Annotated in this window: 96 protein-coding genes and 4 pseudogenes; 64 read left to right on the top strand and 36 right to left on the bottom strand. The window is 72.4% G+C overall.

Translation table 11 applies throughout. The features are described 5' to 3' along the window. The first annotated feature begins 354 nt into the window (after positions 1 to 354). Positions 355 to 1539 carry a MarP family serine protease gene (locus ABEB07_RS09875; protein ID WP_164583370.1) on the top strand — a complete coding sequence of 395 codons (1185 nt, stop codon included), beginning with the start codon at positions 355 to 357 and terminating at the stop codon, positions 1537 to 1539. 37 nt (positions 1540 to 1576) lie between these two features. Here ABEB07_RS09875 and ABEB07_RS09870 read toward each other — a convergent pair whose 3' ends face one another. Further along, positions 1577 to 2074 (bottom strand): GNAT family N-acetyltransferase, encoded by a 498-nt coding sequence (locus ABEB07_RS09870; protein WP_425588979.1) that lies wholly within the window; start codon positions 2072 to 2074, stop codon positions 1577 to 1579. A gap of 63 nt (positions 2075 to 2137) precedes the next feature. On the opposite strand from ABEB07_RS09870, the gene ABEB07_RS09865 reads away from it, so the two are divergent. Both ABEB07_RS09865 and ABEB07_RS09860 read left to right on the top strand, forming a co-directional pair. Continuing rightward, positions 2138 to 3034 carry a TIGR01777 family oxidoreductase gene (locus ABEB07_RS09865; RefSeq protein WP_345667904.1) on the top strand — a complete coding sequence of 299 codons (897 nt, stop codon included), beginning with the start codon at positions 2138 to 2140 and terminating at the stop codon, positions 3032 to 3034. A gap of 180 nt (positions 3035 to 3214) precedes the next feature. Then, entirely contained in the window at positions 3215 to 4723 is a 1509-nt protein-coding gene (locus ABEB07_RS09860) for an NAD(P)/FAD-dependent oxidoreductase (protein ID WP_176148666.1), read from the top strand. 17 nt (positions 4724 to 4740) lie between these two features. Here ABEB07_RS09860 and ABEB07_RS09855 read toward each other — a convergent pair whose 3' ends face one another. Beyond that, positions 4741 to 6348 carry a regulator gene (locus tag ABEB07_RS09855; RefSeq protein WP_345667903.1) on the bottom strand — a complete coding sequence of 536 codons (1608 nt, stop codon included), beginning with the start codon at positions 6346 to 6348 and terminating at the stop codon, positions 4741 to 4743. A gap of 287 nt (positions 6349 to 6635) precedes the next feature. Here ABEB07_RS09855 and lipB point away from each other — a divergent pair, with 287 nt between their 5' ends. The 4 genes from lipB to ABEB07_RS09835 all read left to right on the top strand — a co-directional run bounded on the left by lipB (position 6636) and on the right by ABEB07_RS09835 (position 9763). Next, positions 6636 to 7433, top strand: coding sequence for a lipoyl(octanoyl) transferase LipB (gene lipB, locus ABEB07_RS09850; RefSeq protein ID WP_164585425.1), 798 nt, complete (start codon positions 6636 to 6638; stop codon positions 7431 to 7433). A gap of 157 nt (positions 7434 to 7590) precedes the next feature. Continuing rightward, positions 7591 to 8526: a lipoyl synthase gene (gene lipA / locus ABEB07_RS09845; RefSeq protein WP_345667912.1), complete on the top strand. Its 936-nt coding sequence runs from the start codon at positions 7591 to 7593 to the stop codon at positions 8524 to 8526. A gap of 267 nt (positions 8527 to 8793) precedes the next feature. Continuing rightward, positions 8794 to 8994 carry an SCO2195 family GlnR-regulated protein gene (locus tag ABEB07_RS09840; RefSeq protein WP_164585424.1) on the top strand — a complete coding sequence of 67 codons (201 nt, stop codon included), beginning with the start codon at positions 8794 to 8796 and terminating at the stop codon, positions 8992 to 8994. 70 nt (positions 8995 to 9064) lie between these two features. Continuing rightward, a complete protein-coding gene (locus ABEB07_RS09835; RefSeq protein ID WP_176148669.1) occupies positions 9065 to 9763 on the top strand; it encodes a DUF4191 domain-containing protein in 699 nt (232 codons plus the stop codon). 134 nt (positions 9764 to 9897) lie between these two features. Here the strand turns inward: ABEB07_RS09835 and ABEB07_RS09830 are convergent, their stop codons facing one another. Beyond that, positions 9898 to 10365 (bottom strand): RDD family protein, encoded by a 468-nt coding sequence (locus ABEB07_RS09830; RefSeq protein WP_345667901.1) that lies wholly within the window; start codon positions 10363 to 10365, stop codon positions 9898 to 9900. Between the two features lie 207 nt (positions 10366 to 10572). On the opposite strand from ABEB07_RS09830, the gene glnA (ABEB07_RS09825) reads away from it, so the two are divergent. Next, positions 10573 to 11982 (top strand): type I glutamate--ammonia ligase, encoded by a 1410-nt coding sequence (gene glnA / locus ABEB07_RS09825; protein ID WP_164585421.1) that lies wholly within the window; start codon positions 10573 to 10575, stop codon positions 11980 to 11982. Positions 11983 to 12150: 168 nt separating this feature from the next. On the opposite strand, the gene ABEB07_RS09820 is transcribed toward glnA (ABEB07_RS09825), so the two are convergent. Then, entirely contained in the window at positions 12151 to 12705 is a 555-nt protein-coding gene (locus tag ABEB07_RS09820) for a flavoprotein (protein ID WP_345667899.1), read from the bottom strand. Further along, positions 12702 to 13988, bottom strand: a complete 1287-nt coding sequence (locus ABEB07_RS09815) for a helix-turn-helix domain-containing protein (RefSeq protein ID WP_345667898.1) — start codon at positions 13986 to 13988, stop codon at positions 12702 to 12704. Before ABEB07_RS09815 ends, ABEB07_RS09820 begins: the two co-directional genes overlap by 4 nt. 92 nt (positions 13989 to 14080) lie before the next feature. Here ABEB07_RS09815 and ABEB07_RS09810 point away from each other — a divergent pair. Further along, positions 14081 to 14425: pseudogene (locus ABEB07_RS09810) on the top strand (ATP-binding protein); the annotation flags it as partial. Positions 14426 to 14597: 172 nt separating this feature from the next. Then, positions 14598 to 15047, top strand: a complete 450-nt coding sequence (locus ABEB07_RS09805) for a hypothetical protein (protein ID WP_345667911.1) — start codon at positions 14598 to 14600, stop codon at positions 15045 to 15047. 23 nt (positions 15048 to 15070) lie between these two features. On the opposite strand, the gene ABEB07_RS09800 is transcribed toward ABEB07_RS09805, so the two are convergent. From ABEB07_RS09800 to ABEB07_RS09790, 3 genes are all read right to left on the bottom strand, one after another. Further along, entirely contained in the window at positions 15071 to 15514 is a 444-nt protein-coding gene (locus ABEB07_RS09800) for a PIN domain-containing protein (protein ID WP_345667896.1), read from the bottom strand. Continuing rightward, the gene (locus tag ABEB07_RS09795; RefSeq protein ID WP_345667895.1) at positions 15511 to 15777 is read right to left on the bottom strand and encodes a ribbon-helix-helix domain-containing protein; all 267 of its coding nucleotides are present in this window, start codon (positions 15775 to 15777) and stop codon (positions 15511 to 15513) included. Before ABEB07_RS09795 ends, ABEB07_RS09800 begins: the two co-directional genes overlap by 4 nt. Before the next feature lie 133 nt (positions 15778 to 15910). Beyond that, positions 15911 to 16156: a hypothetical protein gene (locus ABEB07_RS09790; protein WP_345667894.1), complete on the bottom strand. Its 246-nt coding sequence runs from the start codon at positions 16154 to 16156 to the stop codon at positions 15911 to 15913. 245 nt (positions 16157 to 16401) lie between these two features. On the opposite strand from ABEB07_RS09790, the gene ABEB07_RS09785 reads away from it, so the two are divergent. Next, complete coding sequence (locus ABEB07_RS09785; protein ID WP_176148675.1) at positions 16402 to 16665, top strand: SCO2583/SCO2584 N-terminal domain-containing protein; 264 nt, start codon at positions 16402 to 16404, stop codon at positions 16663 to 16665. A gap of 58 nt (positions 16666 to 16723) precedes the next feature. On the opposite strand, the gene ABEB07_RS09780 is transcribed toward ABEB07_RS09785, so the two are convergent. Next, a complete protein-coding gene (locus ABEB07_RS09780; protein ID WP_345667893.1) occupies positions 16724 to 17101 on the bottom strand; it encodes a winged helix-turn-helix transcriptional regulator in 378 nt (125 codons plus the stop codon). Between the two features lie 92 nt (positions 17102 to 17193). On the opposite strand from ABEB07_RS09780, the gene ABEB07_RS09775 reads away from it, so the two are divergent. The 5 genes from ABEB07_RS09775 to ABEB07_RS09755 all read left to right on the top strand — a co-directional run bounded on the left by ABEB07_RS09775 (position 17194) and on the right by ABEB07_RS09755 (position 22749). Then, a complete protein-coding gene (locus tag ABEB07_RS09775) occupies positions 17194 to 18045 on the top strand; it encodes an SDR family oxidoreductase (RefSeq protein ID WP_345667892.1) in 852 nt (283 codons plus the stop codon). Between the two features lie 80 nt (positions 18046 to 18125). After that, positions 18126 to 19049 (top strand): zinc metalloprotease HtpX, encoded by a 924-nt coding sequence (gene htpX / locus ABEB07_RS09770; RefSeq protein WP_176148678.1) that lies wholly within the window; start codon positions 18126 to 18128, stop codon positions 19047 to 19049. A 2-nt stretch (positions 19050 to 19051) separates the two neighbouring features. Further along, positions 19052 to 19636 (top strand): PspA-associated protein PspAB, encoded by a 585-nt coding sequence (pspAB, locus tag ABEB07_RS09765; RefSeq protein WP_176148679.1) that lies wholly within the window; start codon positions 19052 to 19054, stop codon positions 19634 to 19636. A gap of 92 nt (positions 19637 to 19728) precedes the next feature. Then, positions 19729 to 21456: an alpha/beta fold hydrolase gene (locus ABEB07_RS09760; protein ID WP_345667891.1), complete on the top strand. Its 1728-nt coding sequence runs from the start codon at positions 19729 to 19731 to the stop codon at positions 21454 to 21456. 114 nt (positions 21457 to 21570) lie between these two features. Beyond that, positions 21571 to 22749: a winged helix DNA-binding domain-containing protein gene (locus ABEB07_RS09755; protein WP_345667890.1), complete on the top strand. Its 1179-nt coding sequence runs from the start codon at positions 21571 to 21573 to the stop codon at positions 22747 to 22749. A 67-nt stretch (positions 22750 to 22816) separates the two neighbouring features. Here the strand turns inward: ABEB07_RS09755 and ABEB07_RS09750 are convergent, their stop codons facing one another. Both ABEB07_RS09750 and ABEB07_RS09745 read right to left on the bottom strand, forming a co-directional pair. Next, a complete protein-coding gene (locus ABEB07_RS09750; protein WP_345667889.1) occupies positions 22817 to 23131 on the bottom strand; it encodes a hypothetical protein in 315 nt (104 codons plus the stop codon). A 195-nt stretch (positions 23132 to 23326) separates the two neighbouring features. After that, the gene (locus tag ABEB07_RS09745; RefSeq protein WP_345667888.1) at positions 23327 to 24175 is read right to left on the bottom strand and encodes a polysaccharide deacetylase family protein; all 849 of its coding nucleotides are present in this window, start codon (positions 24173 to 24175) and stop codon (positions 23327 to 23329) included. 235 nt (positions 24176 to 24410) lie between these two features. On the opposite strand from ABEB07_RS09745, the gene ABEB07_RS09740 reads away from it, so the two are divergent. The 8 genes from ABEB07_RS09740 (at position 24411) to ABEB07_RS09705 (ending at position 31648) form a co-directional block, all read left to right on the top strand. Continuing rightward, the gene (locus ABEB07_RS09740; RefSeq protein WP_345667887.1) at positions 24411 to 24773 is read left to right on the top strand and encodes an ArsC/Spx/MgsR family protein; all 363 of its coding nucleotides are present in this window, start codon (positions 24411 to 24413) and stop codon (positions 24771 to 24773) included. A 137-nt stretch (positions 24774 to 24910) separates the two neighbouring features. After that, entirely contained in the window at positions 24911 to 25618 is a 708-nt protein-coding gene (locus ABEB07_RS09735; RefSeq protein ID WP_345667886.1) for an RlpA-like double-psi beta-barrel domain-containing protein, read from the top strand. 176 nt (positions 25619 to 25794) lie between these two features. Next, positions 25795 to 26823, top strand: a complete 1029-nt coding sequence (glnII, locus tag ABEB07_RS09730; protein ID WP_164585628.1) for a glutamine synthetase — start codon at positions 25795 to 25797, stop codon at positions 26821 to 26823. 288 nt (positions 26824 to 27111) lie between these two features. After that, positions 27112 to 27234, top strand: coding sequence for a hypothetical protein (locus ABEB07_RS09725; protein ID WP_275404886.1), 123 nt, complete (start codon positions 27112 to 27114; stop codon positions 27232 to 27234). Between the two features lie 120 nt (positions 27235 to 27354). Continuing rightward, the gene (locus tag ABEB07_RS09720; protein ID WP_176148686.1) at positions 27355 to 27963 is read left to right on the top strand and encodes a winged helix-turn-helix domain-containing protein; all 609 of its coding nucleotides are present in this window, start codon (positions 27355 to 27357) and stop codon (positions 27961 to 27963) included. 188 nt (positions 27964 to 28151) lie between these two features. Then, positions 28152 to 29408 carry a sensor histidine kinase gene (locus tag ABEB07_RS09715; protein ID WP_345667885.1) on the top strand — a complete coding sequence of 419 codons (1257 nt, stop codon included), beginning with the start codon at positions 28152 to 28154 and terminating at the stop codon, positions 29406 to 29408. Further along, positions 29393 to 30046 carry a response regulator transcription factor gene (locus ABEB07_RS09710; RefSeq protein ID WP_345667884.1) on the top strand — a complete coding sequence of 218 codons (654 nt, stop codon included), beginning with the start codon at positions 29393 to 29395 and terminating at the stop codon, positions 30044 to 30046. The genes ABEB07_RS09715 and ABEB07_RS09710 overlap by 16 nt, the downstream gene beginning before the upstream one ends. Before the next feature lie 120 nt (positions 30047 to 30166). Beyond that, on the top strand, positions 30167 to 31648 hold the full coding sequence (locus ABEB07_RS09705) for a DUF1996 domain-containing protein (RefSeq protein WP_345667883.1): 1482 nt from the start codon (positions 30167 to 30169) through the stop codon (positions 31646 to 31648). 76 nt (positions 31649 to 31724) lie between these two features. Here ABEB07_RS09705 and ABEB07_RS09700 read toward each other — a convergent pair whose 3' ends face one another. Next, positions 31725 to 32129, bottom strand: coding sequence for a hypothetical protein (locus tag ABEB07_RS09700; RefSeq protein WP_176151918.1), 405 nt, complete (start codon positions 32127 to 32129; stop codon positions 31725 to 31727). 101 nt (positions 32130 to 32230) lie between these two features. Between ABEB07_RS09700 and ABEB07_RS09695 the strand changes: the two genes are divergently transcribed. From ABEB07_RS09695 to ABEB07_RS09685, 3 genes are all read left to right on the top strand, one after another. Next, positions 32231 to 32749 carry a tetratricopeptide repeat protein gene (locus tag ABEB07_RS09695; RefSeq protein WP_345667882.1) on the top strand — a complete coding sequence of 173 codons (519 nt, stop codon included), beginning with the start codon at positions 32231 to 32233 and terminating at the stop codon, positions 32747 to 32749. 50 nt (positions 32750 to 32799) lie between these two features. After that, the gene (locus ABEB07_RS09690) at positions 32800 to 34716 is read left to right on the top strand and encodes a hypothetical protein (protein WP_345667881.1); all 1917 of its coding nucleotides are present in this window, start codon (positions 32800 to 32802) and stop codon (positions 34714 to 34716) included. Between the two features lie 66 nt (positions 34717 to 34782). Next, on the top strand, positions 34783 to 35472 hold the full coding sequence (locus tag ABEB07_RS09685; protein ID WP_176148691.1) for a TetR/AcrR family transcriptional regulator: 690 nt from the start codon (positions 34783 to 34785) through the stop codon (positions 35470 to 35472). A gap of 32 nt (positions 35473 to 35504) precedes the next feature. On the opposite strand, the gene ABEB07_RS09680 is transcribed toward ABEB07_RS09685, so the two are convergent. Both ABEB07_RS09680 and pulA read right to left on the bottom strand, forming a co-directional pair. Then, positions 35505 to 35864 carry a 5-carboxymethyl-2-hydroxymuconate Delta-isomerase gene (locus tag ABEB07_RS09680; RefSeq protein ID WP_345667880.1) on the bottom strand — a complete coding sequence of 120 codons (360 nt, stop codon included), beginning with the start codon at positions 35862 to 35864 and terminating at the stop codon, positions 35505 to 35507. A gap of 123 nt (positions 35865 to 35987) precedes the next feature. Beyond that, complete coding sequence (pulA, locus tag ABEB07_RS09675) at positions 35988 to 41507, bottom strand: pullulanase-type alpha-1,6-glucosidase (protein ID WP_345667879.1); 5520 nt, start codon at positions 41505 to 41507, stop codon at positions 35988 to 35990. Positions 41508 to 42106: 599 nt separating this feature from the next. Between pulA and ABEB07_RS09670 the strand changes: the two genes are divergently transcribed. From ABEB07_RS09670 to ABEB07_RS09650, 5 genes are all read left to right on the top strand, one after another. Further along, a complete protein-coding gene (locus ABEB07_RS09670) occupies positions 42107 to 43396 on the top strand; it encodes an extracellular solute-binding protein (protein ID WP_345667878.1) in 1290 nt (429 codons plus the stop codon). Positions 43397 to 43557: 161 nt separating this feature from the next. Further along, positions 43558 to 44556: a carbohydrate ABC transporter permease gene (locus ABEB07_RS09665; protein WP_203634848.1), complete on the top strand. Its 999-nt coding sequence runs from the start codon at positions 43558 to 43560 to the stop codon at positions 44554 to 44556. Between the two features lie 13 nt (positions 44557 to 44569). Next, positions 44570 to 45487: a sugar ABC transporter permease gene (locus tag ABEB07_RS09660; protein ID WP_345667877.1), complete on the top strand. Its 918-nt coding sequence runs from the start codon at positions 44570 to 44572 to the stop codon at positions 45485 to 45487. Positions 45488 to 45567: 80 nt separating this feature from the next. Beyond that, positions 45568 to 47217 (top strand): glycoside hydrolase family 13 protein, encoded by a 1650-nt coding sequence (locus ABEB07_RS09655; RefSeq protein ID WP_345667876.1) that lies wholly within the window; start codon positions 45568 to 45570, stop codon positions 47215 to 47217. Between the two features lie 25 nt (positions 47218 to 47242). Then, positions 47243 to 48280, top strand: a complete 1038-nt coding sequence (locus ABEB07_RS09650) for a LacI family DNA-binding transcriptional regulator (protein ID WP_345667875.1) — start codon at positions 47243 to 47245, stop codon at positions 48278 to 48280. Here ABEB07_RS09650 and ABEB07_RS09645 read toward each other — a convergent pair. Further along, complete coding sequence (locus tag ABEB07_RS09645) at positions 48277 to 48663, bottom strand: hypothetical protein (RefSeq protein ID WP_345667874.1); 387 nt, start codon at positions 48661 to 48663, stop codon at positions 48277 to 48279. The genes ABEB07_RS09650 and ABEB07_RS09645 overlap by 4 nt on opposite strands. Before the next feature lie 161 nt (positions 48664 to 48824). Here ABEB07_RS09645 and ABEB07_RS09640 point away from each other — a divergent pair, with 161 nt between their 5' ends. Continuing rightward, entirely contained in the window at positions 48825 to 49637 is an 813-nt protein-coding gene (locus ABEB07_RS09640; protein WP_345667873.1) for a phosphatase PAP2 family protein, read from the top strand. A gap of 303 nt (positions 49638 to 49940) precedes the next feature. Here the strand turns inward: ABEB07_RS09640 and ABEB07_RS09635 are convergent, their stop codons facing one another. Then, the gene (locus ABEB07_RS09635; protein WP_345667872.1) at positions 49941 to 52979 is read right to left on the bottom strand and encodes a bifunctional [glutamine synthetase] adenylyltransferase/[glutamine synthetase]-adenylyl-L-tyrosine phosphorylase; all 3039 of its coding nucleotides are present in this window, start codon (positions 52977 to 52979) and stop codon (positions 49941 to 49943) included. A 351-nt stretch (positions 52980 to 53330) separates the two neighbouring features. On the opposite strand from ABEB07_RS09635, the gene ABEB07_RS09630 reads away from it, so the two are divergent. From ABEB07_RS09630 to ABEB07_RS09615, 4 genes are read left to right on the top strand one after another with little or no spacing between them, the layout of a single operon-like run. Beyond that, entirely contained in the window at positions 53331 to 54209 is an 879-nt protein-coding gene (locus ABEB07_RS09630) for an alkaline phosphatase family protein (RefSeq protein WP_345667908.1), read from the top strand. Between the two features lies 1 nt (position 54210). Then, the gene (locus ABEB07_RS09625; protein ID WP_345667871.1) at positions 54211 to 55578 is read left to right on the top strand and encodes an MFS transporter; all 1368 of its coding nucleotides are present in this window, start codon (positions 54211 to 54213) and stop codon (positions 55576 to 55578) included. Next, positions 55575 to 56594 carry a TolB-like translocation protein gene (locus ABEB07_RS09620; RefSeq protein WP_345667870.1) on the top strand — a complete coding sequence of 340 codons (1020 nt, stop codon included), beginning with the start codon at positions 55575 to 55577 and terminating at the stop codon, positions 56592 to 56594. Before ABEB07_RS09625 ends, ABEB07_RS09620 begins: the two co-directional genes overlap by 4 nt. Positions 56595 to 56630: 36 nt before the next feature. Continuing rightward, positions 56631 to 56846 carry a ribbon-helix-helix domain-containing protein gene (locus ABEB07_RS09615; protein ID WP_345667869.1) on the top strand — a complete coding sequence of 72 codons (216 nt, stop codon included), beginning with the start codon at positions 56631 to 56633 and terminating at the stop codon, positions 56844 to 56846. Positions 56847 to 56862: 16 nt separating this feature from the next. On the opposite strand, the gene ABEB07_RS09610 is transcribed toward ABEB07_RS09615, so the two are convergent. Beyond that, positions 56863 to 57066 (bottom strand): hypothetical protein, encoded by a 204-nt coding sequence (locus tag ABEB07_RS09610; protein WP_345667868.1) that lies wholly within the window; start codon positions 57064 to 57066, stop codon positions 56863 to 56865. Between the two features lie 35 nt (positions 57067 to 57101). Further along, the gene (locus ABEB07_RS09605; RefSeq protein WP_345667867.1) at positions 57102 to 58187 is read right to left on the bottom strand and encodes a DUF1152 domain-containing protein; all 1086 of its coding nucleotides are present in this window, start codon (positions 58185 to 58187) and stop codon (positions 57102 to 57104) included. An 82-nt stretch (positions 58188 to 58269) separates the two neighbouring features. On the opposite strand from ABEB07_RS09605, the gene ABEB07_RS09600 reads away from it, so the two are divergent. From ABEB07_RS09600 to ABEB07_RS09590, 3 genes are all read left to right on the top strand, one after another. Further along, entirely contained in the window at positions 58270 to 59010 is a 741-nt protein-coding gene (locus tag ABEB07_RS09600; RefSeq protein WP_345667866.1) for a GntR family transcriptional regulator, read from the top strand. A gap of 215 nt (positions 59011 to 59225) precedes the next feature. After that, positions 59226 to 59663: an ATP-binding protein gene (locus ABEB07_RS09595; RefSeq protein ID WP_345667865.1), complete on the top strand. Its 438-nt coding sequence runs from the start codon at positions 59226 to 59228 to the stop codon at positions 59661 to 59663. Between the two features lie 254 nt (positions 59664 to 59917). Then, complete coding sequence (locus ABEB07_RS09590) at positions 59918 to 60439, top strand: hypothetical protein (protein WP_345667864.1); 522 nt, start codon at positions 59918 to 59920, stop codon at positions 60437 to 60439. A 113-nt stretch (positions 60440 to 60552) separates the two neighbouring features. Here the strand turns inward: ABEB07_RS09590 and ABEB07_RS39165 are convergent. Then, positions 60553 to 60636 (bottom strand): annotated as a pseudogene (locus ABEB07_RS39165) (glutamine synthetase); the annotation flags it as partial. An 843-nt stretch (positions 60637 to 61479) separates the two neighbouring features. Here ABEB07_RS39165 and ABEB07_RS09585 point away from each other — a divergent pair. Next, complete coding sequence (locus tag ABEB07_RS09585; RefSeq protein ID WP_345667863.1) at positions 61480 to 64467, top strand: NACHT domain-containing protein; 2988 nt, start codon at positions 61480 to 61482, stop codon at positions 64465 to 64467. A 162-nt stretch (positions 64468 to 64629) separates the two neighbouring features. Here ABEB07_RS09585 and glnA (ABEB07_RS09580) read toward each other — a convergent pair whose 3' ends face one another. Beyond that, positions 64630 to 65991 carry a type I glutamate--ammonia ligase gene (gene glnA, locus ABEB07_RS09580; RefSeq protein WP_164587178.1) on the bottom strand — a complete coding sequence of 454 codons (1362 nt, stop codon included), beginning with the start codon at positions 65989 to 65991 and terminating at the stop codon, positions 64630 to 64632. 435 nt (positions 65992 to 66426) lie between these two features. Here glnA (ABEB07_RS09580) and ABEB07_RS09575 point away from each other — a divergent pair, with 435 nt between their 5' ends. Next, positions 66427 to 67638: a globin domain-containing protein gene (locus ABEB07_RS09575; RefSeq protein WP_345667862.1), complete on the top strand. Its 1212-nt coding sequence runs from the start codon at positions 66427 to 66429 to the stop codon at positions 67636 to 67638. A gap of 118 nt (positions 67639 to 67756) precedes the next feature. Here the strand turns inward: ABEB07_RS09575 and ABEB07_RS09570 are convergent, their stop codons facing one another. After that, positions 67757 to 68206 carry an Rrf2 family transcriptional regulator gene (locus ABEB07_RS09570; RefSeq protein ID WP_345667860.1) on the bottom strand — a complete coding sequence of 150 codons (450 nt, stop codon included), beginning with the start codon at positions 68204 to 68206 and terminating at the stop codon, positions 67757 to 67759. A 207-nt stretch (positions 68207 to 68413) separates the two neighbouring features. Here ABEB07_RS09570 and ABEB07_RS09565 point away from each other — a divergent pair, with 207 nt between their 5' ends. The 4 genes from ABEB07_RS09565 (at position 68414) to ABEB07_RS09550 (ending at position 73966) form a co-directional block, all read left to right on the top strand. Then, positions 68414 to 69235, top strand: coding sequence for a DUF3105 domain-containing protein (locus tag ABEB07_RS09565; protein WP_345667859.1), 822 nt, complete (start codon positions 68414 to 68416; stop codon positions 69233 to 69235). Beyond that, positions 69232 to 69903, top strand: a complete 672-nt coding sequence (locus tag ABEB07_RS09560; protein ID WP_345667857.1) for a DUF305 domain-containing protein — start codon at positions 69232 to 69234, stop codon at positions 69901 to 69903. Before ABEB07_RS09565 ends, ABEB07_RS09560 begins: the two co-directional genes overlap by 4 nt. A gap of 254 nt (positions 69904 to 70157) precedes the next feature. Next, positions 70158 to 72098 carry a S53 family peptidase gene (locus ABEB07_RS09555; protein WP_176148710.1) on the top strand — a complete coding sequence of 647 codons (1941 nt, stop codon included), beginning with the start codon at positions 70158 to 70160 and terminating at the stop codon, positions 72096 to 72098. A 113-nt stretch (positions 72099 to 72211) separates the two neighbouring features. Further along, complete coding sequence (locus tag ABEB07_RS09550; protein WP_345667856.1) at positions 72212 to 73966, top strand: NAD+ synthase; 1755 nt, start codon at positions 72212 to 72214, stop codon at positions 73964 to 73966. A gap of 160 nt (positions 73967 to 74126) precedes the next feature. Here ABEB07_RS09550 and ABEB07_RS09545 read toward each other — a convergent pair whose 3' ends face one another. From ABEB07_RS09545 to panB, 3 genes are all read right to left on the bottom strand, one after another. Next, the gene (locus ABEB07_RS09545) at positions 74127 to 75026 is read right to left on the bottom strand and encodes a GNAT family N-acetyltransferase (protein WP_345667855.1); all 900 of its coding nucleotides are present in this window, start codon (positions 75024 to 75026) and stop codon (positions 74127 to 74129) included. A gap of 394 nt (positions 75027 to 75420) precedes the next feature. Beyond that, positions 75421 to 75948 (bottom strand): hypothetical protein, encoded by a 528-nt coding sequence (locus tag ABEB07_RS09540; RefSeq protein WP_345667854.1) that lies wholly within the window; start codon positions 75946 to 75948, stop codon positions 75421 to 75423. A gap of 135 nt (positions 75949 to 76083) precedes the next feature. Next, a complete protein-coding gene (gene panB / locus ABEB07_RS09535) occupies positions 76084 to 76950 on the bottom strand; it encodes a 3-methyl-2-oxobutanoate hydroxymethyltransferase (protein ID WP_176148715.1) in 867 nt (288 codons plus the stop codon). Between the two features lie 217 nt (positions 76951 to 77167). Between panB and ABEB07_RS09530 the strand changes: the two genes are divergently transcribed. The 6 genes and pseudogenes from ABEB07_RS09530 (at position 77168) to ABEB07_RS09505 (ending at position 84329) form a co-directional block, all read left to right on the top strand. Next, positions 77168 to 78766 carry an MFS transporter gene (locus ABEB07_RS09530; protein ID WP_345667853.1) on the top strand — a complete coding sequence of 533 codons (1599 nt, stop codon included), beginning with the start codon at positions 77168 to 77170 and terminating at the stop codon, positions 78764 to 78766. A 145-nt stretch (positions 78767 to 78911) separates the two neighbouring features. Next, on the top strand, positions 78912 to 79550 hold the full coding sequence (locus ABEB07_RS09525) for a TetR/AcrR family transcriptional regulator (RefSeq protein ID WP_345667852.1): 639 nt from the start codon (positions 78912 to 78914) through the stop codon (positions 79548 to 79550). 175 nt (positions 79551 to 79725) lie between these two features. After that, complete coding sequence (locus ABEB07_RS09520) at positions 79726 to 80784, top strand: endonuclease/exonuclease/phosphatase family protein (RefSeq protein WP_345667851.1); 1059 nt, start codon at positions 79726 to 79728, stop codon at positions 80782 to 80784. Positions 80785 to 80877: 93 nt separating this feature from the next. Next, positions 80878 to 82090, top strand: a pseudogene (locus ABEB07_RS09515) (MFS transporter). Positions 82091 to 82482: 392 nt separating this feature from the next. After that, complete coding sequence (locus tag ABEB07_RS09510; RefSeq protein ID WP_345667850.1) at positions 82483 to 83505, top strand: ATP-binding cassette domain-containing protein; 1023 nt, start codon at positions 82483 to 82485, stop codon at positions 83503 to 83505. Next, positions 83502 to 84329, top strand: a complete 828-nt coding sequence (locus tag ABEB07_RS09505) for an ABC transporter permease (protein WP_345667848.1) — start codon at positions 83502 to 83504, stop codon at positions 84327 to 84329. Before ABEB07_RS09510 ends, ABEB07_RS09505 begins: the two co-directional genes overlap by 4 nt. A 59-nt stretch (positions 84330 to 84388) precedes the next feature. Here the strand turns inward: ABEB07_RS09505 and ABEB07_RS09500 are convergent, their stop codons facing one another. Next, positions 84389 to 88684, bottom strand: coding sequence for a BTAD domain-containing putative transcriptional regulator (locus tag ABEB07_RS09500; RefSeq protein WP_345667847.1), 4296 nt, complete (start codon positions 88682 to 88684; stop codon positions 84389 to 84391). Between the two features lie 610 nt (positions 88685 to 89294). On the opposite strand from ABEB07_RS09500, the gene ABEB07_RS09495 reads away from it, so the two are divergent. Further along, positions 89295 to 90095 carry a site-2 protease family protein gene (locus ABEB07_RS09495; protein ID WP_345667846.1) on the top strand — a complete coding sequence of 267 codons (801 nt, stop codon included), beginning with the start codon at positions 89295 to 89297 and terminating at the stop codon, positions 90093 to 90095. Here ABEB07_RS09495 and ABEB07_RS09490 read toward each other — a convergent pair. Both ABEB07_RS09490 and npdG read right to left on the bottom strand, forming a co-directional pair. Further along, positions 90085 to 90369 (bottom strand): hypothetical protein, encoded by a 285-nt coding sequence (locus ABEB07_RS09490; protein WP_425588978.1) that lies wholly within the window; start codon positions 90367 to 90369, stop codon positions 90085 to 90087. The two genes, ABEB07_RS09495 and ABEB07_RS09490, sit on opposite strands and share 11 nt — an antisense overlap. Positions 90370 to 90456: 87 nt before the next feature. Then, positions 90457 to 91161 carry an NADPH-dependent F420 reductase gene (gene npdG, locus ABEB07_RS09485; protein WP_176148725.1) on the bottom strand — a complete coding sequence of 235 codons (705 nt, stop codon included), beginning with the start codon at positions 91159 to 91161 and terminating at the stop codon, positions 90457 to 90459. 175 nt (positions 91162 to 91336) lie between these two features. Here npdG and ABEB07_RS09480 point away from each other — a divergent pair, with 175 nt between their 5' ends. Both ABEB07_RS09480 and ABEB07_RS09475 read left to right on the top strand, forming a co-directional pair. Then, complete coding sequence (locus ABEB07_RS09480; protein ID WP_176148726.1) at positions 91337 to 91939, top strand: hypothetical protein; 603 nt, start codon at positions 91337 to 91339, stop codon at positions 91937 to 91939. A gap of 224 nt (positions 91940 to 92163) precedes the next feature. Beyond that, positions 92164 to 93438 carry an MFS transporter gene (locus tag ABEB07_RS09475; RefSeq protein ID WP_345667907.1) on the top strand — a complete coding sequence of 425 codons (1275 nt, stop codon included), beginning with the start codon at positions 92164 to 92166 and terminating at the stop codon, positions 93436 to 93438. Between the two features lie 50 nt (positions 93439 to 93488). Here the strand turns inward: ABEB07_RS09475 and ABEB07_RS09470 are convergent, their stop codons facing one another. Then, on the bottom strand, positions 93489 to 93719 hold the full coding sequence (locus ABEB07_RS09470; RefSeq protein WP_164587596.1) for a hypothetical protein: 231 nt from the start codon (positions 93717 to 93719) through the stop codon (positions 93489 to 93491). Positions 93720 to 93777: 58 nt separating this feature from the next. Here ABEB07_RS09470 and map point away from each other — a divergent pair, with 58 nt between their 5' ends. Together map and ABEB07_RS09460 are read left to right on the top strand one after the other, a co-directional pair. Further along, positions 93778 to 94635, top strand: coding sequence for a type I methionyl aminopeptidase (map, locus tag ABEB07_RS09465; protein WP_164587595.1), 858 nt, complete (start codon positions 93778 to 93780; stop codon positions 94633 to 94635). A 174-nt stretch (positions 94636 to 94809) separates the two neighbouring features. Then, the gene (locus ABEB07_RS09460; protein ID WP_345667844.1) at positions 94810 to 95460 is read left to right on the top strand and encodes a biliverdin-producing heme oxygenase; all 651 of its coding nucleotides are present in this window, start codon (positions 94810 to 94812) and stop codon (positions 95458 to 95460) included. 27 nt (positions 95461 to 95487) lie between these two features. Here the strand turns inward: ABEB07_RS09460 and ABEB07_RS09455 are convergent, their stop codons facing one another. Further along, positions 95488 to 96132, bottom strand: coding sequence for a PhzF family phenazine biosynthesis protein (locus ABEB07_RS09455; protein WP_345667843.1), 645 nt, complete (start codon positions 96130 to 96132; stop codon positions 95488 to 95490). A 259-nt stretch (positions 96133 to 96391) separates the two neighbouring features. On the opposite strand from ABEB07_RS09455, the gene efeO reads away from it, so the two are divergent. From efeO to ABEB07_RS09435, 4 genes are read left to right on the top strand one after another with little or no spacing between them, the layout of a single operon-like run. Next, positions 96392 to 97531 (top strand): iron uptake system protein EfeO, encoded by a 1140-nt coding sequence (gene efeO / locus ABEB07_RS09450; protein ID WP_345667842.1) that lies wholly within the window; start codon positions 96392 to 96394, stop codon positions 97529 to 97531. A gap of 14 nt (positions 97532 to 97545) precedes the next feature. Further along, positions 97546 to 98829 carry an iron uptake transporter deferrochelatase/peroxidase subunit gene (efeB, locus tag ABEB07_RS09445; RefSeq protein ID WP_345667841.1) on the top strand — a complete coding sequence of 428 codons (1284 nt, stop codon included), beginning with the start codon at positions 97546 to 97548 and terminating at the stop codon, positions 98827 to 98829. Positions 98830 to 98834: 5 nt separating this feature from the next. After that, a complete protein-coding gene (efeU, locus tag ABEB07_RS09440) occupies positions 98835 to 99707 on the top strand; it encodes an iron uptake transporter permease EfeU (RefSeq protein WP_176148731.1) in 873 nt (290 codons plus the stop codon). Next, complete coding sequence (locus tag ABEB07_RS09435) at positions 99667 to 100668, top strand: hypothetical protein (protein WP_345667840.1); 1002 nt, start codon at positions 99667 to 99669, stop codon at positions 100666 to 100668. Before efeU ends, ABEB07_RS09435 begins: the two co-directional genes overlap by 41 nt. A gap of 131 nt (positions 100669 to 100799) precedes the next feature. On the opposite strand, the gene ABEB07_RS09430 is transcribed toward ABEB07_RS09435, so the two are convergent. Next, entirely contained in the window at positions 100800 to 101537 is a 738-nt protein-coding gene (locus ABEB07_RS09430) for a bifunctional DNA primase/polymerase (protein WP_164587313.1), read from the bottom strand. 145 nt (positions 101538 to 101682) lie between these two features. Further along, complete coding sequence (locus ABEB07_RS09425) at positions 101683 to 102297, bottom strand: TetR/AcrR family transcriptional regulator (protein ID WP_345667839.1); 615 nt, start codon at positions 102295 to 102297, stop codon at positions 101683 to 101685. Between the two features lie 181 nt (positions 102298 to 102478). Here ABEB07_RS09425 and ddaH point away from each other — a divergent pair. Beyond that, positions 102479 to 103339, top strand: a pseudogene (gene ddaH / locus ABEB07_RS09420) (dimethylargininase); the annotation flags it as partial. Positions 103340 to 103385: 46 nt separating this feature from the next. Here the strand turns inward: ddaH and ABEB07_RS09415 are convergent. From ABEB07_RS09415 to ABEB07_RS09405, 3 genes are all read right to left on the bottom strand, one after another. After that, positions 103386 to 104408, bottom strand: coding sequence for a small ribosomal subunit Rsm22 family protein (locus ABEB07_RS09415; protein WP_345667838.1), 1023 nt, complete (start codon positions 104406 to 104408; stop codon positions 103386 to 103388). Positions 104409 to 104634: 226 nt separating this feature from the next. Beyond that, a complete protein-coding gene (locus ABEB07_RS09410; RefSeq protein ID WP_425588977.1) occupies positions 104635 to 105822 on the bottom strand; it encodes a serine hydrolase domain-containing protein in 1188 nt (395 codons plus the stop codon). Then, positions 105765 to 107171 carry a multidrug effflux MFS transporter gene (locus ABEB07_RS09405; RefSeq protein WP_345667837.1) on the bottom strand — a complete coding sequence of 469 codons (1407 nt, stop codon included), beginning with the start codon at positions 107169 to 107171 and terminating at the stop codon, positions 105765 to 105767. The genes ABEB07_RS09410 and ABEB07_RS09405 overlap by 58 nt, the downstream gene beginning before the upstream one ends. Positions 107172 to 107269: 98 nt before the next feature. Between ABEB07_RS09405 and ABEB07_RS09400 the strand changes: the two genes are divergently transcribed. Then, a complete protein-coding gene (locus ABEB07_RS09400) occupies positions 107270 to 108328 on the top strand; it encodes a Gfo/Idh/MocA family protein (protein WP_345667836.1) in 1059 nt (352 codons plus the stop codon). On the opposite strand, the gene ABEB07_RS09395 is transcribed toward ABEB07_RS09400, so the two are convergent. Next, entirely contained in the window at positions 108315 to 109955 is a 1641-nt protein-coding gene (locus ABEB07_RS09395; RefSeq protein WP_345667835.1) for an alkaline phosphatase D family protein, read from the bottom strand. The genes ABEB07_RS09400 and ABEB07_RS09395 overlap by 14 nt on opposite strands. A gap of 154 nt (positions 109956 to 110109) precedes the next feature. On the opposite strand from ABEB07_RS09395, the gene ABEB07_RS09390 reads away from it, so the two are divergent. Continuing rightward, positions 110110 to 110907, top strand: coding sequence for an SDR family oxidoreductase (locus tag ABEB07_RS09390; protein ID WP_345667834.1), 798 nt, complete (start codon positions 110110 to 110112; stop codon positions 110905 to 110907). Between the two features lie 54 nt (positions 110908 to 110961). Here the strand turns inward: ABEB07_RS09390 and ABEB07_RS09385 are convergent, their stop codons facing one another. Next, positions 110962 to 112188, bottom strand: coding sequence for a D-alanyl-D-alanine carboxypeptidase family protein (locus ABEB07_RS09385; RefSeq protein ID WP_425588976.1), 1227 nt, complete (start codon positions 112186 to 112188; stop codon positions 110962 to 110964). Positions 112189 to 112190 lie beyond the last annotated feature (2 nt).

The following is a 112190-nucleotide window of genomic DNA, read 5'->3' as shown; positions in this document are numbered from 1 at the left end:
CGCCGACGGCGGCCGCCGCGGGCAGTCCGCACAGCAGCGCCATGACGACGCCGCGCGGCCGTCCGGGGCGCGTGAGCGCGCGCGGCCGGCCCGGACGCGGGCCGCCGTGCGGCGGTCCGGGACGCGGCCGCCGGTTCCGGGCGCGCCCGGTCTTCCCCACTCCATGCATGAGCTCACTGTCACCCCCATCCGCTCCGTCCGCGATGTGTGGTGTGCCACCTGGTGGAACCATCGTCCTGGTCCGGGCGTTTTCGCGGGTACACGTACAGGTGGCCGGTTCCCGGATCCATGTGCGTGCGCTGATCGCCGGGTCCGTCCCGCGCGTTCTCAGGGTCCGGGAGAAAGGCGGCCGGTGTGGACCTGCTCGACCTCGTGCTGGTGCTGGTCATCCTCGTGTACGCGGCGTCGGGCTACCGGCGCGGCCTGGTGGCCGGCTGTGTGTCGCTGGCCGGTTTCGTCGGCGGCGCGGCCGTCGGGGTGTGGGCGCTGCCCTGGGTGATGGACCTGGTCACGCGTGGTACGACGACGGCGACGGTGACCGCCGTGCTGACGGTGCTGGTGCCCGCGGTGGCGGGGCACGAGCTGGCCGGGCGGCTGGCGCTGCGGCTGCGCGGCGAGCTGGACCGCGGCCCGCTGCGGGTGGCCGACGGGATCGGCGGCGCCGCGGCGAACGCGGTGGCGGTGCTGATCGTGGCGTGGGTGGCGGCGAGCGTCCTGGGCGCCTCCTCCTCCCCGGTGGTGACGACGGCGATACGCGACTCCAAGCTGCTGGGCGCCGTGCAGGAGGCGATGCCGGACACCACGCCGGCCTGGTTCTCGCGGGCCACCTCCGCGCTGACCGAGGCGGGCTTCCCGCAGGTCTTCAACCCCTTCGAGACCGAGCCGGCGGCGGGCGTCGCCGAGCCGTCGGGCGACAGCGTCACGGCGAGCGCCACGAACGCGGCGCGGCTGAGCACGGTGAAGATCGAGGGCTCCTCGGGCAACCAGGGCCGCGAGGGCAGCGGCTTCGTCTTCGCGCGCCAGCGGGTGATGACCAACGCGCACGTGGTGGCCGGCATCGACACCCCGTTCGTGCGGGTCGGCGGCGTGGGGCGGTCCTACGAGGCGCGGGTGGTGCTGTTCGACCCGGACCGGGACGTGGCCGTGCTGTACGTGCCGGGGCTGCGCGCCCCGGTGCTGCGGTTCGACGGCGTCGCCGCGCGGGGCGCCGGGGCGGTCGTCGCGGGCTATCCGCAGGACGGCGGTCTGAACCTCCAGGCGGCGACGGTGGCGAGCCGGATCCGGGCCACGGGCCAGAACATCTACAGCGACGCCACGGTCACCCGCGAGATCTACGCGATCCGCTCCACCGTCCGGCCCGGCAACTCCGGCGGCCCGCTGCTGACCACGGACGGCCGTGTCTACGGCATGGTCTTCGCCCGCTCCACCTCCGACAGCGGCACGGGCTACGCGCTGACGGCGGCGGAGGTCGCCGCGGACGCGCGGCGGGGGACGACGGCGACGGCCCCGGTGGACACCGGCCGGCTGGTCACGTCCTGAAGTCCGCTCCCGGGGACGCGCGCGCCGGCCGGGCGGGTCACACCGAGCGGCCCATCAGCACGTCGTCGACGTACTCGCCCGCCAGCAGGAACTCCCCCGGCAGGACGCCCTCCACCGCGTAGCCCTCGGACGCGTAGAGCGCGCGGGCCGGGGCGTTGTGCCCGAGGACGCGCAGGGTGATGCGGCGGGCTCCCTGCCGCCGCGCCTCCTCGCGCGCGGCCCGCAGCAGCGCCCGGCCGACTCCCGTGCCGCGCGCCGCTTCCGCGACGGCCAGGCCGCGGATCTGCCGGACGTGCGCGTTGCACTCCAGGGGTATGGCGAGGCCGAGGCGCAGATAGCCGACGATCTCGCCGGCCGTCTCGGCGACCAGGATCTCGCGCGGCCCGGAGCGCTCGGTGAAGAAGGGCTCGTACGGCGGCTGCGGGCGCGGCTGCACGGCGTGCAGCGGGGACCAGGTGTCCCGGTCGAGCGCCGCCAGGGCCTCCTCGTCGGCGAGCGTGGCGGGACGTATGTGCGGTTCCGGCATGGTGATCACCCTACTGCGCGCCCGGCCCGCGCCCGGCGGGATTTCCGGGGCGCAGCGGGCAGGATGGGAGGCATGGAACGTACGCGAATCGCGGTGGCCGGGGCGTCCGGGCTGATCGGCAGCGCCCTGGTGCGGTCCCTGACGGCGGACGGGCACGAGGTGGTGCGCCTGGTGCGCCGTGCGGCCCGGGGCGCGGACGAGGTCCGCTGGGACCCCGAGGAGCAGTACGTGGACTCGGCGGGGCTGGCCGGCTGCGACGCCGTGGTCAACCTGGCGGGCGCGGGCGTGGGCGACCGCCGCTGGACGGACGCGTACAAGAAGACGATCCGGGACAGCCGGGTGCTGGGCACGGCGGCGCTCGCGGAGGCCGTCGCCGCCCTGGACGTGCCGCCGCGGGTCTTCGTCGGCGGCAGCGCGATCGGCTTCTACGGCGACACCGGCGACCGGGCCGTGGACGAGGACGCGCCGCCGGGGGACGGCTTCCTGCCCCGGGTGTGCGTGGAGTGGGAGGAGGCCGCGGCGCCCGCCGAGGAGGCGGGGATCCGGACCGTGTTCGCCCGCACCGGGCTGGTGGTGGCGCGCGGGGGCGGCGCCTGGGGGCGGATGTTCCCGCTGTTCAAGGCGGGGCTCGGCGGGCGGATGGGCGACGGGCGGCAGTACTGGTCGTTCATCGCGCTGCACGACGAGGTGGCGGCGCTGCGGCACCTGATCGACACCGAGTCGCTGTCGGGGCCGGTCAATCTGACGTCGCCGCAGCCGCTGACGAACCGTGAGATCACGGCGGCGATGGGGCGGGTGCTGCACCGGCCGGCGCTGCTGCCGGTGCCGGCGGCCGCGCTCAGGGCGGCGCTCGGGGAGATGGCGGGGGATGTGCTGGGCAGTGCGCGGGTGCTGCCGGCGCGGTTGCTGGAGTCGGGGTTCTCGTTCGCCTTCCCGGGCATCGAGGACGCCGTGCGGGCGGCGCTGTGACGCGGTGAGGCACGGCGGCGAAACGTTGCGGCCGTATGCGACCGCCGTGCGACCGTGCCCTGTCGATGCGCGACTGTCCCGGACCGGGCGCGGACCTACCCTCGTGCCGAACTCGGGTATCCCTCAAGCCGGTCGAGGGCATCACCGCTCCGCCGGCCGCGCAACCTCGAGGAGGGGCACGTGCTTGAGCCCGCGTACCAGGTCGATGTCGTCGTCGTGGGAGCCGGGGTCGCCGGGCTCTCGGCGGCGCACCGGCTGACCAGCGCAGGAGTGACCACCGCGGTCCTGGAAGCCGCCCCCTGGGTGGGGGGCCGGATGTCGACGGAGAAGGTCGACGGCTTCCGGCTCGACAGGATCGGACAGCTGCTGTTCACGTCCTATCCCCAGCTGGGCCACAGCCCGGGGCTGGACGCGCTCGTGCTGCGGCCCTTCGCACCCGGGGTGCTGCTGCACAGCGAGGGGCGGCACCACCGGGCGGGCGGCCCGGCGGGCGCAGGGGGCGCACGGAGCGCATTTCACGCTGTGCGCGCCTTCGCGAGCGCCCCGCGGCCGCCCGCGTCGCTGCCGAAGGCGCGGGCCCGGGTCCGCGCCCTGCGGCCCGTGCCGCCCGTCGTGGCGGCGTACGGCATGCCGGGCGCCGCCGTCACGGAGCTGGGGCGGTTCGACGGGGGCCTGCCCTGCTTCGACGCCGGGCCGCAGCCGGCGCCGTCCGGGCCGGCCGACCGGGTCCAGCCGTTCGGGATCGGCACGCCGCTGCGGCTGCGCGCCGCGCTCGCCCGGATCGCCACGACCCCGGTGGACCGTCTGCTGGCCCGGCCCGAACAGCCCGCCGGGCAGGCGCTCGCCGCCCGCGGGCTGCCCGCCCGCACCGTGGACGGCTTCCTGCGGCCGCTGCTGGCCGCGCTGCTGTGCGATCCGGACCTCACCACCTCCAGCCGCTGCGCGGACCTGGCGCTGCGCGCCTTCGCGAGCGGACGGCTGTGCCTGCCGGAGGGCGGTGCGGAGGTCCTGCCGGAGCTGCTGGCCGCCTCGCTGCCGCCGGGCACCGTGCACACCGGCGTCCGGGTCACCTCGGTCGCCACCAACGCGGTGACCACCGCCGAGCACGGCGTGATCCGCTGCCGGGCGGTGCTGGTCGCGACGGGCGCGCGGTCGGCCGCCGAGCTGCTGCCCGGGCTGCGGGTGCCCGGCTTCCACGCGGTGACGGTGGTCCACCACACGACCGGGGAAGCGCCGGCGACGGGCGGCTACCTGCTGCTCGACTCCGAGCGCGGCGGTCCGGTGGCGCACACCGCGGTGGTCAGCGGAATCGATCCGTCGCGGGCCCCGGCGGGCCGGGCCCTGGTGTCCTCGACGGTCCTCGGGCCGCCCCCGGCCGACGTCGACACCGCCGTGCGCCGCCACCTGGCGCGCCTGTACGGCGTCCCGACCGCGCGGTGGGAGACGCTGGCCGTGCACCACACCGCCGAGGCGGTCCCCGCGATGCGGCCGCCGCACGATCTGCGGCGGCCGGTGCGGTTGCTGGCGGGCCTGTACGTGTGCGGCGACCACCGCGACACCAGCACCCTCCAGGGCGCCCTGCGCTCGGCCCACCGCGCCGCCTCGGCGATCCTCACCGACCTGGGCGCCCACCGCCCCCTGCACACCGCCGACCCCACCCCGACGACCCCACGGAAGGCGGTGGCGTAGGAGTCCCGCGCGAGTCCTCAGCCCAGCGCCGCGACCTTGTCGCGGTAGGTGCGGACCGGGGAGGCGTCCTTGTAGGGCTCCAGGCGGCGTTCGAAGTCGCGGATGTACTCGTGGGCGCGGACCGAGCGCATGTCCGCGGCCTGGGCCGCCGCCTCCGCACCGAGCCGGCAGGCCTGGTCGAGGTCACCGAGGCCGAGGCGCGCGGTGGCGAGGACGACGCGGCAGAACAGCCGGCTGCGCGCGTACACCGGCGCGCGCAGCTGGAGCGAGCGCTCGGCGTACTGCGCGGCCGTGCGGTACTGCTGGAGGTCCCGGTGGCAGTGCCCGAACTCGTCGGCGAGCTGCGCCTCGTCGAAGAAGCGCGCCCAGAACGGCACCTCGTCGCCGGGCCGGGCGCTCTCCAGCGCGCGTTCGGCCCGCATCAGGGAGGTCGTGCAGGCCCGCGCCTCCCCCAGTACCGCGTGCCCGCGCGCCTCGGCGGAGTGCAGCAGCGCCTGGACGACCGGCGGTACGGCGGCGCCGACGCCCTGCTGGGCCACCCGCGCCAGCTGCACCGCCTCCCGCCCGTGGGCGAGGTAGACGGCCTGCCGGCTCATGGTGACCAGGACGTAGGCGCCGTAGGCGCGGTCCCCGGCGGCCTGGGCGAGCCGCAGCGCCTGCACGAAGTAGCGCTGGGCGAGCCCGTGCGCGGCGATGTCGTACGACGTCCAGCCCAGCAGCCGGGTCAGGTCGGCGGTCGCGGCGAACAGGCGGCGGCCGGTCTGCTCGCCGTAGCCGCCGCGCAGCATCGGCTCGCACTCGTGCTCCAGGTAGCGCACCAGGGCCTGCCGGGCGTGGCCGCCGCCGTACATGTCGTCGAGCGTGCGGAACAGCTCGCCGACCGAGCGCAGCGCGGCGATGTCCCCGGCGGTGACCCGCTGCCCCGCCTCCCGCTCGGCCCGGCCCCGGTTCCGGCCGGGGTTCCGCTCGCCCCGGCCGCGCTGCTGCGGCACCCCCGGCACCCCCGGTCCGCCCGGCGCCCCGGACGCCCCCGGCGCCGGCGGCGGTCCTGCGGCCGACCCGCCCGCCTGTACGCCGTCGCGCGCACCCTCCCGCGCGCCCTCACCGCCCTGGCCGGCCCGCGCGCCCTCCCCGGTCCGCGCGGACGGCAGCACGGCGGGCGGCGGCTCCACGCGGGCGACCCGGTCGTCGGCCCGGCCGATCAGCCAGTCCCGGCTGGGCACCACGAGACCGGCCGGGGTGAAGGCGATCTTGCGCAGTTCGGCGTGGCTGCCGGAGTCCTTGCGCCACAGCCCGCTGACGATGTCGACGGCCTCCTCGGGCGCGGCCGCGAACTCCAGTCCCGCGTAGACCGGGGCGCAGGCGTCCAGGCCGAGGTCCTGGGCGGTCAGCCGGCGGCCCAGCCGCCGGGTGAAGACCTCGGCGATCAGCGCGGGCGTGGTGCCGCGCGGCTGCTGGCCGCGCAGCCAGCGGGTGACCGAGGTCTTGTCGTATCTCAGGTCCAGTCCGTGTTCGAGGCCCAGCTGGTCCACGCGACGGGCCAGTCCGGCGTTGGAGAACCCCGCTTCCGCGATGAGCGCGGCGAGCTGGCGGTTGGGAGTGCGCTGCGCGGGTCGTTCCGTCATCTGCGGTGCGGTCTCCTGCCTTTCGGGCGTCCGCGCGGCCGCGTGGACGCCCGGATTGCCTGTGAGCAGCCCTTATGGCCATGTGAACGGCGCGAATGTAGCGGAGAGTGAGCAGCCGACCGCGCAGTTCCGGCGGCATTCATCCGATCGTGTGAGGATTCCGTACGAGGCTGACGCCGGGCCCGCAGGCCCGCGCCCGACGGGCGGCCGGACGTGCTTGCGAGGGCCGGACGTACAGTGGCGTGGGCACGCGACGTGCCTGACGACTCTCCAGGGAGGCGCTTGCCGTGAGTGAGCTGCGGTTCGTCCGCATGGGATTCGGTGCCGAGGCCGTGGACTACCAGGAGGCCTGGGACGAGCAGCGCCGGGTGCACGCCGCCCGGTTCGCCGACGAGATCCCCGACACCGTGCTGCTCCTGGAGCACCCGCCGGTCTACACCGCCGGCCGGCGCACGGCGGACAGCGAGCGCCCCCTCGACGGCACCCCCGTGATCGACGTCGACCGCGGCGGCAAGATCACCTGGCACGGCCCCGGACAGCTGGTCGGCTACCCGATCCAGAAGCTGCCCCGCCCGGTGGACGTGGTCGCGCACGTGCGCCGCCTGGAGGAGGCCCTGATCCGCACCTGCGCGGAGTTCGGCCTCGCGACCACGCGCGTGGAGGGCCGCAGCGGGGTGTGGGTGCTCGGCGACCCGGTCGAGCGGCGCCCCTCCCTCGGCGGCCTCTCCCTCGACTTCGACCCCCGGCTCACCGACGACGAGTTCGACCCGCGGCTCGACGGCCCCGAGTACGCCCCCTCCAACGCCGGCCAGCGCCGCGAGGACCGCAAGATCGCCGCCATCGGCATCCGGGTGGCCAAGGGCGTCACGATGCACGGCTTCGCGCTGAACGTGAACCCGGACAACAAGTGGTTCGACCGCATCATCCCGTGCGGCATCCGCGACGCCGGCGTCGCCTCGCTCGCCAACGAGCTGGGCCGCGACGTCGCCATCGAGGAGGTGCTGCCGGTCGTGGAGCGGCACCTGCGCGACGTTCTGGAGAACGCCGACCTCAAGCCGCGGGAGATCGAGAGGGCGACCGCCTGACCGGTCCCCGCCGAACCGGCCGCCCGGGGGAATGATCCCCGCACCCCTGAGGTTGGCCTCACGGACTGGGCGCAACAAACACGGGCGTACCCTGGTGTGCGCCGAAGAATCGAAGCTACAGGGAGCCGACGTGTCAGTCGCACCCGACGGACGCAAGATGCTGCGCCTGGAGGTCCGCAACAGCCAGACCCCCATCGAGCGCAAGCCCGAGTGGATCAAGACCCGGGCGAAAATGGGTCCCGAGTACACGAAGATGCAGAACCTCGTGAAGAGCGAGGGCCTGCACACGGTCTGCCAGGAAGCCGGCTGCCCGAACATCTACGAGTGCTGGGAGGACCGCGAGGCGACCTTCCTCATCGGCGGCGACCAGTGCACCCGGCGCTGCGACTTCTGCCAGATCGACACCGGCAAGCCCGAGGCGCTCGACCGTGACGAGCCGCGCCGGGTGGGCGAGTCCGTGGTCACCATGGACCTGAACTACGCCACCATCACCGGCGTCGCCCGCGACGACCTGGCGGACGGCGGCGCCTGGCTGTACGCCGAGACGGTGCGCCAGATCCACGCGCAGACCGCCGGACGCGAGGACGGCCGCACCAAGGTCGAACTGCTCGCCCCCGACTTCAACGCGGTCCCCGAGCAGCTCGCCGAGGTCTTCGGGTCCCGCCCCGAGGTCTTCGCGCACAACGTCGAGACGGTGCCGCGGATCTTCAAGCGCATCCGCCCCGGCTTCCGCTACGAGCGCTCCCTGAAGGTGATCACCGAGGCCCGCGACTTCGGCCTGGTCACCAAGTCGAACCTGATCCTCGGCATGGGCGAGACCCGCGAGGAGGTCAGTGAGGCGCTCCGGCAGTTGCACGAGGCGGGCTGCGAGCTGATCACCATCACGCAGTACCTGCGCCCGAGCGTGCGCCACCACCCGGTGGAGCGCTGGGTCAAGCCGCACGAGTTCGTCGAGCTGAAGGAGGAGGCCGAGCAGATCGGCTTCTCGGGCGTGATGTCCGGACCGCTGGTACGGTCCTCCTACCGCGCCGGACGCCTGTACCAGATGGCGATCGAGAAGCGGGGCGCCTTCGTGGCCTCCCAGGCGGTCTGACGCGCCGTCACCCCCGCGCCCGCCAGGGCGGCTGAGGGTGTGTGAATTCGCGCACAAGATCCTACCGATCAGTAGCGGCCGTGACGACGCGGCCCGGAACGTCGCCGCAGATGAGGGCGGCCGTCCGGGCCGCGTCGCCCGTTCGGCCCGCGCCGTCCGGGTTTCACCGGTGTTTGACCGGTCGGTCACGCCCTGGTAACACCGAACCGTGAGCCTGGACTCACACCCCGTACACACCGGAGCCCGTCACGAGGGGGGACCTCCACCATGCAGGCCGCGCCCGTTCGCGCCACCGCCATCCCGTCCGTCAAGGACGCACTCCGTGCGGTCGAGTCACTGCTGATGAGCGGTGGTCAGCGCACCGCCCGCCGCAACGCCTGGACCTCCGTCCTGGAGGACCGCCGCCGCGCCAAGGACCGCGTCGAGGCCCAGCGCGTCCTCGACCAGTTCCCCGCCGTACGCCCCTGAACCCGCCGCCGGGGATCTCCCCGGGCACTGCCGTCGTCGGGCGCCCCGCGGGCCACGTAGACTTCGTGGCATGGCGAGGAAGGAAACCGCAGCCGAGGCTGCCAACACGGGGCGACTGAAGCAGATCGCCCTGACGTACAAGATGACCCGCAAGGCCGACCCCAAGATCGGTCTTGTACTCGCGGCTGTCGGCATCGTCGTGCTCGGTGTCCTCCTCGGGATCGGCTTCCTGATCGGTCACCCGGTCTACCTCGGCATCCTGGGCCTGCTGCTCGCCGTCCTGGCGATGGCGATCGTGTTCGGGCGCCGGGCCGAGCGGGCCGCCTTCGGACAGATGGAGGGCCAGCCGGGCGCCGCCGCCGCGGTGCTGGACAACATCGGCCGCGGCTGGACGACCACCCCGGCGATCGCGATGAACCGCAGCCAGGACGTGGTGCACCGCGCGGTCGGCAAGGCCGGCATCGTGCTGGTCGCGGAGGGCAACCCGAACCGGGTGAAGTCCCTGCTGGCCGCCGAGAAGAAGAAGATGGCCCGCATCGTCGCGGACGTCCCGGTGCACGACGTGATCGTCGGCACCGGCGAGGGCCAGGTGGAGCTGAAGAAGCTGCGCACCACCCTGCTGAAGTACCCGCGCGTGCTGACCGGCCCGCAGGTCACCGCGACCAACGACCGGCTGCGCGCCCTGGGCGACCTGATGAGCAACATGCCGCTGCCGAAGGGCCCGATGCCCAAGGGCATGCGGATGCCCCGCGGCGGCCCGCGCCGCTGACGCCCGCCGCAGCACGCCTCGACGACGATGGGGGCGCCCGGATCACTCCGGGCGCCCCCATCGTCGTACGCACGCCGCACAGGCGCTGTACGCCCGCGCCGCCGGGGAACGGGCCCCCGGCGTCGGCTCTCGCCTCAGATCCGGACCTCCACCGTGCCCGCGAGGCGGTCGTGCAGGCCGCGGCCGTCGCGGTCCCAGACCAGCGCCGGGATCGCCACGCACAGCAGGACCGTGCGTAGCAGGGCGCGCAGCGGCCGCACGCCGCCGGTGCGCAGGGCGACCACGCGCAGGCCGAACAGCCGCTTGCCCGGGGTGCAGCCGACGGTGCCGACGGTGAGCACGCCGAGCACGAAGAAGATGAGCAGCGCCCAGTTGCCGGTCGCCTGGTCGTAGCCATGCGTGACCAGGCCGTATGCGATCAGCAGGCACAGGCCCCAGTCGACGGCGACCGCGCCCAGCCGCCGGCCCGGGCGGGCGATCGAGCCCGGTCCGTCCTCCGGCAGTCCCAGTTGTTCGCCCCGGTAACCGAGGTCGGCTCCGGCGTCCTCCATGGCGGCGCGCGGCCCGGACAGCCACGATCCCACTGCTTGCCTGTTGTCCACCCGACCACGGTACTGCGAGGCTGGAGGAACACGGTCCGCCGGGGTGTCCGCGGACGTGACCCCGCCCCGGCCGGTTAACTTCTGCGAAACAAATGGGTCACGCCCGAGAAATCACCCGTCCCTAGGGTCGAGGGAGCGTGTGCCACCGCACTGGCCGCACGAACGATCTACCACCCCGGCGGGACGGTCGGGAGTAGGAGGAGCTGGATGTTCCAGAACGCCGACGAGGCCAAGAAGTACATCGCGGACGAGGACGTCAAGTTCGTCGACGTCCGCTTCTGCGACCTGCCGGGCGTCATGCAGCACTTCACGTTGCCCGCCGAGGCGTTCGACCCCGACGAGGAGCAGGCGTTCGACGGGTCCTCGATCCGCGGCTTCCAGGCCATTCACGAGTCCGACATGTCCCTGCGCGCCGACCTGTCCACCGCGCGGGTGGACCCGTTCCGCCGGGACAAGACGCTCAACATCAACTTCTTCATCCACGACCCGATCACGGGCGAGCAGTACTCCCGTGACCCGCGCAACGTGGCGAAGAAGGCCGAGGCGTACCTGGCGTCCACGGGTATCGCCGACACCGCGTTCTTCGGCCCCGAGGCCGAGTTCTACGTCTTCGACAACGTCCGTTTCAAGACCGCCGAGAACGAGTCCTTCTACCACATCGACTCCGAGGCCGGCGCCTGGAACACCGGTGCGCTGGAGGACAACCGCGGTTACAAGGTCCGCTACAAGGGCGGCTACTTCCCGGTCCCGCCGGTCGACCACTTCGCCGACCTGCGTGCCGAGATCTCCCTGGAGCTGGGCAAGGCCGGCCTGAAGGTGGAGCGCCAGCACCACGAGGTGGGCACCGCCGGCCAGGCCGAGATCAACTACAAGTTCAACACGCTGCTGGCCGCGGCCGACGACCTCCAGCTGTTCAAGTACATCGTGAAGAACGTCGCCTGGCGCAACGGCAAGACGGCGACCTTCATGCCGAAGCCGATCTTCGGCGACAACGGCTCGGGCATGCACGTGCACCAGTCGCTGTGGAGCAACGGCGACCCGCTGTTCTACGACGAGGCCGGTTACGCGGGCCTGTCGGACACCGCCCGCTACTACATCGGCGGCATCCTCAAGCACGCCCCGTCGCTGCTGGCGTTCACCAACCCGACGGTGAACTCCTACCACCGCCTGGTGCCGGGCTTCGAGGCCCCGGTGAACCTGGTGTACTCGCAGCGCAACCGCTCCGCGGCGATGCGGATCCCGATCACCGGCTCCAACCCGAAGGCCAAGCGCGTGGAGTTCCGCGCGCCCGACGCCTCCGGCAACCCGTACCTGGCCTTCTCGGCGCTGCTGCTGGCCGGTCTGGACGGCATCAAGAACAAGATCGAGCCGGCCGAGCCGATCGACAAGGACCTCTACGAGCTGGCTCCCGAGGAGCACGCCAACGTCGCGCAGGTCCCGACCTCCCTCGGCGCGGTCCTCGACCGCCTGGAGGCCGACCACGAGTTCCTCCTCCAGGGCGACGTGTTCACGCCGGACCTGATCGAGACGTGGATCGACTTCAAGCGCACCAACGAGATCGCCCCCCTCCAGCTCCGCCCGCACCCGCACGAGTTCGAGCTGTACTTCGACGTGTGACGCGGCCCCGGGTGAGAGCGGTTCTCCACTCTGACCTGGACTGCTTGCAGGCCGACGGCCGGGTCCCTCCGCACCGGAGGGACCCGGCCGACGGCCTTTTCGCGCCCGGCATCCCGAACGAGTCGCTCACCGCCGAGTCGGATGCGGCTCTGGTCGGCGGGTGACGCCTCATGGCCTCGGACCGAGCCGCGGCGCCAGCAGGTCCAAAGCCTCCTCCCACCGGAAGTGCTCCGCACCGCCGCCGGCCTTGGGTCGGTGGGGCTCATAGGTGCCGATCAGGACGTCCATCTCCCGCAGCCCTGCCAGGCTCCGCCGGTAGGCGGGGTGGGCCGCTTGGGCCGCGTTCAGATAGGGCAGAACCGCGACCGGGATGCCTATGCCGTACGCCTCGCACAGGATGCCGAGAGCGAGGGTGTCGGAGATACCCGCCGCCCATTTGTTGATCGTGTTGAAGGTGGCCGGGGCGACGGCGATGGCGTCGGCAGGGGGCAGGGGACGCGCTTCACCGGGGGTGCGCCAGGCGGAACGGATCGGGTAGCCGGTCTGCTCCTGGACGGCCTGGACGTCGAGGAAGGCCAGCCCTTGCGGAGTGGCGACGACCCCGACGTCCCAGTTCCGCCCCTGCGCAGCCGTGATCAGCTTGCCGACGTCGGCGGCGATGCCGCACGCGCAGACGACGACGTAGAGGAAGGGCTTCTCGCCCGTGGCTGTCGGCTCGGTCACGCGGGGACCTCCAGTCGGCGGCTGAACTGATGCAGCTCAGGAAGGCTACGGCGATGAGCGCGGGCGGCCATGTCGGCGACGAGGTCCCGTACGGCCTGGCGGCGGACGTCCTGTGCGGCGCACGTCTCGGCGATGCGCAGGGCCCGGTAGCCGTCGGCAAGGCGCCCCTGCTGGCTGTAGGCGCGGGCGGTCTCCACCCACAGCGCGGCCCGGCGCTCGGGGACGGGGATACGGCGGCGCGTGAGCGGACGGGCTGCTCGGAGTGCGAGGCCGGCGTCGCCCCGGGCCACCAGTGCGCTCACTTCATGGAGGTCCACGTTGACGGAGTCGAAGTTGGCCCAGGCGCCCGGCCGGTCGAGCGAGACATACCGCGCCACCTCTCTGGCCTCCGTGAGGAACTCCTCCGTGGCGGCACGGTCACCCGCACCACTGGCCGCGGTCACACCGCGCAGGAGCAGCAGGCCGACAGCCGCGAGGTACTCCGGAGGGCGGCGGTCGTAGGAGCCGGTGAGCTGGTCCGCGGTGTGGTGCACGAGCACGACGGCCTGGGACTGGTGCTTCTCCCGGGCGAGGACGTGAGCCTGTACGCGGACACTCGATGCGAGGATCAGCGGGTCGCCGGAGCGTTCGGCCTCGGCCATCGCACGGCCGACGGCGAGCCAGGCGGTCCCTTGGTCGTGCCGCTTGAGCAGCAGACTGGTCGCGGTCTGATACGCCGTGGCGAGGAGCGACGAGAGCTCGTCCGTAGCGCTTCCGCCGCTGCTTCGCCTGTCGTCTCCGGCCAGTCGCAGGTCGGCGATCAGGCCCGGCAGCATGCGTTCCAGCGCCTTGTAGTCACAGGTGTGGAAGAGCCTGCGGGCCTCGCCCACGCGTTCACGCAGGACGTCTGTATCGAGCGAAGCGGCGGAGCCTGCCGGGACTGGTCCAGGAAGGAGTACGCGGACGAGTTGGTCGTCGGCAGTGGCTGATGCGGCGGGCGGCACGAGAGCCGCGACGCCGGAGGCGAGGAACGTACGACGTTGCATGACCTCTGTTCTTGAATCGGCAGCGGAGGCATCGGGGGCGGACGTGAGTCCCAACTGTGCCGGAGGGATGCCGAGTTCCCGTGCGACAGCCCGCAGGACGCGGACGTCCTCCACACCGCGTCCGCTCTCCAGGCGGCTGACCTTGGACTGGTGGTAGCCGAGCGCTTCGGCGACGTTCTTCTGCGAGCGCCGCTGCAACACCCTTGCCCTGCGCATCACTTCACCGATCCGCCGGGCCTCGCCGCCTGCTTCGGCCATCTGCCACGGCTCCTTCCGCTGCCGCCGATCCTGCCAAGGCAACGGCGCTCGGACCAGTCGGGTTTCGCTTCGATGCAGCTCTTGCATACCCCATGCTCCAGCCGCGCATCACCCGAACGGACACAGCGGCCCACTGGTTCCTTGGGGTGGCACCAGCATCGCCACCACCGCAAGGAAGGTCACTCATGGCAGTACACCGGCTCGCTCTGTCCGTACCGGCCACACCGCACGCGGTCACCGTCGCGCGGCACCAGGCGGTGGACGGGATACGGCACTGGGACGCGGAACTGGACGACGAGGTGCTGCACACCGCCGCCCTGTTGATCAGCGAACTGCTCGCGAACGCGGTGCAGCATGCCGGCGCCGACGGGATCCGCCTGGCCTCTCACCTCACCGCGACCGCCCTGCGCATCGAGGTCAGCGACTCCAGCCCGCTGCCCCCCCCTGCCCGGCCTTCCGGACGAGGACGCCGAGAGCGGGCGCGGCCTGCTGCTGGTGGCCGCTCTCGCCGACCGGCACGGCGTCGAGCCGACCCCCACCGGAAAGCAGTGCTGGGCCGAGATCTCCCGGCCTGCCCCGCCGAAAACGGAAACAGCCGATCCCCTCCCCCTGGGTCCGGGCAACGCCGCAACCGGCACCGTCAGGCTTCGACCCGGCTACTGGTGCGAGTGCTGGACCGAAACCGTCAGAGGCGGCACGGAGGGGCCGGTCCTCGTGGCGTCCTTCGACGCATACACGGCATCGCAGGCGGACCGATGGGTGTCCGTCACACTCCGCGTGATCTCACCGGCCCTCGACGCAGACGCCTCGGACGCTGCATGGACCTGGCTCTACGACGACCGCATCGAGACGCGTCGGGCCCTGCTCCGCCGTGAACCCTGCACGGTGACCATCAGACACTCGAACACCCGCATCACCTGGGCGATCCGCCCCGTGCTCCACCTGCCACTCGCCCACAGCGAAGCCGCCACACACCCCGCGTCCGCGATACAGCAGCGAAGCACAGCAACTCCAGCAGCCGACAGCACCCCGCACCGGACGCCGCGGGTTTCCAGCTAACCGGCCTGAACTCCGCCGACCGGTCAGATCGGAAGATCGTCGGGGAGTACCCGGAACGCCTTGTGGTGGCCCAGGGGGCGTACGGCCCGGAAGTCTCGTCGGTCGAGGGTGAGGATCGCGTCGGTGTCGTAGTCGGCGGCGAGCGCCACGTTCACCGCGTCGGCGAGGTCGAGGTCCAGCGCGCGGTAGCGGACACGGACGGACTGGGCGGCGCCCAGGTGGTCCTCCGTGATCTCCGGCATGACGACTCGGCCCCGCGTCATCCAGCGCCGCAGGTCGTCAACCGCGCTGAGGGCGGCTTCCCTGCCGAGTTCACGCGTCGCCACGTGATCGAGTTCGGCCAGCAGGAGCGGGGACATCACCAGCAGGCCCGCTGCCATGATCGCCTCGTTCGCCGCCCGGTGTTCCGGATGAGCCGAGTCCAGGGCGGCCAGGAGGCCGGACGTATCGGCGATGACAATGATCACGCGGCGGATCCGTGACCCGAGCCGGTCTCACGCCGGACGGCTTCCGCGACCGTGTCGCGGACCTCCGATTTGGACAGCGTGCTGCCCGGCCCCTCGAACGTCCGGGAGAACAGCGGTTCGTCCCAGACCCGGTTCGCCATGGCCGCGAGGTGGATGCCCTGGCGGATGATCTCGGCCTCGCTTATGCCCCGGCGCTTGGCGGCCTCCTTGATGATGGCCAGGTCGTCGGGGTCGGCGTAGACGTTGGTGCGCTTCATGGACATGTACCAAGCGTAGTCCATGTACCAGGTTGATGGATGTGGGGCGGGGCAGGCCGGAGACCTGGCTCCGTGCCGCACGGCTGAGGGCCGCCGCCCCCTGGAGGGGGACGGCGGCCCTCGTTCGTCGTGGGCGGGGTCAGACGATGATCACGACGGTGCTGCCGCCGCCGTAGCCATAGCCGTAGCCGTAGCCCGGGCCGTAGAAGCCGCCGCCGCGGCCGCCGTAGCCGCAGTTGCTCCACCAGCCGCCGCAGCGGTAGCTCGTGGTGGTCGGGGCCTTGTCCGGCGTGGCGGCGGAGGCCGTGCCGGCCGCCGCTCCGCCCGCCAGCAGTACGCCGGCGACGGTCGCCGCGAAGAGGCGCCTCACGCGTGGTGCTTTCATGAGATTCCTTCCTTCCACCCACTCGTGCCGCTTCGGGGTGTTCGGGGAACGTGACGGAAGCCGCGGCCGCAGCGCGATCACTCCTCATCGAGGCTAGCCGTCCCCCGTCCGCGCGGCATCTTGAGCCGAACGAGGGACCGCCGGCGGACTTCGTTCCGCCGTGCAACCTTCCGGCGCTTCGCGCGTCTCCTACTGACGGGAGACGATCCCTCGGCGGCGTATCAGGAGCGGAAGAGGCAACGGGGATGAGCGAACACGGGGACGTGCAGGGCGAGTTCGAGTTCGATCACCGGTGGGCGGAGGCCGCCGAGCACAAGGAGCCCTCCGCCCGGGCGCGGATGCTCGCCGCCCGCTGGAAGGAGAACCCGCCCGGCCCGGTGCCGTTCCGCGGCGAGGTCGGCCCGGTCACGCCGCGCCGCTCGTCCTGGATATCCACGGCCGTGGTCCTCGGCTGCGTCGCCGCGGTGATCGTCCTGCTCGGCTACGCCCAGACCCACGGCCTGCGCTGAGCACTCGGCCCGCGTGAAGTACTCGGCCCGCGCTGAGCACTCGGCCCGCGTCAAGTACCTACGTACCGGGCGCGGTGTCCGCGGACAGCCGGTGGGTGATCCGGTCGAACAGTTCGGTCAGCGGCTCGCCCACCTCGCGGCCGAAGTCGGTCAGGCCGTAGGTGACCTGGGGCGGGGTGGTCGGCTCGACCTTCCGCCAGACCAGGCCGTCCTGGACCAGGACCCGCAGGGTCTGGGCGAGCATTTTCTCGCTGATGCCGTGGATGCTCTCGCGCAGCTCGAAGAAGCGCAGGTCGTTGCGCCGCAGGGAGATCAGCACCCAGACGCCCCACCTGCTGGTGACGTGGTCGACCATGTCGCGCGCGGGGCAGTCGGTGTGAAACACGTCATACCGGCCCCCTGACTCGGTCCCTCTGTACTGCGACCCTCCCGCCATGCCATGAGCTTACCTTCAGGTATGTCCTTACGGAAAGTTAGCCCGCCCTCCTACCGTCGGAGCCACCGAGGACATCCGACGAGGAGCTGATCATGATCGTGGTGACAGGGGCGACCGGGAACGTGGGCCGGCCGTTGACGCGGGCGCTGACCGAGGCGGGACAGCAGGTGACGGCGGTGTCCCGGCACACGGCGGCGGTGCCGGACGGCGTCCGCCATCTGACGGCCGACCTGGCCAGGCCGGCCGAGCTGAAGCCCGCGCTGGCCGGGGCGGCGGCGCTCTTCCTGCTGCTCTCCGGAAACCTGCACGCCGCCGGGCACCGCCCCGCCGATCTCATCGCCGAGGCCGCGGCGGCCGGGGTACGGCGGGTCGTGCTGCTCTCCAGCCAGGGCGTGGCGACCAGGCCCTTCGGGCCGACGCGGATCGCACTGCGCGAGCTGGAGGACACGCTGCGCGCATCCGGTCTGGAGTGGGCCGTCCTGCGGCCGGGCGGCTTCGCCTCCAACGCCCTGTGGTGGGCTGAATCCGTCCGTGCGCAGGGGCTCGTCGCCGCGCCCTTCGGCGACGTCGGCGTACCGATCGTCGACCCGGCGGACATCGCGGCGGTCGCGGCGGCCTGCCTGCTGGAGGACCGGCACGCCGGCGGTGTGTACGAGCTGACCGGCCCCGAGGTGATCACACCGCGCCAACAGGCGGCCGCGATCGCCGACGCGCTGGGCACGCCGGTGCGGTTCCACGAGCTGACCCGCGCCGAGGCCAGGGCCGCCATGAGCCGGGTTATGCCGGCCGAGCTCGCCGACGACACCCTGGACATCCTCGGCGCGCCGAACCCGGCCGAACTGCGCGTCGGCCCGGACGTCGAGCGCGTCCTCGGCCGCGCCCCGCGCCCCTTCTCCGCCTGGGCCGCCCGCAACGTCGCCGCTTTCCGCGCGGACCGGGTCTAGGCCGTACGGACCATTCGCCCCGGGCGGCGGCAGGTGCACACTGGAGTCGGGACGAGTGCCTGACTGCGGGGTGATGCAAGATGCAGAGCCGCTTCCGGAGCGACCGGCGGCTGACCGTGCGCATGGGGGTCACGCTGTTCCTGCTCGGGTTGCTGTACGTGGCGTTCGTCGCCGCGTTGATCGTGTTGCTGAAGTCCTGGGTGCTGGTCGTGGTGGTCGCCGCCGCCGCCCTGCTCGCCCAGTACTGGTTCTCCGACCGGATCGCGCTGTTCGCGATGCACGGCCGGGTGGTGGAGCGGGACGAGTACCCGGAGCTGCACGCGGTGGTCGACCGGCTGTGCGCGATGGCCGACATGCCGAAACCGGTGGTCGCCGTCTCCAACGTGGACATGCCCAACGCGTTCGCCACCGGGCGCAATCCCGACAACGCCGTGGTCTGCGTGACCACGGGGCTGCTGCGCCGGCTCGAACCGGCGGAGCTGGAGGGCGTGCTCGCGCACGAGCTGTCGCACGTGGCGCACAAGGACGTCGCCGTGATCACGGTCGCGTCCTTCCTCGGCGTCATCGCGGGACTGGTCGTGCGGTTCGCCTTCTACTCGGAGCTGTTCGGCGGCCGGGGCCGCAAGGACCAGAACACGGTGGCCGTGTTCGCCATGGTGATGGCCGTCTCGGCGGCCGTCTACGCCATCAGCTTCCTGCTGATCCGGGCGCTGTCCCGGTACCGGGAGCTGGCCGCGGACCGGGCGGCGGCCCAGCTGACCGGGCGGCCCTCGGCGCTGGCCTCCGCGCTGACCAAGGTCACCGGTGACATCGCCCGGATCCCCTCCGAGGACCTGCGCACCGCGCAGGCCTTCAACGCCTTCTACTTCACCCCGGCGCTGGGTTCCGAGCCCGGCGTCGCCCGCCTCTTCTCCACCCACCCGAGCCTGGAGCAGCGGCTCGCGCAGCTCGGGCGGATCTCCGCCGAGCTGGGCGAGGCCGCCGCGCCGGGGAAGGCGGGCTGAGGATGGGGCTGCTGGACATCCTGCTCGGCCGTACGAAACCCGCCCCGCCCGATCTCGACCAGTTGTTCGGGCTGCCGTCGGCCGCGGTGACGCTGGAGGCGGCGGCCGGCTTCACCCCGACCGGGCAGGGCGCGGTCTGCTTCGCCACGGTCGAGGGCGCCGCCTTCGCGCAGGCCCACCGCGAGGCCCAGGCGCTCCTGGACGCCGACGCCGGCCGCACCGGGCCGCCGGTGGAGCGCGTCCAGGACGCCTACGGCTACTCCTGGCTGGTCTCCCGCCGCGCCCCCGACCAGCTGGTCGAGCTGGTCAACGACCTGCACGCGGTGAACAGCGCCCTGGAGGCGAGCGGCTTCGGCCCCCAGCTGCTGTGCTCCCTAGCCGGCTTCCACGACGACACCGGCCGCCGGCTGGCGCTGGTGTACCTGTACAAGCGGGGTTCGTTCTACCCGTTCGCCCCGCTGCCCGGCCAGGCGCAGCGGCGCGACAACGCCCTGGAGATCCAGCTGAAGGGAGTCCTCGCCGACGACCTGCGCATGGAGGAGGACCTGAGCCGCTGGTTCCCGGTGTGGGGCGCTCCGGGGCTGTGAGCCCGCCCTGGTCGCTCCGCCGGACGGGGACGCCTTCGGCGATCTTCCGCATACGGCCCTCTCGCCGCGCGCCGCGTGCGTGAATGGGTGCCATGAGCACGACGTCCGCGCACCTCGTCCCCTTCCTCCCCTTCCTCCACGACCACGACGGCGAACAGCTCAGCGGCGTGCACACCCCCGGCGGCCCCGATGGTGCGCCGGACGCGCGGCCCACCGTCGTACTGCTGCACGGCGCCGGAGCGGGCCGCAAGGAGCGGCTGCTGCCGCTGCTCGCCGAGTTCGCCGGCCGCGACTGCCGGGGTCTCGCGTTCGACTTCTCCGGGCACGGCGGCAGCAGCGGCGCGCTGCGCGAGCTGAGTCTGCGCCGGCGGTTCGAGCAGGCGGTGTCGGTGATCGACGCGCACACGCCGGCCGGCGGGCCGCTGGTCCTGGTCGGGTTCAGCATGAGCGGGCAGACCGCGGCCGATCTGGTCCGGCACTACGGACGGCGGGTGGCGGCCCTCGGCCTCGCCGCGCCCGCGGTGTACGCGGCCGCCGCGTGGGACGTGCCGTTCGGCGACGGGGACGGGCCCTTCAGCGCCATCATCCGGCGGCCCGGGAGCTGGCGTAGCGCGCCCGCGCTGGACGCCCTGCGGGCGTACGCGGGCCGGGCGGTGCTCGTCGTGCCCGGCACGGACGCCGTCATCCCGCCCGCCGTCACGGAGGCCGTGCAGGACGCCCTCGCCGCCCGCGCCCAGTACAGCCGTCTCGACCTGCCCGAGGCCGATCACGGGCTGGGCCAGTGGCTGCACGACCGGCCCGGCGCGCGACGCGAGCTGGTGACGGCGCTGCTGACCGGGTTCGGCGACGGCGGCTGGACGGCGACCAGGGCGTGGGTGGCCGCGCAGCTGCCGCCGGGCCGCGCGGTCACCGGCAGGAGCGCGCTGCGCGGCGGCTGGAGCTCCCAGATGCGGGCGCTGACGCTGGACGACGGCGCGTCGCTGGTGCTGCGGACGTTCGTGAAGCCGTTCTTCCGCCGCCACGCTCCCGCCCTGCTGGCCCGGGAGGCCACCGTCCTCGCCCTGCTGGCCGACCGGGACGGCGTCCCGGCCCCGCTGCCCGTCGCCGTCGACGCGGCCGCCGAGCACTGCGACCACCCCAGCCTGCTGATGACCAGGCTGCCGGGCCGCGTGCGAGTGGACGAGCGGGATGAGCGGGACGAGCGGGGCGAAGGAGACCAGGGGGGCGAGGGGCGCGAGGGGTCTGACCTGGGCCGGCGGCTGGATCTGCTCGCCGCGCAGCTCGGGCGCGTCCACGCCGTCGTACCGGACGCGCGGCCGCGCCGCTACGAGGCGTGGACGGCGCCGGAGCGGGTGCAGGCGCCGCCGGGGGCGGTGTGGGAACGGGCGGTGGCGGTACTGCGCCGCGAACCGCCCGCGTACGAGGGCTGCTTCCTGCACCGGGACTACCATCCGGGCAACGTGCTGTTCTCCGGGGACGGCGCGGACCTGCGGGTGTCCGGGGTCGTGGACTGGGGGGAGACCTCCTGGGGTCCGGCCGACCTGGACGTCGCCCACTGTTCGACCGCGCTGGCGCTGCTGCACGGCCCCGAGCACGGCCTCGGGTTCCGGGAGCGGTACGAGGCCCTCGGCGGACGGCGTCTCGCCGACGGGCCCGACCATCTGTACTGGCGGCTGCTGGACGCCCTGCACTACTGCCCCGACGCGGCCAAGCTGGCCGGGCCGTGGCGCGAGCTGGGCCGCACCGACCTCACCCCCGAGGTGCTGGCCGACCGGCTGGCGGCGTACGTGAGCGGGCTGCTGGAGCGCTACGGCGGCTGAGCGCGGGGGCCGTCGTGCGGCTGCGGTGCGGGGCGGATGTCAGTGGGGTCGGCGAGGATGCCGTAGGGACGATGACGGCGCGGCGGCGGATGGCGCGGGACCGAGGGGGCATCCATGGGAGAGCGGCACATCGGCGTGGTGGAGCGGCGGGCGCGGCTGGCGCTGCGGCACGGGCTGGCCGCCGGGGCGGGCGCGGCGGGCCCGGAGGAGGTCGCCGACCGGCTGGTGGCGCTGCACGGCTCGGACCCGACGACGGTGTTCCTGGGGGTGGGCGCGCGGCTGACGGACCCGGCCCAGGCGGTGTCCGCGACCGAGCGGGCGCTGTACGAGGACCGCACGCTGGTGCGGATGCACGGCATGCGCGACACGGTGTTCGTGTTCCCGGCCGCGCTGACGGCCGTGGTGCACGCGTCGACCGGCCTCGCCGTGGCCGCCCGCGCCCGGGCCAAGCTGGTCAGGGACATGGCGGCGGCGGGCGCGCCGGACGCGGCCTGGCTGAAGGAGGTCGAGGAGTCGGCGCTCGCGGCGCTGGCCCGGCGCGGCCAGGCCACGGCGGCCGAACTCGCCGAGGACGAGCCGCGGCTGCGCGAGCGGTTCGCGTACGCGCCCGGCAAGAGTTACGAGGGCGTGCACACCGTCTCCTCGCGGCTGCTGCGGCTGCTGGGGGTGGAGGGCAAGGTGGTGCGGGGCCGGCCGCTCGGCTCCTGGACGTCCACGCAGTTCCGCTGGGCGCTCGCGCCCGCGCACCGGGAGCTGGACGTCGCGGACGCGCAGCGCGAACTGCTGGGGCGCTGGCTGGCGGTCTGCGGCCCGGCCACCGAGGCGGACCTGAAGTGGTGGACGGGGTGGCGGGCCGCGGAGGTGCGGCGGGCGCTCGAAGCGCTGGGCGCGCGGCCGGTGTCCCTGGACGAGGGCACGGGGTACGTGGTCGCGGGCGACGCGGAGCCGGTGACCGCGCCGGAGCGGCCCTGGGCGGCGCTGCTGCCCGCCCTGGACCCGACGGCGATGGGCTGGCAGCAGCGCGACTGGTACCTGGCGCCCGGGCTGCGGCCCGCGCTGTTCGACCGCAGCGGCAACGTCGGTCCGACGGTGTGGTGGAACGGCCGGGTGGTCGGCGGCTGGGCGCAGCGGCCGGACGGCGAGATCGTCTGGCGGCTGCTGGACGCCGAGGGGCTCGGCCGGGAGGCGGAGACCGCCGTCGCGGAGCGGGCCGAGCTGCTGCGCCGGGCGCTGGGCGGCACGCGGGTGACGCCGCGCTTCCGTACGCCGCTGGAGCGGGAGTTGGCGGCCTGAGGCGTCCGCGCGCCGGGCGGCCGCACCGCGCCGGGCGCCCCTCGGGAGTGGGGCGCCCGGCGGCGGGTCAGCGCGCGTAGCGCATCAGGGCCCGCACCATGTGGCAGGTGGTGGCCGACGGCGGGTGTACGCCGATGAGTTCGGCGGTGCTGCGGATCGTCTCGTCGCGGGCCTGGACCGGCAGGTGGACACCGGAGTCGAGCAGGGCGATGGCGAGCCGCATCGCCTTGAGGCGGCGGTTGTGCGTGACGTACCACTCGCGCGGCCGGCCGGCCGGCAACGGCGTTTTGGACAGCGGCTCGTAGGGCGAGTCGAGCGGGACGGAACGCCTCGCGGTGGACTGGGTCGGCAACGGCCTCGGCTTCAGTGCGGCAGCGGGCACGGGCATCCTCCTGTCGCGTGCGGGCGCCGCGCGGACCCCCCGGCGACCCCCTCGAACACTGCTTCCAGTGTACTGCCGGACACTGACATCCGGGGGGTCACGGGGAGGAGTAAATTACCTGGTGGGGACGTGAATTTGTGCTCCGTCACCCGTGTGCCGCGTGAGGGTTCTGAGGCGGCGGAAAATCGAACACGGCTAGCGTGCCGGCGGTTGGATGTAGTCCTCCAGACGGGCCACCGCGAAGCCCTGTTCGCGTATGTGCCGCAGCATGTTGGCGAACATCTCCGTCATCGTGGTGCCCTTGAGTTCACTCGGCCCGCGGAAGTGGGCGAGGATGATGTCGCCGGGCCGCAGCTTCTTGTCGGCCGTCTGGTACTGCATGTTCTTGATCTGCATGGACTCCCGCCACCAGACGATCGCCCGGGGCCCGCACTCGGCCACGGCCGTCCTGGTGCGCGCGTCGTACGCGCCGTAGGGCGGGCGGAACAGCAGCGGCGCGACGCCGTACCGCTCGGTGAGGATCCGCTGGTCGCCGCAGACCTCCTCCTTCTGCCGGGCGAGCGGGAGGGTGTTCATCACCGGGTGGTGCAGGGTGTGGTTCTGGATGTGGTCGCCCAGCGCCTGGAGCGGTTTGAAGTAGGCGTAGTCCGACTTGACGGCGTCGTTCATCAGGAAGAGCGTGATCGGTATCTTCAGGTCCCGCATCATCGCTATGAATTTCGGGTCCTTCTCCTGCCCGTCGTCGACGGTGATGAAGACGACCTTCTTCGAGGTCGGTATGTGCGCGAGGACCGGGACGGGCCCGGTGGCGGAGAGTTTGACGGGCTTGTCGGCCGGGGGCTCCGGAGCGGCGGGCAGCGGCTTGAGACCCCACTTGCGCCAGGTCGCGGCGCTGACTCCCGGCGCGGCGCGGTGGGCTCCGCCCGGGGACGCGGAGGGGTGGGCGGAGTCGGTGGCCCCGGCCCGGCCGCCGCCGCTCCCGCCGCCCCCACCGCTTCCGCCGTCGCCTCCGCAGCCGCCCGCCGTCAGGGCCACGGCGACCACGCCCGCCAGCGCCCCGTACCGCCGCCGACGGGACCCGCCCGGACCACTCCAGCCCCCTCGGCCGGACCCGCCCGCCCGGTCCGTCTCGCCGCCCGTCTCGCCCGTCCCGCCGCCCGTCCCGTTCCGTCCGTCGCGCCAGCTCATCGCCGGTCCCCCTGTGCCTGCCGTGCCGATCTTGGTCAGGGGAACGGTACGCGTACGGATGGGACAGGTGTTCGGTGGCTACCGTGGGCGCATGGAGATCTGGATCAACCCCGCCTGTTCCAAGTGCCGCAGCGCCATCGGCCTGCTCGACGCCGAGGGCGCCGACTACACCGTCCGCCGCTATCTGGAGGACGTGCCGACCGAGGACGAGATCCGGGCGGTGCTCGAACGGCTCGGGCTGGAGCCCTGGGACATCACCCGCACCCAGGAGGCCGAGGCGAAGGAACTGGGGCTGAAGGAGTGGCCGCGGGACACCGGTGCGCGAGCCCGCTGGGTCACCGCGCTGGCCGAGTACCCGAAGCTGATCCAGCGCCCGATCATCACGGCCGACGACGGCTCGGCGGTGGTGGCGCGCACGGAGGACGCGGTGCGCGACGCCCTCGGCCGCGGCTGACCCGCCCGGCCACTCGCCCACTCGCCAACTCACCTGTGACACAGGTTACTTCGGCCGGTGCGCAGGCGGGCTGAGCAACCCCGTTCGGCCTCCCGTACATAGCGGCGTACGCTCCCCCAGCCCTTCAGGAGGCGCGCATGTCGCGCAGGAGAACGCTCGGCACGAAGAAGAGGATCGCCCTGCTGGCCGGTGCGGCGGCGGTGGCGGGCAGCGGGGCCTTCGCCCTGGCGGCCACCTCCCGTGCCGCCCAGCCCGAGGCCCCGCACACCCTGTCCGCCGGGGACTCGACGGCCTGTCAGGGGCTGGCCACCGCCCTCGGCGACAACCAGGGGTTCATCGACGGGCAGCGGGCGCACCCGGACGCGCAGTCGGCGGCCCGGATCGCCAACCGCGAGGCGGTCATCGAGGAGATCAAGCGCAAACAGGCGGCGTCCGGCTGCCCGGTCGGGGAGTCGGCTCAGGATCCCCCAGCGGGCCCGCAGGCGCAGAACGGCGGGCAGACGCCGGGAGGCGGAGCACAGACCGGCGGAGAGCGGAGCGCGCCGCCCGCGCAGAACGGCGGGACCGGGAGCGGGACCGGGAGCGGGAGCGCCTCCGGGCAGCAGGTCTGCGCCGGCTCCACCGTCACCCTCTCCGGCGAGGGCGGCGCCCCGGCCGCCTCCAGCGACCGGTTCCCGGCCGGTACGACGCTGAAGGTGACCAACCTGGACAACGCCAAGTCCACCACGGTCAAGGTCACCTCGGTCTCCGGCAGTTGCGTCCTGCTGAACGACGCCGCCTTCGAACAGGTCCGCGAGCCCGGCAAGTTCCTGATCCGGCACGCGCGGATCGAGAAGGTGGGGTGAGGCCCGGACCGGTGTGAGACGGGCCACGGCCACCGCAGGTAACACGGGGTTCACACTCGGGCAACCGACGGGAAATCGGCCGTTGACATGCTGCCCGCATCAACGGCGGCGCCCCGGTGCCGCAGCGCCGCAGCACCCGCGAGTGCGCCCGAGCGAGACCCTGAAGGACGTGGCCCGTGAGCTTCAAGGCTGAGTACATCTGGATCGACGGCACCGAGCCGACGGCCAAGCTCCGTTCCAAGACGAAGATCCTCGGCGACGACGCCAAGGGCGCCGAACTGCCGATCTGGGGTTTCGACGGGTCCTCCACCAACCAGGCCAAGGGCCACGCCTCGGACCGCGTGCTCAAGCCGGTCTTCACCTGCCCCGACCCGATCCGCGGCGGCGACGACGTCCTCGTCCTGTGCGAGGTCCTGAACATCGACATGACGCCGCACGCGTCCAACACCCGTGCCGCGCTCGCCGAGGCCGCCGAGCGGTTCGCCGGCCAGGAGCCGATCTTCGGCATCGAGCAGGAGTACACCTTCTTCAAGGGCGCGCGCCCGCTCGGCTTCCCCGAGGGCGGCTTCCCGGCCGCGCAGGGCGGCTACTACTGCGGCGTCGGCTCGGACGAGATCTTCGGCCGCGACGTGGTCGAGGCGCACCTGGACAACTGCCTCACGGCGGGCCTCGGCATCTCCGGCATCAACGCCGAGGTCATGCCGGGCCAGTGGGAGTTCCAGGTCGGCCCGCTCGCGCCGCTGGTGGTCGCCGACCAGCTGTGGGTGGCCCGCTGGCTGCTCTACCGCACCGCCGAGGACTTCGGCGTCTCCGCCACTCTCGACCCCAAGCCGGTCAAGGGCGACTGGAACGGCGCCGGCGCGCACACCAACTTCTCCACCCGGGCGATGCGCGAGGGCTACGACGCGATCATCACCGCGTGCGAGGCGCTCGGCGAGGGCTCCAAGCCGCTGGACCACGTCAAGAACTACGGCGCCGGCATCGACGACCGCCTCACCGGCCTGCACGAGACCGCCCCGTGGAACGAGTACTCCTACGGCGTCTCCGACCGCGGCGCCTCGGTGCGCATCCCGTGGCAGGTCGAGAAGGACGGCAAGGGCTACATCGAGGACCGCCGGCCCAACGCCAACGTCGACCCGTACGTCGTGACGCGGCTGCTGGTAGAGACCTGCTGCACCGCGCTGGAGAAGGCCGGCCAGGTCTGATCCCCGGCCGCGAGGCCGTGACGGGGCGCTCACCGCCAGGTGGGCGCCCCTTCCGCATGCCCGCGGGGACCCTTTCCGCCTGCCCGCGGGGATCCGGTTCCGCACGCGTCCGGCGTCCAGCCGTCCACACTGTGGGACGGCCCCTCGGGCCCGGCCGTCCGCGCCGAAGCCCTGATCGGCCCGGATGCCTGGTCGAGCGACCCACACGGCGTCAACTTCACGCCAAGGAAACGTCCAAGCAGTGAGAGGAGGGTCCTCGCCGGGCCGGGTCTCTGCTTCAATGGAGGCATGGCCGGTATCCAGAAGCAGCACGCGACAGGTCGCCACGACCTGGAGCCGTTCTGGCCGTCCCGTCAGCACCACGACTTCGACCGGGTGTGTTGCCGCGCGACGAACGCGCGGGCCCTCTAAAGCCGTACACCCCGGCCTTCGGCCAGCGCGCAACGACGTACGTCCCGCGGCGCGCCCCGACCACGAATCGCGGCCGTCGCTCCTTCCGACGAACTCCTCGCGCGAAAGAGCTGACCTCTCATGGCGACCACTCGTTCCCTGACCACCGCCGCCCTCCCCGCCCCCGACCCCGCGCCCGCCGCTCCGGCCGCCGCACCGCGGCACCGGCTGCGAGCCGTGGACCGGGACGAGGTGGTGGACGTGGCGGACTTCCTGCCGCCGGGCGCCACCTGGCTGCCCGCCCCCCAGCACACCCTGCCGGTCCTGCCCGGCCGGCCGCCGATGATCGGCTACCTGGTCCTCGTCCCGGCCGACCAGCAGCCGCACCTCCCGCCGGTGGCGGTGCCCGACCAGCCGCGGCCCGAGGAGGAGCGGGCGGCCGCCGCCGAGGCCGGCGAACCGCTGGTGCGCATCGACGCGGCCCGCCGCACCGCCCAGGTAGCCGGCCGCCAACTCGACCTGACCTACCTGGAGTTCGAGCTGCTGGCGCATCTGGTCGCGCATCCGCACCGGGTGCATACCCGCGACCAGCTGGTCACCACCGTCTGGGGCTACGGCCATGTGGGCGACGGGCGCACCGTCGACGTCCACGTCGCCCGGCTGCGCCGCAAGCTCGGCGCCGAGCACCGCAGGACGATCCAGACCGTGCGGCGCGTGGGCTACAAGTACGCCCCGCCGACCGCCGGCTGACCGCCCGCCGCACCCGGCCAAGCCCGTCCGTAGACCTGCCGTGGACCTGTCCGTCCGCCCACCGAGTGAGCGGACGGAGGGTGGCGTCAGGTACACCCCCGGCCGGGTGCCGTCCCCCTGACCCGCGCCGCGCGCACCCGGCAGACTGGTCGCGAACCGGGAGGGGTGGGGCCATGCATGGGGCACGGATGAGGAACGCGCTGGTGGCGGGCGGGCGAGGACTGGCGCTCGCGCTGATGGGGTGGACGGGGTCGCTCGCGCTCGGCGTGCTGGCCGTGCTGTCGATCGCCTTCGTCCCGCTGGGCGTCGGCCTGCTGACCACCCCCTCGGTCCTGTTCCTGGTGCGCGCCCACGCCGAGCGGCGCAGGCGGCTGGCCGCGCGCTGGTCGGACGTGCGCATCCCGGCCGCCCGCTACCGTCCGCTGCCGCCGGCCGCGGGCGGCGGACCGCTCGCCGGGCCGCGGCTGACCTGGCTGCTGCTGGGCGACCCCGCGACCTGGCGGGACCTGCGCTGGCTGTTCGTGGACGAGGTGGCGGGCGCGGCCGTCGCCGTCCTCGCGCCCGGCATGCTCGCCGAGGGCGTGTTCGGCATCCTGGTCGCCGTCGGACTGTGGCGGCCGCTGGTGGCCGCGGACGGCACGTACTGGTACCAGTTCGTGCCGGTCACCGGGCAGGTCTCCGCCCTGGCCGCGGGCGTCGTCGGCTGCGGCTGGCTGGCCGCCGCGCTGCGCTGGAACCCGGCGCTGGTGCGCGCGCACTTCCGGCTCACCCGCGGCCAGCTCGCCCCGTCGGACGCGGACGCGCTGAACCGCCGGGTGGAGGAGCTGACCGAGACACGGCGCGACGCCGTCGACACCTCGGCCGCCGAGCTGCGGCGCATCGAACGCGATCTGCACGACGGGGCGCAGGCCCGGCTGGTGGCCATGGGCATGGACCTGGGCACCATCGAGGCGCTCCTCGACAAGGACCCGGAGCAGGCCCGCCGGCTCGTCGCGCAGGCCCGCCAGAACTCGGTGGCGGCCCTCGGCGAGCTGCGCGACCTGGTGCGCGGCATCCACCCGCCGGTCCTCGCCGAACGCGGACTGGGCGACGCCGTACGGGCGTTGGCGCTGCGGCTGCCGCTCGCCACGGAGGTGAGCGTGAACCTGCCCGGCCGCGCCGAAGCGCCGGTGGAGTCGGCGGCGTACTTCGCCGTCAGCGAGGTGCTCACCAACGCCGTCAAGCACTCCGGCGCGGACCGGATCTGGGTCGACCTGCACCACGCCGACGGCATGCTGCGCGTCGCCGTCACCGACAACGGCGCGGGCGGCGCCGTGATCACGCCGGGCTCCGGGCTGGCCGGGGTCGAGCGGCGGCTCGGTACATTCGACGGCATCCTGGCCGTCAGCAGTCCCGCGGGCGGTCCCACCATGGCGACCCTGGAGATTCCGTGCGCGTTGTCCTAGCCGAAGATCTCTTCCTGCTGCGCGACGGGCTGGTCCGGCTGCTGGAGGCCCACGGCTTCGAGATCGTGGCGGCCGTCGAGTCCGGGCCGGAACTGGACCGTGCTCTGGCCGAGTTGAATCCTGACGTGGCGGTGGTCGACGTACGGCTGCCGCCCACCCACACCGACGAGGGGCTCCAGTGCGCGCTGCGCGCCCGCCGGGAGCGGCCGGGCCTGCCGGTGCTGGTCCTCTCCCAGCACGTGGAGCAGCTGTACGCGCGGGAGTTGCTGGCGGACGGCAGCGGCGCGGTGGGCTACCTGCTCAAGGACCGGGTGTTCGACGCGGCCCAGTTCGTGGACGCGGTACGCCGGGTCGCGGCCGGCGGCACCGCCATGGACCCGCAGGTCATCCAGCAGTTGCTGGCCCGGCGCGCGGACCGGGACCGGCCGCTGTCGCGGCTCACCCCGCGCGAACTGGAGGTGCTGGAGCTGATGGCGCAGGGCCGTTCCAACACCGCGATCGCCGCTCAACTCGTCGTCACGGAGCGGGCGATCGCGAAACACACCTCCAACATCTTCGCCAAGCTGGGACTTGAGGTCTCGGACGACGACAACCGGCGCGTGCTGGCCGTCCTGGCGCATCTCGACCGGGACGGCTGAGCCCGCGGTCGATCCGTGTTCCGGTTGAACACCTCTGCGGCGGCGCCCGTATGGAAGGGGGCCGCTTCACTCCTGTCGGGCGCCTCGATGCTGCCCCGCCAAGGAAGTCAGAGGAGTTCCATGGGACGCAACACACGAAAACGCCGTACGTCGCCGGCCACCAAGGCCATCGCCGCAGCGGCGGCCCTAGCGCTCGGCGGGGGCGGGCTGATCTGGGCGAACTTCTACGCATCCGCCCACGAGTCGCACAACGACGCGTGGGGGAACCGGACCAAGGCGGCCGGCGCGCAGGTGGCGACGATCTCCTGCCCGGACGTCGGCCAGAAGCTCACCGACGTGCCCGGCCGGGCCCGCACCGAGGTGGACGGCGAACTGGCCAGTCTGGACCGCCAGATCACCGATGCCTACCAGCGCCTGGCGACCACGCGGGACGCCCAGGCCCAGGACGCGAGCTTCGTCCAGAACGGCATCCTGGGCCCGCTCAAGGACCGGCGGAAGGTGATCTTCGACCGGATCCGGCTGGAGATCGACCGGGCCGGCGGCACCGCACCCGGCGACCTCGACGACCTGACGGCGTGCACCGGCTCCCCGGCCGCCGGCGACCGGACGAACGCCGGCGGCGGCCAGGGCGGCGACGGCCAGCAGCAGGGCAACGGCGGTCAGCAGCAGGGCTCCGGCGGCCAGGCCGGCAACGGCCCCTCCGCGGCCGACTTCGTCGACATCACCAAGGTCCAGCCCAACGTCCCGGCCAAGCCGCGCCGGACGCGCGACGCGTCCACCGGCGCCTTCACCACCCGCTGCGGGGTGAACGCCAACGCCAACCACAACACCGACAACGTGATCGTGGCCCCCGGCGTGACCAACGGCGCCCACCACCTGCACGACTACGTCGGCAACCAGAAGGTGAACGCGTTCTCCTCGAACGACACCTTCCTCCAGGGCGGCACGAGCTGCCAGAACAAGAACGACCTGTCGGCGTACTACTGGCCGGTGGTGCGGGTGCAGGACGGCACGCGGGACTTCGACCAGAACGCGGACGGCGGCGGCAAGGAGGGCAACGTCGGCCGGATCCTGGTCGCCAAGCAGGCGCAGATCAAGTACGTCGGCAGCGCGACGAGCAAGGTGGTGGCGATGCCGCAGTTCCTGCGCGTCATCACCGGCGACGCCAAGGCCTTCACCAACGGCACGGCCAACGCCAACGCGCACTGGAGCTGCACCGGCTTCGAGAACAAGGTGCAGCTGACCGACAAGTACCCGATCTGCCCGCGCGGCAGCGACGTGGTGCGCAGCTTCGCCTTCCAGAGCTGCTGGGACGGCCAGAACACCGACAGCGCCAACCACCGCACCCACGTCGCCTTCGCGGACGCCTCGGGCCGCTGCCAGAACGGCTTCAAGGCGATCCCGCAGCTGACGATGCGGCTGGTCTACGGCGTGCCGCGGCCGGTGGTGCGAAACGGCCAGGTGAAGAACGCCTACGCCGTCGACGGCTTCCCCGAGCAGTTGCACAAGGCGATCACCGACCACGACGACTTCATCGCCGTGACCAGGGGCGGCCTGGCGAACAAGATCGCCGGCTGCCTCAACTCCGGGCGGATGTGCTAGCCGCGTCCGGCTGAGACGGAGACGGAACGGGCCGGTGGCGGGAGGACCCGCCACCGGCCTCGCGCGTGCGGTGCCGTCAGCCGGTGTGCGCGTGGTGGTCGGCGCCGGCCTCCACGTCGCCGCCGAGGGTGCCGCGCAGCGCGTGGACCACGCCGTCGTCGCCCACCGCGACCCACTTGCGGCCCACCAGGTAGAAGCCGCCGTAGTCCTTGGCCTCGTCGATCCACTCGCGCTGGCCGCGGTCGGTGGAGAAGGTGGCGAGGACGAACTTCCCGCTCGCGCCCGCGCAGATGGCCTGGCGGATGGTGTCGGCGTCGGTCTGGATGTCGGGCGCGCACTTCACCTCGGCGGCCAGGCTCTCCAGGCTGCCGGTCGCCGTCGGCGGCGTCTTCGCCGCCGCGGCGCCGCCGGAGCCGCAGCCCGCCAGCGCCAGCAGCGCCGCCGCACCGGCCACCGCCGGCATCGGCCGTGTCACCCTCATCCGGCTCATCTGGTTCCTCCGCTCAACGCATGACGTCAGTCGTCGCCCTCCATACGGACGTACCGGGCGCGGCGCTCAAACCATGGGCTTCACCGGCACACTTGTGCGAAGGTGGGCCGGTGAACCAGGACTGGGAAGACCGCGTGGCCGCCGCCTGGGCCCGCATCGACGAGTACTCCGAGGACAGCGCCGCCGAGTTCCGGGCGGTGATCGACGCGCTCACCGCCGAGTTGCCGCCCGGCAGCCCCGTGGCCCTGTTCGAACAGGGCTGCGCCTGGGACTCCACCGGCCACTCGGACCGTGCCGTGCCGCTCTACCGCGCCGCGCTGGACGCCGGACTGGACGGCTACCGGGGCCGCCGGGCGAAGATCCAGCTCTCCAGCTCGCTGCGCAACACCGGCCGGCCGGCCGAGGGCGTCAAGCTGCTCACCCCCGAACTGCTCGCCCCGTCCGACGAGTTGGACGACGCGGTCCGCGCCTTCCTGGCCCTGTGCCTGGCCGACCTCGGCCGCGAACGCGAGGCCCTGTCCCTCACCCTCGGCGCCCTCGCCCCCCATCTGCCCCGCTACCAGCGCTCCACCGCGAACTACGCCCGCCTCCTGGTGGAGCCGGAAGGCTGACGGGGCCGCTCGCGCGGTGACCAACCGCCGATTCGCTCGTTCTGCTGAACGTGCAGTCACAGGATGTCGCCCCGCGCCCCCCGTCCGCCTCCGCGCCGGTGCTCGACGTCGGGCAGGCCGAGGCCGCGCTCGTCGAGCACTACCCGCGGCTCGTCCGGCTCGCCTACCTGCTGCTGCCGCCGGCCCTCGGCCGCGGCCGCCGGGTGCTCACCGCGCACTCCCTGGTCCAGCGCGCGCTGCCCAGGGGCCGCACCCCGGCGACCGTGCCGCCGGACGGCACGGCGGGCCCCGGCGCCGACCCGGCCTACGCCTTCCTCCGCCACCAGGTGCTCCGCACGGCGCTGGCGACCGACCCGCCCCGCCGCCGCGGCCGGCGCGCCCGGCGCGCCGGACTGCCGCCGCTGCTGCCCCAGGTGTGGGGCCTGAGGCTGTTCCCGCGCTCCGGCGGCGCCGACGAACTCGCCCTGGACCAGCAGCTCGCCGCGCTGACCGGCCCGGCCCGCGCCGCCTACGTCCTGCGCGGCCTCGAACGGCTCCCCGAGGACACGGTGCGGCGCGTGCTGTCGGCGGCGGGCGTCGCCGACCCCGGGACCGCGGTGCGCCAGGCCGAGCGCGTCCCGGACCGTGCCGCGCTGCTCGCCTCCCCCGAGTTCGACCCCTGCTCGCTCCAGGCCCGCCCCACCGACCTGCTGCGGCGCAGGCAGCGCGGCAAGGCGGTGCTGGCCGCCGCCGCGGCCGTCGCCGTGTGCGGCACGCTGGCCGCGCTGCCCGACGGCGGCTGGGGCCGGGACGGCGCCGCCGCCCCCGTCTACGCGCGCAACGCCTCCGCCGAGGCCGCCCTCGACCCGGCGAAGCTGACCCGCGTCTCCCCCACCGCTTGGCGCACCTCGGCGCGGCTGGACTTCGCCGCGTGGCCCGCGCGCGGTGACCGCACCGGCGACACCGCCCTGCTGCGCCGCGCCCTCGCCGTCTGGGCCCGCCCCGGCGCCTCCGTCCGGCTCTCGGCCACCCCCGGCACCGCCACCGGCGGCCCCGCCGGACCGCCGCAGCTGCTGTACGCGGGTGACGTGGACGGCGCCCGTGTGGTGCTCCTGTACGACGGGCTGCGCCTGGCCCGCTACGCCGAGCCGAAGGGCTCCGCGTCCGCCGCCGCGCTGGACCTGGCCCGGGTGGACGGCGCGACGGGCGCGGAGGCGGCCGCGGCGGTGCTGAACCGCGCCGACGGCAACGTCCGCTATCTGACCGCCCCCTGGGTGAAGGCGGCCGCGCGGCAGGACCTGCGGACCGCGGACTCCGCGCCGTCGGCGCTCGCCGTCCGGGACGGCGTCACCGCCCCGCTGGCCGGTCCGGCCGTCCGCGCGGGCGCCTGCACCTCGTGGCACGCGCTGCGCCTGACCGGCGACTTCGGCGCTTATGTCCTCGGCGACCTGGGCGAGTTGACGCCCGCCCGCCTCACCACCGGCCGCCCGACCGCGCCGCGCGACGCGTCCGGCGAGGCGGCGGGGCGCACCTGGGCGCCGTTCGCCTGCTCGCTGTCGGTGCTGCGGTCGCAGGGCGTGCGGTCGGTCAACGCCTGGCAGTACGCCGAGCAGGAGCTGCCCGAGGAGAGCGGCACGGCCGCGTGGGTGTGCACCCGCGCCGACACCTGGCGCGGCACCGGCGCCCAGGTGCTGGCCCAACTCCGCCTCCCCGGCGTGCGCTCCGGGGCGGCGGTGGCCCGGTCCACCGACGTGACCGCGTGCGGCGCGCGCGAACCGCAGGTACTGGCCGGGGCGTTGTGGAAGTCGGAGTCCGGCTCCTGGTACCTGCTGGCCGCGGGCGGCTCGCACACCGAGTCGATCACCGCCTCCCACGGCGTCGCCGCGACCGCCCGGGGCAATGTGCTCGCCGTACCGGCGAAGAAGGGCCTGCGGCCGGAGCTGACGGGCACGCTGGACGACGGCCGCACCGTCGGCATGCTGCGCTAGCCCGCCCGCCGGCCAGGTCCCCGACCGGGCGGTCCCGGCCGGGGACCTGGTCGGTAGGGTGTCGGCATGACTACCGGGGTCCGTCGCAGAATGGGAGTCGAGGAACGGCGGCAGCAGTTGATCGGCGTCGCCCTCGAACTGTTCAGCCGCCGCTCGCCCGACGATGTGTCCATCGACGAGATAGCGTCGGCGGCCGGTATCTCGCGCCCGCTGGTCTACCACTACTTCCCCGGCAAACTCAGCCTGTACGAGGCCGCGTTGAAGCGTGCCGCGGAGGATCTGGCCGGCCGGTTCGTGGAACCCCGCGAAGGGCCGCTGGGGGCGCGGCTGCTGCGGGTGATGCGCCGCTTCTTCGACTTCGTGGACGAGCACGGCCCCGGTTTCTCGGCCCTGATGCGCGGCGGCCCGGCGGTCGGCTCGACCACCGCCAACGCGCTCGTCGACTCGGTACGGCAGGCCGCCTACGAGCAGATCCTCGCCCATCTCCAGGTCGCCGAGCCGCCCGCGCGCCTTGAGCTGGTCGTCCGGTCGTGGATCTCGCTGGCGGAGTCGACGGCGCTGATCTGGCTGGACGGCCGGCGCATCCCGCGGGCCGATCTGGAGGTCCAGCTGGTGCACGACTTCGCGGCGCTGGCCGCCGTCGGCGCCTGTCACGACGCCGAACTGGCCGCGCTGCTGCGCGAGGTGCTCAAGGGCGAGCCTGGCCAGGGCCCGTTCGGCGACCTGGCCACCCGGCTCGTCGTCCTGGCGTCCTGACGTCCTGACGTCCTGAGACCGCCCGGCCCGCCTTACTCGCCGTCGAACTTCCGGTAGGACGCGTCGAGGTCTTCGACCTCGGCCGACGCGTGCAGCGTCACGCCCTCGCGGGGCTTGAGGTGCCGGCGGAGCAGTTCGAGCGCGGCCTCGGCGAGGGTCGCCTTGGCCTCCTCGGTGCGTCCGGCCAGCAGCCCGACCCGCACGTGGACGATGGCGTGGCCGTCGCCGTCGGGGCCGACCACGGTGTCCTCGGCGGGACGGAACAGCGTCTTGCAGGCCGGCTGCCGGGCGCCGGCGATCTCCACGGTGGCCTCGTGCAGCGCCCGCGCGAAGCCGGGCCGGTCGAAGCCGTCCGCCAGCTCGGCCGAGTAGTCGACGGTGATCTGCGGCATGGGGGCTCCACTCCTCGGGGTGCCACGGCGTCGGGTTCCACCGTGTCGGCCTCACCCTAGTTCGCGGCCGGGAAAGGGGGCGGACCGTCTCACGGCCCGCCCCCCGATGTGCCTCTCCCGCGCTCACGCGCCCCGGGTGAACACCGCCACCGTGCGGGCCGGAACGGTGAACGTCCCGGTCGCCGCCGCGTAGGAGGAGGTCTTCACCACCGGGTCCGCGCCGGCGGCCTGCACCGGGTGCAGCCGGTAGCCGGTGCCGGCCAGCGCCGTCACGCGCTGCCGCTGCTGCTCGGGCGTCGCGTTGAACACCACGACCAGGTCGCCCAGCCGCATGGTGATCACCCCGGGTGTCTCGTCCGCGCCGGACAGCGGGAAGGACAGCTTCGACTGCACCTGCGCGGCCGTGGCCAGGGAGAACGCCCCTTCCGTGGTGCGGATGCGCAGCAGGTCGCGGTAGGCGGCCGAGGCGCCCTGGATCTGGGGGCAGCCCACCGTGACGGAGGTCAGCAGCGGCTTGGCGTAGGGCCACTTGTCCTGGTTGTCGGCGGCCATGGGCAGGCCGCGGCCGAAGCCGTTGCCGTCGGCGCAGTTCCAGTGGACGGCGTTGAACCAGTCGCCGCTGTCGAAGGAGTTGCGGTCCAGCGACTTGGAGCGCAGCAGGTCGGTGCCGGCCTGGGAGAGCGCCGGTCCCTGGGAGAGCGCGGCCGTCGCCATCGCCAGGACCTGCATGCGGGCCCGGTCGGCGGCGGAGGTCGCGGCGGGCAGCTTGTAGGTGAGCGCGTCGAACAGGGACTCGTTGTCGTGGGCGTCGACGTAGGCGAGGGCGTCGCCGGGGGCGTCGGCGTATCCGGCGGGCGCGCCGTTGTAGTCGATCCCGGCGCCGGTGACCTCCTTGCCGTCGGTGTCGGTGAAGCGGTAGGCGGCGAGGTTGCCGCTCAGGCCGACCTTGATCAGGTTCTGGTAGTGCAGCAGCCGGGCCTTCTGCTCGGCCTCGGTGCCGTTGGCGGTGGAGGAGTTGGGGTCGGTGTAGAGGCCGGAGGCGAAGCCCTGGACGCCGGGGTCGGCGTCGAAGGGGCTGCCGCCGCGCACCGCGTCGCGGGCCCGGTCGGAGAAGGTGGCGATGCCGGTGCCGGCCATGTTCTTCTGGGTGGCCTGGACGAAGCGGGCGTCGTCGGCGACCTCGCCGAAGTTCCAGCCCTCGCCGTACAGGATGATCTTCTTGCCGTCGACGCCGTCCTTGGCGGGGGTGAGCGCGTCGAGGGCCTTGCGGACGGCGAGGATGTTGGCCTTGGGGTGGTGGCCCATGAGGTCGAAGCGGAAGCCGTCGACCTTGTACTCCTTGGCCCAGGTGACGATCGAGTCCACGACGAGCTTGCCCATCATGGTGTTCTCGGTCGCGGTGTTGGCGCAGCAGGTGCTGTTCGCGACCGAGCCGTCGGCCAGCAGCCGCTGGTAGTAGCCGGGGACGACCTTGTCGAGCACGGAGGTGTCGGCCTGGCCGCTGGCGGCGGTGTGGTTGTAGACCACGTCCATGACGACGCGCAGGCCGTCCTGGTTGAGGGCCTGGACCATCCGCCGGAACTGCACGGTGCGGGCGGCGCCGTCCGGGTCGGTGGCGTAGGAGCCCTCGGGGACCGTGTAGTGGTAGGGGTCGTAGCCCCAGTTGTAGGCGTCCTTGGCGGCGGTCTCGGCGACGCAGGACTGCTGCCGGTCGGAGTCGGCGGGGAGGGCGGCGAGGTCGCAGCCGGGGGTGGCCTGGTCGGCCTTCTTCTCGGGGATGGTGGCGATGTCGAAGGCCGGCAGCAGGTGGACGTAGGAGGTGCCCGCCCGGGCCAGTTCGCGCAGGTGCTTGCTGCCGTCGGCGTTCGTGTCGGTGAAGGCGAGGTAGGTGCCCCGGTCCGCGGCCGGGACGGTGGGGTCGGCGACGGAGAAGTCGCGGATGTGCAGTTCCTGGATCTGCGCGTCGCGCAGCGGTACGGCCTTGGGCTTGGCGAGGTGCGACCAGCCGCTGGGGGCGAGCGCCTTGTCGTCCAGGTCGGTGACGAGGCTGCGCTCGCTGTTCGCGGTGAGGGCGAGCGAGTAGGGGTCGGTGACCTTGTTGACGACGATCCGGCGCACGGAGGGCGCCCACACGGTGACGACGTACCGGTAGGGCTTGTTCTTCCAGGAGGCGGGGCCGGTGACGGACCAGACGCCGGTGGTGTCGTCGCGGCGCATGGCGACGGCCCTGCCGTCCAGTTCCAGGGCCACGTTCCGCGCGGTCGGCGCCCACACGCTCAGGGTGGGCCGGCCCTGATGGAAGACCGGGCCGAGGTGCGCCTCGGCGGCGGCGCCGTAGACGTCGTCGAGGACGCCGGCGAGCTGGACGCCGGTGGCCGTGAGCACGGCCCCGTCGGCGGTGCGCTGGGAGGCGACGACCTGGCCGCGCAGGGCCTCGGTGACGCGGCCCCGGTCGCGCGGGTCGACGGAGTAGGCGGTGTAGTCCTTCAGGTGCGGGAACTTCGCCTTCTGGGCGTCGGTGAGGGTGGTCTTCGCCAGCCGCAGCCAGCGTTCGTCGTCGCTGGTCAGCGCCCCGTCCTTGACGGTGAGCGAGCCGTCGCCGGAGTACAGGAGCTGGGTGGAGGCGGCGGCGGCCGAGCCGTTGAGGGCGACCGTGTCGCGGTCGATCCAGACCGCCTTGGAGGTGGTGAGGTCCAGGGCGGCGGCGCTGCCCTCGGGCTGCGGCAGCAGGGGCTGCTCCTGCCCGCTCACGAGCCACACCTCGTGGCCGTTCGCGGCCTTGAGGTCGAGGGACCGGTCGCTGGGCGAGTCCTTCTCGTCTCCCTTGTGGAGGATGTAGCTGAGGGAGACGGCACCGTCGGTGAGCGGTACCTCGAAGACCGCGCCATAGGAGTCAGTCTTCACCGGCATGAGGGGTTTCGCCCAGTCGGTGGGTTCGGCCGCGCCCGTCCACACGTGCAGTCCCCAGCCGGCGTAGTCGCCGTCGGCGCGGTGGTAGTGGAGGACCGCCTTGGTGGTGTCCTCGGCGGGATAGCCGGCGGGCCGGGTGGTGCGTACGGCGTCCTCGCCCTGCTCGATCCACACCTCGCCGGTCTTGGTGACGTCGATGGACCGGTCGGCGGAGACGTCCTTGTTCCCGTCCTTGTCGATGACGAGGAAGCTGACGTTCGAGGCGCCGGGCTTCAGCTTCACGTAGGCGAAGGCGCCGTAGGCGTCCCGGCCGGTGAAGGGGTGGGCGGCGGGCCAGGTGGTGGTCTCCCCGTCGGCGAGGTCGCCCCAGGCGTACAGGCCCCAGTCGTCGTAGTCGCCGTCGGTGCGCTTGTAGTGGACGATCGCGTGGTCGCGGGAGGCGGCGGTGGGGACCTCGGGGGCCGGCGGGGCGCCGGTGGTGGAGCCGGCGGTGGCGCTCGCGGTGTGCCCGGCCGAGTCGACGACGACCGCCTTGTAGCGCAGCGCGGTGCCGGCCGGCACGGTCGGGGCGAGGGTCTGGGTGACCTTGTAGGGGGCGTGGTCGGCGGAGCCGAGGACCGTCCAGGGGCCGTCGCCGACCTGGGCGGCGAAGACGACCCGGTCGAGCTGTCCGCCGCGCACGTCGGCGCTCGGCTCGACGGTGCCGGTGGCGCCCGCGGCGGGCGCGGTCAGGGTGAGGGACGGCCTGGCGGCCGGGGCGTCGAGGCGGCCGGTCGCCTTCAGTACGACGGCGGCGCCGGCCGGGACGGTGACGGTGACCTGGCGGTCGGCGTCCGAGGTGACGGTGTCCTTGGTGCCGTAGACGCCGCGGTAGGTCATCCGGGCGGAGCCGGTGGCGAAGGCAGCGGTCTTCGCCTGGCCGGCGTTGTTGACGGCGACGACGTACTCGGCGCCGCTGCGGGCGTCGGTGCGGGTGAAGGCGTAGACGCCGGGGCCGTCGGCGGCGTAGCGCTCGCTCTGGACCCCGTCGGTGAGGGCCGGGTTGTCCTTGCGGAGCTCGGCCAGCTCGGCGATCTGGCGGTACAGCGGCGCCCTGGTGTCGTAGCTGTCGCTGGCGTGGGTGCGGTCGGTGCCGATCTCGTCGTCGGCGAGGTAGTCGGCGACCTTCGAGGCGAACATGGTCTGGCGGGCGTCCTTGTCGCCGCCGGCGCCGGTGAAGCCCTGTTCGTCGCCGTAGTAGACGACGGGGTTGCCGCGGCTGAGGAACATCAGCTCGTTGGCGAGCTTGTCCTTGGCGAGGAGCTGGGCGTCGGTGGCCTTCGGGTCGTCCTGCTTGAGGAAGTACCCGATGCGGCCCATGTCGTGGTTGCCGAGGAAGGTGACCTGCTCGTAGGCGTTGGCCTTGTCGGTCGTGTACTTGTAGTCGTCGCCGAAGACGCTCGCGAGCTTCCTGGCGCTGCCGCCCTGGGAGACGTAGGCGCGGGCCGCGTCCTGGAAGGGGAAGTCGAGCGTGGCGTCCAGGCGGCCCTGGGTGACGTAGGGGGCGGTGACGGAGGTGTCGGCGGAGTAGACCTCGCCGAACATGAAGAAGTTCTCGCGGCCGCGGGCGGCGGCGTAGGCGTCGAGCGCGGTCGCCCACTGCGTCCAGAACGCGGTGTCCACGTGCTTGACGGTGTCGACGCGGAAGCCGTCGACGCCGAAGTCCCTCACCCAGCGCTCGTAGATCTTCTCCATGCCGCTGACGACCTCGGGACGCTCGGTCCACAGGTCGTCCAGGCCGGAGAAGTCGCCGTAGGTGGCGTTCTCGCCGCTGTAGGTGGAGTCGCCCCGGTTGTGGTACATCGTCGGGTCGTTGAGCCAGGCCGGGACCTTGGCGTTCTTCTTCGCGGCCGGAACGGTCGGCGTGTAGGGGAAGGAGGAGGCGCCGACGGCGGGGAACTTCTTGCCGCCGGCCGCGTAGTCGGCGTCGTCGAAGGGCCGGCCGTCCTCGGTGAGATACGGGAAGGCGCCCTTGGACAGGTAGTCGTGGGACTGCCCCTGGTAGTCGACGACGTCGGCGGTGTGGTTGGTGATGACGTCGAAGAAGACCTTCATGCCCTTGGCGTGCGCCTTGGCGATCAGCCGCGTCAGGTCCGCGTTGGTGCCGAAGTGCGGGTCGACCTGGGTGAAGTCGGTGATCCAGTACCCGTGGTAGCCGGCGGAGGCGTCCTTGCCGCTGCCCTGCACGGGCTGGTTCTTGAAGATCGGCGCCAGCCAGATGGCGGTAGTGCCCAGGCCCTTGATGTAGTCGAGCCGGTCGGTCAGGCCCTTGAGGTCGCCGCCCTGGTAGAAGCCCTTGTCGGTGGGGTCGTAGCCGGTGGCGAGGCGGGAGCCGGTCAGTCCGCCCCGGTCGTTGGCCTTGTTCCCGTTGGCGAAGCGGTCCGGCATGACGAAGTAGAACTGCTCGCGGGTGTCGTCGTGCCGGGCGGGCTGCGCGGCGAGCTTCGCGTCCGACGGGGGCGCGGGCGGGGTGGCCGCCCTGGCGGCCACCGGCTGGAGGAGGGCGGCGGCGAGCGCGGCGGCGGCGACGGCCGCGACCCGCGCCGGGTGCCGGCCCTGCCCGCCTTGCCGGCCCTGCCCGCCTTGCCGGCCCTGCCCGCCTTGCCGGCCCTGCCGACCCTGCTGGCCTTGCCGGCCCGGTGCGTCCTGGGTGTTGCGGCGCCTTCGGGGCGGCGCCGGCCATCTCGGTATCACAGGCGAGAACTCCTTGCGACTACGGCTCGATCGGGTCCGTGCCCGCGCCGCGGCCGACGGGGCCTGCGGCTTCGCTGCCGGACGCCGGGCGCGACCGTATCGCCGCCGAAACACTTGCGGCAAGAGCCTTGCAAACCACGGCAAGAATTTTCACGAACGACCACCGGAGGGTCCGCACGCCCACTCAAGTCCCCCCGCGCGCCCGGCGATCGGGCCCCGCCACGCCCACGGCCGCGGCGCCGCCCACCCGGCCGGAACGCCCGCGCGCACCCCTTCGGCGCACGAGATCGCCGCCGACCGGTTGCCTCCCCCGCCAAATCGGCTACCTTCCTTACCGCGCGGTCGCCGCGCACCGCGCGCGGACGGCCCGTACGGGGCCCGCCGGACCGGGCGGACGTCCATCGGCGGGCAGGCCAGGACACCTGCCGGTAACGGAAACGTCACGTCTGCGGGATCTCGCGGAAATTTTCTTGCAACGTCTTTCGCAAGGGATTGCAGCCTTGCTACGTTCCTCCCGCGCCCGGCGGCCGTCGATAGGGACAGACGGCACCCGCGGTCCTCCCAAGGGATGATCCGGGCACCCTCATCTAGGAGTTCATATGCGACGTGGCATATCGATCGCCGCCGCGGTCACCGTGGTCGCCCTCACCGCCTCGGCCTGTGGTGGCTCGGACGACGACTCGTCCAGCAAGCCGAAGGACCCCAAGGACGTCTCCGGGACGATCACCTACTGGGACACCTCCGACGCGGCGACCGAAGCCCCGACGTACAAGGCCCTGGTCAAGCAGTTCGAGGCCAAGTACCCCAAGATCAAGGTGAACTTCCAGAGCATCCCGTTCACCGACGTCGAGCAGAAGTTCAAGTCCGCCGCCAAGAGCGGCAAGGGCGCCCCCGACGTCGTGCGCACGGACGTGGGCCTGATGGCCGAGTACGCCTCGCTGGGCTACATCGCCCCGCTGGACGGCACCGCGGCCCTGAAGGACACCTCGGACTTCGCCGCCACGCCGCTGAACACCGCCAAGTACAACGGCAAGACCTACGGCGTCCCCTCGGTCACCGACACCCTCGGCCTCCTCTACAACAAGAAGCTGCTGAAGCAGGCCGGCATCGCCACCCCGCCGGCCACCTGGGACGAGTTCATCGCCGACGCCAAGACCATCAAGCAGAAGACCGGGGCGTACGGCACCTACGTCAACCCGGACTCCTACTTCCTGCTGCCGCTGCTCTACAGCAACGGCGCGGACATGGCCGACCCGTCCGCCAAGAAGATCACCATCAGCGACGCCGCCGCGGTCAAGGCCCTCACCACCGCGAAGCAGATCAACGACCAGGCGTCGATGAAGGTCGACTTCGCCAACGCGTACCAGAACATGCAGGCCGCCTTCAAGAACGGCAAGGTCGCCATGCTGATCCAGGGCCCGTGGTCGGTCTCCGACACCCTGTCCGGCTCGGCGTTCAAGAGCGACCAGGCCAACCTCGGCTACGCCCCCGTCCCGGCCGGCGCCGGCGGCAAGGCGCAGGCCCCGACCGGCGGCCACAACCTCGCCGTGTACCAGGGGTCGAGCAACCTGGACGCCAGCTACCTGTTCACGCAGTTCATGACGTCCACCGAGAGCCAGGTCGCCATCGCCAAGGGCACCGGCACCCTGCCGACCCGCCAGTCGGCGTACACCTCCGAGGTCACCTCGGACCCGAAGGTCGCCGGCTTCAAGGCGGTCCTGGACAAGACCGCCCGGCCGCGGGTCGCCCTGCCGCAGGTCGGCTCGCTGTTCACGCCGCTCCAGCAGAACTACGTGAAGATCCTCCAGGGCGACGAGTCGGTCGACAAGGGCCTCGACGCCACCGCCAAGGAGTTCCAGAAGCTCCTGCCCGGCTACTCCATCGGCTGACCGAACGGCCATGAGCCGTACCGCTCATGACGGGCCGTCATGAGCGGTACGGCGTGCGAAGGACACGCAGCCCCGGGGAAGGAGTTCCCCGCTGCCGCCCCGTCCGGGGCTCCCCGGGGCTGCGGAACCACCCGACTCCGTCCGCGAAAGAGCCGATGAGGATGACGACCGCAGCGAGCACCGGAAACACGAAGAAGACAGCGCGCGGCGACAGTTCCCCGCGCCCCGCACGCGTCTCGGCGCTCAGGCGGTCCTGGGACAAGTACTGGTACGCGTGGGCGATGGTGGCCCCGGTGGCCGTCGTCATCACGGTGCTGGTCCTGTATCCGCTGGGCTACGGCTTCTACCAGTCGCTGACCAACGCCAACGAGGCGAACGTCGCCACCACCATCGGCGCCTTCCACCGCCCGGCCACCTACGACTTCGTCGGCCTGGACAACTACTGGCACGTCCTGTCGGGCGCGGACGGCGACTTCTACCCGCGGCTGGTGTGGACGGTCCTGTGGACGGTGTCCTGCGTCGTGCTCCAGGTGGGTCTGGGCATGGCGCTGGCGGTGCTGCTCAACCGCGAGATGCGGCTGCGCGGCTTCTACCGGGCGATGCTGATCCTGCCCTGGGCGGTCCCGTCGTTCATCGGCGTCTTCGCCTGGCGGCTGATGCTCAACTCCCAGTACGGCGTCTTCAACGAGGTCATCACGGCCTTCGGCCTGCCCGCGCAGAACTGGCTCGGCACCCCGCTGGCCCAGAAGGTCGCCGTCGTCATGGTCAACGTCTGGATCGGCATCCCGTTCAACATGGTGGCCCTGCTCGGCGGACTCCAGTCCATCCCGAAGGAGCTGTACGAGGCGGCCGAGATGGACGGCGCCTCGCCCTGGCAGCGGTTCGTGAACGTGACGCTGCCCGGTCTGAAGCCGGTGTCGAACACCGTGATCCTGCTGGGCTGCATCTGGACGTTCAACATGTTCAACGTCATCTACCTGCTGCTGGGCAACAACACCACCGGCGACACCGACATCCTCGTCACCTTCGCCTTCCACAAGGCGTTCAACGGGATCTCGGACTACGCGGGAGCGGCCACCTACGGCATCATCATCCTCGCTCTCCTGCTGGCCTTCTCGACCTTCTACCGCCGCAACACCCTGAAGTCCGAGCAGGCGTAAGGAGCCCCTCGTCATGACCGCAGCAACGCACGAGCCGGGCGCCGTCCCGCCCGCCGCCCCCGCGCGCCCCCTGCCCGCCACCCCGCGCGGCCGCAAGGTGCGCGGCCGGCAGGAGCGCGCCCCGTGGGCCTCCGTCGCCCTGCACTGCACGCTGATCCTGGCCACCGTGATCGCGGCCTTCCCGGTGGTGTGGATCCTGTTCATCTCGCTGGGCCCGAAGAACGCCTGGCAGGAGCCGGGCCAGGTCCTCTCCCACCTGAGCCTGCACAACTACAGCGACGTCCTGGCCCACTCGGACCTCGCCCAGTGGTTCCTGAACACCGTCATCGTGGCGGGCGGCACCACCGCGCTCGGCGTCTTCCTCGCCTCGACCGCCGGATACGCGGTGTCGCGGATGAAGTTCCCCGGCAGCCGGCAGCTGATGTGGACGTTCCTGGTCACCCAGATGTTCCCCAGTATCGTACTGATCGTGCCGCTGTACCTGCTGATGTCCGAGTTGCACCTGCTCGACAACTACCTCGGGCTGATCCTCGCGTACGCGACCACGGCGGTGCCGTTCTGCGCCTGGATGATGAAGGGCTACTTCGACACCATCCCCAAGGAGATAGACGAGGCGGGCCGGGTGGACGGCCTGACCCCGATCGGCACGTTCTGGCGGCTGATCGTGCCACTGGCCAAGCCGGGCCTGGCGGTGACCGCGTTCTACAGCTTCCTCACCGCCTGGGGCGAGGTGGCCTACGCGACGCAGTTCATGCAGTCCGACCACTACACGCTCGCCGTCGGCATCCGCACCTTCGCGCAGGACCAGCGGCCCGACTGGGCCTGGACCTCCGCGACCGCCATCATCATCACCATCCCGGCGGCCCTCGTCTTCATGCTGGTGCAGCGCAGCCTGGTCTCCGGTCTGACCGCCGGCGGCACCAAGTCCTGACCGCCGCGCCGAGCGGCCGCCCGGCCCCGCCCCCCTCCGCAAGCGCCTCCGTCGTTCCCCCCGCACCCTTAAGGGAATCCATGACCCAGCACGTCACCGACACCGTTCCCACCGAAGCCGCTGCCGCCGCCTCCGGGCGCCGTGAGTGGTGGCGCGACGCGGTCATCTACCAGGTCTACCCGCGCAGTTTCGCCGACGGCGACGGCGACGGCATGGGCGACCTGCCCGGCATCCGCGCGCGGCTGCCGTACCTGCGCGAGCTCGGTGTCGACGCCGTCTGGCTCTCCCCCTTCTACGCCTCCCCGCAGGCCGACGCCGGCTACGACGTCACCGACTACCGGGCCGTCGACCCGATGTTCGGCACCCTGACCGACGCCGACGACCTGGTGCGCGACGCGCACGCGCTGGGCCTGAGGGTCATCGTGGACCTGGTGCCCAACCACTGCTCCGACCAGCACGAGTGGTTCAAGCAGGCGCTGCGCGAGGGCCCCGGCTCGCCGCTGCGCGAGCGCTTCCACTTCCGTCCCGGCAAGGGCGTGAGCGGTGAACTGCCGCCCAACGACTGGGAGTCCATCTTCGGCGGCCCGGCCTGGACCCGGGTGGCCGACGGCGAGTGGTACCTGCACCTGTTCGCGCCCGAGCAGCCCGACTTCAACTGGGACCACCCGGCCGTCCACGACGAGTTCCGCTCCATCCTGCGGTTCTGGCTGGACCTGGGCATCGACGGCTTCCGCATCGACGTGGCGCACGGCCTGGTCAAGGCGGCCGGCCTGCCCGACATCGGCCACGACGAGCAGGTCAAGCTGCTGGGCACGCAGGCGGTGCCGTACTTCGACCAGGACGGCGTGCACGAGATCTACCGCAGCTGGCGGCGGATCCTCGACGAGTACACCGGCGACCGGATCGCGGTGGCCGAGGCGTGGACGCCGACCGTCGAGCGCAGCGCCCTGTACCTGCGCCCCGACGAGCTGCACCAGGCGTTCAACTTCTCCTATCTGACCACCGGCTGGAACGCGCCCGACCTGCGCGAGGTGATCGACCGCTCGCTCCAGGCGATGAACGCGGTGCACGCGCCGGCCACCTGGGTGCTGTCCAACCACGACGTCGTACGGCACGCCACGCGCCTGGCGGAGGGCGACGAGGCGCGCGGCCGGCGCCGGGCCCGGGCGGCGACGCTGCTGATGCTGGCGCTGCCCGGCTCGGCCTACCTCTACCAGGGCGAGGAGCTGGGCCTGCCGGAGGTCGTGGACCTGCCCGACGAGGTGCGCCAGGACCCGGCGTTCTTCCGCACCTCCGGCCAGGACGGCACCCGCGACGGCTGCCGGGTGCCGCTGCCGTGGTCGGGCGAGGCCGCCCCGTTCGGCTTCGGACCCGTGGAGGGCGGCCCGAGCTGGCTGCCGCAGCCGGCCGACTGGAAGCACCTGACCGTCGAGGCGCAGGACGGCGACCCGAACTCCACGCTGGAGTTCTACCGCAGCGCGCTCGCCGTCCGCCGCGACCACCCGGCGCTCGGCGCCGGCCGCCAGATCACCTGGCTGGACAGCCCCGAGGGCGTGCTGGCCTTCCGCCGCGACACCGCCGAGGGCTCCTTCGTCTGCACGGTCAACCTGACCGCCGCCCCCGTCACGCTGGACACCCCCGGCACCCTCCTGCTGGCGAGCGCTCCCGTCGAGCCGGGCGCCACCGGCACCGACCTGCCCGGCGACTCCGCCGTCTGGTGGGCAGTCTGAGATGCACCCGGTACAGTCCACTCCTGTGACCACACGGCTTGCCGACATCGCTGCCCAGGCGGGGGTGAGCGAGGCGACCGTCAGCCGGGTCCTGAACGGGAAGCCGGGCGTCGCCGCCACCACCCGCCAGTCCGTACTGGCGGCCCTCGACGTCCTGGGCTACGAGCGTCCGGTACGGCTGCGGCAGCGCAGCGAGGGCCTGGTGGGCCTGATCACCCCGGAGCTGGAGAACCCGATCTTCCCGGCCCTCGCGCAGGTCATCGGCCAGGCACTCACCCGGCAGGGCTACACCCCGGTGCTCGCCACCCAGACCCCCGGCGGCTCCACGGAGGACGAGCTGACCGAGATGCTGGTGGACCGCGGCGTCGCGGGCATCATCTACGTCTCAGGGCTGCACGCGGACACCACCGCCGACATGGAGCGCTACGAGCGGCTGCGCGCCCAGGGCGTCCCCTACGTGCTGGTCGACGGCTTCTCCCCGAAGGTCCAGGCCCCCTTCATCTCCCCCGACGACCGCGCGGCCATGACCCTGGCCGTCACCCACCTGGTGTCCCTGGGCCACACCCGCATCGGCCTGGCCCTGGGCCCCAAGCGCTTCGTGCCGGTCCAGCGCAAGATAGAGGGCTTCGTCCGCGCGATGCAGGACCAGCTGGACCTGCCCCCCGACACCGTCGAGTCCGACTTCGTCCAGCACTCCCTCTACACCCTGGAGGGCGGCCAGGCGGCCGCGACCGCGCTGATAGACCGCGACTGCACGGCCGTGGTCTGCGCCAGCGACATGATGGCGCTCGGCGCGATACGCGCGGCCCGCCGGCGCGACCTGGAGGTCCCGCGCGACTTCTCCGTGGTCGGCTTCGACGACTCCCCGCTGATCGCCTTCACCGACCCGCCCCTGACCACCATCCGCAAGCCGGTGCCGGCGATGGGCCAGGCCGCGGTGCGCGCGCTCCTGGAGGAGATCGGCGGCACCCCGGCGCCGCACAGCGAGTTCGTCTTCATGCCGGAACTGGTGGTCCGCGGCTCCACCGCCTCGGCCCCGAGACGCCACCGCTCCGCGGACTAGGCCCCGTCCTCGCCGCGCGGCTCCGTACGGTGGTCGAAGTACGCCCACGCGAAGATCCCGAGCAGCGCCACGAGACCCACGACCGGATACCGCACCGCCGCGGGCGCGCTCCGGGTGAGGAACGCGGCGAGTCCGGTCACCAGCGCGCCGCACATCATCACCACCCGGCTGGTCAGACGTTGCCCCACATCGCTGCCACGTTCGGAGAACAGTCCGTCCACCGCCGCTTTCGCCGGACGCGCGGCGCCCCCGCGCCTCTTCGACCGGTACTCCAGCCCATAGCCGATGAGCAGATAGAGCGCGAGGACGACGCCGATCCACGCCCAGTCGGACGGCTCGTCCGCGCCGCCCCGCGCCAGTAAGACCTCCGGTCCCAGGCTCATCGACGACCCCCTTTCCTCATGGGGCCCGACTGCCCCGCCCGCGAGGCCGCATGTGACCGACTTCCGCCGCACCCTGGTCAGGGCCCCCAGGAAATGCGCCCCGCACCGGACCGGGGGATGATCGACGGAACACCGCCGCACTTCTGGCAGACTCTGTGCCCATGGGTGATACGTCCGGAACACGACCGGAAGGTTCCGAAAAGTCCCTTCCGCACCCACTCACGGGATCTTCCGCGCCACGCCGCCGCCCCCCGCTGTGGTTCGAGGTGCTGCTGATCGCGATCAGCTACTGGACGTACGCGCTGATCCGCAACGCGGTCCCGGAACAGCGGGCCGCGGCGCTGCGCAACGCGGACCGGATCTGGCAGACCGAGCACCGGCTCGGCATCGCCGCCGAGCACGCGATCAACCACGCCGCCGACTCGGCGACTTGGCTGATCGTCGGCATGAACTACTACTACGCGACCCTGCACTTCGCGGCCACGGTGGGCGTCCTGGTATGGCTGTACCGCAGCCACCCCGGCCGCTACGCGGCGGCCCGCCTGGCGCTCTTCGCCACCACGGCCGTAGCCCTCATCGGCTACTACCTCTACCCCCTGGCCCCGCCCCGCCTGATGCCGGCCGGCCACTTCGTCGACACGGTCCAGACCCACCACACCTGGGGCTCGATGGCCTCCGGCGACCTGAAACACATGTCGAACCCCTACGCCGCGATGCCGTCGATGCACATCGGCTGGTCCCTGTGGTGCGGCCTGACGGTGTTCACCCTGACGACGATCCCCTGGGCCCGCGTCCTGGCGGCCCTCTACCCCGCCGCCACCCTGATCGTGATCATCGCGACGGCCAACCACTTCTGGCTGGACGCGGTAGGCGGCGCAACCTGCCTGGCCTTCGGCCTCACGGTAGCGAGAACCTGCTACGGCGCCCTCCCCCACGCCCTCCCCCGCAGAGCATGGCACCCGGCGAGAGCGTAGCCCCGACGGCGGACACCGTATGCCGAACGACGGCGGGACACCCCGCGAGTGCCGGACGACGGCGGGAGGGGGTGGGGTGGTGGGGCCAATGGGCGCCGCGTACTGCGGTCCCTCCTCCCCCCACGACCAACACTCCGGGCCGTATGTCCGTGTGCGGCGCCCTGGCCCCACCACCCCACCCCCGCCCCGACCAAACCACCGCAACCACCCACGCACCCGCCCCACCCCGAACCCGCACCCACCACGCACCACGCACCACCCACCACGCACCCAGAACCTGCACCGCACCCCGACCCCGAACCCCTACGCCCCGTAGAACAAGACCTCCACCACCGCCCGAGCCCGCCGAGCGGTCCGCCGATAAGCGTCCAGCATGTCCCCCACATGCCCCGGCCCGTACCCCAGATACCGCCCCACCGCCGCCAGCTCCCGAGGCTCAGTGGGAAACGTGTCGCCGGCCCGCCCCCGCACCAGCATCACCGCACTGCGCACCCGCGAGGCGAGCACCCACGCCTCGTCCAGTGTCGAGGCGTCCTCCGCGGACACCAGCCCCACGTCCCGGGCCGCCTCCAGCGCCTCCCGGGTCCGCGTAGTCCGCAGCGCCGCCACCTCCGCCCCGTGCCGCAGCTGAAGCAACTGCACCGTCCACTCCACATCGGACAACCCCCCGGGCCCGAGCTTGGTGTGCAGCTTGGGATCGGCCCCCCGGGGCAACCGCTCCGCCTCCATCCGCGCCTTCAGCCGCCGGATCTCCCGCACCTCCTCCTCGCCGAGCCCCCCGTCCGGGTACCGCAGCGGATCCACCAGCTCCACGAACCGCCGCCCCAGCTCGGCGTCCCCCGCCACCGGCTCCGCCCGCAGCAGCGCCTGCGACTCCCACACCAGCGACCACCGCCGGTAGTAGGCGGCGTACGACTTCAGCGTCCGCACCAGCGGCCCCGACTTCCCCTCGGGCCGCAGATCGGCGTCGATCAGCAGCGGCGGGTCCGCGCTCGGCACGGCCAGCAGCCGCCGCATCTCGGCGACCACCCGGCTGGCGGCCTGCGCGGCCTCCCGCTCGTCCGCCCCCTCCCGGGGCTCGTGCACGAACAGGACGTCCGCGTCGGACCCGTAACCCAGCTCGTGCCCCCCGAACCGCCCCATCCCGATGACGGCGAACCGCGTGGGCAGCGTGTCCCCCCACCCCTCGCGCACCACGGCCCGCAGGGTCCCCGCCAGCGTCGCCGCCGTCAGGTCGGACACGGCGCCGCCCACGAGATCGACGAGCGCTCCTTGATCGGCCTCGGCGGGCTGCGCCTCGGTGCCGTAGGAGCCGAGGATGTCCGCGGCGGCCGTACGGAACAGCTCCCGCCGCCGCACCCCGCGCGCCGCGGTGACGCCCTGTTCGGCGCTGTCGGCGCGCCCCACCGCGGCGAGGACCTCCTGCTCCAGCTGAGCGCGCCCGCGCGGCCCGACACCGCCCCCGACGCCGCTCCCGCCGCCGTCCCCGTCGCCGAGCAGGGCGACCGCCTCGGGCGCCCGCATCAGCAGGTCGGGGGCGAGCCGCCCGGCGGACAGCACCCGCGCGAGGTTCTCGGCGGCGGCCCCCTCGTCGCGCAGCAGCCGCAGGTACCAGGGTGTCTTGCCGAGCGCGTCGGAGACCTTGCGGAAGTTGAGCAGCCCGGCGTCCGGGTCGGCGGAGTCGGCGAACCAGCCGAGCAGCACCGGCAGCAGCGTGCGCTGGATGGCGGCCTTGCGGGTGACGCCGGAGGCGAGCGCCTCCAGGTGCCGCAGCGCCGCGGCCGGGTCGGCGTACCCGAGGGCGACCAGCCGTTCCCGCGCCGCCTCGGGGCTCAGCCGCGCCTCGCCGGGCGCGAGCTGGGCGACCGCGTCGAGCAGCGGCCGGTAGAACAGCTTCTCGTGCAGCCGCCGTACGACGCCGGTGTGCCGCTTCCACTCGCGCACCAGCTCGGCGGCGGGGTCGGCGCGCAGCCCGAGCGAGCGGCCCAGCCGCCGCAGCCCGGCCTCGTCGTCGGGCAGCAGGTGGGTGCGGCGCAGCCGGTACAGCTGGATGCGGTGCTCGACGAACCGGAGGAAGCGGTACGCCTCGTCGAGCTGGACGGCGTCGGTGCGTCCGACGTACCCGCCGGCGGCGAGCGCCTGCAACGCGTCGAGCGTCGTGCCGCTGCGCAGGGAGGCGTCGGCGCGCCCGTGCACGAGCTGGAGGAGCTGCACGGCGAACTCGACGTCGCGCAGCCCGCCGGGCCCGAGCTTCAGCTCGCGCTCGACCTCGGCGACGGGGATGTTCTCCACGACCCGCCGGCGCATCTTCTGCACGTCGGCGACGAAGTTGTCGCGTTCGGCGGCCTGCCAGACGAGCGGGGCGAGCGCGTCGGCGTAACGGGCGCCCAGCTCGGCGTCGCCGGCCACCGGCCGGGCCTTGAGCAGTGCCTGGAATTCCCAGGTCTTGGCCCACCGCTGGTAGTAGGCGAGGTGGCTGCTGAGGGTGCGCACCAGCGGCCCGTTGCGCCCTTCGGGCCGCAGATTGGCGTCGACGGGCCAGATGGAGCCCTCGACGGTGGTCTCGGAGCAGATCCGCATCATGTGGGAGGCCAGCCGGGTGGCGGCGCGCAGCGCGGCGGTCTCGTCGCCGTCACCGCCCTCGCCGCCGTCGGCGGTCTCGGCGGCCTCACCTACGAAGATGACGTCGACGTCGGAGACGTAGTTCAGCTCGTGGCCGCCGCACTTGCCCATGGCGACGACGGCGAGCCGGCAGCGCGCGGCGTCCTCGGGCGCGGCGGCGCTCGCGATGCGCAGTGCGGCGCGCAGGGTGGCGGTGGCGAGGTCGGCGAGTTCGGCGGCGGTCTGGGCGACGCCGGTGGTGCCGCACACGTCGCGGGCGGCGATGGCGAGCAGGCAGCGCCGGTAGGCGACGCGCAGCGAGAGCGGGTCGTCGGCGTCGGCGAGCCCGCGTTCGAACTCCTCGACGCCGGGGTGCAGGTCGCGCGGCTCGTAGGTGACGAGGACGTGCCAGTCCCCGGCGTGCCGGGCGAGGTGGTCGCCGAGCGCGGCGGACGCGCCGAGCACGCCGAGCAGCCGGTCGCGCAGGGGTTTGGCCGCTATCAGGGTGTCGAGGAGTTCCCGGCGGGCGGTGGGCGAGGGCTGCGCCTCCAGCAGCCGGACGAGTCCGCCGAGGGCGAGATCGGGGTCGGCGGTGCCGCCGAGGGCCTCCAGCAGCACGGGGTCGCTGCGGACGGGAGCCAGCTCCGGGCTCTCCAGCAGCCGCTCGGCGGCGGAGGCATCGGTGAAGCCGTGCCGCAGCAGCCGTGTGAAGGTACTGCTCCTGCGCCCCGGCGCCGTCATCCCGGCCTCCCGTCGGATCAAGGTGGTCCTGGCCAGAGCGTAGCGGGAGTAGCGGCGCACGGCGGCGCGCGGGCACCCGCGTCGTGCGCCGGGGCGTGCCCCGCGCGCCAGCAGTTCACCTGTTCTTCAACCACCGGGCCGAGTACGGTGACCCGGCATCATCTTGGCGTGTGCATGCTCTCCCCGGCCCACCCCGCCCCCCACGCAGCACCCCAGGCACCACTGCCACCACGCACCACTGGCACCACGCACCACTGGCGCCACGCACCACCCCGCATGCACGACCCCCACCCCCTTCTCCCCTCCCCGGAGGTTGATGTGTCCGGCAGTTCCGGCAAGCCCGGCAAGTCGGTGTTCCGCCGCGGCCGTACCGCTCTCGCGTCCGCCGTCGCCCTCGCGGCCGCCGCCGCGGGCCTGTGGACCGGTCTGGGCGGCGGCGCCTCGTCCGCGCAGGCCGCGACCGGGGTACCCGCCCCGGCCCACGTGGTCGTCGTGGTCTTCGAGAACCACGCCTACAGCCAGGTGATCGGCTCCTCCAGCGCCCCCTACCTCAACTCGCTGAAGACGGGCGGCGCGAACCTCACCCAGTTCTACGCGGAGACCCACCCCAGCCAGCCGAACTACTTCGCCCTCTTCTCCGGCTCCACCCAGGGCGTCACCGACGACAGCTGCTACACGCCCGGCTTCTCCTCGGCCGCGAACCTGGCCTCCGAGCAGCTGGCCGCGGGCCGCACCTGGGCCAGCTACAACGAGACGCTGCCGAGCCAGGGCTCGACCACGTGCAGCAGCGGCAAGTACGCCCGCAAGCACAACCCGTGGTTCGGCTTCAAGAACGTCCCCACCTCCTCGGCGAAGACGTTCGCGCAGTTCCCGACGGACTACTCGACCCTGCCCCAGCTGTCCTTCGTGACCCCGAACCTGTGCAGCGACATGCACGACTGCTCGGTGTCGTCGGGCGACACGTGGCTGAAGAACAACCTGGGCGCGTACGCGACCTGGGCGAAGACGCACAACAGCCTGCTCGTCGTCACCTTCGACGAGGACGACAAGCTCAGCGGCAACCGCATCGCGACCGTCCTGTACGGCCAGCCGGTGACGGCCGGGGCGACCAGCTCCACCACCTACAACCACTACGACCTGCTGCGCACCCTGGAGGACTCGCAGGGCCTGACCGCGCACGCGGGCAACGCGGCGAGCGCCCACGACATCACCGGCATCTGGACGTCCTGACATGTACGTAGCGGACAGCCGCGCGAGCACCCCGGCGGCGGGTGCGGTCGAGGCGCCGGCGTCCGCGGAAGGCGCCGTCCGGTCGTACACCGGGCGGCGCCGCGCCGCGGTCGCCCCCACGGTCCTGGCGCTCGGCACGGTCAGCCTGATCACGGACGTGTCCTCGGAGATGGTGACGGCGGTGCTGCCGCTGTACCTGGTGGCGGGCCTCGGCCTGTCCCCGCTCGGCTTCGGCCTGCTGGACGGCGTCTACAACGGCTTCTCGGCCCTGGTCCGCCTGGCCGGCGGCCACCTCGCCGACCGGGGCAGGGGCGGCCACAAGTGGGTGGCGGGCCTCGGCTACGGCATCTCGGCCCTGTGCAAACCCCTGCTCCTGCTGGCGCACGGCCTGACCCCCATCGGCCTGGTCCTGGCCGCCGACCGCACCGGAAAGGGCCTGCGCACCGCTCCGCGCGACGCGCTGATCTCGCTGTCCAGCACCCCGGAGAACCAGGGCCGCGCCTTCGGCGTGCACCGCGCGATGGACACGGCGGGCGCGCTGCTGGGCCCGCTGGCGGCGTTCTGGATCCTGCGGGCGACGGTGGACGGCTACGACGCGGTGTTCACGGTGAGCTTCTGCGTGGCGGCGGTGGGGGTGCTGGTCCTGGTCCTGTTCGTCCCGAACGGCAGGACGGGCCCGCGCCCGGCGACGGCCCTGCACCCGAACGCGAACCCGCACCCGGATCCGGCCCCGCACCCGGGAGCGGCGCGGCACCCGGAGACAGCCCCCCGCCCCACCCTCCGCGCGGCCCTCGCCCTCCTGCGCCACCAGTCCCTGCGCCGCATCACGATCTGCGCCCTCCTGCTGGGCCTGGCGACGGTCAGCGACTCCTTCGTCTACCTCCTCCTGCAACGCCGCCTGGGCGTCCCGGACCGCTGGTTCGCGCTGCTGCCGCTCGGCACGGCGGCGGCGTTCCTGCTGCTGGCGGTGCCGCTGGGCCGGCTGGCGGACCGGGTGGGCCGCTGGCACGTCTTCCTGGCGGGCCACGGCGCGCTGCTCCTCGCGTACGCGCTGCTGCTCACCTCCTGGCACGGCACGGCGCTGCCGTACGCGGTGCTGCTCCTGCACGGCTCGTTCTACGCGGCGACGGACGGCGTCCTGATGGCGGCGGCGTCGGCCGGCGTACCGCCCGAGCTGCGCTCGTCGGGCCTCGCCCTGGTCCAGACGGGCCAGGCCACGGCCCGCTTCGTGTGCTCGCTGGGCTTCGGCGCGGCGTGGACGCTGTGGGGCGACCGTACGGCGCTGACGGCGTCGGCGGTGGCGCTGGCCGCGTGCGCGGTGTTCTCCTTCACCCTCCGCCCCCGCGCGAAAGGCACGGCACCGGCATGACGGCACGCAACCGCATCCTGATCCTGGTCGCGGCGGTACTGGCGCTGGCGGCGGTGGCCGTGACCTCGGTCCTGCACGCCTCGGCCCGCGCGGAACGCCGGGACCAGGCGCAGGCGGGCGGCCCCCGGGTGACGCCGGGCGAGGTGACCCTGACGACGCCCGGCCGGCTGATCTTCCGGAACATGGCGTGGGGCCCGCACCGCGACGAGCTGACCACGGTCCCGGCCTCGGACCCGTCCGCCCCGCGCACGTCCTCGTCCGTGAAGTGCCTGCGCTTCTACGCCGCGGCGGGCACCGGGGTGTGCCTCCAGGCGGTGCACGGCCCGATCTCGGACACGTACCGCGCCCTGATCCTGGACGCCCACCTGAAGGAACGGGACCGCTACGCCGTCCCGGGCATCCCGTCCCGCGCCCGCGTCTCCCCCACCGGCCACTTCGCGGCGTGGACGGCGTTCGTGGGCGGCGACTCGTACGCGGGCACGAACTTCTCGACCCGCGCGGCGATCGTGGACGTCCGCACGGGCCGCCTGACCCCCACCCTGGAAACCTTCCACATCATCAAGGACGGCCACCCCTACACATCCCCCGACGTGAACTTCTGGGGCGTGACGTTCGCGTCGGACGACCGCACGTTCTACGCCACGCTGGCGACGAAGGGCAAGACCTACCTGGTCCGCGGCGACCTGACGACGAACACCCTCACCACGATCCACCCCAACGTGGAATGCCCGTCCCTCTCCCCCGACGGCACCCACATCGCCTACAAAAAACGAGTCCCGGGCCTCCCGAAGGACGCCCCGTGGCACCTGTACGTCCTGAACCTGCGCACCATGCACGAAACAGCGCTCGCGGAGCCAAGAAGCGTAGACGACCAGGCAGTCTGGAAGAACCCCCAGACCATCGTCTACGCCCTCCCCGGCGACTACGGCGCAGACCTCTACACAGTCCCGTCCAACGGCACGGGCCACCCGACCCGCATCAACACAGCAGCGGTGTCGCCGGCGTACCTCGACTGACCACCGACACCCACGCCGGGTAGCACCATAGGGCCCATGCCCCTCAAACGAACCACGGTTTACCTGACCGCCGACGACCTCCGTGCCCTCAAGGCCACCGCTGCGCGCAAAGGAGTCAGCGAGGCGGAACTGGTCCGCGAGGGAGTCCGTCTGGCGATCGCCCGCAATCGCGCATGGGACGAACCGGCCGGACTCCCCGTCCTGGACAGCGGCGACCCGCCCTTCGCGGAGGGCTCGAACAAGGCCCCTTAAGGGCTGAACACTGCCGCTACTTCCGGTACGGCAGACCACCGAGATCGAAGGTCTCAGCGTCCGAGACAAAGGGCTCGCCCCAGGCCCGGTACGCCCGAGCAATCCGGTGAACACCCTCACGCAGCAATTCAGCCTCCGACACTCCCCGCCTGGCAGCGGCCGCTTCGATCAGAGCGAGGTCCGCACCCTCCACGAGGAGACTGACGCGCTTCAAAGCCATGCTCACACGCTACCGAAGCGCGTACTGCTCCTCGGTCACGCGATACGCCAGAGAGGCGCTGCGTACCGTTCCGGGTGAGCGCTGATCAGGAGACTGCGCAGCTCGCTTCGCTGGGCGCCGCTGAGATCCAGGGCCTCGGTGAGTCGGCGGAAGGTCGTGTGGGTGACTCCGCGGCTTCTGGCCTCGTGCGCGAACGCGTCGAGTCGCGCCAGCACTCGATCCGCGTCCAGGGTCACCGGCGGCAGCGCCTCGCGTCGCGCTGCCTTGGCGCGTTCGTAGTCGATCTCCGAGAAACCGCAGATCTCGCGGCTGTGCGCCTCGGCCTCGTCCAGGGTGGCGGTCGTCAGGAGGGCGCGGGCGAGAGCGTTGCGGTTGAGCGCCGCGTCCAGGTCGACTTCGTGAACCGTCGGCCCCTCGTCGGTGAGGGGGACGGCGAGGCCGGCGTCACGGATCTCGCAGATGCCGCGGATGCCGCAGGCCGTGGCGGCGAGCATGGCCGTCGCTTCCGAGGGGTGCCAGGTAAGAACGTCGGCGATCGCCTCCGTATCCCCTGCCGTGAAGGTGTGCACGAGGGCGCCGAGCAACGGACGCAGCTCATCGGACGGAACTTCGCCGTCCAGACCCGGGCCGGCGACCAGCAACCGGACCGACGCCTTCACCTGGCAGCAGGCGGCGAGGGTGAGGGCATCGGCGAGCGGGCTCTTGAGACCTGGTTCGTCGCCCTTGGCAAGGATGTCGCCGCCGACGTCGAGTACGTCGATCGACCTCGGGCTCAGGTGATCCACCAGTTCCTCCAGCTGGCGGGTGACGCCCTCTACTCCGTGGTGCGGGTCGAGCAGGGCCAAGGTGTGCGGGAGTTCCGCCGCGAGTCGCGGGAGGGTGGAGCCTGCTGGGGAGACCGGCTGAGCATCGGCCGGGACCGACCAGACGGAGCGGGTGACGGGCCGGAGCCCGGTGAAGTCGCGGACGTCCCGCGGACCCGGGAGCGGATCGACCAGCAGCCGGTCCCAGGCATAAGTGAGGATCACCGCCTGGTCGTCGGCGCCGTACAGGGCCGCTCGCAGCATCGCGGCGGCGACCGCGTCGCCACCTCCGCCCGCCGCGACGAACAACCGCGTCATGCACTCCACACTACGGGCTGGGCCCGCTGATCTCTCGTCCTATAGTGGCCAGAGGCCATAGCCACTTGGACGAGGAGGATGCATGCCGAAGATCGAGGAGGCTCAGCCGAAGTATCTCCAGATCGCCCATTACATCCGCGATCAGATCCTTCGAGGTGACCTACGAGCAGGGGACGAGGTCCCTTCGGAACGGCAGTTGGCTGCCGACTGGAAGGTGTCCCGCCCCACGGCGGCCCGGTCACTGGAAGCGCTGAGCCACCAGGGGCTCGTCGAGAAGCGCCAGGGCTCAGGCACCTACGTGCGCAGTCTCGAAGTGAACCGCCGCGCCCGAGAGTTGTACGGACGCGCTCGCCAGACCGGGAAGATCTACACGCCCGGCGAGTACGCCGTCATCACGTCCGCCGGCTGGATGGACGCACCCGACCATGTCGCCGAGGCTCTCGGGCTGACGAAGGACCGCCGGGCAGTCCATCGCCGACGGGTGACCAACAACCAGGACGGTCCCATCACACTGTCCACCTCCTGGTTCGCCCCGGACGTCGGCCATCGGGCGCCCAAACTCAGGGAGCCCGAGCGCATCCAGGAGGGGACCTTGATGTACGTCGAGACGATGACCGGGCGGAAGGGCAGTTACGCCGAGGACCGCGTCTGCGCCCGGAAGGCCACTGACGAGGAAGCGTCAGACCTTCAACTGGAGCCCGGGGCTGCCGTACTGGTCGTCCACCACGTGGTCTACGACCTTCAGGACCGACCACTGGAGTTCGCCGAAGCGACCTACCCGCCGCACCGCTGGGCATTCGAACAGGGCTACCCCCTCACCTGATCGTGGGTCACTTCACGTGAACGGCTTGCAGCTCACAAGTGGCTAATGCCACCATCCAGTAAGTGGCTAAGGCCACTTACTGGGGGCGTCCGGCACACCCGTGTGTGCCTCGGGTTCGCGTACCGCGGTGGGTCCCACCGCAAGCGGCGACCGCCCCTGCCACAACGGAGCAGCGCTGCCCCAACGGCGACGGCAGCGGCAAGGAGTGAGCGCGGATGACCTACACGATCGACCGCTACCCCTGCGAGGACTCACCGCGGCTCGGGGCGATGACCTTGCACCCGACTCCGGAGTCCGTGCCCAGGGCCCGGCGCTGGTTCCGCAAGTTCATCGCCCCGTACGACCCGCTCTGCTCGGTCGATGACTGCACGCTGATGATCTCCGAGCTGGTGACCAACGCGATCCTCTACGGGCGGTCCGACGACGAGTGGGTCGTACGAGTGGAGTGGTACCGGGAGGGGACTTCATTGCGGGTGGAGGTGCACAACCCGGGATTCCCCGCCAGCGTCCAACTCCGCCGACCGGACGCCGACGACGCTCACGGACGCGGCCTGTTCCTGGTCGCCTCCATCGCCGAATCCTGGCACTCCGGCCCCAGCCGCTTCGGCGGAACGGTCGTCTCCTTCCTCATGAGCGGCGCCTGGCCAGCCTGAGAGCGAGGCACGCCCCGAAGAGCTGCTGCCAGTGGTTGCTGGGCGGCGCCAAGGAGCGGATGCGGATCGCCCCGCGAGAGAAGGACGGCGGCGACGGTCACGGTGTCCTTGCCCGGCATCCCGCCAGAGGCCTTCCCCACTCTCAAATCCCCCTCAGGGAATGGATCTTGCGCTTGATGCGCACATGAGACCACGCTTAGTGTCCCCGTGATCGACCACTACGGGGGCGGCCCACGGGAAGGTGTCACATGGGCATGACGTCGGAGCGCGCACAGACCAACGTCGCCACGCCGCTCCCGCGACTGCGGGCCGCGCGGTTCGCCGGATGCTCTGTCCTCGTGTCGGCGTTCCTGCTCACCTCGTGCACCACGTCCGGCGGCGGGGACAAGGCGGGTGCTTCGCGGTCGCCCGTGCCGAGTTCGGCTCGCACGGCGACCCAGCAGCCGGAAAAGGCACTCCGCGAGCAGGCCCAGGCGGCCCTTGCCGCCGTTCGCGGCGGAACACCCGTCGAGGCCGGAGCGGAACGCGTGACCGAAGGCATCCACAGCGAACCCACCCTGGGCAAGGGGAAGACCTACCGGATCAGCCTCGCCTGCGCCGGCAAGGGAAACGCGCGGCTGACTTTCGTGCCCGCGAATGCGGGCAGGCGGACGACGGTGCCGTGCGACACGTCGGTGATCCAGCAACGGATCACCGCGGAGGGACCGGTCCCCATCGACGTCGACGGCGCCACAGGATCAACCGGCGTGATCGCCTGGCAGATCGAGGCCGTGTGATCCGCACCCGGCTCAGGCCGGCCCGGTGAGGCCGAGTCGCACCGTGGGGCCGACCGCTCGCAGCGGTCGGCCCCACGGACGTTGACGGCGCGCAGCGCCCCGAGCCGCCCCTTCAGCACCGGCAGGTGCTTGCGCAGCTCGTACACCATGACCTCTGAGCGGTATTCCTCACACTCCTGCTTCCTGTTGCGGAGGTAGTGGCGTCGGCCAGGAGCGCCCTCACGCGATCGCGGCCGGCCCAGCACAGATCAGCAATCGAATGGTCGTCGTTGGCTACCGTGGGCCGCCCTTTGACGGCTCACAGACGGCCCGGCTCCGGAGCACCAGCAGGCCCACTTCACCGTCGGCGACCTCCGGTTCTTCGCCCTGGCATCGATCCCAGCAAGTACTTCCGCCGCATCAGCCACGGCCTGGCGTGACCTCCGATCTGCCCCAAGGTGCCAACTCAGGCAAGAGCGGGCGAAACAAGCACATCGACCAGGACCAGGCGCTTAGAAGATGGGGGCACGCCTTAGCGGGATGACCCGTCGGCACTCCGCCGTTACCGTGCCGGGGCGCGCAGTGCCGCTGATGTCCGCTGACGTTGCCATCAGTGCTGCCGTCACTGCCGTCGGTCGCAGCTTCTGCGGACACCGCCTTAGCACCTCGACCCAAGACGCCCCGGTCGCTGTCGTCGGCTGATGCGCGGGGTGGACAGAGGCGCTGGTGTACGCCTCTGTCCGACGTCGTTGATGTCAGCAGTGGATGTCAGAGGATCACTTGGCGACGCTGGACTCAGCCTAGCCCTGCTGCACCCTTCATCAAGATGGAGCAGGCTCCGCGCACGATGCCTTCGCAGACTCTCGGCCGCCACTTGACGACCAGCAGCCAGCCGCGCAGGAGTCTGTCAACGTGCATGATCGGAACACAGCAGCGGCGCCATCGGAAACGGCACTGTATGCCATGCAAGATACCTTCACATCGCGGCGGCGGATGCTAACGTTCCGTCAACTGCATGCGAAACAAGCTAACTTGACTTTGACATACGCGGAGGCATATCAGTGCTGACGGGCATTGAAGCGACACTTATCAGCGCGTGTGGACCCGCCGCCGGCCGTGCGGCTGGCGGAGCAGCCGCGAAGCTGGCTGCCGTACCCGCTGCTGGCGTAGTCGCTCGTTGGAGGAATCGCAAGACTCGTAAGGCGTTGGCAGAGAGCACATACGAGGCACTGTGCCCCCACCTTTCCCCCGAAGCCGCTAAGCAGACGGTTAACTTCCTAGAATCCCCCGATTTTGAGGCGATCGCGCTCTCCGTAACAACCCAAATCTACGCCAGCGCGGGGGCAAAAAGCGAAAGCAAAGAGCTTGAGTCTACCTTCGCCCGCATGAGGCAGCTCCTTTCGCTTCAGCTTCAAGATGTGGACATGGAGGAAGAAGTCGCACTAGCAGTATGGAGTTCACTGAAGCGAAAAGTAATGGAGTCTGTGGAGCAGGTAAAGGCTACAGATGCGTTCAGCCCAGAATCGCGAGCTTCAATGGTTAAGATCGCAGCGTGCCATGCCGCCGCAGACGCAAAGTCAACCGACCAGCTCGCGAAAATCAAAAACATCGCAGTCTATTATGACTTCGAGAAACAGCTAGCCGATCAGATCAAGAACATGCACTCCACGATGCGGCTTCCGCATGCTGGTACTACACGCAAGGTGCCGTACAGCAAGCTGTTCGTGGAGCCTAAGCTGAGGAGCGGTTCCGAAAAAGGAGAGTCTCAGAATGCATGGCTGCGGAGGCTCGATGATGTGATTGCGAGTAATCACCGAGTTGTAATCCTCGGTGATCCTGGTGGAGGAAAATCCACACTTTCGTTGAAGATGGCGTATGATATCGCCAGATCATCTTTCCCTGCTTCATCGGCGAAGATCCCATTTCTTTTCATCCTGCGCGATTATGTCGAGGCCTTCAAAGCTAGCAAGGACTCGATGGTCACATTTCTTGAGTCCATTTGCAAGAACCCCTACAACATTGACCCTCCTAATGGTGCTGTGGAGTACCTACTGAGCAGTGGTAGGGCGCTGGTGATTTTCGACGGACTCGATGAGCTCACTGACACGTCGCTACGCCGAAAAGTAGTAGATTTCGTGGAGTCATTCGTATATCGATACCCTGCAGCACCTGTACTAGTCACCTCGAGGCGTGTCGGATACAACGAGGCTCCTCTCGACGACAGCCTTTTCAGCACAGTGACGCTGGCAGAACTGAGTGAAAGTCAGGTGGCCTCATACGCAGAGAAGTGGTTTTCACTCGATCAGACGGTGGAACGAAAGCGACGTTCTGAGCTTGCCACCTCGTTCGTTCGCGAGAGTCAGTTCGTAAAAGACCTGCGAAAGAATCCGCTCATGCTGTCACTGATGTGCGGTATTTACGCCAGCGAGCACTATATCCCGTCCAACCGTCCCGACCTCTATCAAAAATGTGCCGAATTGCTCTTCGAGCGCTGGGACAAGCAACGGGGAATCGTAATCCCGCTTCCATTCAATGCCCACGTCCGTCAGGCACTGAATGCGTTGGCGCTTCGTATGTACACGGACCCCAAGGCGCAGAACGGTCTAACGCGTGCACGGCTAGTGTCCTTCATGACTGATTTTCTTGTTTCGAAGCGGTTCGACGACGAAGCTATCGCCGAGGACGCCGCCAATCAGTTTGTCGATTTCTGCACCGGCCGAGCTTGGGTGCTCACCGACATGGGGTCTACTACGCAACAGAACCTGTACGCCTTCACGCACCGCACGTTCCTCGAATATTTTGCCGCGAACCAACTGGCGAGGAAGAATTCCACCCCAGAAAAGCTCTTCGACGCGCTCCACGAGCGAATTTCCGCACAGGAATGGGAGGTTGTGGCACAACTTTCACTACAAATTCTGAGTCAAAATGTCGATGACGGCGGCGATGACTTCTTGAGTCTAGCTTTGTCGGCGATTGAGGACACCGAGTCCCTGGGAAAGAAAATAAACCTGGCCTCCTTTGCAGCTCGCTCACTGGGGTTCATGGTTCCCCGTCCTCAAATTGTTCAAAAGATCTGCGAGCAGGCAGTCCGCTTGTCGATAAGTTCGGTAAATGGGCAGAAGTTCAACTTCGAAATGCTAACTCTCTTGCGGGAGTGCAGCCCTGAAAACCTCGAACTGGTTTCTAAGAATCTAAAGGAAGTCTTGCGTGCCACAGTATTCAGTCACCCGGAGGACGATAAAGCCCTCCTAATGGCCCTCTTTTTTCAGCGGCTAGCCAACTATCATTCCACTTACGTGATGCCTCTTTCGGCGCGAAGTTCCGCAGCGTGGGATAGCGTCGAGAAAGAGCTGCGCCATGAATTGGCACCTCTCGTGTCGCGTCACTATGGTTCGTCCTTTTGGGCAGCTAGAATTGGCGCAATGCGCGGCGACCTTTCTATGGCGGCTCTACTCGGAAGATTTGGAACGGCCCCACTGTGGTCTTTCGCAGACCTTTATTGGGTAGCTGCTGCTCCTCCCATGGTCTTCCATGCCGGGTTTAGAGATGCAGAGGGCATGTCTATTTACCTCGATGATTTCATCGAAGGTTCTGACGCTGGCAAGCGAATGGGCGCCTTGGCTAGTCTTCTTATTGAGACGCCCCGTCCATGGGTAAGCGACATTGAGCTTCCGGCGCATATCCTCTATCCGCTGCTTCGAGCCTCCGATGGCCCTATATCCCGTAAGAGCGGGGCCGAGAAGGAGGCATCGCTTCTGATGTTCCTTCCAGTCGGCGAGCTGCTCGTAGCGCAAAGTATGGATGAAGAGCTTCCTGAGGCGAGAAGAGCAAGTACACGGACAGGAGGAATACTGCGAAACATTATTTTGAAGTGGGCCAGTGCGCGAGTTAATCCGGAAGCCCGTCCCAGTGCACTCGCCACTCTCCGTGGACTTAATCTCAGTGCAGAGGTAGCGCAGTTTATTGCGCGGTGGATCGCCGGGGATATTGAGACAGCACATCGTCTAACAAGGAGTGATGAACCGCGTCCCCGGCGGCGCAGCATTTAATGCGGATGGGAGCCGCCAATAACGCTCCCCACAGCAGCAGCGTTGGACGCCCCAGCGACGGCCCATGGACGGCCCCAGGACCAATGAGACCCCCTGGGGCCGCCGGTCCACGACCGGCGGCCCCAGGGGATCGTTTCCGACGGAAAACACCCTGACCCGCCCCTACAGCACCGGCAAGTGCTTCCGCAGTTCGTAAGCCGTGACCTCGCTGCGGTACTCCTCCCATTCCTGCTTCTTGTTGCGGAGGAAGAAGTCGAAGACGTGTTCGCCGAGGGTTTCGGCTACCAGGTCGCTGTTCTCCATGAGGGTCAGGGCCTCGCCGAGGTTCTGCGGGAGGGGTTCGATGCCCATCGCGCGGCGTTCGGCGTTGGAGAGGGCCCAGACGTCGTCCTCGGCGCCCGGCGGGAGTTCGTAGCCCTCCTCGATGCCCTTGAGGCCGGCGGCCAGGAGGACGGCGTAGGTCAGGTACGGGTTCGCGCCGGAGTCGATCGAGCGGACCTCGACCCGCGCCGAGCCCGTCTTGCCGGGCTTGTACATCGGGACGCGGACCAGGGCGCTGCGGTTGTTGTGGCCCCAGCAGATGTAGGACGGCGCTTCGCCGCCCGCGCCCGCCGTGCGCTCGGAGCCGCCCCAGATGCGCTTGTAGGAGTTGACCCACTGGTTGGTCACCGCGCTGATCTCGCCCGCGTGCCGCAGCAGGCCCGCGATGAAGGAGCGGCCGACCTTGGAGAGCTGGTACTCCGAGCCGGACTCGTAGAACGCGTTCCGGTCGCCCTCGAAGAGGGAGAGGTGGGAGTGCATGCCGGAGCCGGGGAACTCCGAGAACGGCTTCGGCATGAAGGTCGCCTGGAGCCCCTGCTCCAGCGCCACCTGCTTCATGACCAGGCGGAACGTCATGATGTTGTCCGCCGTGGACAGCGCGTCGGCGTAGCGCAGGTCGATCTCCTGCTGCCCCGGCGCGCCCTCGTGGTGGGAGAACTCCACCGAGATCCCCATCGACTCCAGCATGGTGATCGCCTGGCGGCGGAAGTCCATGCCGATGGCCTGCGGGGTGTGGTCGAAGTAGCCGGAGTTGTCGGCGGGGGTCGGGCGGGAGCCGTCCAGCGGGCGGTTCTTCAGCAGGAAGAACTCGATCTCCGGGTGGGTGTAGAAGGTGAAGCCCAGGTCGGAGGTGCGCGCCAGGGCCCGCTTGAGCACGTAGCGCGGGTCGGCGAAGGACGGGGAGCCGTCCGGCATCAGGATGTCGCAGAACATCCGCGCCGTGCCGGGGGCCTCCGCCCGCCAGGGCAGGATCTGGAACGTCGAGGGGTCCGGCTTGGCGATCATGTCGGACTCGTAGACGCGTGCGAAGCCCTCGATGGCCGAGCCGTCAAAGCCGATGCCCTCGTCGAAGGCCTGTTCCAGCTCGGCGGGGGCCACGGCCACGGACTTCAGGAAGCCCAGCACGTCCGTGAACCACAGGCGTACGAACCGGATGTCGCGCTCCTCCAACGTCCGGAGCACGAACTCCTGCTGCTTGTCCATCTTCCGCTTCCCCATCCTTGCTGGTCAGGCCGCCTGTGTCCGTTTGTCGTCACGGGAGGCGGTCGGGCACGCGAGCATCACACCACACCAGGGTTTCACGCGCGTTGCGGGCGGCCTCGGCCCGAGCGGGTCCCGGCCTCCGGCCCGGTCCGGCCAAAAGCCCGGTCCGCACGTCCCGGCCGGCCGGGACGGCGGTCGTTCTGGCGTTCGGTCGCCCGCGCGCAGTGGTGCACTGCTCTGCCGCCCATCTTGCCCCCTGCGCGCCCCCGCCGTAATGGCCAAAGCCACCGGAGCCGCCCACGCCCGCCGTACGGCCTGATCCGGTCGTACGTGAGGCAGGCCACGTTCCTTTAATTTGCATCTCAGATGCAAGTTTTCATACCGTCGTGATCAGTCGAGCGATCGAGCACACGATCGAGTCATCGAGGAGTCACGATGCTGTCCGAGCAGTCAGCGACCACCGTCCGCGCCACCCTCCCCGCCGTCGGCGCGGCCATGGGCCAGATCACCGAGCGCTTCTACGCCAGGCTGTTCGAGGCCCACCCGGAGCTGCTGCGGGACCTGTTCAACCGCGGCAACCAGGCCTCCGGCGCCCAGAAGCAGGCCCTGGCCGGCTCCATCGCCGCCTTCGCGACGTACCTGGTGAACCACCCCGACCAGCGCCCCGACGTGATGCTCGACCGCATCGCCCACAAGCACGCCTCGCTGGGCATCGTCCCGGAGCAGTACCCGATCGTGCACGAGCACCTGTTCGCCGCCATCGCCGAGATCCTCGGCGACGCCGTCACCGAGGAGGTCGCCGCCGCCTGGACCGAGGTCTACTGGCTGATGGCCAACGCCCTCATCGCCATCGAGAAGCGGCTCTACGCGCGGAGCGCGCAGACCGGCTGGCGCGAGTGGAGGGTCGTCGGGCGGACCGAGGACACCGATGACGTGGCCACCTTCACGCTGCGCCCAGTGGACGAAGGGCCGGTGCCCGGCTACCGGGCCGGACAGTACGTCTCGGTCGGCGTCACCCTCGCGGACGGCGCCCGGCAGATCCGCCAGTACAGCCTGACCGCGGCCCCCGGCGCACCGGAGCGGCGGTTCGCCGTCAAGCGGGTGACCGGCGACGCCGCCACGCCCGACGGCGAGGTCTCCGGCCACCTGCACGCCCACGTCCGCGAGGGCGACGTCCTCCAGCTGTCCGCCCCGTACGGCGACCTCGTCCTGGAGGACACCGACGCGCCGCTGCTGCTCGCCTCCGCGGGCATCGGCGTCACCCCGATGATCGCCATGCTGGACCAGCTCGCCGCCGCCGGCCACGGCGCCCCGGTCACCGTCGTGCACGCCGACCGCTCCCCCGCCGCGCACGCGCTGCGCACGGACCACGAGCGGTACGCCGCCGCGCTGGCCGACGCGCGCACCGTCTTCTTCTACGAGCAGGACGCCGAGGGCCACGGCCGGCCCGGCCGGGTGGACCTCTCCGAGGTCGCCGTCCCCGCCGGGACGCGGGCCTACCTGTGCGGTCCGCTGCCGTTCATGCGCGCGGTGCGCGAGCAGCTCATCGCCAAGGGGGTGGCCCCGGCCGACATCCACTACGAGGTCTTCGGCCCCGACCTGTGGCTCGCCCAGCCAGCGGCGGAGGCGGCGGCGGCGGCGGCCTGACGGTCGCGGTCCCGCACCGGGGCCCCTTCGCCGGCCGGTCCGAAGCGGTTCCCCCACCGCCTCGGGCCGGCCTTTCGCGTCCCCGCGCACGGGCCGCCTCCCGAGGAACCGGCGCCGCTCAGGAAGCCGTGCGCACGCTCGGCAGGCCCAGCAGCAGCGGTCCCGTGGGGGACTTGACCATGTCGGCGACCGTGAAGGGGTCGAGGGTGGCGTAGAACGCCTCCTGGGCCCGGCGCAGGGCGCCCCGCAGGCGGCAGTCGGAGTTCAGCGGGCAAGGTGTGTCGCCGCCGGTGCAGTCGGCGACGTCGCCCTCGCCCTCGAACGCGCGCACGATCCCGCCGATGGACGCGCCGCGGCCCGTCTCCGTGAGCGAGAGTCCGCCGCCCCGGCCGCGGCGGGCGGCGAGCAGCCCGCGGTGCTGGAGTTCGGCGACGATCTTCGCGGCGTGCGTGTACGGCACGCCCATGTCCGCCGCGACCTCACGGGTCGTGGGGCTCTCGGACTCGCCCGCGACGGCGAGCCTCATCAGGACGCGCAGCGCCATGTCGGTGGAGCGCAGCAGCCGCATGCCGCCAGCGTAAATAATCGGCATCCGCCGTTCAACTTAACGGCAACCCGCCGCCCACGGCCGCGCTCTCCCCCGCGCCCCCTCCGCCCCATTACGATCAGCGCGAACCCGAGCGTCCCGAGCGCCCCGAGCGCCCTGCCTGTCCCGACCGTCCCGCCCGGCTCGCCCCACCCGCCCGTCCGCGCCCGATCCCCGAAGGACTCCGCCATGGCCCCCGCACCCCAGCCCGGCACCAGCGGCACCAGCGGCCCCACCGGTACGGCCGGTCCCACCGGTGTGCCAGGTGCGCCCGGCGGCGACCAGCGCCGGGCGCACCTGGAGGAGCTGCGCCGCGCCGAGCAGGCACGGCAGCGGCGCAACCGGCTCGTCGGCGTCGCCGCGAGCGTGGCCGTGGTCGCGGCGCTGACCGTGGGCGGCGTGCTGTTCGTCCACGCGCAGACCGCCCAGTCCGAGAACGGCGGCGCGACGGGCACGGCGGTCGAGGCCAAGAGCGGCCAAGACGGCCAGGACGGCCAGGACGGGAAGAACGGGAAGAACGGCACGGCGGGCCGGGACGACAAGGCCGGCGGCGCCGGGCACTTCACCACCGGCTCCGACGGCGTGCGCACCTGGCAGGGCGCCCTGACCCGGAACCACACCACCGCCGCCGTGACGTATCCGATGGAGCCGCCGGTCGGCGGCGACCACAACCCCGTCTGGCAGAACTGCAACGGCGACGTCTACACCCGGCCGGTCAGGAACGAGCACGCCGTGCACGCCCTGGAGCACGGGGCCGTCTGGGTGACGTACAACGCCAGGGCGGCCAAGGCGGACGTGGCCGCGCTGGCGGAGAAGGTGCGTCGCACGCCGTACACGCTGATGAGCCCGGTCGCGGACCAGAAGGACCCGATCATGCTGTCCGCGTGGGCGCACCAGCGCACCGTGACGGGGGCGGGCGACCCGAACGTCGACACGTTCTTCGCCGCGTTCGTGCAGGGCTCCCAGACGCCGGAGCCGGGGGCCGCCTGCACGGGCGGTGTGGACCGGTGAGGCCGGCCGGGCTGATCGCGGCGGCCGCCGTGACCGCGCTGGCGGCGGCCGGGGCCATCAGCTACGCGGTCGCCGAGGACGGCGGCGCGCCCGCCGGGGCGCACGCCGCGCCCGCCGCGGCGGCGCCGTCCCCGTCCGTCCTCGCCGTCCCCGCCCCGGACTCCGCGGACGCGGGCTTCGCCCGGGACATGGCCGTCCACCACCAGCAGGCGGTGGAGATGGCGTACCTCGTGCGCGACCGCACCCGCGACGCCGAAGTGCGCCGGCTGGCCTACGACATCGCGCAGACGCAGGCCAACCAGCGCGGGATGCTGCTGGGTTGGCTCGACCTGTGGGGGCTGCCGAAGGTGTCGGCCGAGCCGCCGATGACCTGGATGGGGATGGGCGACGCGGCCGCCGGCGAGGACGGCGCGCTGATGCCCGGCATGGCGACGAACACCCAGCTGAAGAAGTTGAACCAACTCAGCGGCCGGCCGGCGGAGATCCTCTTCCTCCAGCTCATGACCGCCCACCACCGGGGCGGGCTGCACATGGCACAGGGCTGTGTCGCCCGGTGCGCGGTGGCGGCGGAGAAGCGGCTGGCGCGGAGCATGGTCGACGGGCAGCGCTCGGAGCTCCAGCTGATGGCCGGGATGCTCAAGGAACGCGGCGCGGCGCCCGATTCCTGAGACGGGTCCACCGGAATCCGGGGAACGAAGTCCCCAATTCCCCCCGTAACCAACGCACCTGACCGTTCCTTGGCTTTCTCTTGGCTTGCGCATGGCCCTGGCATGAACGGTTCATCCGGAAGAGTGACCCTCGATCGTGTGATCCATTCATGGGCCCTTTCGCTCATGGGGCCGAACCGCCGCGGCCGCTTCGCGGATCACGCGTGGTCCAACCACTCATTGCGTTACATGCGATCCGCATCGCAGGGGGTTCTATGAGATCCAACCGCGCCACCATGCGTGCCGGTGTGAGCCTGGCAGCGACACTGCCGATGGTCGCCGGCGCGCTGGTGCTCGGCATACCCGCGGCGCACGCCGCGGACCACTCGGGCCGGGGCGCCCTCGCGGGCACCAAGCCCGCGTGGGCGACGGCCAAGGCGGACAAGGGCGCCACCGCGAACAGCGCCCAGGTCAACGCCCGGGTGTATCTGGCCGGCCGCGACGCCGCCGGCCTCGCGGCGTACGCCAAGGCGGTCGCCGACCCGTCCTCGCCGTCGTACGGCAAGTACCTGACGGCCGAGCAGGCGCAGGCCCGTTACGGTGCGACCGGGGCCCAGGTGGCCGCGGTCAAGTCGTGGCTGAAGTCGGCGGGCCTGAAGGTCACTTCGGTCACCTCGCACTACGTCGCCGTGTCGGGCGACGTCGCCTCCGTCGAGAAGGCGTTCGGCACCCAGCTGCACAACTTCGCCAAGGGCTCGAAGACCTACCGCGCCCCGGCCGCGTCGGCCTCCGTGCCGGCCGGGCTGCAGGGCGCCGTCCTGACCGTCACCGGTCTGGACAACGCCCCGCACAAGGCGAACCACGCGGAGCAGCTGCCGCCGCCGGACGCGGTGTTCAAGAACGCCGGGCCGTTCTCGTCGTACTACGGCTCCAAGACCGCGACCACGCTGCCCTCGGCCTACGGCCAGAAGATCCCGTACGCCGTCAAGGGCTACACGGGTGAGCAGCTGCGTTCGGCCTACGGCGCCGGCAAGTACACCGGCAAGGGCGTCCGGGTCGCGATCACCGACGCGTACGCCTCGCCGACCATCGCCTACGACGCGGCCAACTACGCGAAGCAGAACGGCGACAAGGCCTGGAAGACCAGCCAGCTGCGCCAGGTCCTGCCGGCCGACTACACCAAGACCGAGGAGTGCGGCGCGGCCGGCTGGTACGGCGAGGAGACCCTCGACGTCGAGGCCGTGCACGCCGTGGCGCCCGACGCGAACGTCACCTACGTGGGCGCCGCGTCCTGCTACGACGACGATCTGCTCGACTCGCTGAGCAAGGTCGTCGACAACCACCTGGCCGACATCGTCTCCAACTCCTGGGGCGACATCGAGGCCAACCAGACGCCGGACCTGGCCGCCGCCTACGACCAGGTGTTCCAGTTCGGCGCGGTGGAGGGCATCGGCTTCTACTTCTCCTCCGGCGACAACGGCGACGAGGTCGCCCACACCGGCACCAAGCAGGTCGACACCCCGGCCAACTCGGCGTGGGTGACCGCGGTCGGCGGCACCTCGCTGGCCGTCGGCAAGGGCGACAAGTACCTGTGGGAGACCGGCTGGGGCACCGACAAGGCCACCCTGTCGGCCGACGGCAAGAGCTGGACCGACTTCCCGGGCGCGTACAGCTCCGGCGCGGGCGGCGGCACCAGCAAGACCGTGCCGCAGCCGTACTACCAGAAGGGCGTCGTGCCGGGCGCGCTGGCCACGGCCAACAACGCGGCCGGCAACCGCGTCGTCCCGGACATCGCGGCGATCGCCGACCCGAACACCGGTTTCCTGGTCGGCCAGACGCAGTCCTTCCCGGACGGCACCCAGCGCTACAGCGAGTACCGCATCGGCGGCACCTCGCTGGCCGCGCCGGTGATCGCGGCCGTGCAGTCGCTGGCCCAGGAGGCGCGCGGCGGCAAGGCGATCGGCTTCGCCAACCCGTCGATCTACTCCAAGTACGGCTCGAAGCTGTACCACGACGTGGTGGACAAGCCGACCGGCAAGGACCTCGCGGTCGCCCGCGTGGACTTCGTCAACGGCGTCGACGCCTCCGGCGGTCTGACCTACTCCGTGCGCAGCCTCGGCAAGGACAGCTCGCTCCAGGCCGTCAAGGGCTACGACGACGTCACCGGCGTGGGCTCGCCCGCGAAGGGCTACGTCGACTCCTACCGTCGCCACTGACGCAACCGCACCACCGGCCGCGCCCGGCGGCCACGGCGCCCGCTCCTCCTCCCCGAGGGGCGGGCGCCCGCGCGTACCCCCCATCGCGTCGCTCTGACGATTACACTGGGCGGGTGCCTCAACTACGTCTCGCCCTGAACCAGATCGACTCCCGCGTCGGCGACCTCGCCGCGAACGCCGAGGCGATCCTTCGCTGGACCCGGCACTCGGCCGAGCGCGGAGCGCATCTCGTGGCGTTCCCCGAGATGGCGCTGACCGGGTATCCCGTCGAGGACCTGGCGCTGCGGTCGTCGTTCGTGACGGCGTCCCGCGCCGCGCTGCGGGAGCTGGCCGCCCGCCTGGCCGGGGAGGGTCTCGGCGAGCTGCCGGTCGTCGTCGGCTACCTGGACCGCGGCGAGAGCGCCCAGCCCAGGTACGGGATGCCGGCCGGCGCCCCGCAGAACGCGGCCGCGGTGCTGCACGGCGGCGAGGTGGTGCTGCGCTTCGCCAAGCACCACCTGCCGAACTACGGCGTCTTCGACGAGTTCCGCTACTTCGTGCCCGGCGACACCATGCCGGTGCTGCGAGTGTACGGCGTGGACGTCGCGCTCGCCATCTGCGAGGACCTGTGGCAGGACGGCGGCCGGGTGCCGGCGGCGCGCACCGCGCGCGCGGGACTGCTGCTGTCGGTCAACGCCTCGCCGTACGAGCGCGAGAAGGACGACACCCGCCTGGAACTGGTCCGCAAGCGGGCCCAGGAGGCCGGCTGCACCACCGCCTACCTCGCGATGACCGGCGGGCAGGACGAGCTGGTCTTCGACGGCGACTCGATCGTCGTCGGCGCGGACGGCGAGGTGATCGCGCGGGCCGCCCAGTTCGAGGAGAGCTGCGTGGTGCTGGACCTGGAGCTGCCGGCGTACGCCGCCGACGCGCCCGGGGGCGTGGTGGACGACGGGCTGCGCGTGGACCGGGTCGTGCTGTCCGAGGAGCCGCTGCCCGCCTACCCGCCCGCGCCGGCCGCCGGGTGCGGCGCGCGCCTGGACGACGACGAGGAGGTCTATACGGCGCTGGTCACGGGCCTGCGGGCGTACGTGGTGAAGAACGGCTTCCGGTCGGTGCTGATCGGTCTGTCCGGCGGCATCGACTCCGCGCTGGTCGCGGCGATCGCCTGCGACGCGGTGGGCGCGGAGAACGTGTACGGCGTGTCCATGCCCTCGAAGTACTCCTCGGAGCACTCCAAGGGCGACGCGGCGGAGCTGGCGCGGCGCACCGGGCTGAACTTCCGCACCGTGCCGATCGCGCCGATGTTCGACGCGTACATGGACGCGCTGAGCCTGACCGGGCTCGCGGAGGAGAACCTCCAGTCCCGGCTGCGCGGCACGCTGCTGATGGCGCTGTCCAACCAGGAGGGCCACATCGTCCTGGCCCCCGGCAACAAGTCGGAGCTGGCGGTGGGGTACTCCACGCTGTACGGCGACTCGGTGGGGGCGTACGGCCCGATCAAGGACGTGTACAAGACGTGGGTGTTCCGGCTGGCGAGGTGGCGCAACCGGGCGGCGGCCGAGCGGGGCCAGACCCCGCCGATCCCGGAGAACTCCATCTCCAAGCCGCCGAGCGCGGAGCTGCGGCCGGGCCAGGTGGACACCGACTCGCTGCCGGACTACCCGGTGCTGGACGCGATCCTGGAGCTGTACGTCGACCGTGACAGGGGCGCCGACGAGATCGTCGCGGCCGGTTACGACCCCGAGCTGGTCGTCCGGACGCTGCGGATGGTCGACACGGCCGAGTACAAGCGCCGCCAGTACCCGCCGGGCGCCAAGATCTCCCCCAAGGGCTTCGGCAAGGACCGCCGCCTGCCGATCACCAACGGCTGGCGCGAGCGCGCGTAACCGCCGAGTGCGGAGCAGCCCCGCCGACGGGGGGAGATCGGCGGGGCTGTCCCCCGGTACCGCTGTGGTCTTCGTGCGCGTCCCGCCCTGCCGGCCCACGGCCTGGTACTCCAGCTACAGATCGTGAATCTTGCTGGTGGGGGCCGTGTGCTACTCCTCGCTACGCCGCTTGGCCCGCCGGGTGGAAGTTGATGCGTTCACGGATGACGGGGAAGCCGGCCTTGGCGAAGTTCCTGGCCATGGGGAAGTTGCCCTGGTCCGTCGCTCCGCTGATGAACTCCGCGCCCCGCTCGACGAGGAGGTGAGTGCACTCCGCGAGGAGGTCGTAGGCGTAGCCGCGACCGCGCTGTTCCGGGACGACTCCGATGAAGCCGATGGTCGGGCCGGAGGGGTTGTGGGCCGGGATGTGGATGCCGGCCAGGTCGCCCTCCGGCGTGTGCGCGATCTGCCACCACTCCCGTGGGGAGGGGCACCAGTGGAAGAAGTCGAGTTCCTCCTGGGCGGCCTGGTCGAGGCCGCCCTCCTCGATGGCCCGGAGCGCATGGGCGTCCAGGGTGACGGAGTGGATGCGGCGCAGCGCGTCGAAGAACACGGTGTCATCGGGTTCGGCGCTGAAGCGCAGGCGTCCGGGCCGCTCGGGCAGACCTCGCTCCGGGGTCCAGCGGTACAGGAAGCGTTCCACCAGGAGCTCGTACCCTGCGGCTCGTGCGGCGGCGAAGCGCGCCTCGGCGCCGGCGCGCAGATCGGTCTTCTCCCGCCAGCCGCCGGGCAGGCTGATTTCGAGTTCGACCTGCCAGGGAGCGGAGCGCAGGAGTTCGGCCCCGGCCTCCTCCTCGCCCTCGGCCACGTCGAACCAGTTGATGTTGACGGGCTCCGAGTCGTCGGGGCCGCCCCACCACGCGCCGCGTGCGACGACCTGGCCGTCGCGCAGGGCGACGCGCTTCCAGTCGGGGCGGAACCGGGTACGCCGATGGCCTTCACGGGCGCCCAGGGGGTCGGGGAGTGCGTCGAAGAGATGAGCGTCGCTCGCGGAGAGCGCGCGGATGACCGCATCGGTCATGGATTCCTCCGGGATACAGGCTGCTTGGAGCGCTCCCGGTCAGGACTGACGAATCACGCCGGGACAGCGGAAGAGGGAGCGCTGGAAAGGTGTGAACTGCACGGCACTCGCCTCCTTCCGTCATCTCAGAGCGTGAAGCCACACAGTACGTGATCTTCCGCGGGTCCGTCCACGGATTTCCGTGTCCCTTAAAGGAGGGGTTCGCGGGGGCGATGCAGAGCGCCCTCAAAGACCCCGGGGGCCCTGAGCGGACTGCAGTGCTCCAGCTGTGGGGAGGCGTTCGAGGTGGCCATGGGGCGCATCGCGGGCCGGGTCGTCCGCTATGAACCTCGCCTACGGGCCGGGCGGTTGATGCTGGGCCTGCTGTCGGACCCGCCGCGCAAGAGCTGGAGTACTAGAAGTGCTCGGCCTTCTGGCCGTCCGGGACCTGGTAGCAGCCGGATATGACGTCCACGCTCAGCATCGGGGGATTGTCCTTCGCCATCTGAATGACGTGCACACTGGCCTTCTTCGCGTCGTTGTCGGCCGTGAGCCTCAGGTTCTTGTTCCTGCTGGTGTCCGGCCCGTACTCGACGATCTTCCAGCCGTGCCCCGGCAGCGCCGCCTTCAGCCGCCGCATGGCTGTCCCGAGGTCATCGGGGGACGCGGGGGTGAAGCTCCACGGGTGCAGGATCCGGAAGTACGTGTCCGGGTCCTTGCCCGGACACTCCGTCACGGTCGCCCGGCTGTCGGACGTCTTCCCCTTGACGCCGATCAGATCGTAGAGGCCGCTGGACATGCCTTCCACCTGGTCCGCGGCGTCACTCGACGTGCTCGTGCCTGCGGAGGGAACGTCGGAACCGTTGTCAGTCCTGTCGCATCCGGTGAGGGTGGTGAGCGCAAGGGGCACGGCGACCGCGAGTACGCCCAGCTTGATCTTCACGTCGGTAGTCTCTCCTACTTCACACGATCCCGGTGCAGGCGCGGAAGGGGGACAGCCCCGCCGACGGGGGGAGATCGGCGGGGCTGTTCCGGTGGTTCCACAGTGGTCCGGCGGGCTCGGTGGGGCGGTTCGGCCCTAGTGGACGGAGTGCTCCTCCTGGGGGAACGTTCCGGCGACGACGTCCTCGGCGAAGGACTTGGCCGCGTCGGTCATGACCTGGCGCAGGTCGGCGTACTGCTTGACGAACTTCGGGACGCGGCCGGAGGTCAGGCCGAGCATGTCGGTCCAGACCAGGACCTGCGCGTCGGTCTCCGCTCCCGCGCCGATGCCGACGGTCGGGATCTGCAGCGTCCGGGTCACCTCGGCCGCCAGCTCCGCCGGGACCAGTTCGAGGACGACGGCGAACGCGCCCGCGTCCTGCACCGCCTTGGCGTCGCGCAGCATCTGCTGGGCGGCCTCCTCGCCGCGGCCCTGGACGCGGTAGCCCATGGCGTTGACGGACTGCGGGGTCAGGCCGATGTGGGCCATGACCGGGATGCCGGACTCCACCAGGAGCCGGATCTGCTCGTGCGAACGCTCGCCGCCCTCCAGCTTGACCGCGCCGACGCCCGCCTCCTTGACCAGCCGGGTGGCCGAGCGCAGCGCCTGCACCGGACCCTCCTGGTAGGAGCCGAAGGGCAGGTCGGCGACGATCAGGGAGCGCCGGGTGCCGCGGACGACCGCGGCGGACAGCATGCTCATCTCGTCGAGGGTGACGGGCACGGTGGTGTCGTAGCCGAGGTGACAGTTGCCGGCGGAGTCGCCGACCAGGATCACCGGGATGCCGGACTCGTCGAAGACGGAGGCGGTCATCGCGTCGTAGGCGGTGAGCATGGGCCACTTCTCGCCGCGTTCCTTGGCGAGGGCGATGTCGCGGACGGTGATGCGGCGCGTGCCCTTGCCCCCGTACAGCGCCTTGCTGCCGTCGGAGGGCTTGGTGTGGGCAGCCGAAAGCTGCGTCATTGCAACGGCTCCTTCAGTCATCTCGAGGCGCCCTGACGGCGTCCCCGGACTCCCCTCCATGGTGGCACTCGGCGCCCGGGCGGGCCAGAGGGCCCCCGTGTGCGCCACGTCTCGGGCCTGCCGCGGGCTCCGGCCGGCCGGAGCGGGACGTAAGGTCTGGGTAAAATCATTCCGATACGAGACCGTCTCGTATCGGAATGAGCCTAGGCTCGGGACCATGACTACTCCTGCCGACCACGCCGGGCCCGGCCCCCGGATACCGGAGGCGGTGCACCGGCGCCGCTGGGCGATCCTCGGCGTCCTGATGCTGAGCCTGCTGATCGTGGTGCTCGACAACTCGATCCTGAACGTCGCCATCAAGACGATCTCCACCCCGGCGCCGACCGGTCTGGGCGCGACCCAGAGCGAGCTGGAATGGGCGATCAACGCCTACACGCTCGTCTTCGCCGGTCTGCTGTTCACCGCCGGCCTGATCGGCGACCGGGTGGGCCGCAAGAAGGTCCTGCTCGGCGGTCTGGTCGTGTTCGGCGTCGGCTCCGCGCTGGCCGCCGAGTCCGGCTCGCCGGGCCAGCTGATCGCCTACCGCGCCCTGATGGCCCTCGGCGCCGCGTTCGTCATGCCCGCCACGCTCGCCGTGCTGATGAACGTCTTCGAGCGCGAGGAGCAGCCCAAGGCGATCGGCATCTGGGCCGGCGGCGTGGGCCTGGCCATCGCCATCGGCCCGATCACCGGCGGACTGCTGCTGGACCACTTCTGGTGGGGCTCGGTCTTCCTCATCAACGTGCCGATCGTGATCCTCGCGCTCGTGCTGATGGTGTGGCTGGTGCCCGACTCGCGCGACCCGAGCCCCGGCCGGCTCGACCCGATCGGCGTCGTCCTGTCCGTGGTCGGCCTGGTCCTGCTGGTCTACGGCATCATCAAGGGCGGCGAGCTGGCCGACTTCACCGACCCGGCCGTGCTCGCCACGATCATCGCCGGCGTCGTCGTCCTGGCCGCCTTCATCGTGTTCGAGAAGCGCAGCGACCACCCGTCGCTGGACGTGACGTACTTCAAGAACAAGGTCTTCTCGGCCGCCATGGCCGCCATCGCGCTGGTCTTCTTCGCGCTGATGGGCGTGACGTTCTTCGCGGTGTTCTACACCCAGAGCGTGCGCGGCTACTCGCCGCTGGAGTCCGGTCTGCTGATGATCCCGCTGGCCGCCGCGCAGATGATCTTCGCGCCGCGGGCCCGGCTGGTGGTCGACCGGATCGGCTACAAGGCGACGACCACGGCCGGTCTGGTGGTGCTGGCCGGCATGCTGGCCGCCTTCGCCACCCTCGACTCCGGCACGCCCATCTGGGTGCTGGAGGTCGTCTTCTTCCTGATGGGCACCGGCATGGCGCACATCATGACGCCGACCAGCGTCGTCATCATGCAGGCCCTGCCCCGCGAGAAGGCCGGCTCCGCGTCCGCGCTGAGCAACACCTTCCGGCAGGTCGGCGGCGCCCTCGGCATCGCCGTGCTCGGCTCGGTCCTGTCCACCGCCTACCGCAACGGCATCGAGAGCAAGCTCGGGATGCTCCCGCCCGGTCTGCGGGACACCGCCGGCGAGTCCATCGAGGCCACCCTCGGCGTCGCCGCGAAGCTCGGCCCGCGCGGCCAGGCCCTGGTCGACCCGGCCAACGGCGCCTTCCTGCACGCCATGCACGTCACCGCCCTGTGCGGCACCGTGATCGCGCTGATCGGCGCGGTCGTGACGGCCGTGTTCCTGCCGGGCAGGCCGCAGAAGCCCCGGCAGGGCGACGAGGAGCAGGAGCTGGTGTCCGCGATGGAGTAGCCCCCACAGGGGAAAAGGGGGAGCAGGAGGGTCACAGGGGGTACGGGGGCGCGCGCAGTCGACGGGGGCGGCCGGCCCGCGGTGGAGGAACCACCGCGGGTCACCGGGTAGGACAATCTCCCGGTACGACGAAAGGACGTCTCACGTGAGTCTCGCCGACAGCCCGGCCCCGGCCCCGGCCGCCGCGGAGGCCCCCGCCCGCGGGCGCCCCCGCAGCGAGGCGGTGGAACGCGCCATCGTGGAGGGCGTGATGAAGCTGCTGGAGGAGGGCGTGCCGCTGGCCGAGCTCTCCATCGAGCGCATCGCCCGGACCGCGGGCGTCGGCAAGGCCACCATCTACCGCCGCTGGAGCGGCAAGGAGGAGCTGTTCGTCGACGTCGTGCGCGCCGCCGAGCCGCCCGACCCGGAGCTGCCCGGCACCAGCGTGCGCGACGACCTCGTGGTCCTCCTGGAGCAGCTGCGCATCCGCGGACTGGCCAGCCGTTCCTCGGCGATCCTGCACAACGTCTACGCGCAGATGAAGAGCAGTCCGAAGATCTGGTGCGCCTACCACCAGAGCGTCGTGGAGCCGCGGCGCAGGATGCAGCTTGAGGTGCTGCGCCGGGGGCAGGCGCGCGGGGAGCTGCGCGCGGACCTCGACGTGGAGCTGCTGAACGACATCCTCGTCGGGCCGATGCTGGTGCGCAGCGTGATGCGCCCGGAGGCCGAGCTGCCCGAGGACCTGCCGGAGCAGATCGTGGACGCGGTGCTCGAAGGGCTACGGCCCGTCAGTTCCCGGTCCTAATGTGCGCGTTTCGTCACAGACCATGATCACAGTGCGGTAACCGGAACCCCGCGCGCCGACTTGTTCGTCCTCGTGCCCGTACGGCCGTCACCGGACGGCGGAACGGAGCCGATCATCCCCTAGGGTCGTAACCCACGGGGTGAACGGTGTGCACGGCAGGCAGTGAGGCGGCGGTATGGCGCAGCAGGCGTACTTGACGGAGACGGACGACGGCGGCTCGGGACCCGAGCGCCGCAGAGACCGGCTTCGGCGCCTGGTGCTCCGCTTCCTCGACGGCTGGCGCGGCGACCGGCGGATCTGGCGGCGGGGCCTCGTGCTGGCCGTGATCGCGCTGGCGCTGGCGCTGGTGATGCTGCTGCACTCGCGCATCCCCAACCGGGTCGGCAACCTCGGCAGTCTCACCGAGACGTTCCTGCCGTGGCTGGGGATCGTGATCCCGGTGCTGCTGGTGCTGGCGCTGGTGCGCAGGTCGGCGACGGCGCTGATCGCGGTGGTGCTGCCGACGGCCGTCTGGCTGAACCTCTTCGGCGGACTGCTGTTCGACAAGTCCGCCGGCGGCGGCGATCTGATGGTGGCCACGCACAACGTCAACGCCGACAACCCCGACCCGTCCGGCACCGCCCGCGAGGTGGCCGCCTCGGGCGCGGACGTGCTGGCGCTGGAGGAGCTGAAGGCGTCGGCGGTGCCGGTGTACGAGCGGTCGCTGGCGCCGACGTACCGGTACCACGCGGTGCAGGGCACGGTGGGGCTGTGGAGCAAGTACCCGATCAGCGCGGTCAAGCCGGTGAACATCCGGCTGGGCTGGACGCGGGCGATGCGGGCCACGGTGGCGACGCCCGAGGGGGCGGTCGCGGTGTACGTGGCGCACATGCCGTCGGTGCGGGTGAAGATGAACGCCGGGTTCACCGCCTCGCAGCGCGACCAGAGCGCGGACGCGCTGGGTGAGGCGATCTCCGACGAGCGGCTGCCCCGGGTGGTGCTGCTGGGCGATCTGAACGGCACGATGAACGACCGCTCGCTCAACGCGGTGACCGCGCAGATGCGTTCGACGCAGGGTGCGGTGGGCAACGGCTTCGGGTTCAGCTGGCCGGCCTCGTTCCCGATGGCGCGGATCGACCAGATCATGGTCAAGGGGGTCGAGCCGGAGAGTTCCTGGACGCTGCCGCGCACCGACAGCGACCATCTTCCGGTGGCGGCGCGTGTGAAGGTGACCACAACGGCCACCGGCTCGTAACCCGGTGGAATACGGGACCTGAGAGACTTTGTTCCGCAGCTGAACTTACTGTTCGTACCGCTGCTCGGAACCCCACCTCGAAAGGCCCCCTTCATGCCCCTGGCCCTGCTCGCCCTCGCCGTGGGCGCCTTCGGCATCGGCACCACCGAGTTCGTGATGATGGGACTGCTGCCCGACGTCGCCGGCGACCTCGGCATCTCGATCCCCACCGCCGGACACCTCGTCTCGGCATACGCCCTCGGTGTCGTCATCGGCGCGCCGCTGCTGGCCGCGCTCACCGCGAAGCTGTCCCGGCGGCGGGTGCTGATCGCCCTCATGGTCCTCTTCGTCGTGGGCAACGCGCTGTCCGCCCTCGCGCCCGGCCACGGCTGGCTGCTGGCCGCGCGCTTTCTGAGCGGGCTGCCGCACGGCGCGTTCTTCGGCGTCGGCGCGGTGGTCGCGACCGGGCTGGTGCCGCCGGAGCGCAAGGCGCGGTCGGTGTCGCTGATGTTCCTCGGCCTCACCGTCGCGAACATCGCCGGGGTGCCGGCCGCCACGCTGATGGGCCAGCACCTGGGCTGGCGGGCCACCTTCCTCGGCGTCGCGGCGATCGGGGTCGCGGCGATCGCCGCGCTGGCGCTGCTCGTCCCGGCCGGTCATCCCGGCGCCGCCCCGTCCGGCGGACTGCGCGGGGAGCTGGCCGCGCTGCGGTCCCTGCCCGTCTGGCTGGCGCTGCTGACGACGGTGGCGGGGTTCGGCGCGCTGTTCGCGGCGTACAGCTACATCACGCCGATGCTGACGGGGGCGGCCGGGTACGCCGAGGGCAGTGTGACGCTGCTGCTCGCGCTGTTCGGGGTGGGGGCCACCGCGGGGAACCTGCTCGGCGGGCGGCTCGCGGACCACTCGCTGCGGGGGACGCTGTTCGGGGGGCTGGTCGCGCTGGCGGTGGTGCTGGGGCTGTTCCCGGTGCTGATGCGCGGCGAGTGGGGGGCGGCGGTGGGGGTGGTGCTGCTGGGGACGGCGGCGTTCGTGACCGGTTCGCCCTTGCAGCTGATGGTGATGGAGAAGGCCGCGGCGGCTCCCTCGCTGGCGTCCTCGGCGAACCAGGCGGCGTTCAACCTGGCCAACGCGGGTGGGGCGTGGCTCGGCGGGCTGTCGCTGGCCGCGGGGCTCGGGGTGACCTCGCCTGCGGTGGTGGGGGCGGGGCTGGCGGTCGTGGGGGTGGCCGTGGCGGTGGGGGCGTATGCGGTGGACCGGGGGNNCGGGGGGTGGGCGGGTGGTGGTGAGTCATCTGCCGGAGGAGTCGGGGGTGCGGGTGGTGGAGTAGGGGCGTGCGGGGGGTGGTGGGCTAGGGCTTCTCGTTCGGCTCACGCTGGGCTTGTAGGCGCCTGGTGTCGGGGGTGGGTCGGGGGTGTGGGGGTGCGGCCGGGGTGCCGCCCACGGACGTACGGCCCGGAGGGTGGTCGGTGGGCGGAGGAGGGACCGCAGTACGCGGCACCCCGCGCCACACCCCCACACCCCGCTCACGCCGTCGGGCGCCTGCGGGTTGTGTCGTGTTGCGTTCGGTTGTGGGGCCGCCGTACGCCGTCGGGTGCCTGCGGGGGCGGTGCGCCGTCGTTCCTCCGGCTGCGGGTGGCTGTCGGTGGGGTGTCGGGGGCGGGGGGTGGCTGTCGGTGGGGTGTCGGGGGTTTGTCGGTGGGGGGTGGGAGTGTCTTGGACATGACGCGAATCGATGACAACCCCACCGGCGGACGCGCCGCCGTCACCGTACGGGGGCTGGTCAAGCACTACGGCGAGACCAAGGCGCTGGACGGCGTCGACCTGGACGTGCGCGAGGGCACCGTGATGGGTGTCCTCGGCCCGAACGGCGCCGGCAAGACCACCCTCGTACGCATCCTGTCCACCCTCATCACCCCCGACTCCGGCCGGGCCACCGTCGCCGGCTACGACGTCGTACGGCAGCCCCGGCAGCTGCGCCGCGTGATCGGTCTCACCGGCCAGTACGCCTCCGTGGACGAGAAGCTCCCCGGCTGGGAGAACCTCTACATGATCGGGCGGCTGCTCGACCTGCCCCGCAAGGAGGCCCGGGCCCGCGCCGACGAACTGCTGGAGCGGTTCTCGCTGACCGAGGCCGCCCGCCGCCCGGCGAGCACGTACTCCGGCGGCATGCGGCGCCGTCTCGACCTCGCCGCCTCCATGATCGGCCGCCCCGCCGTCCTCTACCTGGACGAGCCCACCACCGGACTCGACCCGCGCACCCGCAACGAGGTGTGGGACGAGGTCAGGACGATGGTCGGCGAAGGCGTCACCGTGCTGCTCACCACCCAGTACATGGAGGAGGCCGAGCAGCTGGCCTCCGAGCTGACCGTGGTCGACCGCGGCAAGGTCATCGCGAACGGCGGCATCGAGGCGCTGAAGGCGAAGGTCGGCGGCCGCACCCTGCGGGTCCGCCCGGCCGACCCGCTGGAACTGCGGCCGCTCGCCGCCATGCTCGACGAGCTGGGCATCACCGGCCTCGCCACCACCACCGTCGACGCCGAGCGCGGCTCCCTGCTGGTGCCGATCCTCAACGACGAGCAGCTGACCGCCGTGGTCGGCGCGGTCACCGCGCGCGGCATCACCATCGCCTCCATCACCACCGAACTGCCCAGCCTGGACGAGGTCTTCCTGTCCCTCACCGGCCACCGCGCCAGTGCCCCGCAGGACGCCCGCTCCGCCGCCCCCGAGGAGGTCGCCGTATGAGCGCCGCCACCGCCACCGCCCCTGTCCTCGAAGGGCAGGCGGACGCCCGGATCACACTGCGCGGCCACCTGCGGCACACCGGCGCCCTGATCCGCCGCAACCTGCTCTGGATCCGCCAGGACCCGGAGTCGATGTTCGACGCGCTGCTGATGCCGATCGTCTTCACCCTGCTGTTCGTGTACGTCTTCGGCGGCTCGATCGGCCAAGCGCTGGGCGGCGGCCAGGAACGCTACGTCCAGTACGTCATCCCCGGCATGCTCGCGATGATGAGCATGACCCTGTCGCAGGGCGTGGGCACCGGCTTCAGCCAGGACTTCAACAGCGGCGTCATGGACCGTTTCCGGTCGCTGCCGATCGGGCGCGGCTCGGTGCTGTTCGCGAAGATCGCGGTCGAGCTGGCGCGGATGCTGTTCTCCACCGTGATTCTGATGGTTGTCGCCGTCCTGGTCGGCTTCCACATCACCCACTGGATGGGCCTGCTCGCGACCGTGGGCCTCGCCGCGCTGTTCGCCTCGTCGATCATGTGGATCTTCCTGACCCTCGGCGTGGTGCTGAAGAACGCCCAGTCGGTGCAGGCGATGGGCTTCCTGGTGCTCTTCCCGCTCCAGTTCGGCTCGTCCATCTTCGCGCCGCCCACCTCGATGCCGGGCTGGCTCCAGCACTTCACCGACTACAACCCGCTCTCCACGCTGGCCGACTCGGCCCGCGCCCTGATGACGGGCGGCCCGGTCGGCCACAGCGTGTGGCTGACCGTGGGCTGGTCGGTGGCGATCACGGTGGTCATGGCGCCGGTCGCGATCCACAAGTTCCGCACCAAGAGCTGACCGGCCGTACGGCCGCGCCGGGCACACGTGGTGCCGCGGCACGGTCGGTGCGCGGGCGATCACCGCTCCAACAGGGCGAGGGCCTCCTCCATGGAGAGGCCCTCGCCCTGCGCGTACGCCTCCTCGAAGGCGGCCTCGCCGAGGTGGGAGAGGATGCGGGTGCGCACCTGCTCGCGGGCGTGGCGCTCCAGGACCGTGGGGACGTGCCCGGACGGCAGCATGGCGTCGGCCGCGCCGAGGCAGCGGGCGGCGTCCCGGGCGCGGCTGCCGCCGTCCACGCCGGCCACAGCCATCGCGCCGATCGTCACGTAGGAGGCGCGCAGATGGGGTGCGATGGCCCGCGAGACGGGGTCGTCGGCCCGGTCGAGGGCGTGGCGGATCGTGGTCAGCGCCTCCTCGTCACGGCCGTCGACGGCGGCGAGCCAGGATTCCGCGCCGAGGATGAACGCCTCGAAGATCACGAAGTGCGAGGAGCCGAACTCCTCGCGCAGCGTCCGCAGTTGCTCGCGCGCCTCGGGCACCCGGTCGGTCGCGCCGAGCCACCCGACCAGGCACAGCCGGGCGAACGGGCGCGCCTCGTTGGCGGGGCCTGAGCCGTCGGCGATCACCTCGCGCAGCATCGCCTCGCCGCGCTCCCGCTCGCCGCCCTCCAGCAGGGCGGCGCCGAGCCGGGAGCGCAACATGGTGACCTGGGCGTGCGCGCCCAGGCGCCGGGCGTGTCCGACGGCCGCCTCGTAGTCGTCGGCGGCCTGCTCGTAGCGGCCGGCGCGTTCGTGAGCCTCGCCGCGCGCGGAGAGCGCCTCGGCGGTGCCCCAGTCGTCACCGAGGCGGCGGAAGATGTCCAGCGCCTCGTCGGCGTCGCGGGTGGCGTCGCCCGCCCAGTCGGCGCGGTTGGCCAGCAGGTTGGCGCGCAGCTGGAGCGCGTTGCCCAGCTCCCAGTCGAAGCCGGGGGCGGTGCGGCAGGTGGCCACGGTGGCGTTGACGATCTCGTGGATCCGCTCCGAGTCGCCGGTCATGATGACGGCGAAGAACCACAGCATGCCGGGGCCCCGGCAGGTCTGCGGCAGACCGGGCTCGTACGCCTCGGAGATGACCCGGAGCTTGTGCTTGGCCTCGGGCGACTGCCAGGCCTCCATCTCGGTGTCCATGCAGGCGAGATGGGCCAGGTGCAGGCCCCGCCGGGCCTCGACGAGGAGCTCGCCGGTCATCGGCGGCGGGGCGTCGGTGCACCGCTCCCAGACCGGCGGGACCGGCCGCAGCGGCTCGGTGAACGGGTCGGGGACGAACGCCATCACCTCACGGCACCAGGTGCGCGCCTCGACGCGCACCTCGCGCATCTGCCAGTAGTAGACGAGCGAGAGGATCAGGCACAGGCACTCCTGCTCGTCGCGCGCCGCGACGGCGTGCCGCAGGGCGGTGCGCAGGTTCTCGTACTCCAGCTCGAACCGGGCGATGGCGGCGCGCTGGCCGGGGCCGCGCAGCAACGGGTCGGTGGTGCGGGCGAGTTCGCGGTAGTACGTCAGATGGGCGCGCTCGGCCCGGGTGCGGCCGTCCGTCTCGTCCAGGCGTTCGGCGGCGTACTCGGCGACGGTCTCCAGGAGCCGGTAGCGCATCCCGCCCTCGCCGTCGGGCGCGGCCACCACCAGGGACTTGTCGACCAGGGAGCCGAGGGCGTCGAAGGCGTCGGGCCCGCACACGGCCTCGGCCGCCGCGAGGTCGCAGCCGCCGGCGAAGACGGACAGTCGGCTCAGCACGTCCCGCTCGGTCGCGTCCAGCAGGTCCCAGGACCAGTCGACCACGGCGCGCAGGGTCTGCTGCCGGGGCAGGACGGTGCGGCTGCCGGAGGTGAGGAGGCGGAAGCGGTCGTCCAGCCGGTCGGCGATCTGCCGGGGGGTGAGCAGGCGCAGGCGGGCGGCGGCGAGTTCGATGGCCAGCGGGAGGCCGTCGAGGCGGCGGCAGATCTCGGCGGAGGCGGCCGCGGTGTCCTCGTCCGCGTCGACGCGGAAGCCGGGGCGTACGGCGGCGCCCCGGTCGGCGAACAGGCGCAGCGCCACCGGTTCGGGCAGCGGCTCCACCGGCCGCAGCAACTCCCCCGGCACGCCGAGGGGTTCGCGGCTGGTGGCGAGGACGGTGAGCTGCGGGCAGCGGGCGAGCAGCTCGGCCACGAGGCGGGCGGCGGCGTCCACGACGTGTTCGCAGTTGTCGAGCAGGAGCAGCATGCGGCGGCGGCCGCAGTGCTCCACGAGGCGTTCGACGGGGTCGTCGTGCCGGTCGGCGACCGCCACTCGGATCTCCTCGGCGCCGGCGCCGTAGAGCACGGTCTCGCGGGCGCCGACGGCGGTGAGCACGGCCTCGGGCACGGCGGCCGGGTCGTCCACCGGGGCCAGTTCGGCCAGCCAGATCCCGTCCGGGCGGTCCGGCCGTACGGTCTCGGCGGCCTCCTGCGACAGCCGGGTCTTGCCGGCCCCGCCGGGTCCGAGCAGCGTGACCAGCCGGGCGGAGCCGAGATCGGCGCGGATCGCCGCGAGATCCGCTTCGCGGCCCACGAAGGAGGTGAGGCGGGCGCGGAGGTTGCTGGGGGGGCGCGGGGCGGCCGCGCCGGGCCGGACGACGGCGGGCTCCGCCGCGCCGGGCCGGGCGGCGGACGCGTCCCGCGTACCGGGCCGGGCCGCCTCTTCGCCGGCGGGCACCGGCGGGGCCGCGGAAGGCTGCGCCCAGCCGGCCTGGGGCGCGGCGGCGTCGCCGGTACCCGGCCGCCAGGTGGCGGGGGCATGCGGGGTGCGGGGGCCGAAGGCGGAGGGGGCCTCCGCACCCGCCGGGGAAGCGGAGGCGTCCCGGGCGCCGGGGCCGACGCGGGGGGAGTCCTCCGTGCCCGGCCAGGAGGAGGCGGAAGCGGCCGCGGCGGTCGGCCCGGAGACGGAGGAGTCCTCCGTGGCTGGCCGGGGAGCGGAGCCGTCCGAGGTGCTCGGCCAGAAGCCGGAGGAGTCCTCCGCGCCGGTCCCGAAGGCGGAGGAGTCCTCCGTATGCGGCCGGGAAGCGGAGGCGCCCGGGGTGTCGGTATCGAAGACGGAGGGGTCGTCCGCACCCGGCCAGGAAACGGGGGCACCCTGGGCGCCCGGGCCGAAGTCCGAGGAGTCCTCTGCGTCCGGCCGGGAAGTGGAGGCGCCCGGGGTGTCGGGGCCGGGGCCGGACGGATCACTCGCACCGGCTCCGAAGGCGGGCGGGGTGCCCGCGCCCGGCCCAGTTGCGGGGGAACCCACGGCGCCGGATCCGAGGACGGACGGGTCGTCTGCGCCCGGCCCGGCGGCGGGGAGATGTGCCGCGCCGGGTCGGATCCCGGAGGAACCCGCCGCACCCGGCCGGGAGCCGGGGCCCTGGGCGGCAGGACCCGCGCCGGGCCGAGCGGCGGGGGAATCCGCCGTGCCCGGCCGGGACGCGGCGAAATCCCCCGCACCCGGCCGAGAATCGGAGTCCTGCCTGGTGGGGCCCGAGGCGGGCGGTGAGGTGTGTCGATCGGCGTGGGCGCCGCGGCCGTCGGCGCGGCCGTCCGCGACGCCGGGGCCGCCGCCCGCGGCACGCCCCACGCCGCCCCCGTCGCCCGGACGGCGCGGGCCGGGCGGTGTCCCGCCACCGGTCAGCAGCTGGGCGTGCAGGGTGCGGAGCTCAGGGCCGGGGTCGGAGCCGAGGCGGTCGGCGAGCAGGCGTCGTACGTCCTCGTAGGCGGCCAGCGCCTGGGCGGTGCGGCCGGCGTCGCGCAGTGCGCGCAGGCGCAGCGCCTGGAGGGGTTCGTCCAGGGGGTGGGTGTCGCACAGGGCGGTCAGCTCGGGCAGGGTCTGCTCGGGCCGGCCGAGGGCGAGCGCCGCGGTGAGGCGGGCGCGGCGGGCGTCCAGGTGGCGGGTCTCCCAGCGGGCCGCCTCGGCGGTGCGGTCGGGCAGGTCGGACAGGGCCGGGTCGTGCCACAGGACGAGGGCGTCGTCGAGGACGACGGCCGCCTTGGCGGCGTCGCCGTCGGCGAGCGCGGCCAGCCCTTCACCGGTCAGCCGCTCGAACCGGTGCAGGTCGATGTCGTCGGCCGCGGCGGTGAGCCGGTAGCCGCCCTCGGCGGAGGCGACCGCGTCCGCTCCGAGCGCCCTGCGCAGCCGGCCGACCAGCGCCTGGAGCGCGCCGGTGGCATCGGCGGGCGGATCGGCGCCCCACACCTCGTCGACCAGGACGCGCACCGGGACCGTGCGGCCGGTGCGCAGGGCGAGCACGGTCAGCAGGGCACGCAGGCGGGCCCCGCCGACCGGGACGGCGGTGCCGTCGGGGCGGATTGCCTGAGTGGTGCCGAGGATGCGGTAGCGCACGGGGTCCATTGTCTCCGGTGGTCTCGCGGGCGGTCACGGGGTTCGGTCGGCAGCGCGGCGGGAGCCGGCCCGGGACCGGCGAAGCGGCCGCCCCGGACGGGCCGGGGTGGCCGCCCCGGGGTCGGCGGAACGGCCGTCCCGAGGCCCGTTGAGCGGCTGTCCCGCCGGACGGGCGGCCGTCCCCAGGCGGGTGGAGCGGCCGTCCCGAACCGGCCGGCAAGACCATCCCCCCTCCCTCCCCCGACGGAGCGGCGGCTGTACCGATGCGACCGAGGCGGCCGTCCCGCCCACCGGAGCGACCGTCCCGAGGCGAGCGGAGCCGCCGTCCCGGGGCGGCTGGGGCGGCCGTCCCGAACAGGACAGGGCGGCCGTCCCGAGGTGAGCGGAGCGGCCAAGCCGAACCGGCCGGGGCGGCCGTACCGGAGCGACCGAGGTGGGCGTCCCGCCGGACAGGGTGGCCGTCCCGGCCGGGTGGTGTGGCCGTCCCGGGGCCGGGTGTGCAGGACATACTCCCCCGGAGTGCCCCGCATCGCGCGAGGTGTTTTTTCCCGTGGCCGCCGCGCGCCCGGTACGGTCGGGCTCGGCCGTACGGATGTCCAGCAGCACGGGAGCCCTTTCCATGACCACCGCCACCACCCGCCCGAGCGACCGGAGGATCAGTCCGGTCTTCGTGGGGATCCTGGCCGTCACCGCCGTCACGGGCTGGGCCACCTGGACCGGGTTCGCCGAGCAGCCGGGCGTGGCGGTGTTCCTGTTCGTGACGGCGGCCTGGGTGGTCTCGCTGTGCCTGCACGAGTACGCGCACGCCCGTACCGCGCTGCACGGCGGGGACATCACGGTCGGCGCGAAGGGCTACCTCACGCTGAACCCGCTGAAGTACACGCACGCCCTGCTGAGCATCGTCCTGCCGGTGGTGTTCGTGATCATGGGCGGGATCGGTCTGCCCGGCGGCGCGGTGTTCATCGAGCGGAGCCGGATCAGGGGCCGCTGGCGGCACAGCCTGATCTCCGCGGCCGGTCCGCTGACCAACGTCGTGTTCGCGGTGGTGTGCACGGCGCCGTTCTGGCTGGACGCGCTGGACGGGGTGCCCGCCGACTTCCGGTTCGCGCTGGCCTTCCTCGCGCTGCTCCAGGTCACGGCGGCGATCCTGAACTTCCTGCCGGTGCCGGGCCTGGACGGCTACGGAGTGATCGAGCCGTGGCTGTCGTACAGCGTCAAGCGCCAGGTGGAGCCGTTCGCGCCGTTCGGGCTGCTGTTCGTCTTCGCGCTGCTGTGGGTGCCGTCGGTGAACGGCGCGTTCTTCGACGTGATCGACGCGATCCTGCGCACGCTGGGGATCACGGACGTGGACTCGTACTGCGGTCAGAGCCTCTACCGCTTCTGGGAGGGCTCGGACGACTTCTGCTCGGTCATCCGGTGACCGGGCCGTCCTGCCGCGCACCGCGGCCGCGGCGGACGTAGTACCAGGTCATGTTGGACGACAGGCCCGCCAGCAGCACCCACACCACGCCCAGCCAGCTGCCCCGCGCGAAGGAGACGACGGCCGCGGCGACGGCGAGGAGGCAGACGATCAGGGTGTAGAGGGCGAGGCGGGGCATGGCGGTCGGCTCCTGTCGGGGGCGGGGACACTGCTCGGTGTGACCCGGCGTGACTCGGTGTGGTGCGGTACTGCTTCGCCGACCAGTGTCCCCCATGGGCGCCGGCGCCCGGCGCCGCCCCGGGCGCTCACCCGTCGGTGCTCATCCGTCGGTGCTCATACGTCAGTGCTCACACGTCGGTGCTCACACGTCGGTGACGCGGAGTCCGGCGTGCGCCTTGTAGCGGCGGTTGACGGAGATCAGGTTGGCGACCAGGGACTCCACCTGGTGGGCGTTGCGCAGCCGGCCGGCGAAGACGCCGCGCATGCCGGGGATGCGGCCGGCCAGCGCCTGCACGATCTCCACGTCGGCGCGCTCCTCGCCGAGGACCATCACGTCGGTGTCGATCCGCTCGATCTGCGGGTCCTGGAGGAGGACGGCCGACAGGTGGTGGAAGGCGGCGGCGACCCGCGAGTCGGGCAGCAGGGCGGCGGCCTGTTCGGCGGCACTGCCCTCCTCGGGCTTGAGGGCGTAGGCGCCCTTCTTGTCGAAGCCGAGCGGGTTGACGCAGTCCACGACGAGTTTCCCGGCCAGTTCGGCGCGCAGCGACTCCAGGGTCTTGCCGTGGCCCTCCCAGGGCACAGCGACGATCACGAGGTCGCTGCGGCGGGCGGCCTCGGCGTTGTCGGCGCCCTCGACGCCGTGGCCGATCTCCTCCGCCGCCGCCCGGGCGCGCTCGGCGGCCCGGGAGCCGATGATCACCTTCTGGCCGGCCCGGGCGAGGCGGTAGGCGAGGCCCTTGCCCTGCGGACCGGTCCCGCCCAGGACGCCGACGACCAGCCCGGATACGTCGGGCAGGTCCCAGGGGTCCTTGGCGGGGGCCTTGTGTGCGCTGTCGCTAGTGGTCATGGGCCGACTCTACGTCCGCCGACGGCCCCCCACCCGCCACGGTGAGCCGCGTCACGGCGGGCCGGCGCGAGGTGCGGGACGCGGTGCGGCCCACGTACGGCGCGGGTCCCCAACGCGGGTGATTCGGGGCCGAACTCCGCATCCGGCACGCCGTTTTGGGGCACGATGCGCTCTTATGGACGCCGTACGGGTCGCGTTGCTGCGCGAAGTGCTCGCCGGGACCGAGTGGCTGGACGCCACCCGGCACTTCGCGGGGGCGCTGCGCGGATCGGTGGTGTCGCACGGGGGCGGACTGCTGCTGGTGGGCACGCCGGAGTACGAGCCGTGGCATCTGGCGGCGCACCTGGTGGACGAGGCCGCCTGGTCGGGCACCCCGGAGCTGGCACCGACCCTGGTGCGGCACGGCGCGCGCCCCTCGGACCCGGCGCATCTGGCGGTCGGACTCGGCAGGCTGGAGGCGGCCCGGCGGGGCGAGACGCTGCTCGTGGTGGCGCCCGGGGAGCCGGCGCCGTTGCTGGAGCGGGTGTGCGGGGCGCGGCGGGCCGGGGCGACGGTGCTGGCGCTGGGCCGCTCGCAGGAGGGCGAGCTGGCGGCGCTGGCGCACGAGTCGCTGGCGGTGCCGGCGGGCGCGGAACTGGACCTGGACACGGTGCAGCACCTGGTGAGCGCGGCGGCCGGGGAGAACCCGCTGCCGGGGCCTCGGCGGCGCGGGCGGCTGCGGGACCGGCTGGCGCGGCTGGCGGAGTCCCTGACCGCGCCACCGCCGTCGGGCTGGTAGCACGGGCGGGCGGGCCAGTAGCACGGGCGGGCCGGTAACGCGGGCGGGCCGTAAATCGATTTGCCCCCGATGGCCTCTCCCACCGAGCATGACGCTTCGTGACCGACCACGCTCCTCCCGCCGACGCTCCTCCCGCCGGCGGTCCGCACGCCGACGCTCCCCCGCCCTCCGCCGCCGACGCTCCCCCGCTCCCCGCCGCCGACGACGACGCCCCGCCCTCCGGGCTGCGGGCGCTGCTGCCCGATCTCGCCCCCTGGCGGGCGTCCCGGGACTTCCGCCGGCTGTGGGTGTCGGGGCTGATCTCCACCTTCGGCAGCTTCCTCACCTTCGTCGCGCTGCCGGTGCAGATCAAGGAGCTGACCGGCTCGGCCGCGGCGGTGGGCGCCATCGGGGCGGTGGAGCTGGTGCCGCTGATCGTGTGCGGGCTGTACGGCGGCGCGCTGGCCGACGCGGCGGACAAGCGGCGGCTGATCGTGTGGACCGAGGCGGGACTCGCGGTGCTCAGCGCGGCCCTGCTCGGCAACGCGCTGCTGCCGGAACCCGCGGTGTGGCCGCTGTACGCGGTCGCCGCCCTGTCCTCGGCGCTGACCGCCGTGCAGCGGCCCGCGCTCGACGCGCTGTGGCCGCGGATCGTGGCCCACGACCAGCTGCCGGCCGCGACGGCGCTGAACTCGCTGCGCTGGACGGTGGGCGGGGTGGCCGGCCCGGCGGTGGCGGGCGTGATCGTGGCGTACGCGGGTCTCGGTCCCGCCTACGCGGCCGATCTGGGCACCTTCGTGGTGTCGCTGGTGCTGGTGGCGCGGATCGCCGCCCAGCCCGCCGCGCGCGAGGCCGCCAAGCCGTCGCTGCGGGCGATCGCCGAGGGCGCCCGCTACGCGTGGGGCCGCAAGGAGCTGCTGGGGACGTACGCGGTGGACCTGGCCGCGATGTTCCTGGCGATGCCGCTGGCGGTGCTGCCGTTCCTCGCGGACGAGCTGCACGCCCGCTGGGCGCTGGGCCTGATGTACGCGGCGCTGCCGTTCGGGGCGCTGCTGGTGAGCGTGACCAGCGGCTGGACCTCTCGGGTGCGCCGGCACGGCCGGATGGTGGTGGCGGCGGCGCTGCTGTGGGGGCTGGCGGTGGCGGCGGCCGGGGTGGTCGGGAACGTGTGGCTGGTGCTGCTGTTCCTCGCGGTGGCGGGCGGCTGCGACATGGTCAGCGGGATCTTCCGGGGCGCGATGTGGAACCAGACCATCCCGGACGCCCTGCGCGGCCGCCTCGCCGGGATCGAGCTGCTGTCGTACTCGGTGGGCCCGCAGCTGGGCCAGGTCCGCTCGGGCGGCCTGGCCGCGTGGTGGGGGGTGCGGGCGTCGGTGTGGTCGGGCGGGCTGCTGTGCGCGGGCGCGGTGGGGCTGCTCGCGGTGTGCCTGCCGGGCCTGATGGCGTACGACGCCCGGACGGACGTACACGCCCGGCGGCTGCGCGAGGAACGCGCGCTCGCCGTGCGCGAGGCGGCATAGGGCCGCCGGCCCGGGTACGGGTACGGGCCGTACCCGTACCCGTGGTCCGGTCAGTCGTCGTCGGTGCCGCCGGCCGGGGCGTCGTGCCAGCGGGCGTCGTTCTCCCACTGGAGGTTGCGCTCGCGGGCGGTCTCCATCGCGTGCTGGGCCTCCTGACGGGAGGCGTAGGGGCCGAACCGGTCCTTGGCGGGGCAATCGGGCCCCTCCTCGACCTTCTTGTGCTCCAGGCAGTAGAACCACTCGCCCGGCTTGCCGACGGTCCGCTTCTTGAACAGGGCCATGACCAGCTCCTCTCGCCACCGACATGTTCCCCCATCGCCCGTGGATAGACTCGCGGGCATGTCTGGCCAGTCGCTGCTCGTCCCCGGGGAGATCTCCCCCACCCGTTCCGTGCCCGGAAACATCCGCCGCCCCGAGTACGTCGGCAAGCCCGCGCCGAAGCCGTACACCGGGCCGGAGGCGCAGACTCCGGAGACCGTCGAGGCGATGCGCGTCGCCGGGCGGATCGCCGCGCAGGCGATGGCGGAGGCGGCCAGGCACATCGCGCCCGGCGTGACCACGGACGAGCTGGACCGGGTCGCGCACGCGTACATGTGCGACCACGGCGCCTACCCCTCCACCCTCGGCTACCGCGGCTTCCCGAAGTCGCTGTGCACCTCGGTCAACGAGGTCATCTGCCACGGCATCCCGGACTCGACGGTCCTGCGCGACGGCGACATCGTGAACCTCGACGTGACCGCGTACATCGGCGGGGTGCACGGCGACAACAACGCGACGTATCTGGTCGGCGACGTGGACGAGGAGAGCCGGCTGCTGGTCGAGCGCACCCGTGAGTCGCTGAACCGCGCCATCAAGGCGGTGCGGCCGGGCCGGCAGATCAACATCATCGGCCGGGTCATCGAGTCCTACGCCAAGCGCTTCGGCTACGGCGTGGTCCGCGACTTCACCGGCCACGGCATCAGCACGGCCTTCCACTCCGGCCTGATCGTCCCGCACTACGACAGCCCGCACGCCACCACCGTGATGCGGCCCGGCATGACCTTCACCATCGAGCCGATGCTGACCCTCGGCACCATCGAGTACGACGTCTGGGACGACAACTGGACGGTCGTCACCAAGGACCGTCGGCGCACCGCCCAGTTCGAGCACACGCTCGTGGTGACGGAGACGGGTGCGGAGATCCTGACGCTGCCGTAAGGCCGTCAGGCCGTAAGGCCGCCAGGCCGCCTTCGCCGAGAGCCCGCCCCCCCCCTCGGGAGGCGGGCTCTCGTGTGTCGCGGTACGGTTTGCCGACAGCAGGTCGGTAACTTTTCCGACCACTCGTCGGCAAGACATTGACTTAGGTAAGGCTTGCCTAAGAAGATCTGGCCTATGGACTCCTTCTCGACTCTCCTGCGCACCGCCTCCCACGAGCAGCACGTGGAGGCGGAGACCTCGACGTTCATGAGCGACCTGCTGGGCGGCCGGCTGGGCGTGGCGGCGTACGCGCGCTACACCGAGCAGCTCTGGTTCGTCTACGAGGCGCTGGAGAGCGGCGCCGAGCGGCTCGCCGACGATCCGGTGGCCGGCCCCTTCGTCCGGCCGGAGCTGTTCCGGCTGCCGTCGCTGGAGCGGGACCTCGCGCACCTGCGCGGCGCCGACTGGCGCGCGGAACTGAGCGCGCTGCCCGCGACCGCCGCGTACGCGGACCGGGTGCGGGAGTGCCGGGAGCAGTGGCCGGCCGGGTACGTCGCCCACCACTACACCCGCTACCTCGGCGACCTGTCCGGCGGCCAGATCATCCGCGACCGCGCCGAGCGCGCCTGGGGCTTCGCCCGCGAGGGCGACGGCGTCCGCTTCTACACCTTCGAACAGATCGGCAACCCGGCCGCGTTCAAGCGCGAGTACCGCGAACTGCTGGACGCCGTACGGGCGGACGAGCTGGAGAAGCAGCGGATCGTGACCGAGTGCAAGCGGGCGTTCACCCTGAACACCGAGGTGTTCAGGGCGCTCGGCGAGGAGTTCCCGCTGACCGCGGCGTGAGCGGGGCGAGCCGCCGAGCGGGGAGCGTCAGCGCTCCAGGACGACGCGGCCGCCGATCTCCACCCAGCCCTCCGGCTGCGGCGCCGTGAGGATCTGGGAGCCGGAGCCCTGGACGATGTTGAGCGCCCGGCCCAGCCGGGCGGTCAGCAGCAGCGCCGCGGCGCCGGTCGCCTCGTCCTCGTCGATGCCGTCGTCGCGGCCGGGGAACGCGCGGGCGCGCACCCGGCCGGCCGCCTCGTCCTCCCATGCCCAGGCGTACACCCACTCCCCCGGCGGCGGTACGGCCAGGTCGTCCACCTCGGCGGCGGTCGCGTACTGCCGCAGGGTGCGCGGCGGCGCCCACTCCGGGCGGGCCTCGATCCAGGTGAACTCGCCGTCCAGCCGGGTGCCGACCGTTCCGGCCGGGGTGACGAGTTCGGGGACGTCCAGCAGCCAGGCCGCGCCCACACACGGGTGGCCGGCGAAGGGCAGGCGCAGGGTGGGGGTGCGGATGTCGAGGACGCCGCGCTCGGGGTCGTCCACGAACACCGTCTCGCTGAAGCCGAGTTTGGCGGCGAGCGCCTGCCGCTCGTCCGGCTCCGGGATCGTCGAGCCGTCGCGGACGACACCGAGTTCGTTGCCGTAGCCGCCGTTCGCCGCGCAGAACACGCGCAGCACGTCGTAGTCGGTCACCAGGGCATTGAAGCACTGAAACGCCGCGGTGGGCGGCACCGTCCCTTCCGGCCGACGCCGCCCTTTTTGAATCTCCCGTGACGCGCTCTTTACGTCCTCTTGGGTGGTCCGCGACCGGCCCGTTTCCAGGCTCCGCCCATGAGAGCTGAATCACGGCACACACGGGTAACAAGCGGTCCGCTGTCGGTTAAGTTAGGCAAGCCTCACCAACTGGTGTGTGCGGCGTCACGTCCTTGATCAGTCACCTGGGAGCCCCTGCATGCGAGCCGTCCGACTCTCCGTCGTCACCGCCGTCGCCACCGCGGCCGCCCTGACCTCCGTGACGGCCTGCACCTCCAAGAGCGACGCCAAGGACGGCGACGCGATCCAGGTGACCGCCGCCGACTCGACGTGCGACACCTCCGCCAAGACCGTCCCGGCCGGCCAGGTCACCCTGAAGATAGAGAACAAGGGCGCCAAGGCGACCGAGGTCGAGATCGTCTTCCCGGACGACCGGATCGTCTCCGAGAAGGAGAACATCGGCCCCGGCACCAAGTACACGCTGACCGCGGAGATCAAGGCCGGCGACTACGAGATCGCCTGCCGCCCGGGCATGAAGGGCCACGGCGTGCGGCAGAAGCTCACGGTCACCGGCGCGAACACCGCCGCCGAGCGCGACCCCGCGCTGGACCGGGCCGTCGCCGAGTACCGCCAGTACGCGCAGGACCAGGCCGACGAGACCGTGCCGCTCGCCCAGAAGTTCGCCGACGCCATCAAGGCCGGCGACCTGACGGCCGCCGAGAAGGCGTACGCCCCCTCCCGCATCGGCTGGGAGCGCACCGAGCCGGTCGCGGAGTCCTTCGGCGACATCGACCCGAAGACCGACACCCGCGCCGACGGCCTGGAGCAGGGCCAGAAGTGGACCGGCTGGCACCGCCTGGAGAAGGCGCTGTGGCAGGACAAGAAGATCGGCGCCGAGGAGAAGACCCTCGCCGACCAGCTCGTGTCCGACCTGAAGAACTGGCAGCAGCGGGTCGGCAAGGCGGAGATCACCCCCACCTCCATGGCCAACGGCGCCAAGGAGCTGCTGGACGAGGTCGCCACCGGCAAGGTCACCGGCGAGGAGGACCGCTACTCGCACACCGACCTCGTCGACTTCAAGGCCAACGTGGAGGGCGCGCAGAAGGCGTACGAACTCCTCAAGCCGGTCGCGAAGAAGAACGACGCGGCGCTGACCGGTGAGCTGGACAAGCAGTTCGCCGCCCTGAACACGGTCCTGGACAAGTACCGCACGGACAAGACGTCCTACGACTTCGTCTCCTACGACAAGGTCGGCAAGGACCAGCGCAAGGAGCTGTCGGACGCGGTGAACGCGCTCGCCGAGCCGCTGTCCAAGCTCGCCGCCGCCGTCGCGAAGTGAGCGGGCGGCCCTCGATGACCGAGACGGACACCCCGGAGCCGGGCCCCGCCGGCCGCGGCGGCGCCGCTCCCTCCCGGCGCGCCCTCATCGGCTGGGGCGGCGCCGGGCTCGCGCTCGGCGCCGTCGCGGCCGGCGGCGCGGTCGCCCTGGCCAAGGACGACGACGGCGCGGACCACACGGACACCACCGGAGCGGTGGCGTTCCACGGCGCGTACCAGGCGGGCATCGCCACGCCCGTCCAGGACCGGCTGCACTTCGCCGCGTTCGACGTGAAGACCGACGACCGGGCCGAGTTCGTCCAGCTGATGAAGGACTGGACGGCGGCGGCGCGGCGGATGACCGCGGGCCGGACGGTCGGCGAGGGCGCCACCGGCGGCCTCGCCGAGGCGCCGCCCGACGACACCGGCGAGGCGCTCGGCCTGCCGCCGTCACGGCTGACCCTCACCGTCGGCTTCGGTCCGTCGCTGTTCGACCGGTTCGGTCTGAAGGACCGCCGGCCCGAGGCCCTGGTCGACCTGCCCCCGTTCCCCGGCGACAACCTCGACCGGTCCCGCACCGGCGGCGACCTGTGCGTGCAGGCCTGCGCGGACGACCCGCAGGTGGCCGTGCACGCGATCCGCAACCTGGCCAGGATCGGCTTCGGCAAGGTCGCCATCCGCTGGTCGCAGCTCGGCTTCGGCAAGACCTCCTCCACCACCCCGGGCGCGCAGACCCCGCGCAACCTCTTCGGCTTCAAGGACGGCACCCGCAACATCGCGGGCACCGAGACCGGCCGGCTGGAGAAGTACGTGTGGGCCGGCGACGGGGACGGCGGCGCGAAGGACGCCTGGATGCACGGGGGTTCATACCTGGTGGCCCGGCGCATCCGGATGCAGATCGAGGTCTGGGACCGCACCTCGCTCTCCGAGCAGGAGGACGTGTTCGGCCGCGACAAGGGCGAGGGCGCCCCGGCCGGCAAGGCCAAGGAGCACGACGCGCCGTTCCTGAAGGCGATGAAGCCCGACGCGCACGTCCGTCTCGCGCACCCCGACTCCAACGACGGGATCACCATCCTGCGCCGGGGCTACTCCTTCACGGACGGCACGGACGGGCTGGGCCGGCTGGACGCGGGCCTGTTCTTCCTGGCCTACCAGCGCGATCCGCGCAAGGGCTTCATTCCGCTCCAGCGCCGGCTGTCGGCGCACGACGCGCTCAACGAGTACATCCAGCACGTGGGTTCGGCGGTCTTCGCGATCCCGCCCGGCGTCCGCGACGCGAACGACTGGTGGGGCCGCACCCTGCTGTCCGAGGAGGCTTAGGGCCTGTGTTCTCCAATTATCTGATCGGTCTGCGCGAGGGTCTGGAAGCCAGCCTCGTCGTGTGCATCCTGATCGCCTACCTGGTCAAGACCGGCCGCAGGGACGCCCTCAGGCCGATCTGGACGGGCATCGCCATCGCGGTCCTGCTGGCCATGGGCTTCGGCTGCGTGCTGGAGTTCGGCTCGCAGGAGATGACGTTCCAGGCGCAGGAGGGGCTGGGCGGTTCGCTGTCCATCGTCGCGGTGGGCCTGGTGACGTGGATGGTCTTCTGGATGCGGCGCACCGCCCGGCACCTGAAGGCGGAGCTGCACGGCAAGCTGGACCAGGCGCTGGCGATGGGCACCGGCGCGCTGGTGGCGACCGCGTTCCTGGCGGTGGGCCGGGAGGGTCTGGAGACCGCGCTGTTCGTGTGGGCGTCGGTGCACGCCGCCTCCGACGGCACCCCGCGCCCGCTGGTCGGCGTCGCCCTCGGGCTGGCCACCGCGGTCCTGCTGGGCTGGCTGTTCTACCGGGGCGCGCTGCGCATCAACCTGGCGAAGTTCTTCACCTGGACCGGCGCGATGCTGGTGGTGGTCGCGGCGGGCGTGCTGGCGTACGGCGTGCACGACCTCCAGGAGGCCGACCTGGTGCCGGGCCTGACCCACCTGGCCTTCGACATCAGCGGCACCATCGAGCCGGACAGCTGGTACGGCACGCTGCTGAAGGGCGTGTTCAACTTCCAGCCCGACCCTACCGTCCTCCAGGTCACGGTGTGGCTGCTGTACCTGGTCCCGGCGCTCGCACTGTTCTTCGCCCCGGTAGGGTTCGCCTCCGGGAAGGGGAAGGTGACGGTAGCTGATGAGCAGGGTCCGCGGCCCTCGAAGGCTTCGCAGGCTTGAGCGCGGGGTGCTGGCGGCGGCCTCGGTGGCCGCGCTGGCGCTGACGGCGAGCGGGTGTGTGGTGGTGCACGGCGAGCGGGAGGTGCTTCCGGCCGCCACCCGCGCCGAGGCCGCCCGGGCGCTGGACGCGTTCACCGACGCCTACAACAGGGCCGACAAGGCGTACGACGGTTCGCTGGACGCCGGGTACGTCACCGGGGCGCTCGGCGCGATCGACGCGGCGCGGCTGAGGGCCGGGCACGCCACCAGTCCCGGCGGCAACCCCGCGCACACACCGCTGAAGCTGACCGACGCGACGTTCACGATCCCCAAGAAGGCGGGCTGGCCGCGCTGGTTCGTCGCCGACGCCAAGGCCAACAAGGGCGGCGACGCGCGCTGGCTGCTGGTGTTCACCCGGGAGGAACCGGACGCGAAGTGGCGGGCGGCGTATCTGACGCTGGTGGCGCCCTCGGTGCTGCCGGCGTTCCGTACGGACGCGGACGGCTGGGCCGAGGCGGTGCCCGCCGGCTCGGCCGGGCAGCTCGCGCCGCCCGGCGATCTCAGCCGGGACTACGCGGCGTACCTCAAGGACGGCGGCGGCTCCTTCGCCGCCGGGCCGTACACCAGCGACTGGCGTGCGCAGCGCGCCAGGACGGCCGTCCGGCCGGGTCTGGCCACCCAGTACATCGACGAGCCGCTGACGAACGGCGGCTACGCGCCGCTGGCGCTGCGCACCGCCGACGGGGGCGCGCTGGTGTTCTTCGCGGCGCACCACTATCAGAAGCAGACCGCCGCCGCGGGCGCCTCGGTGCCCGCGCCGAACCAGAGCGTGCGGGCGCTGACCGAGGGCGAGATCAAGCAGTCGCTGACGATGGAGTTCGTCTCCAGCCAGGTCGCCCTGGACCCGGCGCGGGACGCGGCCGGCGGGAAGCTCAAGCTGCTGGGCCGCATCCAGGGGCTCACGGGGGCGCAGGGCGGGTGACGGGCCCGGGGCCTGCGGGTTGAGAACTACGGGTCCGGGGCCTATGGGTCCGGGGCTTACGGGTCCGGGGCTTACGGGTTCGAGGGCCGCGGGTCAGGGGCCGGTCGGTCCGGGGGCGCGGGAGGCGCGGGTCAGTGGCGCATGGGCCAGGCGCTGCCCACGTGGCCGGACTCCTCGCCCACGTGGCGGGCGCAGGCGTCGGTGAGGACTTCGAGGAGGCTGAGCGGGTCGGGCAGCGGATGCTCCGGGCCGCGCACCCAGCGCACCGCGCGGCCGTCGTCGCCGGGCAGCCGGGCCGGCGGTACGAGGACGTAGGAGCCGCGGCAGTGCCAGCGCAGGCCGGGATGCTCGTCCATGGTCTCCGGGTGGCAGTCCAGCTCGCACGGCCACCACTCGTCCTCGTCCTCGGGGGTGCCGCGGGTGGCGGTGAAGAACAGCAGCCGGCCGTCGTCGCTCTCGGCGACCGGGCCGACCTCGATCCCGGCGGCGAGCAGCCGGTCCATCGCCTCCCGTCCGGCTTCCAGGGGCACGTCGAGGACGTCGTGCACCATGCCGGTGGCGGTGATGAAGTTGGCCTGCGGCTGGTGCCGGGCCCAGCGCTCGATCTGCGCCCGGTCGGTGGTGGACTGGGTCTGCCAGGCGAAGGACACCGGGTGCCGGGCGGGCGTGGGACAGCCGACGCGGTCGCAGGAACAGCCGTAGCCGGCCCCGGGGTGCGCGGCGGGCGCCAGCGGCAGTCCCGCGGCGGCGGAGGCGAGCAGCTGGGCCTGACGGCCGTCGTCCCCGGCGGTCTCCTTCGGGCGGCGTCCGCGCAGCCACTGGGAGAGTTTGCCCTGCCGGCCGGTGCGGCCGCCGAACTCCGCGCTCATCTATCCCCTCGCCTCGTTGGTCGCCTCGCTGGTGTGGACAGCATGCTCCATGGTCCCACCATCCTGCGCCTTCCGTGGACGGCGTCCGCCTCCGGGGTGGGGGCGGCGGGGAGCAGGAGGGGAGGCAAAGGGCGCACGACGGGGCTCAGCGGGGGGCGATTCCGTACAGCGCGTAGTCGACCAGGGTGTCCGTGTAGGCGTGGGTGATCGGGCCGGTGTGCTGGAGCCAGCGCTGGGCGAGCGGGGAGACGAAGAGTTCCAGGGCGATGCGCGGGTCCACCTCGGGCCGCACCGCTCCCCGCTCCTGGGCGGCGCGCAGCCGGCGCACGTAGAGCTGGAGCTGCGGTTCGAGCAGGTGGGCGACGAAGCGGCGGCCGAGTTCCTCGTTGACCAGGCCCTCGGCGGCCAGCGCGCGGGAGGGCGCGTCGAAGCGCGGGTCGAGCAGTTCGTCCACGGTGGCGCGCAGGACGGCCTTGAGGTCGGCGGCGAGGTCTCCAGTGTCGGGGATCTCGTACGGCTGGTGCCCGGCCTCGCGGGCGGCCTCCTCGGCGAGGTCGAGGAAGGCCTCCAGCAGGACGTCCGCCTTCGACGGCCACCAGCGGTAGATCGTCTGCTTGCCGACTCCGGCGCGGGCCGCGATGCCCTCGACCGTGGTCCTCGGGTAGCCGATCTCGGCGACGAGCGCGAGGGCCGCGTCGTAGATCGCGCGGCGGGACCGCTCGCTGCGGCGGGTGGCGTCGGGGGCGGGCTTGTCGACCATGGGGCGACGGTAGCAGGCGGGTGAGACGGGGCGTCTCGCCATGGGGAGGGCGGGGGCGCGGGGCGGGTGCGCCGGCTGCCGCCGCTGCGCCGGGTACGCCACTCAGGCGGGCGAAAGGGGCCGTCCGGCCCGCGCGGTGCGGGCGTAGGCGGGTCACCATGGTCAGCAGGCACCGCACCGAGCAGCCCCCCGCAGCCCTGAGGCATCCGAGGAGCCCGCCTTGGCCCGTACCCGCAGCGCCGTGCCCCGGCGCTACCTGATGTGCCCGCCCGCGCACTTCACCGTGCGCTACTCCCTCAACCCGTGGATGGACCCCGGCAAACCGGTCGACACCCCGCTGGCGCTGGCCCAGTGGGAGCAGCTGCGCGCGGTGTACCGCTCGCTTGGGCACACCGTGCGGGAGCTGGCGCCCGTGCCGGGGCTGCCGGACATGGTGTTCACGGCGAACGGCGCGACGGTGGCCGACGGCCGGGTGTTCGGCGCCCGGTTCGCCCACCCGGAGCGGGAGCCGGAGGCCGAGGCGCACCTGGAGTGGTTCGCGGAGCACGGCTTCGGCCACCTGCACGTGCCCACGCACATCAACGAGGGCGAGGGCGACCTCGCCGTCACCGCGTCGTATCTGCTGGGCGGCCGGGGCTTCCGGACCAATCCGCTGGCGCACGGGGAGGCGCAGGAGTTCTTCGGCCGCCCGGTGATCGGCCTGGAGCTGGTCGACCCCCGCTTCTACCACCTGGACCTGGCGCTGGCGGTGCTGGACGACGCGGCGGACGAGGTGGCGTACTACCCGGGCGCCTTCTCCCCCGGCAGCCGGGAGGTGCTGCGGCGGCTGTTCCCGGACGCGCTGCTCGCGACCGAGGAGGACGCGCTCGCCTTCGGCCTGAACGCCGTCTCCGACGGGCTGCACGTGGTGCTGTCGCAGACCGCGGCCGGGCTGTTCGGGCCGTTGCGCGAGCGCGGCTTCGAACCGGTCGGCGTGGACGTCGGCGAGCTGCACCGGGGCGGCGGCAGCGTGAAGTGCTGCTCGCTGGAGCTGCGGGGGTGAGGCGCCGCGCGCTGTCGGCTCGCAGGGGTGAGGTGCGTCCAGGGGGCTAGATCTGTGGGGGCCAGGGGTCGCCCCAGTCGGCGTCCCTCGCCGCCTTGTACAGGTCGCCGTGGCGTTTGGTGACGGTGCGGCGGCGCAGCTGCTCCGGCTCTCCGGGGCTGCCGGACTCGTCCGGCGCCTGGGCGGGCTCGCACAGGTCCAGCAGGACCTGCCCCTTGCGGATCTGCGGTCGCCGTACGACGCGGGCGGCGGCCGGGGTGGCCGGGAAGCGGGCGGCGGCGACGTAGGAGAACTTCTCGTCCTCGTAGGCGAGGGAGCCGCCCTTGACCTGCCGGTGCAGGGAGGAACGGCTGACCCGGGCCGAGAAGTGGCACCAGTCGGTGCCGGGCACGATCGGGCAGGCGGCGCTGTGCGGGCAGGGCGCGGCGACGCGGAAGCCGGCCTGGATCAGGCGGTCACGGGCCTCGATGACGCGGGCGTAGCCGTCGGGCGTGCCCGGCTCCACGATCACGACGGCCTGGGCGGCGGCGGCCGCCGCGTCCACGACGGCGGTGCGGTCGGCCGCGGTCAGCTCGCCGAGGACGTAGGAGACGGTGACGAGGTCGGTGGGGTCGAGGGTGAGCGCCGTGCCGATGCGGGCGCGCTGCCAGTGGGCGGCGCGCAGGGCGGGGTGGGCGGCGGCGATCTCGCGGCCGAGGGCGAGGGCGGCGTCGGACCAGTCGAGCACCGTGGTGGGGCGGGGGGCGGGCCAGGTGGCGGCGGCGGCCCAGGTGGCGGCGCCGGTGCCGCCGCCGATGTCGGTGTGGCCGGCGGGGGTCCAGTCGGGGGCCGCGTCCGCGAAGGCGGTGAGGGCGGTGTGGACCGCCTCGAAGGTGGCGGGCATGCGGTAGGCGGCGTAGGCGGTGGCGTCGGCGTGGTTGCGGAGGATGGGAGTGTGGGTGGGGGTGGTGCCGCGGTAGTTCTCGATCAGGCGCTCCACGGCGCCTGCGGCCTGCTTCGGCGGGAGGCCGTCGAGGAGGGCGGTCAGTGCGGTGCGGAGGGTCTCCGACGGGGGGGCGTGCTCGTTCACTGCGTGATTGTCTCAGTGGGGTGGGGGTGGGTGGGGTCTGTTGTCGGGTGCGGGTTGCTTGGGGCTGGGCGCGCAGTTCCCCGCGCCCCTTGTAGGGCGCCGGAGTTCCTGGGCGCGCCCGCGCGGCGGAGCCGCAGAACGACACAGCCCCGCGCCCCTTGTAGGGCAACGGAGTTCCTGGGCGCGCCCACGCGGCGGAGCCGCAGAACGACACAGCCCCGCGCCCCTACGGGGCCTTGCGTACGGCTCGGGAGAGGTGGGTTGCCGTGGTGGCTCGAGGGGTGTTGGTCGGGGGGTGGCGGTGGGGGTGGACCTTGTTGGTGAGGAGGACGAGGAAGGTGTCCGTGGCGGGGTCCAGGATCAGGGAGGTGCCGGTGAAGCCGGTGTGGCCGGCCGCGCCGCGGCCCGCCAGCTCGCCCATGAACCAGGGCTGGTCCAGGGCGAAGCCCAGGCCCGGAGGGGTCAGCAGGAGGTCGACGAAGTCGGGGCCGAGGATGCGGGCGGGGCCGTAGGAGCCGCCGGCCAGCAGGGTGCGGCAGAAGACCGCGAGGTCGGTCGCCGTGGCGAACAGGCCCGCGTGGCCGGCCACCCCGCCCAGCGCCCACGCGTTCTCGTCGTGCACCTCGCCGCGCAGCATGCCCCGGTCCGCCTTGGCCCACGGCCGGCGCTGGTCCTCGGTGGCCGCCGCGTTCGGGCAGGGGCCGAAGCAGGTCGCGGCCATGCCCAGGGGGTGGGTGATCCCGTCGCGGATCAGGACGTCCAGGCGGCGGCCCGTGAGGCGTTCGAGGAGGTGCTGGAGCAGGATGAGGTTGAGGTCGGAGTAGGTGTGGGTCCCGGGGCGGGCGATCGGGGCCTCCGCGCGCAGCATCGCGAGGCGGGCGGCGTCGTCCGGGCAGTCGTACAGGGGCAGTTCGGGGCGCAGGCCGGAGGTGTGGGTGAGCAGCTGCCGTACGGTCAGGTCGTGCGCGGCGGCGGCGTGGAAGTCCGGCAGGAACGCCCCCACCCGCGCGTCGATGCCCAGGGTGCCCCGCTCGATCTGCTGCACGACGGCCACCGCGGTGAACAGCTTGGTCAGGGAGGCCAGGTCGAAGGGGGTGTCGAGGGTCATCGGCACCCGTGCCTCGGGCGGGAGTTCGACGCCGCGGCCGGTGTCGGGGTCGTAGGAGCCGTACCGTACGGCCCAGCCGGCCGCCTCGGCGACGGCGATCACCGGGCCGCGGCCGGCGACCACCACGGCGCCCGGCGCCCAGGGCCGGTCCCCGGCGGTCAGGGCGCGCACCTCGCGGACGAGGCAGCCCAGTTCGGCGGGGTCGAGGCCGGCTCGCAGCGGCGTGCCCCGGCGCAGTCTCGGTGCGCTCAGCTCTCTTCCCCCTCCGCGCCCGCGGTCGTGTCGGTTGCTTCCCAGGGACGGCACAGTCCCACGAAGCAGGCCAGCGCGGCCAGTGCGGCGACCAGTTGGACGACGGCCATCGGGACGGCGGTGTGCTCGCCGGCGACGCCGACCAGCGGGGAGGCCACCGCGCCGACCAGGAACGAGGTGGTGCCGAGCAGCGCGGAGGCGGCGCCGGCGCTGTGCCGGGTGCGCATCAGGGCGAGGGCCTGGGTGTTGGGCATGGTGACGCCCATCGCGGACATGAGCACGAACAGCGCGGCGGCGACGGGCGCGAGCCCCACCTCGCCGAAGGCGCCGGCCGCCATCAGCAGCAGCGCGGCCGCCGCGAGGATGACCACGACGAGCCCGACGGCCAGCACCCGGTCCAGCCGGACCCGGCCGACCAGCACCTTGCCGTTGATCTGGCCGACGACGACCAGCCCGACCGAGTTGAGCCCGAACAGCAGGCTGAAGGTCTGCGGGGAGGCGCCGTAGATCTCCTGGATGACGAACGGCGACGCCGATATGTAGGCGAAGAGGGAGGCGAAGGCGAAGCCGCCGGCGATCATGTAGCCGGTGAAGGCGCGGTCGGCGAGCAGTCGCCGCATCCCGCCGAGCGCCTGCCGCACTCCCCCCTCGTGCCGTTCCTCCGGCGGCAGGGTCTCCGGCAGCCGCGTCCACACGAGGGCGCCGAGCAGCACGCCGACCACCGTGAGCACCACGAACACGCCCCGCCAGTCGGTCACCCGCAGGATCTGGCCGCCGATCAGCGGCGCCACGATCGGGGCGACGCCGGAGATCAGCATGAGCGTGGAGAAGAACCGGGCCATGGCCACGCCGTCGTACAGGTCGCGGACGACCGCGCGGGCGATCACGATCCCGGCCGCGCCCGCCAGGCCCTGCGCCAGCCGGAAGGCGACCAGCACCTCGACGTTGGGTGCGAGCGCGCACAGGGCGGTGGCCAGGACGTAGACGGCGAGGCCGGCCAGCAGCGGGCGGCGGCGGCCCCAGCGGTCGCTCATCGGGCCGACCACGAGCTGTCCGAGCGCCATCCCGGCCAGGCAGGCGGTGAGGGTGAGCTGCACGGTCGCGGCGGGCGCGTGCAGGGACCGGGTCACCTCCGGCAGGGAGGGCAGGTACATGTCCATCGCCAGCGGGGGCGTGGCGGTGAGGCCGCCGAGGACCAGGGTGACCAGGAGGCTCGTGCGGCGCACGGCGGCGGCGCCCGGCCCGGCGGTGGGCGACCCCGTGGTGGGCGGTCCCGCGAGAGGCGGCCCCGCGGCGCCCGGTCCCGCGGTGAGCGGCTGCTCCGTGCCGGCCGTCGTGCGCGATGCGTCCTGTGTGTGCGGTACGTGCGGTACGTGCGGTTCGGCTGTCCCGCCCTGCGACATGCGTCCCTCCCTCTCCGGCTGGTCCGCCACCTATGCTCTCAGCTCGTACACCGTGCCGAGGAACGCTTGAACGAGGGTGGGGTCAGGGGATGTCCGGGATGACGGAGCAGAAGGTGCGCTGGGGGATCCTCGCGACCGGCGGTATCGCCGCCCACTTCGCGGCGGACCTGGTGGACCTGCCGGACGCCGAGGTGGTGGCGGTGGCCTCGCGCCGGGCCGAGTCGGCGACGGCGTTCGCGGAGCGGTTCGGCATCGGGCGCGCCTACGGCTCCTGGGAGTCGCTGGCGCACGACGAGGACGTGGACGTCGTCTACGTCGCCACCCCGCACGTCGCCCACCGCGCCGCCGCCGGACTGTGCCTGGCGGCCGGCCGGAACGTGCTGTGCGAGAAGCCGTTCACGCTGAACCTGCGCGAGGCCGCCGAGCTGGTCGCCCTCGCCCGCGCGCACGACCGCTTCCTGATGGAGGCCATGTGGATGTACTGCAATCCGCTGGTACGGCGGCTCAAGGCGCTGGTCGACGACGGCGCGATCGGCGAGGTGCGCACCGTGCAGGCCGACTTCGGTCTGGCCGGCCCCTTCCCGCCCGCGCACCGGCTGCGCGACCCGCACCTGGGCGGCGGCGCGCTGCTCGACCTCGGCGTCTACCCGGTGTCGTTCGCGCAGCTGCTGCTCGGCGAGCCGGCGGACCTCACGGCGCGGGCGGTGCTCTCGCCGGAGGGCGTGGACCTTCAGACCGGCGCGCTGCTGTCCTGGGAGAGCGGCGCGCTGGCCCAGCTGCACTGCTCCCTCACCGGCGGTACGGCCACCGGCGCCTCCGTCACCGGCTCCGCGGGCCGCATCGACGTGCCGTCGGGCTTCTTCCACCCGGACCGGTTCGTGCTGCACCGCGACGGCCGCGAGCCGCGCGAGTTCACCGCCGACCCGGCGGACGGGCCGCGCACCAGCATGCGGCACGAGGCGCTTGAGGTGATGCGGGCGCTGCGCGCGGGCGAGCGGGAGTCGCCGGTGGTGCCGCTGGAGGGCACCCTCGCGGTGATGCGGACGCTGGACGCGATCCGGGAGCGGATCGGTGTGCGCTACCCGGGCGAGGAGGCCGGCCCCGGGGACGGGGCCGGCCCCCGGGAGGGCGCCGGGGCGGCGGTCACGCCGGCTTGAGCCCCGGCTCGCCCGCCTCCGTCACGAAGGAGGCGGCGGTCGTGAGCGGCGCGCCCGGCCTGGTCACCTGGGAGACCGTCTTGAAGTCGGCGCGCGCCAGCCGGCGGTCCAGCGCCACCGTGGCGTAGCCGCGCAGCCCGTTGAAGAACCTGAGGTGCGGGTTGGCGGTCATCAGGGTGTTCCAGTTGGACGGCTTCGCCGAGCCGTCGCCGCCGCTGGTGACGGAGGAGGTGACGATCTCGGTGCCCACGGTGGGGGAATCCGGGTCGGCGAAGTCGCGCTTGATGTCGAAGGCGTAGTGCACGTGGACGTCGCCGGTGAGCACCATCAGGTTCTCCACCCCGGCGGCCCGCGCGCCGGCCAGCACCCGTTCCCGGGAGGCCGGGTAGCCGTCCCAGGAGTCCATGGAGAGCTTGGACGGCACGGTGGTGGAGTTGCGGCGCTCGGAGAAGGTGACCTGCTGGGGCACGACGTTCCACAGCGCGTCCGAGCGGCGCCAGCCGTCGATCAGCCAGCGTTCCTGGGCGCCGCCGGTCAGGGTGCGCGCCGGGTCCTCGGACTCCGGGCCGCCGTACTGCCAGCCGTCGCCGTACGCCTGGTCGGAGCGGTACTGGCGGGTGTCGAGGACGTCGAACTGGGCGAGCCGGCCCCAGTGCAGGCGGCGGTAGAGCCTGAGGTCGGGGCCGTGCGGCAGCTGGGGGCTGCGCAGCGGCATGTTCTCCCAGTAGGCGCGGTAGGCGGCGGCCCGGCGCAGCAGGAACGCGTCGCGGGGGCCGTCGGTCTCCGGGACGTCGTCGGCGTAGTTGTTCTCGGTCTCGTGGTCGTCCCAGGTGACGATGAAGGGGTGGGCGGCGTGCGCGGCGCGCAGGTCGGGGTCCGACTTGTAGAGGGCGTAGCGCAGGCGGTAGTCCTCCAGGGTCACCGTCTCGTGGCCGAACAGCGCGGGGAGGGTGCCCTTGGGCAGGCCGCGGGCGCCGCCGGCGGAGTCGACGGCGTACTCGTAGAGGTAGTCGCCGAGGTGGAAGACCACGTCCACGTCGTCCTGGGCCAGGTGCCGGTAGGCGGTGTAGTGGCCCTCGTCGTAGCGCTGGCAGGAGACCAGGCCGAAGGTCAGGCCGGTGGGCCGGCTGCCGGCGGCGGGCGCGGTGCGGGTGCGGCCGGCCGGGCTGGTCCAGCGGCCGGCGCGGAAGCGGTAGTGGTAGACGCGGCCGGGCGCGAGGTGGCCGACCTCGACGTGCACGGTGTGCTGGAACTCGGGGTGGGCGGTGGCGGTTCCGCGTCTGACGACGCGCCGGAACCGCTCGTCGAGGGCGAGTTCCCACCGCACGGCCACGCGCCGCGCAGGCAGTCCGCCGTCGGCCTGGTACGGGGCGGGCGCGAGGCGGGTCCACAGCAGGACGGAGTCGGGCAGCGGGTCGCCGGAGGCGATGCCGAGGGTGAACGGGTCGGCGGGAATCCGGGCCGGGTCCAGTTCGGCGGCGCTCGCGGCGCCGGCGGCGGGCAGGTTGACGGCGAAGGCGAGCGCGGCGGCGGCGCCGGTGCCGGTCAGGAAGCGGCGGCGGCCCAACGAGCGGGCGGCGGCTCGCAGTTCGGGCGCGTGCACGGGCTGGCGGTTCGCGGGCGTCATCCGGGTCCTCCCCTTGCGGTGGGTGCGCGGTGCGCGGTGCAAGGGCATTCGACCGGTCCGGGACGACCTGAACTTGGCACGGGCATGACCATCCCATGGCGGTGGGATGAGTTCCGCGCGCTGCCGCGCACCGCCACGCCGTACGCTGCGCCCCATGAACACCGTGAACAACGCAGGAGACGTACGGCCCGGCGGCGCGGGCGGGGCCGGACGGGTCGCCGTGGTGACCGGCGCCGGTTCGGGGATCGGGCGGGCGGTCGCCGTCGAACTGCTGCGCGGCGGCTGGTCGGTGGCGCTGGCGGGGCGGCGCGCCGGGGCGCTGGAGGAGACGGCGGCGCTCGTCCCCGGGGCCGCCGCGCTCGCCGTGCGCACCGATGTGGCGCGGGAGGAGGAGGTGGCCGCGCTCTTCGCCGCCGTGGTGGACCGGTTCGGCCGGGTGGACCTGCTGTTCAACAACGCGGGCACGTTCGGGCCCGGCGGGGTGCCGGTGGAGGAGCTGTCCTACGAGGCGTGGAAGCACGTGGTGGACACCAACCTCAACGGGGCGTTCCTGTGCGCCCGGGAGGCGTACCGGCGGATGAAGGAGCAGGACCCGCAGGGCGGCCGGATCATCAACAACGGCTCGATCTCCGCGCACACCCCCCGGCCGCACTCCGCGCCCTACACCGCCACCAAGCACGCCCTGACCGGTCTGACGAAGGCGCTGTCGCTGGACGGGCGGGCGTACCGGATCGCGGTCGGGCAGATCGACATCGGCAACGCCGCCACCGACATGACCGCCCGGATGCAGCGGGGCGTGCTCCAGGCCAACGGGGAGGTGGCCGCCGAGCCGGTGATGGACGTCGCCGACGTGGCCCGCACGGTGCGGCACATGGCCGAACTGCCGCTGGAGGCGAACGTGCAGTTCACGACGGTGCTGGCGACGGCGATGCCGTACGTGGGGCGCGGCTGAGCCGGGGCGGGTCGGCGGCGGATCGGCGGCGCTGGCGGCCGGGTCGGCGGCGGGTCAGCGGCGGTGGCGGCCCCGTGTCTCGCTCTCGGGGCCGCCGGGAGTTCTGGAGTCGCCGGAAGCGCCGGGAGTTCCAGGGCCGTCGGGCGTGTCGGGGCGGGCGCGGCGGGGGGCGGGGGCGGTCCCGGTCGCCGGTGCGGCTCTGCGGGACCGTGTCCGGCGGCGCAGCGCCCACGCCCCGCCGGCCAGCAGCGCCGCGGTGAGGCCCGCGCCCTCCAGCAGCCTGCCGGTCGAGGGCCCGGCGTCGGCCGCGACGAACGGCCCGCCCGGGCCGTCCGCGGCCCCGCCGCCCCGCTGTCCGGACGGGCCGCCCGCCCTGGCGCCGCCCTCGCTCAGCGGATCGACCAGGGCGCCCACCGCCCGTACCGCGCCGCCCTGCGCGAAGCCCCAGTCGAGCAGGGCCGCGGTCTCCTCGTAGACGGCGTTGGCGCCGGCCGCGGGGTGCATCACGGTGACGAGCAGGGTGCGGCCGCCGCGCACGGCGGCCCCGGTGAAGGTGTTCCCGGCGTGCGAGGTGTAGCCGTTCTTCACGCCGATCATGCCGTCGTACGTCCGCAGCCCCCACGACCCGGTCAGCAGGCGGTCGGTGTTCTGGATCTGGAACGTCTTCGCGCCGCCGGCCGGGAAGTCGGCGGTGCGGGTGCCGCAGTAGCCGCGGAAGTCGGCGTTCCTCAGTCCGTGCCGGGCGAACAGGGTCAGGTCGTAGGCGGAGGAGAGCTGGCCCGGGTGGTCGTAGCCGTCGGGGCTGACCACCCGGGTGTCCAGGGCCTGGAGGTCGGCCGCCCTGGCCTGCATCTCGGCGACCGTCTTGGCGATGCCGCCGTTCATCGCGGCGAGCACGTGCACCGCGTCGTTGCCCGAGCGCAGGAACACGCCCTGCCACAACTGCTCGACGGTGTAGGTGGTTCCGGGCTGGATGCCGACGAGGCTGGAGCCCTCGGGGATGTCGGCCAGGTCGGCCGCGGTGACCGTGTGCCGGTCGGTGCGCGGGAACTTGGCCAGCACCGTGTCCGCGAACAGCATCTTCAGCGTGGAGGCGGGCGCCAGGCGCTCGTGCGCGCGGCAGGCGGCGAGCACCTCCCCGCTCTCCCAGTCGGCGAGCAGCCAGGCGCGGGCGGAGAGCCGGGCGGGCAGGGCGGTGGCGCCGCGCGCCTGCGTCTCGGGGTGGGCGAGCAGGGCGCCCTCGATCTCGGCCGGGTCCACGCGGTGGCCGCGGATCTTGATCT

This window comes from Streptomyces similanensis (genome assembly GCF_039543625.1).
In the GTDB taxonomy this organism is placed as follows: domain Bacteria; phylum Actinomycetota; class Actinomycetes; order Streptomycetales; family Streptomycetaceae; genus Streptomyces; species Streptomyces similanensis.
This window is presented reverse-complemented; position numbering and strand designations above follow the sequence as displayed.

Bases quoted from the DNA above. Each gene is read 5' to 3' on its own strand.
- ABEB07_RS09865 (WP_345667904.1), top strand. From the start codon at position 2,138: ATGGAACGTACGCGAATCGCGGTGGCCGGGGCGTCCGGGCTGATCGGC.
- ABEB07_RS09855 (WP_345667903.1), bottom strand. From the start codon at position 6,348: ATGACGGAACGACCCGCGCAGCGCACTCCCAACCGCCAGCTCGCCGCG.
- lipA (WP_345667912.1), top strand. From the start codon at position 7,591: ATGCTGCGCCTGGAGGTCCGCAACAGCCAGACCCCCATCGAGCGCAAG.
- ABEB07_RS09840 (WP_164585424.1), top strand. From the start codon at position 8,794: ATGCAGGCCGCGCCCGTTCGCGCCACCGCCATCCCGTCCGTCAAGGAC.
- ABEB07_RS09835 (WP_176148669.1), top strand. From the start codon at position 9,065: ATGGCGAGGAAGGAAACCGCAGCCGAGGCTGCCAACACGGGGCGACTG.
- glnA (WP_164585421.1), top strand. From the start codon at position 10,573: ATGTTCCAGAACGCCGACGAGGCCAAGAAGTACATCGCGGACGAGGAC.
- ABEB07_RS09815 (WP_345667898.1), bottom strand. From the start codon at position 13,988: ATGGCCGAAGCAGGCGGCGAGGCCCGGCGGATCGGTGAAGTGATGCGC.
- ABEB07_RS09795 (WP_345667895.1), bottom strand. From the start codon at position 15,777: ATGTCCATGAAGCGCACCAACGTCTACGCCGACCCCGACGACCTGGCC.
- ABEB07_RS09790 (WP_345667894.1), bottom strand. From the start codon at position 16,156: ATGAAAGCACCACGCGTGAGGCGCCTCTTCGCGGCGACCGTCGCCGGC.
- ABEB07_RS09785 (WP_176148675.1), top strand. From the start codon at position 16,402: ATGAGCGAACACGGGGACGTGCAGGGCGAGTTCGAGTTCGATCACCGG.
- ABEB07_RS09780 (WP_345667893.1), bottom strand. From the start codon at position 17,101: ATGGCGGGAGGGTCGCAGTACAGAGGGACCGAGTCAGGGGGCCGGTAT.
- ABEB07_RS09775 (WP_345667892.1), top strand. From the start codon at position 17,194: ATGATCGTGGTGACAGGGGCGACCGGGAACGTGGGCCGGCCGTTGACG.
- htpX (WP_176148678.1), top strand. From the start codon at position 18,126: ATGCAGAGCCGCTTCCGGAGCGACCGGCGGCTGACCGTGCGCATGGGG.
- pspAB (WP_176148679.1), top strand. From the start codon at position 19,052: ATGGGGCTGCTGGACATCCTGCTCGGCCGTACGAAACCCGCCCCGCCC.
- ABEB07_RS09760 (WP_345667891.1), top strand. From the start codon at position 19,729: ATGAGCACGACGTCCGCGCACCTCGTCCCCTTCCTCCCCTTCCTCCAC.
- ABEB07_RS09755 (WP_345667890.1), top strand. From the start codon at position 21,571: ATGGGAGAGCGGCACATCGGCGTGGTGGAGCGGCGGGCGCGGCTGGCG.
- ABEB07_RS09740 (WP_345667887.1), top strand. From the start codon at position 24,411: ATGGAGATCTGGATCAACCCCGCCTGTTCCAAGTGCCGCAGCGCCATC.
- ABEB07_RS09735 (WP_345667886.1), top strand. From the start codon at position 24,911: ATGTCGCGCAGGAGAACGCTCGGCACGAAGAAGAGGATCGCCCTGCTG.
- ABEB07_RS09725 (WP_275404886.1), top strand. From the start codon at position 27,112: ATGGCCGGTATCCAGAAGCAGCACGCGACAGGTCGCCACGACCTGGAG.
- ABEB07_RS09720 (WP_176148686.1), top strand. From the start codon at position 27,355: ATGGCGACCACTCGTTCCCTGACCACCGCCGCCCTCCCCGCCCCCGAC.
- ABEB07_RS09715 (WP_345667885.1), top strand. From the start codon at position 28,152: ATGAGGAACGCGCTGGTGGCGGGCGGGCGAGGACTGGCGCTCGCGCTG.
- ABEB07_RS09705 (WP_345667883.1), top strand. From the start codon at position 30,167: ATGGGACGCAACACACGAAAACGCCGTACGTCGCCGGCCACCAAGGCC.
- ABEB07_RS09700 (WP_176151918.1), bottom strand. From the start codon at position 32,129: ATGAGGGTGACACGGCCGATGCCGGCGGTGGCCGGTGCGGCGGCGCTG.
- ABEB07_RS09685 (WP_176148691.1), top strand. From the start codon at position 34,783: ATGACTACCGGGGTCCGTCGCAGAATGGGAGTCGAGGAACGGCGGCAG.
- ABEB07_RS09680 (WP_345667880.1), bottom strand. From the start codon at position 35,864: ATGCCGCAGATCACCGTCGACTACTCGGCCGAGCTGGCGGACGGCTTC.
- ABEB07_RS09670 (WP_345667878.1), top strand. From the start codon at position 42,107: ATGCGACGTGGCATATCGATCGCCGCCGCGGTCACCGTGGTCGCCCTC.
- ABEB07_RS09665 (WP_203634848.1), top strand. From the start codon at position 43,558: ATGACGACCGCAGCGAGCACCGGAAACACGAAGAAGACAGCGCGCGGC.
- ABEB07_RS09660 (WP_345667877.1), top strand. From the start codon at position 44,570: ATGACCGCAGCAACGCACGAGCCGGGCGCCGTCCCGCCCGCCGCCCCC.
- ABEB07_RS09655 (WP_345667876.1), top strand. From the start codon at position 45,568: ATGACCCAGCACGTCACCGACACCGTTCCCACCGAAGCCGCTGCCGCC.
- ABEB07_RS09645 (WP_345667874.1), bottom strand. From the start codon at position 48,663: ATGAGCCTGGGACCGGAGGTCTTACTGGCGCGGGGCGGCGCGGACGAG.
- ABEB07_RS09640 (WP_345667873.1), top strand. From the start codon at position 48,825: ATGGGTGATACGTCCGGAACACGACCGGAAGGTTCCGAAAAGTCCCTT.
- ABEB07_RS09635 (WP_345667872.1), bottom strand. From the start codon at position 52,979: ATGACGGCGCCGGGGCGCAGGAGCAGTACCTTCACACGGCTGCTGCGG.
- ABEB07_RS09625 (WP_345667871.1), top strand. From the start codon at position 54,211: ATGTACGTAGCGGACAGCCGCGCGAGCACCCCGGCGGCGGGTGCGGTC.
- ABEB07_RS09620 (WP_345667870.1), top strand. From the start codon at position 55,575: ATGACGGCACGCAACCGCATCCTGATCCTGGTCGCGGCGGTACTGGCG.
- ABEB07_RS09615 (WP_345667869.1), top strand. From the start codon at position 56,631: ATGCCCCTCAAACGAACCACGGTTTACCTGACCGCCGACGACCTCCGT.
- ABEB07_RS09610 (WP_345667868.1), bottom strand. From the start codon at position 57,066: ATGGCTTTGAAGCGCGTCAGTCTCCTCGTGGAGGGTGCGGACCTCGCT.
- ABEB07_RS09605 (WP_345667867.1), bottom strand. From the start codon at position 58,187: ATGACGCGGTTGTTCGTCGCGGCGGGCGGAGGTGGCGACGCGGTCGCC.
- ABEB07_RS09600 (WP_345667866.1), top strand. From the start codon at position 58,270: ATGCCGAAGATCGAGGAGGCTCAGCCGAAGTATCTCCAGATCGCCCAT.
- ABEB07_RS09595 (WP_345667865.1), top strand. From the start codon at position 59,226: ATGACCTACACGATCGACCGCTACCCCTGCGAGGACTCACCGCGGCTC.
- ABEB07_RS09590 (WP_345667864.1), top strand. From the start codon at position 59,918: ATGACGTCGGAGCGCGCACAGACCAACGTCGCCACGCCGCTCCCGCGA.
- glnA (WP_164587178.1), bottom strand. From the start codon at position 65,991: ATGGACAAGCAGCAGGAGTTCGTGCTCCGGACGTTGGAGGAGCGCGAC.
- ABEB07_RS09575 (WP_345667862.1), top strand. From the start codon at position 66,427: ATGCTGTCCGAGCAGTCAGCGACCACCGTCCGCGCCACCCTCCCCGCC.
- ABEB07_RS09570 (WP_345667860.1), bottom strand. From the start codon at position 68,206: ATGCGGCTGCTGCGCTCCACCGACATGGCGCTGCGCGTCCTGATGAGG.
- ABEB07_RS09565 (WP_345667859.1), top strand. From the start codon at position 68,414: ATGGCCCCCGCACCCCAGCCCGGCACCAGCGGCACCAGCGGCCCCACC.
- ABEB07_RS09555 (WP_176148710.1), top strand. From the start codon at position 70,158: ATGAGATCCAACCGCGCCACCATGCGTGCCGGTGTGAGCCTGGCAGCG.
- ABEB07_RS09545 (WP_345667855.1), bottom strand. From the start codon at position 75,026: ATGACCGATGCGGTCATCCGCGCGCTCTCCGCGAGCGACGCTCATCTC.
- panB (WP_176148715.1), bottom strand. From the start codon at position 76,950: ATGACGCAGCTTTCGGCTGCCCACACCAAGCCCTCCGACGGCAGCAAG.
- ABEB07_RS09530 (WP_345667853.1), top strand. From the start codon at position 77,168: ATGACTACTCCTGCCGACCACGCCGGGCCCGGCCCCCGGATACCGGAG.
- ABEB07_RS09520 (WP_345667851.1), top strand. From the start codon at position 79,726: ATGGCGCAGCAGGCGTACTTGACGGAGACGGACGACGGCGGCTCGGGA.
- ABEB07_RS09510 (WP_345667850.1), top strand. From the start codon at position 82,483: ATGACGCGAATCGATGACAACCCCACCGGCGGACGCGCCGCCGTCACC.
- ABEB07_RS09505 (WP_345667848.1), top strand. From the start codon at position 83,502: ATGAGCGCCGCCACCGCCACCGCCCCTGTCCTCGAAGGGCAGGCGGAC.
- ABEB07_RS09500 (WP_345667847.1), bottom strand. From the start codon at position 88,684: ATGGACCCCGTGCGCTACCGCATCCTCGGCACCACTCAGGCAATCCGC.
- ABEB07_RS09495 (WP_345667846.1), top strand. From the start codon at position 89,295: ATGACCACCGCCACCACCCGCCCGAGCGACCGGAGGATCAGTCCGGTC.
- ABEB07_RS09490 (WP_425588978.1), bottom strand. From the start codon at position 90,369: ATGGGGGACACTGGTCGGCGAAGCAGTACCGCACCACACCGAGTCACG.
- npdG (WP_176148725.1), bottom strand. From the start codon at position 91,161: ATGACCACTAGCGACAGCGCACACAAGGCCCCCGCCAAGGACCCCTGG.
- ABEB07_RS09480 (WP_176148726.1), top strand. From the start codon at position 91,337: ATGGACGCCGTACGGGTCGCGTTGCTGCGCGAAGTGCTCGCCGGGACC.
- ABEB07_RS09470 (WP_164587596.1), bottom strand. From the start codon at position 93,719: ATGGCCCTGTTCAAGAAGCGGACCGTCGGCAAGCCGGGCGAGTGGTTC.
- map (WP_164587595.1), top strand. From the start codon at position 93,778: ATGTCTGGCCAGTCGCTGCTCGTCCCCGGGGAGATCTCCCCCACCCGT.
- ABEB07_RS09460 (WP_345667844.1), top strand. From the start codon at position 94,810: ATGGACTCCTTCTCGACTCTCCTGCGCACCGCCTCCCACGAGCAGCAC.
- efeO (WP_345667842.1), top strand. From the start codon at position 96,392: ATGCGAGCCGTCCGACTCTCCGTCGTCACCGCCGTCGCCACCGCGGCC.
- efeB (WP_345667841.1), top strand. From the start codon at position 97,546: ATGACCGAGACGGACACCCCGGAGCCGGGCCCCGCCGGCCGCGGCGGC.
- ABEB07_RS09435 (WP_345667840.1), top strand. From the start codon at position 99,667: ATGAGCAGGGTCCGCGGCCCTCGAAGGCTTCGCAGGCTTGAGCGCGGG.
- ABEB07_RS09430 (WP_164587313.1), bottom strand. From the start codon at position 101,537: ATGAGCGCGGAGTTCGGCGGCCGCACCGGCCGGCAGGGCAAACTCTCC.
- ABEB07_RS09425 (WP_345667839.1), bottom strand. From the start codon at position 102,297: ATGGTCGACAAGCCCGCCCCCGACGCCACCCGCCGCAGCGAGCGGTCC.
- ABEB07_RS09405 (WP_345667837.1), bottom strand. From the start codon at position 107,171: ATGTCGCAGGGCGGGACAGCCGAACCGCACGTACCGCACGTACCGCAC.
- ABEB07_RS09400 (WP_345667836.1), top strand. From the start codon at position 107,270: ATGACGGAGCAGAAGGTGCGCTGGGGGATCCTCGCGACCGGCGGTATC.
- ABEB07_RS09395 (WP_345667835.1), bottom strand. From the start codon at position 109,955: ATGACGCCCGCGAACCGCCAGCCCGTGCACGCGCCCGAACTGCGAGCC.
- ABEB07_RS09390 (WP_345667834.1), top strand. From the start codon at position 110,110: ATGAACACCGTGAACAACGCAGGAGACGTACGGCCCGGCGGCGCGGGC.